The following is a 112,662-nucleotide window of genomic DNA, read 5'->3' as shown; positions in this document are numbered from 1 at the left end:
CAGGTTGAGGTTCGCGTCGCGGTGCAGCCGCACCTGTGCACGCAGCCGCTGCTTCGGGATGCGCTTGAGCGCCTCGTCCAGGCCCCAGTTGCCGCCCATCACCAGGATCGGCAGGTTGTTGACGGTGATCGCCAGGCAGTCGACCGGCGTGCCGTCCTGTGACTGGATCGGCTTGGTGTATTCGATCCGCCGGACGCCGAAGTCGAGCGTGCGCTCGTCGTGGACCCGGCCTGAGGACTCGACGCCTATCGTGAGCCGGTAGCGGTGCGGGTCGCCGTAGCCGTTGGGCCACCACAGCTTCGGGCGGTGCAGCCTCAGGCAGGCGATGTCCTTCGGCGTCACCGTGATCGAGCCGGCGCCCGCGGGCACGGTCACGGTGTGCTCGAACTCGTGGCCGTCGAGGGAGCCCCTGAGCACCACGGATCTCGACTCGCCGAGCGCGCTGTCGAGAGCGAGGTCGATGGTGATGTCGGCCGTGCTCAGATCGTCGGAGAGCGTGGGGTCGACACGCACGTCGGTCAGCCTGATCGGGCCCGTCGTCGACCAGGTGACCGGCTGCCAGATGCCCAGGTCGCGGTCGGGGATGGTGGGCAGCCAGTCCCAGCCGGCCGTGCAGAAGAAGGTCGGGCCGTTCTTCAGCGTGATCCCGGTCTTGCCGCCGTTGCGCCCGCCGCGGGTCACACCGCTGGCGTAGCTCGGCAGTGACGGGGGATCGGTGTAGTCCAGCTTGCCCACCAGCACCGCGAGGTGCGCGGTGCCGTCCGCCTTCGCGACGATGTCCGTGACGTCGAAGTCGCCGCGCTTGAAGGCACCCTCGACGGTGCCCACCCGGGTGCCGTCGAGCCAGATGGTCCCGAGGTAGTTGATGCCCTCGAAGTGCAGCCAGAACCGCTGGCCCGGAATCAGCCTCGGAACGGGGAAGGCGACCCGGTACCAGTAATCGGTGTCCTTGAGGGTGTCGGGGACGGTGTCGGTCACGATGTGGCCGTACAGCGGATCGGGGTACTCGCCATTGGCGATCATGCTCGTGAGCGGCGTCCCCGGCACGACGGCCGGCTTCATGCCGGCGACGGGCCGCGAGCTTGCCAGCCGGGCGCCGGGCACGGTCGTACCGTCGGCCGCGGTGAAGGTCCAGCCGCTGTTTATGCCGTGGCCGTCGATGTGGAGGGGAAGCCGGCGGGTGCTCGCGGCGCCGCCGGGAGAGGCTTCGGCGATGCCGGACTCCCCGAGCGTGCCGAGAAGGCCGCCGCCGGCGATGGCGATCCCGCTGGACAGGAAGAGCCTGCGATTCAACTGGGTCACGTTGCTCCTGACGCCTGATGTGACAACGTTGTCAGTAACAGATGGACGCTAGGGTCTCGTTGACCGATGGTCAAGGGGGCGTGCACCGGGAGAGCGCACCGGGGCGATCCGCGCCCGGCAAGGCGGCGCCGAGTCGCTCGCTCGCCCTCACACCGCCGCGCGGCGTACCGAGCGCCCCGCGAGCACGTCCGTGCGGTGGCCGTCCGAGATGGTGAACCGCCCGTCGATCAGCACGTACGGGATGCCCGCGGGCAGCGTGCGCGGGGCGTCGAACGTGGAGCCCGCGGCGACCGTGGCCGGGTCGAAGAGCACCAGGTCGGCGCGGTACCCCTCGCGTACGAGCCCGCGGTCCGCCAGGCGCAGGCGGGCGGCAGGGCGCGACGTCAGGTGTGCCACGCACTCCTCCAGCGACAGGACGCCCAACTCCCTCACGTACTCGCCGAGGTAGCGCGGGAACGTGCCGTACGCGCGCGGGTGCGGCTTGTCGCCGCGCAGGATGCCGTCGCTGCCGCCGGTGTGCACCCGGTGGCGCATGATGGCGCGGACGTTCTCCTCGTGGCCCACGTGCTGGAGGATCGACGGCGCGAGCCGGTCGGCGGTGAGCAGCCGAAGCGCCGTCGTCCACGGCTCCTCGCCCGCCGCGCGCGCCGACGCCGCCACCGTACTGCCGACGTACCCGGCGAGCGCCGGATCGCCCACCCCGGAGATCTCGATCGAGTCCCAGTCGATGGGCACGCCGTGGCAGCCGTCGGAGCCCGTGACCTCCAGGTCGTGGCGGATGCGCGCCGCTGCCTCCGGGTGCCGCAGGCGGGCGAGTGTGGCATCGGGGCCGCCCTCGTTCGCCCAGCTCGGCAGCATCGCGGCCAGCGTCGTGGCGCCCGGTGTGTACGGGTAGGTGTCGAGGGAGATGTCGGCGCCGTCCGCCAGCGCCCGGTCGAGCAGGGCGAGGAGTTCGGGCGCTCGGCCCTCGTTCTCCGGGAAGTTCATGGTGGCGTGCGCGAGGTGCAGGGCGCAGCCCGCGTCGCGTGACAGTGTCACCATCTCCGCGTACGCGTTCAGCGCGCCGGCGCCGTAACTGCGGTGGTGGGGGCAGTAGTAGCCGCCGTACTCGGCCACCACGCGGCACAGCGCGGTGAGTTCCGCGTCGTCCGCGTACATCCCCGGCGTGTAGGTGAGCCCCGACGACATGCCGACGGCGCCCTGGGCGAGCCCCTCGGCGACGAGCCGCCGCATGTGGTCGAGCTCGGCCGCCGTCGCGGGGCGGTCGTCCCAGCCGGCGGCGAGCATCCGCACCGAGCCCTGCGGCACCAGGTACGCCGCGTTCACCGCCGTGCCCTGCCCGCCGAACGCGGTGTCGATGCGGTCCAGGTAGCCGCCGACCGTCCGCCAGTCGAAGTCGACGGACGTGTCGCCGGGGCCGCCGCCGTTCCATCCCGCGATGGTGCGGCGGATCTCGCCGAGCGTCCGGTCGTCGCACGGCGCGTACGAGATGCCGTCCTGGCCGACGACTTCGAGCGTCACGCCCTGGGCCGCCTTCGCGGTGTGCTCGGGGTCGCGCAGCAGCGCCAGGTCGCTGTGTGCGTGCATGTCGATGAAGCCGGGGGACAGCGCGAGCCCGCCCGCGTCGAGGACGCGGGCGCCGGACGGCCGGCGCCCGGCGCCCTCGCGGGTGATGGCGGCGATCCGGCCGCCGTCGATGCCCACGTCGGCGCGGTACGACGCGCCGCCCGAGCCGTCGACGACGAGGGCGTCACGGATGACGAGGTCCACGCCGCACCCCTCAGAAGAACGTGCGGACGAGGTCCGTGACCGTGCCGTCCGCCGTGACGACCGGGATCAGCTGCCACTTGTCGAACGACGTGCACGGGTGCGACAGCCCCATGCCGACCCAGTCGCCCACCTCCAGGTCGGCGCCGGGCGCCGTCGTCAGCCAGCCGTGCTGGTCGGACAGGCGGCTGACCGCGATGCCGTCGGCCGCACGCACCTCGCCCGTCCGCGCGTCCCGCACGACCTGCGCCTCCGGCAGGTCCAGGTCGTACGCGGCGTCACGCTTGCCCGCGTTGACGAACGCCTGCTCCGCGGTCGGGCGGGAGACGACCTGGGCCCACAGCCGGAACGCGGGCTCCAGGGCGCCCTCCTCGGGCACCCGGTTGAACGGGGTGAGGTGGCGGTAGTGGCCGTCGTCGTGCGACACGTACGCGCCGGAGCGCAGCAGCTTCAGCGGCTTCGCGGACAGCTGGGGGATGTCCGCGAACACGTCGGCGACCGCGTCGAACCAGGCGCTGCCGCCCGCGCTGATCACGATGTCGCCGGCGCCCGAGTCCGCGCCGGAGTCCGCGTCCGTGCCCGTATTCGCGCCCGCGTCCGCGAACCGGCCGTCCGCGTCGAACGCCGCCGCGAGGGCGACGAGGCGGCGCAGGTAGGCGCGCACCCGCTCGCCGTCCGCGTCCGGCACCTCGCCCTCGTACCCGGCGACCCCGGCGAGCCGCAGTGTCGCCGCGGCGGCGACCGCGTCCGCGACCGCCGCGCAGTCCGCCTCGGTGCGCGCGCCGGTGCGCGCGCCCTCGCCCGCGCCGAGCTCCACGACGACGTCGACCCGGCGCCGGGCGCCCGCCGCGCGCAGCGCCTCGTCCATCAGCTCGACGCCGCGCACCGAGTCGACGTAGCAGATGAAGCGGAAGCCGGGGTCCGCGTCCAGCTCGGCGGCCAGCCAGCGCAGCGCGGACGCGTCGACGAGCTCGTTCGCCAGGAAGATCCGCTGGATGCCGAAGGCCCGGTAGACCCGCACCTGGTGCGGCACGGCGGCGGTGATGCCCCACGCGCCGTGGGCCTGCTGGCGCGCGAAGAGCTGCGGCGCCATCGACGTCTTGCCGTGCGGGGCGAAGTCGAGGCCGTGGCGTGTGGTGTACGTCTCCAGGAGCGCGAGGTTGTGCTCAAGGCGCTCGGCCGACAGGGCGAGCACGGGCGTGGTGAAGCCGCCGGTGAACAGCGAGCGCCGCTGGGCCGCGAGATCGCCGACGGTCAGCCCCTGCGCGTCGGGCGGCAGGCCCTTGAACCGGTGGTCGACACGGACGCCGGCGAGGCCGGCGACGGCCTCCTCGGTGGACAGGCCCATGGGTGCGCTCCCGCGTGTTGAGTCAGTCGCGTTGCATGTTCAGTCACGTTGCATGTACTGCAACGGTCGTTGCGTATGACGCTCATCGTTGTCTAACATCCGAGCCGACACCGGGTCAATCGGACCGGGTCGATCGGGAGGAGCCGGCGAGTGACCGAGGTTGTGTGCCTGGGCGAGTCCATGGTCACGTTCGTGCCGTCGCGGCCCGGCCGCCTCGCCGACGTGCCGTCCTTCGCCCGCACGATCGGCGGCGCCGAGTCCAACGTGGCCTGCGCGCTGGCGGCGGCGGGCCACGCCGTGAAGTGGGTCAGCCGCGTCGGCGCCGACGGCTTCGGCGACCACCTGGTCGAGGCGATAGCCGCGTACGGCGTCGACACGTCGGCCGTCCGGCGCGACCCCGCGCGCCCCACCGGCATCTACTTCCGCACCGCGAACGACCGCGCGACCACCGCCCACGAGGTGGCCTACTACCGCGCCGGCTCCGCGGCCTCCGCCATGTCGGCCGCGAATCTGCCCCTCGGCACGCTCGACGACTGCCGCGTCCTGCACCTGTCCGGCATCACCGCCGCGCTCTCGCCCGACTGCCTCGCCCTCCTGGAGACGCTCACCGCGCCGCGCCCCGGCCGCCCGCTCGTCTCGTTCGACGTGAACCACCGGCCGCGGCTGTGGCGCGACGCCGCGGGGCCGCGCGCCCTGCTCGACCTCGCGCGCGGCGCAGACCTCGTCTTCGTCGGCGAGGACGAGGCGGCCGAGGCGTGGGACGTGCACGGCGCGGACGCGATCAGGGCCGCCCTGCCCGAACCGGAGACGCTCGTGGTCAAGCGCGGCCCGGCCGGCGCGACGCTGTTCACCGGCGGCACGTCGGTGACCGTGCCCGCGCTGCGCGTCGACGTGGTCGCGCCCGTCGGGGCGGGCGACGCCTTCGCGGCGGGCGTCCTGTCGGCGACCCTGCGCGGCCTTGAGCCTGCCGAGCGCCTGCGCCACGGGCACCTGGCGGCGGCCGCCGTGCTCACGGTCGAGGCGGACGTGTGCGCGCCGCCCCGCCGCGCCGCCGCGGACCGCATGGCGGCGCTCGACGCGGCGGCCTGGGCGGCGCTCAGGCTCGCCCCCGGCTGGACGGACACGGCGGACCCGCAGGACACCGCGAAGGCGGTCGCGGGATGAGCCAGACCGTCGACCGCGCCCTCAGCATCCTGCCGCTGCTCGCACGCGGCCCCGCCGACCTCGGCACCGTCGCCGCCGAACTGGACGTGCACAAGTCCACGGCGCTGCGCCTGCTGCGCACGCTGCACGAGCACGGCCTCGTGCACCGCCAGCGCGACCAGCGCTACCGCCTCGGGGCCAGGCTGTTCACGCTCGCCCAGGAGGCCGTCGCCAACCTCGACGTGCGCGAGGTGGCGCACGCACACCTGATGGCGCTCAACGAGAGCTGCGGGCACACCGTGCACCTGGCGGTGTACGAGGAGCGCGAGGTGCTCTACATCGACAAGGTCGAGAGCCGCTACCCCGTCCGCATGTACTCGCGGGTCGGGAAGCCGGTCCCCATCACCGTCGCCGCCGTCGCGAAACTTCTCCTCGCCGACCTGCCGGAGGCCGAGCGGCGCGCGCTCGCCGAACGCCTCGACTACCCCCAGTACACGCCCCGTTCGACGCCGGACGCCGCCGCGTTCCTGAGGGAGCTGGCCACCGTGCGCGAGCAGGGCTGGGCCACCGACCTCGGCGGCCACGAGGAGTCCATCAACTGCGTCGGAGCCCCCATCAAGGGCCCCGACGGGCGCGTCGTCGCGGCGATGTCGGTGTCCGCACCGAACGTCGTCGTGACCGCGGAGGAACTCCTGACCCTGCTGCCCCACGTGCGCCGCACGGCGGACGCGATCAGCAGGGAGTACGCAGGCACCACACCACCCAAGGAAGCAGCCACAGGATGAGCGACAAGACCGCGCTGACCCCCGCCACCCACACCGAGCCGCCGGCGAAGTTCTCGCACGGCGTGCGCAAGGGCAACATCCTCCAGGTCGCGGGCCAGGTCGGCTTCCTGCCGGCCGTGCCGGGGCAGCCGCCGACGCCCGCGGGCCCGACCCTGCGCGAGCAGACGCTCCAGACCCTCGCCAACGTCAAGGCCATCCTGGAGGAGGGCGGCGCGAGCTGGGACGACGTGATGATGATGCGCGTCTACCTGACGGACGTGGACCACTTCGCGGAGATGAACGAGATCTACAACGCCTACTTCGGCGAGCAGAACCTCCAGGCCCCGCCCGCCGCCCGCACGACCGTGTACGTGGGGCTGCCGCCCGGTCTGCTGATCGAGGTCGACGCGCTGGCCGTGCTGGGCTGAGGCGACAGCCGCTGAGTCGACAGCCCGCGGGGCGCCGGCTCCCGGGGCCGCACGCGCGGCAGCGCCGCCGTGGTGGGGTACGGCGGCGCTGCCTGCCCCCGTGGGGGGTTCTCGGCGATCCACGCCCTACGGCAGGGCGTGGACGTGCGGTCCCACGGTGTTCGACCAGGCGTTGCCGGCCGTGGCATCCCAGTTGGTCGACCAGGTCATCGCGCCCCGCAGCCCCGGCCACGTCGTCGACGGCTTGAACGAGCCGCAACCCGTGCCCTTCGTCAGGCAGTCCAGGGCGTTGTCGACCACGCCGGGCGACACGTAGCCGCTGCCCGCGGCCCGCGTCGACGCCGGCACCCCGATGCCGACCTGCGACGGCGCCAGGCCGCCCTGAAGCTGGATGCAGGCGAGCGCGGTGATGAAGTCCACGGACCCCTGCGAGTACACCTTGCCGTCGCATCCCAGCATCGAACCGCTGTTGTAGTACTGGGTGTTGACCACCGTGAGGATGTCCTTCACCGCGAGCGCCAGCTTGAAGTACTCGGTGCCCGTCGACTGCATGTCCAGCGTCTGCGGGGCCATCGTCAGCACGAAGCCCGAGCCCGCCTTCGCCGCCAGCTGGTGCAGCGCCTGCGCCATGTACGTCGAGTTGACGCCGTTCTCCAGGTCGATGTCGATCCCGTTGAACCCGTAGGTCTGCATGAGCGAGTACGCCGAGTCCGCGAACTCCGTCGCCGACGCGGAGCTGTTGACGGAGACCGTGCCGTTCTGCCCGCCGACGGAGAGGACCACCGACTTGCCCGCGGCCTGCTTAGCGGCGATGTCCGCCTTGAAGTCGGCCGTGGAGGCGTAGCCGAGGGCCGGGTCGAGGGTGAACGACAGCTGCCCCGGCGTGGTGGTCGCATTGGCGAACGCCACCGCGATGATGTCGTAGTTCGACTGCACGTCACGCAGCTTCTGCACGGTCGCGCCGTTGTCGAAGTCCTGCCAGTAGCCGGTGACGGCGTGCTTGGGCACGGATCCGCCACCCGGCGGATTGCCGCCGCCACCCGACGTCGTCGTGGCGCTCACGGCCGCCGACTTGGGCGACTCGCCCGCCGAGTTGGTCGCGGTGACCTGGAACCGGTAGGACGTGGACGCCGCGAGGCCGGAGACCGTCGCGGACGTGGAGCTCGACGACTGCACCTTCGTGCCGTCGCGGTACACGTTGTAGCCGGTGGCGCCGGACACCGCGCCCCAGCCGAGGTGCACGGACGACGCCGTGGCGCCGCTCGCCGCCAGCCCGGCCGGCGCGGCGGGCACCTGCGTGCCCGGGTCGCCGCCCCCACCGCCGTCGGGGCCGACCATCGTGACGTCGTCGGCGAGGTAGGCGGCCTGCCCGTACCAGCCGTGGGTGTAGACGCTGACGGACGTGGTGGACGGGCCTGTCCTGACCGTGGTCGTGAGCTGCGTCCAGCCGCTGCTGCCCGGAGTCCAGGTCTGCGCGTCGCTCGTCCCGGTGCCGGTGGCGCCCAGGTACACGTAGCTGCCCTGCACCCACGCGCTGAGCGTGTACGTGGAGTTCGGCGCGACGGCGACGGTCTGCGCGCACTGCGCGAAGTCCTGCCCGGCGGGCGCGCCGCGCAGCGCGGCGGTGCCGCCGTGCACGGGCGAGGACACCGTGGCGGTGGTCCCGGCCGCGCAGTTCCAGCCGGCGAGCCCGGACTCGAAGCCGCCGTTCTTCAGGACGTTGATGTCGGCGGCGTGCGCGGTGCCCGCGAGCCCCGCGAGGCTCAGCGCTCCCGCGGTGAGGGCTGCGACGGCGCCTCCGGTGACGGTGCGGAGCCAGGATCTGTGCTTGGTGCGTTCCACTTGCTGCCTCCGGGTCGGGGGTCGGGGTGGAGGTGCGGAAGGGGGAGACGGTGGCCACCGCTTGACCCGTAAAATGGTCCAGACCAATGGGCTTGTCAAGACTTCCGGCACGATCCGTCCGACGCGGCCGCCGGCGCCGAGGCCGAGGCGGACACCGATACCGAGGACAAGAACGCCGCCCGCGTGGCGGGCGGCGTCCAGGTCGTGCGCTTGGTGTGCTCCGGTCCCTCAGAGCGAGTGCACGTGCCCCCCGACCGTGCTCGACCACGTGTTTCCCGCGGTCGCGTCCCAGTTGGTCGACCAGGCCATCGCGCCGCGCAGTCCCGGCCAGGTCGTCGGCGGCTTGAACGAGCCGCAACCGGTGCCCTTGGTCAGGCAGTCGAGGGCGTTGTCGACGACCGAGGGATCGACGTACCCGCTGCCGGCCGCCTTGGGCGACGCCGGCACGCCGATGCCGACCTGCGACGGGGCGAGGCCGCCCTGCAGCTGGATGCAGGCGAGCGCGGTGATGAAGTCGACGGTGCCCTGCGAGTAGACCTTGCCGTCGCAGCCCAGCATCGAACCGCTGTTGTAGTACTGCATGTTGACAACCGTGAGGATGTCCTTGACCGCGAGCGCCGTCTTGAAGTACTCGGCGGACGTCGACTGCATGTCGATGGTCTGCGGCGCCATCGTCAGCACGAAGCCGGAGCCCGCCTTCGCGGCCAGCGCGTGCAGCGCCTGCGCCATGTAGGTGGAGTTGAGCCCGTTCTCCAGGTCGATGTCGATGCCGTCGAAGCCGTACTTCTGCATCAGGGCGTAGGCGGAGTCGGCGAACGCGCTCGCGGACGCCGAGTCGTTGACGGAGACGGTGCCGTTCTGGCCGCCGACGGACAGGACGACCGACTTGCCCTTGGCATGCTCGGCCGCGATGTCCGCCTTGAACTGGTCGTCGGACGCGTACCCGACGGCGGGATCGAGGGAGAAGGAGATCTGCCCCGGCGTGGCCGTCGCGTTCGCGAAGGCGACGGCGATGATGTCGTACTGGTCGGGCACGTCCGCGAGCTTCTGGACGGTGGCGCCGTTGTCGAAGTCCTGCCAGTACCCGGTGACCGCGTGGGCGGGGACGGTGGCGGTCGTGACGGGCGCGGCTGTCGTGGCGGGCGCGGCGTGCGCGCTGCCCGGGAGAACGAACCCGACCGCGGCCACGATCATCCCGACAGCCGCGAGGACGGCTGTGCGCAGTGTGCTGCTCTGACGTGGAAGTGGTGCCTGGTGCACTGCATGGCCTCCGTGGGGGGAGAGGTGTGATGCGTGTGGGGGGAAAGCGGTTCCAAGCTGGTCCAGACCATCGCGCGGTGTCAAGACTCCGTACGCGATCGGAAAGCTCCCGAACTCCTGCCACGCCCCGTAGAGTCCGGGCCATGGGCGATGAAAAGGACCTCGACGTATCGGACCACGACCTCACCCACCTGGCGGGCGGCCTCGGCAAGATGCGTGACCACCTGGGCGACCAGGTGCGACGCATGTCCACGCTCGTCCAGACGATCGAGGGCGGCTGGCAGTCCACGGCCGGATCCGGCTTCCAGGACGTCCAGTTGCGTGTGGCCAAGGACGCGGTGCGCGTCGGCGAGCTGCTGCGGGTGGTGGAGGAGGCCGTGCGTCTGAGCCGCGACGGCTTCACCGACCAGGAGCTGGACACGCTGCGGCGCATGCGTGACGAGGAGTCGCACATCGACACGACGGCCGAGGCCAAGAAGCTGCTCGGAGGCGGCCACAGCCGGATTCTGGACGTCTGAGCCGACGGTGGGACGGGGGTGCGCTCCCCGACGTAACGACAGTGACTGACGCTACGTGCTACGGTCCAATCGTAGCGACAGTCCCTGTCGTTACGCATTGTCGCGCAGCGGCCACTGCGGCCGCCTCGGTCCGATCCGGAGAAGAACATGAACGAGCGCACGTCCAACGCCGCCGACCCCGCCTCCGCCGTCACCATGGACGCGGTCCGCTTCCACGAGTACGGCGAGCCCGCCGCCGTACTGCGTCTCGATCGGGCCCCCGTGCCCGGCCCGGGCCCCGGCCGGATACGCGTGGCCGTGCGCGCCTGCGGGCTGAACCCGGCCGACTGGGCCCTGTGCCGCGGGCTGTTCGCCGCCGAACTGCCCCGCGGCATCGGCCTCGAAGTCTCGGGGACCGTCGACGCCGTCGGTGAGGGCGTCACCGGCGTCGCCGTCGGGGACGCCGTCCTGGGCGCGACCGACTACGCCGTCGAGCGGAGCGCCGGTGCGGCGCACTTCGCGGTGCTCAAGCACTGGGCGCCGCTGCCCGAGGGGCTCGATCCCGTGCGGGCCGCCGCGCTGCCGATGGCCGTCGAGACGTCCCACCGCAGCCTCGACCACCTCGGCGTCGCGGCCGGGCACACCCTGCTCGTCCACGGCGCGGGGACCATGGTCGGCTTCGCCGCCGTGCAGATCGCCCTGGCCAGGGGCGCGCGCGTGATCGCCGCCGCGGGCACCACCTACGCCGGCGACCTGCGTGCGATGGGCGCGGCGGTGACCCCGTACGGCGACGGCATGGCGGGGCGGGTCGAGGAGGCGGCCGGCGGGCCGGTGGACCTGGTGCTCGACACCGCGCCTGCCGGTGGCGCCATGCCCGCCCTCGTGGCCGTCGCCGACGGCGATCCCCGCAGGGTGCTGACGGTCAGCGACCCGGAGGGCGCGGCGGCGGCCGGTGCCCGCACCTCGTTCGACAAGGATGCCCCGCGGGCGCTCCACTACGACGTGCTCGGCGAGTTCGCCCAGCGCGCCGCCGAGGGCCGGTTCACCGTCCCCGTGGCCCGCACCTTCCCCCTCGGCGAGTGGCGCACGGCGCTCGACATCAGCCAGAGCGGGCACGCGCACGGCAAGCTCGTCCTGCTGCCCGCCGCGCTACGCGGTCACCTCCCGGCGTGAGCGCGCGGCGACGACCGCGGCGGCGACGGCTCCCGCCGACAGGACCGACGCGAAGCCGATCATGGATGGCTGCAGCGAGGCGTGCCGGATGACCAGGCTGAAGGCGACAGAGGGCAGGCCCATGCCGAGGTAGGCGACGACGAAGAACATGGCGAGAACGCCGGCCCGGGAGGCGGGTGCGGCAGCCATCGCCGCCTGCGTGAGCGCTGCCTTGATCAGCAGGCCGGAACCGGCGCCCGCGAGGCCTGCCGCCACGAGCACGAGCCACAGCGAGGGCTGGTAGAGGGAGACCGCGGTGAGCGCCAGGCCGACCGGGAACAGGACGGTGCCGGTGGCGAGGAGGCTGGAACGGGGGAGCCTGCCCAGGGCGAGTTGGGCGAGCGCGGAGGCGGCGAAGGCCACGGCCACCACGAGGCCCGCTATGAAGGTCGAGCCGATGTGCAACTGGCCTCGGACGATGATCGCGCCGAGCGAGGAGAACAGGCCCATGACGGCGAAGGCGAAGAAGCCCACCGCGGCGGCTCCGGTGAAGGCGGTCCTGTGGCCCGCACGGAGGGCGAACCGGGCCGAACGCCTCTCTCCTGCCGCAGCCGTGGTGTCGACGGTTTCCGGACTCAGCAGCACCGCGACCACGAGCGCGGCCATGATGACCGCGATCACGATGTACGAGGTGTTCAGCGGCGCGGGTACCCACTGCGCGAGTGCGCCCCCGATCAGTGGGCCGAGGGCCAGTCCCCCGAGGTTCGCCGCGGTCGCGACGATCGTGGGTGTGGACGAGCCCGCGTCGCCGGGCCATGCCCGGTGGTACAGGTCGCTGAGGTAGACCGTGGAAGTGGAGGCCATCAGGCCGATGGCGACCCCGGTGAGCAGCCGTCCGACGATCAGCCCTGGCAGGGCGGGCCACGCCGCCATCAGGACGGAGCCCGCTATGGCGACCACCAGGGCGGGCACGATGACGCGCCTGCGGCCGAATCTGTCGGAGAGGTGGCCGAGTGTGCTGAAGGCGAACGCGGCACCCACGACCAGCACGGCGAAGGCGACGGTCACGGTGGTCGCCCCGAAGTGGTCGTGGGCCTGGTACAGCGGCCACAGCGGGGTGGGCACCGTGCCGAACGCCATCAGGACGGTGTACGCGGAGGCCACGAACCAGAACCCGGTCGCGTGGGAGGACCGTGGGCCGCCACTGGCGGCGTGCCGGCCGTGGAGCGAGCCGGGGGCCTCGGGGGTTGCGGTGGAACTCATGTCTTGTGCCCTTTCACCATCAGAACCGGGCTGGAGTGACCCGGCATGGGCGAAAACCGGCGCGGTCCGAAACCCCATACCAGCTCTGGGAGAGCTGGATCAGATACATGGCATCTCATGGAGAGATGGATGCTCCATAATCGAAGGATGGAGCTTCGCCACCTGCGCCACTTCGTCGCCCTCGCCGAGGAGGGCAGCTTCACTCGTGCTGCCGCCCGCGAGCTGATCGTTCAGTCGGGGTTGTCGTCCTCCGTGCGCGCGCTGGAGAAGGACGTCGGCGCCCCGCTGTTCGTGCGAGGGACCCGCCCCGTACGGTTGACGGCGGAAGGCCAGGCGCTGGTCGGCGCGGCACGCCGTGCGCTGGACGCGGCTGCCGCCTCCTACCAGGCCGTACGGGACGTTCGCACCGTACTCACCGGGCATCTGCGCATCGGTGCCATGCAGACGAGCGCCCACGTACTGCCCTTCAGCAGCTGGCTCGCCGGCTTCTCCCGGCTTCACCCGGGAGTGGACATCACCGTGCGTCATCTGCCCGCACGGCGCATGCTCGCGATGGTCCACGAAGGCGAACTCGACTGCGCCATGGTGGCCGCCACGCCGGACGGCGGCGGCGACCTCACCGTGCTCACACTGGCCTCGGACGTCCTGATCCCGGCCTGTGGGCCTGACCACCGCCTTGCCGGCGCCGACAGCGTCACACTGGGCGAGTTGGCCGGCGAACGCTTCGTGGAGACCCACAGCGAGTGGGGGACCCGCACGATGGTCGACGCCGTATTCGCGCAAGCCGGTCTGGCCCGCAGCATCGTGTGTGAGGTGGGCGACTGGGCGCTGCTGGCCGACCTGGTGGCGCAGGGCGTCGGCGTCGCCTTCCTCCCGCGGCGACTCAACGCCGACCTGCTGCCCGCCAGTGCCCGATCGCTGCGCCTGGTCCCGCTGCGCGACGCGCGTGTGGAACACCGCATCGACCTGGTGGCGCCCGAGGGGTACGCGAGCCACCCCGCCGCACGCCGCTTCATGGCTCACGTGCGGCGGCAACTGCGAACGCAGAGCGGCGATACCCACCTCGACTGAGGACGTCCTCGGCCGAGGACGTCCCGTACCGGGACGGGCGCGTGGATCCGTCCCGGTACGGTGGACCCGGCGTCTCGTCGCCGCGCCGGGAAGTCAGACCACCTGACTCCGGCTGCTGCCCGCGGGAACTCGCGTGTCCGCTTCTCCGCCGGAATGCGAGGCGTGGATGTACTGGTCGACCCAGGCGCTGATGATGTGGGCCGCTCGCCGCGCCTGACCCGGTGCGGTCAGAAGGTGGTCCGCTCCTTCGAGTGAGACGAAGCTCCGCGGGTGCCGTGCCTCCCGGAAGATCTGCCCCGCGTTGGAGATGTCCACGGTGGCGTCGGTGGGGGAATGCAGGACGAGCAGCGGCAGGTCCAACTGCTCTATACGCTCCCGCAGGCGGGCACGGTGTACGTCTTCGACGAAGGCGCGCTTGAGCAGCAGGGTCCTCCCGCCGACGAACCACTCGTGCGCCCCCTCGGCAAGCACACGGTCCATCACCTGGTCGTACTGCTTCTCCACGTGGCTGGGGTCGGCAGGTGCCCCCAGCGTGGCGACCGCCCGGACGCCGGTCTCCTTCACCGCTGCCGCGATGGCGGCCGCACCTCCCCAGGAGTGCCCCACCAGCAGGTCCGCCGGCGTTCCTCGCTCTGCCATCAGATTCACGGCGCGGATGGTGTCCTGGACCTTGACGGTGAAGGAGCCGTCCCCCCAGTCGCCGTCGGATTCCCCGATCCCGAGATTGTCGTACCGGAGCATTCCGATCCCCTCACGTGCCAGTCGCTTGCTGACACGGGAGGCGGCGGGCGAATCCTTACCGAGCGTGAATCCATGGACGAAGACCCCCCAGCCCCTGATCTCACCTTCCGGCAGTTCGATCGTTCCGGCCAGCTCGGGCCCGACGACGCTCTTGAATCTCACTTTTTCACGCATGGGTGATTACCTCGCCATGTAGTTCGTACGGTGGGAGAAGCGCGGCGCTACTCGATCCCCGTTGCCGCGATCGCGGTACGCAGCGCCTGGGATGTGCGGTCGATGTGCTGGGCCAGCAGCGCGACCGCGGCGTCGGCGTCGCGACGCACGACGGCGTCGCACAATTGCCGGTGCTCCCCGGCGACGTCGCGGTCGAAGTCGCGCCCCACCGGCAGCGACCAGCGGCGGTAGAGCGTGGCCGCGTCGCGGAGGGTGAGCGCGGCGGCGAGAAGGTGGGAGTTGCCGCAGCCCTCCAGCAAGGACTGGTGGAAGCGCTCGTGGATGGCGAACCACGCGCTGTTCGTCGTGCCGTCCGGCAACTGAACAGGGGTGCCGGCCAGTTGATGATGAGCGGCGACCACGGAAGCCTGCCACGCGAGGTCGCCGCGGGTCAGGGAGCGGCGCAGCACGAGCGTCTCGATCTCGATGCGCGCCTCGGTGAGTTCGTTGAGGGCTTCGAGTGACACGGTGACCACGCTGAAGCCCTGCTGGGGTGCTGCGCGGACCAGCCCCTGTTCCGACAGGCGGGTCAGGGCCTCGCGGACGACGGACTGACTCACCGAGAACCGCTGCGAGAGCTCCACGAGCCGCAGCCGCTGCCCGGGCTCCAGGTGCCCCTGAAAGATCTCCTCGCGAATCCGGGCATACACGACACCTGCTCGTGTCGGCTTCTCCTCAGTCATGAGGAGGAACTGTAACAGAAAAACGACATGAATGGTCTATATCGTTAATCGAAGATCATAACGATATGTCGCGGTTTCCCTTTGGAGCGATATGCCCATGGATGGGCGTCAGTTCGTGTACGGACGGTACGGATGAGGCTTCGAAAAGTGTTCACGATGTCCCTGGTCGTGGATAAAGTGCTGGGACAGGAGCGAACGAGGAACGAGTACAGAGCCCAGCAGGACGTGAGCCGCGACGGCCGGGACGCCGGCGGTCCGGAGCCGAACGGGGAACGAGCGTGCCGACCGCAATCGCCGTCACCAGCCCTGATCTGGTGCTACCGCCCACCGACCGCCAGACCCCGACCGCCGCCGTCCTCCTGCCGCCGGAGCGGCAGCCGCTCGGCGACGCCCTGTCCGCCGCGCAGATGCTCGTCGAGCAGCACGGCTACGTGGTCGTCCTGTACCCGTCCACGCTCCCGCCCGCCCACCGGCGGCGACTGTACGCCGTGCGCTCGCTGCTGGAGAGCGACCGCATCGCCCTGCTCGCCTCCGACCTGCCGCCGCTCGCGCTCGGCGTGCTCGTACGCCAGTTACGGCAGCTGTCCGTCTGCGACTTCAGCCCGGGCGTGGTCGCCTCCGCCGCGCGGCTGCTGTCCCACTATCTCTACGCGGGCGCTGTGCTCGGCTCCGTCGCCCGGCTCGACCGGGTGCCCGTCACCCTCAAGTCACACGCCAAGTCGTGGGTCCCCGGCGCCCGGTTCGCCGTCCTGACCAATCCGAGGCCCGCGCTCGTCACCCTCGGGGGTGCCAGGAAGCAGGACGCCAAGGAAGGCGCCGAGGACGCCGGGCGGCTCGCCGCCCCCGAGTTCGCGGCCAGGCTCCTCGTCGCCAAGGGGCAGCTCGCCACCGAGTGGCCCACCGGGGTCCTCGCCCCCGCCTGGCAGGTCGCATCGGTGGAGGAGTGTCCGCTGCCCGAATCGTCGGCCGGCTGGTGGGGCACCGCGCGCGCCGTCGAGTTCGCCGCCTTCCTGCCCGACATCACCGTCCTCTACCAGCTCGTCTCGTCCGTCAGGCGGGAGGTGTGCTCGTGGTGCGGCATCGAACTGATCGGTGACCGCTGCGGATTCTGCTCGGCGCCCATCGCGCCGCCCCCGCGCTCCCACCGGCGCGCCGCGGGCGCCCTGGCGCCAGGAACCCGAGGAACACGCCCATGAACTCACGGCAGCGCCGCGGCATCCTGCTGCTGCTCGTCTCCGTCCTGTGCGCCGTCGCCGCGTTCGCCGGCGTGCTGATCGTCATAGGCGACGTGGACTCCAAGGTCGGCCCCGAGGTGACCGCCTACGAGCTGGGGCAGGACGTCGCCCCCTACACGCCGCTGAAACGCGATCAGTTCACCAAGGTGACCATGCCGAAGCGTTGGCTCTCCCCGACTGCCGTCACCGACCTGTCCCAGGTGGACGGGAAGATAGCCGTCACGCGTCTGGAGAAGGGCTCGCTCCTGCAGAGCGACATGATCGTGCCGAAGCCCGCCCTCGGTCCTGACGAGGAGGAGATCGCCATCATGATCGACGCCGAGACCGGGGTCGCGGGCAAGATCACCCCCGGGTCGCGTGTGAACATCTTCGCGACCTTCGCCGGCGACGGGAAGAACGGCAAGGCGGACACCAACCAGTCCCGCATCATCGTCAGCGGCGCCCGCGTCATCGACGTCGGCAGCATCACCGCGCTCCGGCCCAAGGACGACAACCGCGCCACAGGACCCGAGCAGGCCGTGCCCATCACCTTCGCGCTCACCGCGAAGGACGCCCAACGCGTCGCGTACGCCGAGTCGTTCGCCGAGCACGTACGGCTGGCGCTGCTGCCGGGCGGCACGCCGTCCCCGGTGCCGCCGGGGCAGAGCGTGTACACGCTCGAAGGGGACAAGTGAGCACGGCATGAGCACCCGCATCCTCCCGGCCGTCGCGCACCCCGACGCGGCCCGGGCCCTCACCACCCTCCTCGGCCAGCTGCCCGACGTCGAACCCGCCTCTCCCGTCGGCGACTCCACCGCCCTGCTCGACACGCTCGCGCGGCTCGCGGCCGAGTCCGTCGACGCACTGCCCGAGGTCGTACTCGTCCACGAACGCATCGGGCCCGTACCGGCGTTGGAGCTGGTACGGGAGACCACTCTGCGCTTCCCCGCCGTCGCCGTCGTCCTGATCAGCTCGGAGCCGGGACCCGGCCTCTTCGCCGCCGCCATGGACGCGGGCGCGCGCGGTCTCGCCGCGCTGCCGCTCTCGTACGAGGAGCTGGCCCAGCGCGTACAGGCCGCCGCGGCCTGGTCGGTGGGGGTGCGCCGCCACCTCGGCCAGGGCGTCGAGCTGTACGGCGGCCCCGGCGGCAGGGTCGTCACCGTCAGCGGCGCCAAGGGCGGTGTCGGCACGACCGTCGCCGCCGTCCAACTCGCCCTCGCGGCCTGCGCGTCCGGCATGTCCACCGCGCTCGTCGACCTCGACCTGCAGTCGGGCGACGTCGCCTCGTACCTGGACGTGCAGTTCCGCAGGTCCGTCGTGGACCTCGCCGCCATCCAGGACATCTCGCCGAGCGTCCTCCAGGACGCCGTGTTCCTGCACCACACCGGCATCGGCCTGCTGCTCGCGCCCGCCGAGGGCGAGCGCGGCGAGGAGATCAACGACCGGGCCGTGCGGCAGATCGTCAGCGCCCTGCGCAGCCGGTACGAGGTCGTCGTCGTCGACTGCGGCACGCAGATGAACGGCGCCAACGCGGCCGCCATCGAGACGGCGGACACCACGCTCCTGCTGACCACCCCCGATGTCGTCTCGGTGCGGGCGGCCAAACGCCTGGTCAGGCTGTGGGAGCGGCTGCAGATCCGCAAGGCGGCCGAGACGGTCGCGGTCATCAACCGCCATGTGCGCACCAGCGAGATCCAGCCGCCGCTGGTCGAGCGGATCACCGGCACCAAGGTGTCGCGGACGGTGGTGCCCGCGCACTTCAAGGAGCTGCAGGGCGCGGTCGACGCGGGCCGCATGCAGGACCTGGACGCCAAGTCGGCCGTCAGGCAGGCGCTGTGGGGCCTGGCGGGCGAACTCGGCATCGTCAGGGCGCGGGCGGGGGAGGAGAACGGCAGGGGCGGACGGTTCAGGGGCGACCGCGGCTCGGCGGGCACCTCGCGGCGCTCCCGCCAGAAGCCATGACCGGCACGACGAGCGGCGCGCGCGGCAGCGCGCGAGGAGCCGAGTCCGAGGGGGCACGGTGAGCCATGGGTACGCATCGGACAGCGGCGCGCGGCATCCGCGTCTCGGACGTGGGCGTCCGAGACGCGGGCGCATCCGGCGCGGGCACGTCCGTGACGGACGCTCCCGGCGTAGGCGCCTCCGGCATAGGAGCGTTCGGTCGGGGTGCTTCCGGCGCGGGCGCCTCCGGTGTGGGCGCGTTGGGTCGGGGTGCTTCGGGCGCGGGCACGTCCGGTGCGGACGGGTTGGGTCGGGGTGCTTCGGGCGCGGACGCGCCCGGCGTGGGCGCGTTCGGCCGGGGTGCTTCCGGCGCGGGCGCCTCCGGTGTGGGCGCGTTGGGTAGGGGTGCTTCCGGCGCGGCGGGCACGGCCGACCCGTGTGCGCCGCGCGCGGACGGCGGCGGCGCGCGTCGCGAGCGACGCGGTGCCGCACGCACAGCCCGCGTGCGGGTGCGTGATGTCCGCGCGCGCCGTCCACGCGCGGCGACGGGTGCGTGGCGCACGGCCGTGCCGGGTACGGGCGGCGACCCTGCATCCGGTGCTGGGGCGGCGAGTGGCGCGCGCACGCGCGTGGCCGGGACACGGGGCGGCGCCCCGGGGCGAGGCGAGTCGCGTGCCGCGCGCGGGGCGCGGACATTGCGCCGCCGGGTCGCGGCGCGGATCGCCGCGCTGCGCGGGGACCGGGGGCAGGCCGCCATCGAGTTCACCGGCATGATCCCCGTCATCCTCGTCACGCTCGCCCTCATGTGGGAGGCCGCCCTCGTCGGCTACGCGTTCTCCGTGGCCGGTGACGCGGCGGACGAGGCCGCGCACGCCGCGGCCGTCGGCGGCGACTGCCAGGCGGCCGCGCACCGCGCGCTGCCCGGGGCGTTCCACGCGAGCGCGAGCTGCGGGCCCGGCGGGACGATGGCGACGGCCGACGTGAAGATCGGCGTGCCCGTCCTCTTCCCGGGCTTCGCCCTCCCGATCGACGTGACGGGCCACGGCGCCGCCGTCCAGGAGGACCAGCATGCGGGTTCGTGACGGGAGGGGCTCCAGGCGTGACGGCGGGCAGGCGGCGCTGGAGTACGTCGGCGTCGTCACGCTCCTCCTGTTCGTCGCGCTCGCGGCCCTGCAGCTCGGCATCGTCGCGTACACCGTCCAGCAGGCCGGCACGGCAGCGCGGGCCGCCGCGCGCGCCGCCACCTACCGGGAGACCAGGGGCGACAGCTACCAGGCCGCCGGGCAGGCCGCCATGAGCGGCTGGCTCGACGGGCGGTTCAGCGAGACGCCGACCGGCACGGGCATCGAGGTCACCGCCCGCGTCCACATCCCCGCGCTCATCCCCCTGTTCGATTTCGGCGACGCGACGCGGAGCGTGACCATGCCCCTCGACACGCTGCCCGGCACGGCCCAAGGAGTGACGAAGTGAGCCTGCGTTCCCGCATCGCCGCCCCCGAGCCCGCGGGCGGGCACAGCCAGGAGAGCCTGCTCGTCGCGGCCTACAGGACCAAGCTGCTCGAAGAGATCGACCTCGCTGAGATGTCCGCGCTCGCCGCCGCCGACCGCAGGGCGCGGCTCGAACGCGTACTCGGCCACATCATCAGCCGCGAGGGGCCTGTCCTCTCCAGCGCCGAGCGCTCGCAGCTCATCCGGCGGGTCGTCGACGAGGCGCTGGGCCTCGGCATCCTCGAACCGCTGCTCGAGGACGCGTCGATCAGCGAGATCATGGTCAACGGCGCCGACCAGGTCTTCGTCGAGCGCGGCGGCCGGATCGAGAAGCTGCCGCTGCGCTTCAGCTCCGACGAGCAGCTGATGCAGACCATCGAGCGGATCGTGTCGACCGTCAACCGCCGTGTGGACGAGGCCAATCCGATGGTGGACGCCCGCCTGCCGTCGGGCGAGCGCGTCAACGTCATCATCCCGCCGCTCTCCCTGACCGGCCCCATCCTCACCATCCGCCGCTTCCCGCGCTCCTTCACCCTCGCCGAACTGATCGGCCTCGGCTCGCTCGACGAGCAGATGATGCTGCTGGTCGCGGCGCTCGTGCGCGCCAAGTTCAACGTGATCGTCTCCGGCGCGACCGGTACAGGCAAGACGACACTCCTCAACGCGCTGTCCGCGACGATCCCCGACGGCGAGCGCATCGTCACCATCGAGGACTCCGCCGAACTCCAGCTCCAGCAGCACCACGTGATCACGCTGGAGAGCCGGCCCGCCAACGTCGAGGGCAAGGGCGAGATCACCATCCGCGACCTCGTGCGCAACTCCCTGCGCATGCGGCCCGACCGGATCATCGTCGGCGAGGTGCGCGGCGGCGAGACGCTCGACATGCTCCAGGCCATGTCCACAGGACACGACGGCTCGCTCGCCACCGTGCACGCCAACAGCGCCGAGGACGCGCTGATGCGGCTGCAGACGCTGTCGTCGATGTCCGAGGTCGAGATCCCGTTCGGCGCCATCAAGGACCAGATCAACAGCGCCGTCGACGTCATCGTGCAGCTCACGCGGCACGCGGACGGCTCGCGCCGCATCACCGAGATCGCCGTCGTCGACTCGTACGGCCACGAGGAGTACCGCATCGTGTCCGTCTGCCGCTTCCTCGCCGAGCCGATGACGCCGGACGGCATCGTGCACGGCCGCTTCGCGTACTACCCGCTGCCCCGCGCGGTCGCCGAGCGGCTCTACATGAAGGGCGAGAGCGTCCCGGCGGGCTTCGGCGTCGCCCGCACCGACGAGCAGCTCGCGACGCGCGGCTCCGCCGCCCTGCGGCTGCCTGCCGGCCGCCACGGACCGCCCGCCGGGCAGCTCCAGGGCCCCGTACCGCCGCCCGCCACTTACTGACCCGAGGAGGCAACCCGCACCATGGACAAGACCGATCTCTCGCTCATGACGCTCGGCGCGACGCTCCTCGCCCTGCTGTTCGCCGTCCTGGGCGTGCACACCTACGCGGCGGGCCGCTCGCAGCGCCGCGAGCTGATCGCCAGGATGGCGGAGGCGGAACGCCCCCAGCTTCCCGCGGGCGGCCGCAGGCCGCGCTTCGCCGGGGTGGACCGCAGGCTGCGCCGCACCGGCCTCGGACACCGCATCGACCGCAAGATCGCCGTCACGGGACTCGACCTGACGCCCGGCGAGTTCGCCGTCTACACGGTGGCGGGGCTGCTGGTCGTGTACTTCGTCGTCGGCTCGTTCTTCGCGCCCTTCTTCGGCGTACTCGCCGCGCTGGCGGGGCTGTGGGGCGCCAACGCCTTCCTCACCTGGCAGCGGACCAAGCGCACCGAGGCGTTCATCAACCAGCTCCCCGAGCTCACCCGGGTGCTCGCCAACGCCACGCAGGCCGGGCTCGCGATGCGCACCGCCCTGTCGATGGCCGCCGAGGAGCTGGACGACCCGGCGGGCGAGGAGCTGCGCAGGGTCTCCGACCGGCTCGCCGTCGGCCACGCCTTCGAGGACGCGCTCGACGAGCTCGCCGCCCGGCTGCCGTCACGCGAACTGGTCGTCCTCGTCACCACGCTCGTCCTGTCCAACCGCGCGGGCGGCCAGGTCGTCAGCTCGCTGCGCAACCTCACCAAGACCCTGGAGGAGCGCAAGGAGACCCGCAGGGAGGTCACCACGATGCTGTCGCAGATCAAGGTGACGGCCGTCGCCGTGCCCGCGCTCGGCCTCGGCTTCCTCCTGCTGATCAACCAGGCGACGCCGGGGGCGCTCGACCGGATGACCGGCTCGGGCGTCGGCCGCATCGCGACCGTACTCGCGTTCGCGCTCTACGGCGCGGGCCTCTTCCTCATCCGCCGCATGTCCGCCGTACGGGTCTGAGCGGGAAGGACAACGGGACACCCCATGACCGCACTCGCACTCGCCGCCGTCCTCGGCCTCTCCGTCTACGGGGCCTTCCACGGCATCCGCATGTACCGCGCGGACGCCAAGCTCCCCGAGGACCTGAGCGTCGCACTCGAAGTGGGCGCCACCAGGACCTCCGCCGTCGGCTCCGGCATCGACAGGGTCGGCATGCGGTTCGCGCCCGTGGTGCTGCGCCTCATGGGGCCGCGGCGCGTGGGCGCGCTGCGCAAGAGGCTGGACCGCGCGGGCAACCCCGGCGGCCTCACCGTCGACCGTTACGCGGCACGGCGCGCCGTCTTCGGCGGCCTCGGCGTCGTCGCGTCGCTCGCCCTGACGGCCAACGGCCAACTGCCCCTCGGGATCGCGGCGCTCGTGTTCGGACTGGTCTGGACGGACGTCGTGATCCGCGTCGCCACGCGCAGGCGCCGCGCCGACATCGAACGCACCCTGCCCGACTTCCTCGACGTACTCGCCGTCGTCGTGTCGGCCGGGCTCGGCTTCCGCCAGTCGCTGGAACGCGTGGCGGAGAGGTACCAGGGCCCCTGGGCCGACGAACTGCGCGTCACCATCCGCCAGATGGACCTCGGCGTGCCGCGCAGGGAAGCGTTCGACCAGCTGCGGCGGCGCAACGACAGCGAGCAGGTGTCGATGTTCGTCAGCGCGCTCCAGCAGGGCGAGGAACTCGGCGCGCCGATCGTCGACACGCTGATCCAGATCGCCGAGGACATGCGCCGCACCGACGCGCAGAACGCGCGGCGCACGGCGGCGCGCGCCGTGCCGAAGACGACGCTTGTGGTCACGCTGGTGATGCTGCCGGCGACGCTGCTGCTGATCGCGATGAGCTTCTACTACGGGTCGGGGGTGGACTTCGGCCAACTGCTGGGCGGCTGAGACGGCGTACGGACACGGTGACGACGATCGCGGGGAGGAGGGACAGCCGGTGCGACGGACGAGGACGCGTACCCGGGGCGGCGCGCCACGGCACGTGCCGCCGCTGCCCTTGCAGGTCAACGCCCTGCAGGCGCTGTGCAGGCAGGTCCTCGGCTTCCGCATGGCGATGATCGTGCTGGCGACGCCGTTCGCGCTGCGCGGCACCGCGCACGGCCTGCCGATCGTGCTGGTCGGCGCGGCCGTGCTCGTCACGTTCATGGTGTCCTACGCGCTCGTGCGGGACTGGGAGCGCTTCGGGCCCGTCCTGCTGCGCCACCCGGCGCTGCTCGCGGTGGACATGCTGTTCGGCGCGCTGCTGCTGGTCACCGCGTCGCCGGACTCCACGCTCGCGTACGTCACCCTGTGCACGCCGCTGCTCGCGGGGCTCGCGTACGGGTGGCGGGGCGCGGCGGTCTTCGCCGTGCTCCAGGCACTGCTGCTCGCCGGCGCGTACGGCGTGACCGGCGGCGGTGGCGAACGCGGCCTGGGCGTGCTGCTGCTGCCGGGGCTGTGCGTCGCGGCCGGCGCGATCGGCAGCTCGCTGCGCACGTTCCTGCTTGACCTGGGGGAGGCGAGCCAGGCCCTGGCCGACGCCAGGTCGCGGCTGGCGGCCGCGGGCGCCGTGGACGAGGAACGGGCCAGGCTGGCCCGGGAGATGCACGACTCGGTGGCCAAGACGCTGCACGGCCTCGCGCTCGCGGCCGACGGCCTCGCGGGGTCGGCGGGCGCGATGGACCCCGACGCGGTCAGGCTGCGCGCGGAGCTCGTCGCCCGCTCGGCGCGCCGGGCGGCGGCCGAGTCCCGCGAGCTCCTGTCCGACCTGCGCCGGGCGCGGACGGCGGGCGACGGGTTCGGCACCGACCTGCCGACGGAACTGGCCGCGCGCGCCGCCGAGTTCCGGCAGCGGCACGGCATGCGGGCCACGTACGGGACGGCGGGTACTGGGGGCTCCTTGCCCAGGATCCCGGAAGCGATCGCACGCCAGGTGCTCGGCGTTACGGCCGAGGCGATGGAGAACGCGGCGCGGCACGGCGGCGGCACGCTGGTCGCGGTCACGGCCGGGGCCACCGCCGACGGCAGGCTGCGGGTGAGCGTGTACGACGACGGGTGCGGGCTGCCACCCGGCACGACCCTCGAAGAGCTGCGGGCACGAGGCCACTTCGGGATCGTCGGCATGGTGGAGCGGGCCGCGTCGATCGGCGCGCGGATCAGGGTCGGCAGGGGCGAGGCGGCGCGCGGCACGGAGGTCCGCCTGGAACTCCCGCTGCCGCCGCATCCGCACGCGCGCGAGCCGGGTCTGGGGCGCGAGGAGGTGACGGCCGGTGAGGCGGGCTGACGCGCTGCGCGTGGTCGTGGCGGACGACAACCCGGTGGTGCGCGCCGGGCTGACGGCGCTGCTTTCCGACCGCGACGACATCGAGGTCGTCGCGGGCGCGGCCGACGGCCGCGAGGCGTACGAGGCGACGGTGCGCACCCGGCCCGACGTGGTACTGCTCGACGTACGGATGCCGCGGTACGACGGGATGGCGGCCCTGCCGTACCTGGTGCGGCTCGCGCCGGTCCTGATGACGACGTACAGCGGCGAGCCGGGGACGGTCCAGGAGGCGCTGCGGCTGGGGGCGGGCGGCTATCTGGTGCATGGCGAGTTCACGGCGGACCAGCTGGTGGAGGCGGTACGCGGGGTGTGCGAGGGCCGGCCCTACCTGACGCCGTCTGCGTCGAGCGCGGTGCTCCGGGCGCTGCGGGGCGCGGTGGCACCCGTGCCCAACTCCCCGCCCTTCCCACAGTCTTTGCAAGAGCAAGCGAATGTGGGACATTCGTCGGGGCTGAGTGGGCGGGAGGTGGAGATCATGGACCTGATCGGCTCGGGCATGACGAACCAGCAGATCGCCGCCGCGTGCTTCATCAGCCAGAAGACGGTGAAGAACCACATCAACCGCATCTTCGCCAAGCTCGGCGCGGGCAGCCGCGGCGAGGCGATCGCCCGCTGGCACGGCACCGCGGGAGCGGGAGCGGGAGGGGGAGGGGGTTCGCGGGGGCATGACTGATCGCGAGTGGGCCCACGGTTGGGCCCAGGGACCCACGCGCACGGCCGCGCGGGGGACTTACGGTGCCGGGGTCACCAGTGTCACAGGCCGTGAGGAGGCCGTGACTGGGGATGACAGTGGCAGAGGTGACGGAGGTGACCACCGTGACGCACAGGACGCTGGGGGCCGCGGCGAGGGCGCGGGTGTACGTCGGCACGTGGGCGAACACGACGGCCCGCGCACTCCGCCGCGCGGGTCGCGAGCGCGCTCGCGCTCGCGACCGGGGTCAGGGGTCGATCGAGTACCTCGGGATCATCATCCTGGTGGCGCTGATCATCGTGGCGATCGTGGGGACCGGGATCGACAACACGATCGCCAACGCGCTTCGCACCGCGGTCAGCAAGGTCACCGGCGCCGGCGGCTGACGCCGGCGGAGCGTGAATCCGGGCAGGCGGCCGCGCTGTACATCGTCATGGTGGCGGGCGTGCTGTTCGCGGCGCTCGCGTTCTTCGTCTACGGCCGGGCGGGGGCCACGCGCAACGGCGGCCAGTCGGCCGCGGATGCCGCGGCCCTGGCCGCCGCACAGCAGTCACGGGACGACTTCAAAACGGCCTTCCTCGCGGGCGTCCTGGATCCGGACTACTTGAAGAACGTGTTCGACGGGAGCGTCACAGGGCCTCCGGGTGGCGCTTGCGACGCCGCATATGCGTTCGCTAGTGCAAACAATGCGGATGTGCGGTCCTGCTCGCCGCTGGGCGGTGGCCGTTGGGGGTTCACCGTCGGTGTCATCACCCGGAACACGGTCGGGAAGAGCGTCGTGCGCGGCACGGAAGGCGTCAAGGCGCAGGCGAACGCCACGGCGATCGTCGAGCCCCGCTGCAGCTTCGACCCGTCCGACGCATCTGCCGCCCAGCCTGCCGGCGGCGGCCGGGGGCGCGGCAAGCAGACGTCTCCCGGGGGCCTTCTGTGCCCGGGCGGCGAAGTCGTCATCGACCCAGACCACCTGAGTGATCTCCCGGACATGTCCGATCTGTTCACGGTCCGGCTGTCCGACCAGTGACCCGTACGAGCGATGAGGGAACGGCAGTGACGATGATGTGGCGTGACACGCGCTTGCGGAGGGCGGTGTGGGCCGTTTCGGCCGCGGCCACGCTGACGGTGGCCCTGGCTGCCTGCGGCGGCGGTGGGACGGACAACGGCAAAGGCAAGCAGGGCGCCGCCTCGACCTCGGTGACTTCGGCCCCGGCGTCCCAGGCCCCCGCAGGGGACGGCACGCCGTCTCCCACGGCCACGCGGACCCTCGGGACACTGCAGGGCACCAACGGCCTTGAGCTGGTCATCCAGTCCGCCGTCCGCGACCAGGGCGGCTTCCTGACCCTCTCCGGCGTCATCAAGAACACGTCGAGCTCCACACAGTTGGCGCCCATCCAGTGGGCGGGCGACGAGACCCAGGTCAAGGAGAAGGGGCTGTCGCTTGCAGGCATGACACTGGTGGATCCCAAGGGCAAGAAGCGCTACTACGTGCTGCGGGACACCGACGGGTACCCGCTCACCACCATGGGGGACTTCAATTTCTCCGCTGGGCAGACGCAGCCCTTCTTCGCGCAGTTCCCGGCGCCCCCGGCGTCGACGACCCAGGTCGGTGTGGACCTGCCCACGATGAACACCGCGACGATTGCGATCTCGTGATGCCCGCGCCCAAGCGGCGGCCCGCGCCCAAGCGGCTCGCGCCCAAGCGGCCCGCGCGCCCCGGCGCCGTCGTCCTCCTCGCGCTCGCGCTCGCGGTCCCCGCGACCGCCGGCCCAGCCCGCGCCGACGACACGCCCCTGCCGCCCGGCGCCGCGCAGACCTCGCCGCCGCCTCAGGTCGACGCGCACGCCCCGGGCCTCAAGCTCCGCGCGGGTGCGACGCTCGCGCCGGCGCGCGTGCTCGACATCGTGTCCGTCGTGGAGTCGCAGGGCGGCGAGGAGCGCCGCTCCGACACGCCGGACTCCGTGACGTTCGCCCTCCAGGCCGAGGTCCTCTTCTCCAAGGACAGCGCCAAGCTGTCGCACGACGCGACCGACCGGATCGCCGCCATCGCCGACGTGGTCACGAAGCAGCACGCCACCACCGTCCGGGTGTTCGGCTTCACCGACAACCTCGGCTCGTCCGCACACGGACTCGTGCTGTCCAAGCAGCGCGCCGAGGCCGTGCACAGCGTCCTCGAACAGCAGCTCTCCGACGCCGGCATCACCTACGAGATCCGGGGCTACGGCGAGGAGTACCCGATCGCGGACAACAGCACCGAGGCCGGGCGCAAGAAGAACCGCCGGGTGGAGGTCACCTTCCCCCGCACGACCTCCTGACGGGTGCCGCCACCTGTGTGAGCGGCCGCCGCGCACCGTGTGACGCGCGCCGGTACCGGGAACCCTCGTGCGATGAACACCGACATCACCGTGCACGTCGACGGCGTCCCACGCCGGCTGACCGTCGACACGCGCACCACGCTGCTCGACGCCCTGCGGGAACGGCTGGGGGTGACGAGCCCCAAGAAGGGCTGCGACCACGGGCAGTGCGGCGCGTGCACGGTGCTGTCCGGTGGGCGGCGCGTGCTGAGCTGCCTCACCCTCGCCGTCACGCAGGACGGCGCCCAGGTCGTCACCGCCGAGGGGCTCGCCGCCGAGACCGTCACCGCCGAGACCGTCACCGCCGATGACGCGCAGGACCTGTCACAGCACGCCGACGCGCACGAGGACGCCCACGCCGCCGGCCGCCGCCTGCACCCGGTGCAGCGTGCCTTCATCGACTGCGACGCGTTCCAGTGCGGCTACTGCACCCCCGGCCAGGTCGTGTCCGCCGTGGGCATGCTCGACGAGTTCGCCAAGGGCTGGCCGAGCGCCGTCACCGGCGGCACCGGGGTGCCCCGGCTCGACCGCGCCGAGGTGGCCGAGCGGATGAGCGGCAACCTGTGCCGCTGCGGTGCCTACGTCAACATCGTGCCCGCGGTGCAGCAGGCGGCCGCGGCCGGTACGGAGGTGGCCGGGTGAGGCCGTTCGACTACCGGAGCCCGGCCGACGCCGCGGCCGCCGTGCGTACCGTTGCCGCCGACCCGGACGCGGTCTTCCTCGGCGGCGGCACGAACCTCGTGGACCACCTCAAGCTGGGCGTGGCCGAACCCGACCTCGTCGTCGGCGTCACCGACCTGCTGCCCGACGGGGTCGAGGAGCTCGGCGGCGGCGCCCTCAGGATCGGCGCGGGCGTCAGCAACAGCGAGCTCGCCGCGCATCCCCGCGTGCGCGAGTGGTTCCCCATGCTGTCCCAGGCGCTGCTCTCTGGCGCGTCAGGCCAGCTGCGCAACATGGCCACCACCGGCGGCAACCCGCTGCAGCGCACCCGCTGCGTGTACTTCCAGGACGTCACCACACCGTGCAACAAGCGCACGCCCGGCTCGGGTTGCTCCGCGATCGGGGGCTGGACCCGCTACCACGCGATCCTCGGCGCCTCCGAGCACTGCATCGCCGTCCACCCGTCCGACATGGCCGTCGCGATGGCCGCGCTCGACGCTCGGGTGCGGGTGCTCGGCCCGGGCGGCGAGCGCACGATCCCCTTCACCGACCTGCACCGTCTGCCCGGCGACGCGCCGGAACGCGACACCGTGCTCGAACACGGCGAGCTGATCACCGCGATCGACCTGCCGGCCCTGCCGCTCGCACGCCGATCCGCGTACCGCAAGGTGCGCGACCGCGCCTCGTACGCGTTCGCACTGGTCAGCGTGGCCGCCGCACTCGACGTCGAGGACGGTGTGATCGCCGGCGCGCGCATCGCGTTCGGCGGCGTCGCACACAAGCCGTGGCGTGCGTACCGTGCCGAGGAGGCGCTGCGCGGCGCCGACGCTTCGGACAGCAGCTACCGCGCCGCCGCCGACGCCGAACTCGCCGACGCCCGGCCGGCCGAGGGGCTCGAAGGCGGCAACGCGTTCAAGATCCCGCTGCTGCGCCGCACCCTCACCGCCACCCTGCGCGACCTGGCCCGAGAGGACGCCTGATGACCTTCCTGAGTGACACCGAAGCCATCGGCCGGGACCTGCCGCGCCGCGACGGGGCAGCCAAGGTGCTCGGCTCCGCCACCTACGCCTTCGAGACCCCGCTGGACAGCGCGCTCCACCTCCACCCCGTGCAGTCCACGATCGCCCGTGGCCGTGTCACGGAGCTGGACACCACCGCCGCGGAGGCGCTCGACGGTGTGCTCGCCGTGCTGACCCCGGGCACCACCGAGCGCCTCGCCTCCACCGAGGACAGGGAGCTCGCGGCCCTCCAGGACGAGGAGGTGGGCTTCCGCGGGCAGATCGTCGCCGCCGTCGTCGCCGACAGCTCCGAGGTGGCGCGGCACGCCGCCGCGCTCGTCCGCGTCTGCTACGAACAAGCCGCACACGACACCGAGTTGCGGGCCGACCGCGACGACCTGTACACGCCGGACGCGGTGAACCCCCACTTCCCGAGCGACACCGCCGAGGGCGACGTCGACGCCGCGATGGCGGCCGCCGAGGTGACCGTCGACGAGACGTACACCACCGCGATGTACCACAACAACCCGATGGAACCGCACGCCACGACGGCCCTGTGGGACCCGGAGGGCGACGGCTTCCTCACCCTGTGGGACTCCACGCAGGGCGTCCACTCGACGCGCACCACCATCGCGTCGGTGTTCGGCCTCGACGAGGACCGCGTCCGCGTCGTCTGCCCCTACGTCGGCGGCGGATTCGGCTCGAAGGGGCAGCCGCACGTCCATGTGGTGCTCGCCGCGCTGGCCGCGCGCGCCCTGCCCGGCAGGCCCGTGCGCCTCGCCCTGACCCGCCGGCAGATGTTCTCCCTCGCCGGCCACCGCACGCCCACCATCCAACGCTGCAGGCTCGGCGCCGACCGCGCCGGCACGATCGCCGCCCTCGCCATCGACGTCGTCGAACGCACCTCCCGCATCAAGGAGTTCGCCGAGCAGACGGGCATGCCGGCGCGCACCATGTACGCCTCGCCCAACCGGCGGACCACGCACTTGCTCGCCGCCCTCGACGTCCCCGTGCCGTCCTGGATGCGCGCCCCGGGCGAGTGCCCCGGCATGTTCGGGCCCGAGGTCGCGATGGACGAGCTCGCGGAGCGCCTCGGCATGGACCCGGTCGAGCTGCGGATCCGCAACGAGCCCGACGTCGAGCCGGGCTCCGGCAGGCCCTTCTCCAGCCGCAACCTCGTCGGCTGCCTGCGCGAGGGCGCGGCCCGGTTCGGCTGGTCCGAGCGCGACCCGCGGCCCGGCGTGCGCCGCCGCGGCGACTGGCTGGTCGGCACGGGCGTCGCGTCGTCCACGTACCCGACGTACCGGATGGCGCAGTCGACGGCCACGATCCGCCTCGAAGGCGACCGCTACGTCACCGAGATCGGGGCCGCCGACCTCGGCACCGGCACGTGGACGACGCTGCCGCAGATCGCCGCGGACGCGCTCGGCGTCCCGGTCTCACGGGTGGAGGTGCGCATCGGCGACACCGACCTGCCCATGGCGTCGGTGGCCGGCGGCTCCTCCGGCATGACGACGTGGGGCTCGGCCGTCGTCGAGGCGGCGCGCGCCTTCCGCGGCAGGTACGGCACCGAGCCGCCGGACGGCGCGGAGGCGACGGGCAGCGTCGGCGACCCCGACGAGCACTACGCGATGCACGCCTACGGCGCGCAGTTCGCCGAGGCGCACGTCAACGTGGACACGGGAGAGGTGCGCGTGCCGCGCCTGCTCGGCGTGTTCGCCGCGGGCCGCATCATCAACCCGCGCACGGCGCGCTCCCAGTTCATCGGCGGGATGACGATGGGCCTGTCCATGGCGCTGCACGAGGACAGCGTCCTCGACCCGCGCACCGGCCACGTCGTCAACCACGACCTCGCCGAGTACCACATCACGGCCAACGCCGACGTCGACGAGATCGACGCACACTGGCTGACCGAGCACGACCCGCACGTCAACGCCATGGGGTCGAAGGGCATCGGGGAGATCGGCATCGTCGGCACGGCGGCCGCGGTGTCGAACGCGGTGTGGCACGCCTGCGGTGTGCGGGTGCGCGACCTGCCGGTCACACTGGACAAGCTGCTGCCCGCGCTGGAGGAGCTGCCCCGCGCTCAGGCCCGGGCGAGCCAGTCCTCGTAGTGGGTCGGGGCGAGGCGGGCGCCGCGGTTCGTCAGGACGTCGCCGCGGACCGCGGCGAACATGCCGGCCGTGCCGTCGGTGACGACGCTGCGCCCGTCGCCCTTGGCGGCCAGGGTGAGCCGGCCCAGCTCGTCCAGCTGGTACACGTCGGGGCCCGCCACGTCGACGGTGCCGTTCAGCGGAGCGCCCGCGGCGACCTCGCTGACGGCCGCGGCCACGTCGGCCGCGGCGATCGGCTGGATCGGTGTGGCGGGCAGGCGGACGGTGTGATCGTCGGAGGTCCAGGAGAATGCCGCCTCCATGAACTCCATGAACTGGGTGGCGCGCACGATCGAGTAGGGGACAGGACCGGCCTTGAGGATGTCCTCCTGGAGCACCTTCGCCCGGTAGTAGTCCAGATCCGGCACCTTCTCGACGCCGACGATGGACAGGATGACGAAGTGCCGGACGCCGGCCTTCGCGCTCGCGGCGAGCAGGTTGTCCATCGACGTCCGGAAGAACCCGGCCGACGCGTCGTCGAACGTGGGGGAGTTCGTCAGGTTGACGACGACCTCGGCGCCCTCGACCGCCTGGTCGAGGCCCTTCCCGGTGAGGATGTCCACCCCGGTCGACAGGGAGTGCGGCGTCGCATGGTGCCCCGCCGCGTTCAGGTCCTCCACGACGCGGGACCCGATGAGCCCCGTCCCTCCGATGACTGCGCACTCCATGGTCCGGCCCTTCGTCATCCGGCGCGCGGCACGCGCCGTTCGCGGCTTTCCCTCACCGTACCCCTCATCCCGGACATCGGATATCCGGGTTAGCTCAGGGGTCCGGCGTGTCGCCGCCCGGATCACTCGAAGACGGCCCGCAGGATGTTCCTCATGGCGGGCGTCGCGTCGAGCTCGGCGCGGATGTCCGCCAGCGTCTGGGCGGCGAGGGCCTCGCGCCATGCCTGGTCGGCGCGGTGCATCGCGGCCTTCACGGCGCACGCGCCCGTGGGCGGCGGCGAGAGCTCGCCGATCCTGCCTGAGCACCGGATCTCGGTGCAGTGGAACAGCTCGGTCTCACCCTCGATCGCCTCGACGACGTCGAGCAGGGTGATGTCCTCAAGCCGCCGGGCGAGCCGGAACCCACCGCGTGGCCCCGGTACGGAGGCCAGCAGGCCCGCCCTCGTGAGCTGCTGCAGCTGCTTGCTGAGATAGGGGGCCGGGAGCCCGTGGGCGTCGGCGAGCCGGCCGTTGCCCCGTGGGCCGCCGCCCGTCATGTCCAGGTTGAGCAGCGTGTGGAGGGCCCACTCGACGCCCTTGCTCATGCGCATGATGCGCATATTGTATGCCCCCGACCTGCGGCGGGGCAGAGCCCGCCTCCGGCCCCGTCTCGGCGCGGGGGCGGCCTACCGGTCGCCCCCGCGGCCCAGCATGCGGCGCAGCCGCCCGGGCTCACGCGGGGTGCGCGGAGGACGGACGACGACGTTGCCGCCCGCCATCTCCCCGGTGACGTTGACGCGGTGCACGAGCGGCGCGTTCGGATCGCGGTCCTTCACGTCGCGGTGCACGACCGAGCCGCCGCGGAACTCGACTTCCTCCGCGTCCACCACGTAGCCGTCGGGCACGACCAGCCGCAGGTTCCCGCCGCGGATGTCGATCTCCACCTCGGTGACCGGCTCCCGCACGGCCGCCGACGTGAAGTCGAGCAGGACGTTGCCACCGCGGAGCTCGATCTCCAGGCGGCGCGGCACCACCCAGGAGCCCTCGTAGCGTACGTTCCCGCCTTCCCGGTGGATCCGCGTGACCTCCTTGGCCGGGACCTGCTCGGCCAGGGCCGCGGCCTGCCCCCGCAGGTCGGCCACGAGCGGGGCCAGATCGCCGTACGTCCGCGCCGCGAAGCAGCTCTCCAGCCGCTCCTCCAGCTCTTCCAGGCTCAGCCGCCCGTCGCCCGCCGACACCCTCAGCACCTCGGCGACCCGCTCCCGGTCGTCGTGCGAGACCCGCTGATCCGGCTGTGCCCCACCCGTCCACCACACCGGCTCCTGACTCATGCCCGGCACCCTATACGCACCGCACGGCCGGTGGGGGCCCGGGAATCCCGGGTCAGCGCGGAGCCCGGCCGGCCGCCGTCGGACGGAAGGCGGGCGCCTGCCTGGTGGCGGACGCGGAACCGTGCGCAGTGGTGCGCCCGTCCCGCGCCGTCGAACGGGTACTGGGCGTCGAACGCGCGCCGGGCGTGGAACGCGCCTTCGTGGGGCCCGGGTCGACGGACCCCGACGGCGACGGTGACGGCGGTGACGGCGGCGGCGAGGGTACGGGCGCGGTCGAGGGCGAGCGCGTCGCGGAGGGACCCGGCGTGGACGGGCTGCCCGCGGGCGGCGGCGCGAGCGGGACGGCCGGGGACGTGGACGCGCCGGGGCCCGACAGGAGCAGCGGCATCGCGACCAGCGCGGCGACGGCGCACGTCAGCCCCGCCCCGGCGGCGGCTCGCACCGCCCTGCGCCGGGCCGCGCCCCCGCGGATCGCCTCGAACCGGCCAGGGGGCGGGGGCAGTTGGCCGGATGGCGGACGCAGGATGACGGCGAGCGGGTCGTCGGGGCCGAACTCCGGGCCGTCGTCATCGTGCGTGATCAAGACTTCTCCTCAGGTGGGCGCGGAGCAGTTCTCTGGCCGCGTGGAGATCGGCCTTGACGGTTCCTTCCTTGCGTCCTGTCAGCCGGGACACCTCGAGGATCGGCATGTCAGCGTAGTAGTGCAGCAGGATCGGGACGCGCAGCCGCTCGGGCAGCGACTGCACGAGCAGCCGGACCGACGGATCGGCCTGCTCGTTGCTCGGCAGCAGGGTGGCCTCGGTGGTCGCGCGGTGCACGGCCCTGCGCTCGCGCTCCAGCTTGCGCCAGTGGTCCCGTACCAGGTTGGCCGCGGTGACGTAGAGGAAGCCACGGGGCTCCGCCACCGCCGTCCACCTCGCCCAGAGCCGGGTGAACGCCTCCGAGGCGATCTCGTGTGCCGTCTCGTCGTCGTCGACGAGGCGCGCGCACCAGCCGGCGAGGCGTGGGTAGAGGGCGGCGAACAGCTCGGACGCGGCCTTCTCGCGGGACCGTTTCAACGTTCTCCAGAGTCGGTGGGGGCGGCTCGGTCGTGCTCGTGGGGGAAGAGCCCGGGCCGCCGGCGTCCGTTCCCGGTCCCGGAAACCAACGCCGGCGGCCTGCGGTTGATGCCGAGACCTCAGGAGGCGGCGGGCACCAGATCGGCGAAGACGATCACGTTGTCGCGGTAGCCGTCACCGCTGCGCGGGCCGCCGCAGGTGATGAGCCGCAGCTCGGGGCGGTCGACGTCCCCGTACACGGCGTCCGTCGGGAACCGCGACTTGGCGACCGTCCGCACGGAGCGCGCGGCGAACACCGCGTCCTTGCCGTCCTCCAGGTGCACGGCGATCCTGTCGCCCTCGCGCACCTGCGCGAGGTGGCGGAAGACGCCGTCCCCGTACGCGCCGACCGTGACGTGGGCGAGGATCACCGACGGCCCGACCTGGCCGGGCGTCGGCGAGTTCCGGTACCAGCCCGCCCGGTCGTGCGACGTGATCGGCGGCACCTGGACGGTGCCGTCCGCGTCCAGCCCAAGACGCATGACCGGGGTGTCGACGCCGATGGACGGTATCTCCAACCGCACGGGCACGGAACGCGCCAGCGCTTGCACGGCCCCGGTCGCCGCCGTGTGCCGCGAGGGCGACGGCGACGCGTGGGAGCCCCCGGCGGCGACGTGATGCCCCGGCGCCGGGGCCCCGCAGCCGACGGCACCGCCGGCCACGAGCACCGACGCAAGGGCCGCCGCGGCGAACGAGCGCCTGAAGGGCCCGAAGGGCAGCGTCATGCCCCGGTCGCCCTCCGGCGGCGGACGACGAAGACGGCGGCGCCCCCGACGGCGAACGCGGCGGCCGCACCCCCGCCGATCAGCCCGCCCTGGCTGCCGGAGTGGCCGGACGACGCCACCACCCCGGTGTCGGCCGCGCCCTTCGGCACGACGGAGACCTGGCCGTGCCGCGAGTCACGGGTGGGCGCGGTGCTTGGCACCGCGCGCGGCGCCTTGGACGCGGCAGCCCGGCTCGAAGGCGCCTGCCGCGCGGGCGCCGGGGTCGCGGCCTTCGTCGGGCTCGCGTGCGACGCACGGCTGGGCACGGGGCTCGCCCCGTCGGCGAACGCGGGCACGGCACCCGCGACCACGGCGGCGCACGCGAGTGCGGTGGCGCTGAGGACAGTTCGGCGCATGAATCGCTCTCTTTCGTTCGGCCCACCCGCAGCGGCCTCAGCCGGCGGGCTGGGCGGGGGATCGAGAGGAGAGACGAGGCAGCGCCACAGCGCGTTGTAAAGAGATGGCAAAGCGATGGGGCGTCAGGTGAGAGGCGGCCCGGGCTCGATCCGCACCGTCGCGCCCGCCCGCAGGCCCCACCCCGCCATGGCGCCGGCCTCGGCCTCCAGCACGTGCCGGGCCCTGAGCCTCGGCAGCGGCATCCGGCCGGGGCGCAGCGTCTGCGTCCTCAGCACCCGCAGGTGACGGTCGAGATAGGCCACGTCGATGGCGAACCGCATCCCGAACGTGTGCACGCTCCCGCACGGCGTCAGCAGCAGCGCGCCGTCGACACCGTTCCGCCCGAGCAGTCCGCGACGCCGCGTGCGGTAGGACGCGGCGATCTCCACGGGCACGGTCCTGGGCCGCCCGGACCCGGGGCCCGTGCCCGTGCCCGTGCCCGTCTCAATGGTCAACGTCCCCGCACCGTCGTGCCATTCGCCCATGCGGCCACGCTAACGTCAGCGGTGTCGGCCGGGCAGCGCGATCGCGCTCCTTCACAGGACAAGGACGGCGACCAGGGTGTGCACGACGGCCGCGACGGTGCCGCCGGCGGCCTGGCGCACGTCGCGACGGCCGAGTCCGATGGCCGCGTCCAGCGCTTGTGAGAGGGCCGCACCGAGCAGGCACAGGCCTGCTACGGGTCCCGTGGCGAGGAACGGGATGACGGCGGCGAGCACGCAGAGCGGGACGGCTTTGGCCGCGTACATCCGTGCGTAGAAGAGGACGCCGGCGCCTTCGGCGCACTCCGTGATGAGCGCCGAAGGTCGGAGGGCGGCGAGTATCGCGAAGAAGCCGCTACCCGCGGCGACCACCGCGTTCACGATGCAGAGGAAGATCACGACGCAAGTCTGCGGTTCCCGTCAACGAGGGTGGTGCCCGTCAAGGAAATGTTCAGCCATCCGCCGTTACGTGCCCAGGAACGGCCTTGTCGGAACCGGCCCGCACTTCTACGTTCATGACCGTGACCGAGGATCCCGGACTCGTCTCGCTGATCGCCGTCGCGCTGGTGTGGGGCGCCGCCGCCGGGGCACTGCTGCCGCGTGCCGTCCACCGGTTGGCCGTCGAGCCGGGGGAGCCCTGGCGCGCGGCCTGCCCCGGCGGGCATCCGCTGGCCGGGGCAGGCGGCTGGATCGGGTGGACGGTCTGCGGGCGCTGCCCTCGCACCGGAGGGCGGGCTGCCGTTCCAGCCGCCGTCACCGCGTTGGCCTGCGGCGCGCTCGCCGCCGCGACAGGGGCGCGGCCCGAACTCGCCGTCTGGCTGCTCCTCGCGCCGTTCGCCGCGCTCCTCGCCGCCGTCGACCTGGCCGTTCGCCGCCTGCCCGACCAGCTGACCCTGCCCCTCGCCGCCGCGACCCCCCTCCTCCTCGGCGCCGCCGCCCTCGTCCCCGCGCACAGCGGCTCCTGGCCCACCGCGCTGCTCGGCGGACCGGCCCTCGGCGCCTGCTACTTCGTCCTCTTCCTCATCAACCCGAACGGCCTCGGCTTCGGCGACGTCAAACTCGCGCTCCCGCTCGGCTGCGCCCTCGGCTGGTACGGCTGGCCCGTGCTCCTCGCCGGTGCGTTCGCCGGGTTCCTGTTCGGCGCGGTCTACGGCGTCGGCCTGATGGTGCTCACGCGCGCCGGCCGGAAGGCGGCCATCCCGTTCGGGCCGTTCATGATCGCCGGGACGCTGGCCGGGCTGCTCGTGGGGGGACTATCCGCGTCCGGGCAGTGATGCCCTGCACCTTTGCTCAAGGGATGAGCACCGTCTTTCCGACAGTGGCCCGGGCGCTGATCGCCGTGTGTGCGGCCGAGGCCTCGGCCAGCGGGAAACGCTGCCCGACGAGCGGGCGCAGCCGGCCCTCCGCCGCCGCCGTCAGCGCCTCGCGGGTCTGGCGCATCTGCACGTCGGGGCCGCGATCGCCGGTCGGCGGGCCGAAGTACGACGACACGGTGATGCCGCGTTCGGAGACCGAGGCCGGATCGAGCCGGGTGATGCTCCCGCCGGAGAAACCGAAGATGACGAACCGCCCGCCGGGAGCCAGCAGTTCGAAGGCGTCGAGTCCTGTCCGGCCACCGACGGCGTCCAGGACCACGGTCACGCCGTCGGGAGCCGCCTGCCGCACCTGGTCGGGCCAGCCGGGCGCGGTGTAGTCGACGGCCTCGTCCGCGCCGAACTCCCGGACCAGCCTCAGCTTCTCCTCGCCGCGGGCCAGCCCGATCAGCCGCTCGGCACCGGCGTCGCGGGCGAGCTGCAGCACCAGCGTGCCGACCGCCCCGGCAGCGGACTCCACCAGGACGGTGTCGCCCTTGCCGATCCTCGCCGTCTCCAGCAGCGCCACCGCTGTGCGTCCCGTACCGAGGAGCGACACCGCCTCGGCGCTTCCCAGCGCCTGAGGCAGCCGGTGCACGGCGCTGACCGCGAGCACCGCCCGCTCGGCGTATCCGCCACCGGTGGCGGTCTGGCCGGCCACCCGCTGTCCGATCAGTGCCGGATCGGCCCCTTCCCCGACCGAGGCGACCACTCCGGCGACCTCCCTCCCCGGCCTCCACGGCAGCTCTTTGGGCGCCACCGGTGAAACGCCCCGCAGACCGCCGCTGCGCACTTGCGTCTCGACGAACTGGATTCCCGCGGCGGCGACGTCCACCACCACCTCGCCGGGGCCTGCCACCGGGTCAGGCACCTCTTCGAGCCGAAGCTCCTCCGGGCTGCCGTACTGCCGCAACACGATCGCGCGCATGGTGGACGTCCCCTGTTCGTCGGCGATGACTGTGTGCACGACGCTATGAGGCGGCACGGTCCGCTGCCTCTGGCCGCGGTCCCGTCATCGCTCGGCCTTCGGTCCTACGCCGCTGGGGCGAGCCGCGGGCGGCGTGCGGGCCGCCGGCCAATTCGCTCGCGTCGCGACCGGCGCCCTGCCAGCATCGATGCCATGTCCGACACCGACCGCCCCCGCCCCGAGGGCGACCGCAGCCGCTCCTTCGACGACCTCGTCTCCGAGGCCGCCGCCGCCTCCGTCGACGGATGGGACTTCTCCTGGCTCGACGGCCGAGCCACCGAGGAGCGTCCAGGATGGGGCTACGCGCGGACCGTCGCCGAGCGGATGTCCCACGCCCGCGCCGCGCTCGACATCGAGACCGGGGGCGGCGAAGTCCTCGACTCCGTCCCGCGGTTGCCGCCGCTCACCGTCGCCACCGAGTCCTGGCCGCCCAACGTCGCCCGCGCGACCGCCCGCCTCCACCCGCGAGGTGCCGCCGTCGTCGCCACGGTGGACGGCGCGCCGCTGCCGTTCGCCGACGGCGCGTTCGACCTGGTCGTCAGCCGCCACCCCGTACGCGCACGCTGGGACGAGATCGCGCGCGTGCTGGCTGCCGGCGGCACGTACCTGTCCCAGGAGGTCGGGCCCGCCTCCGTCTTCGAGCTGGTCGAGTACTTCCTCGGGCCGCAGCCCCCCGAGGTGCGCGCCGGGCGCGACCCCGAGGCCGCGCGGGCCGAGGCGGGCGCGGCCGGGCTCGACGTGGTGTCCCTGCGGACCGCCGCGCTGCGCACCGAGTTCTTCGACGTCGGTGCCGTCGTCTACTTCCTGCGCAAGGTGGTCTGGATGGTGCCGGACTTCACCGTCGAGCGGTACCGGGACCGCCTCGCCGAGCTGCACGCCGCCATCGAGCGCGACGGCCCGTTCACGGCCACGACCACCCGCTTCCTCATCGAGGCACGCAAGCCGTGACGTGAGGCGACCGGCAAGGCCGCGCGAGCCGTCGGTCAAGGCCGCGCCCGGCGGCCCGTCGCTCCTGAGGGTTACGACACACCCGCGCCGTGCCGGGTCGGCCCGAACCGCGTGAACCCGCCAGAGGCCCGGAATTGCAAGGCCACAGCGGGCATCCGGTTGCCTCCATAGCGTCAACCTTCGGCGACTTGGGTCCACGGACCCCTTACGAAGGGTTATGGTGGAAACCCCCCCTCGGGCCGGTCCGTATTCCCCCCCACGGACCGGCCCGTTTTTTGTACAGCCGGCCGTCAGTTCCGGCCCGCCCAGATGTTCGTGCCCTCGGTGTCCACCGCGAAGCCGTCGATCTCCCGCAGCTCCTCGTCGGTCAGGGGCGCGCCGGAAAGCGCCGCCACGTTCTGCTCGATCTGCTGCACCTTCGACGCCCCGATCAGCGCCGACGTCATGCGCGGGTCGCGCAGCACCCACTGGAGGGCCAGCTGGGCGAGCGACTGGCCGCGGCGGCGCGCGATGTCGTTCAGCCCGTTCAGCCTGCGGGTGACCTCCTCGGAGAGCAGCTTCGGGTCGAGCGACTTGCCCTGCGTGGCGCGCGAGCCCTCCGGGATGCCGTTCAGGTACTTGTCGGTGAGCAGCCCCTGCGCCAGCGGGACGAAGGAGATGCAGCCCATGCCCGCGCTCTCCAGCGTGTCGAGCAGGCCGTCGTCCTCGGTCCAGCGGTTGATCATCGAGTACGAGGGCTGGTGGATCAGCGCGGGCACCCCCATGTCCTTGAGGATGGCCGCCGCCTTCGCCGTCATCTCCGCCGTGTACGAGGAGACGCCGACGTACAGCGCCTTCCCCTGCCGCACGGCGGACGCGAGGGCGCCCATCGTCTCCTCCAGCGGGGTGTCCGGGTCGGGGCGGTGGGAGTAGAAGATGTCGACGTGGTCGAGGCCCATCCGCTTCAGCGAGGCGTCGAGCGAGGACAGCAGGTACTTGCGTGAGCCCCACTCGCCGTAGGGGCCCGGCGTCATGCGGTAGCCCGCCTTGGTCGAGATGATCAGCTCGTCCCGGTAAGGGGCGAAGTCCTGCGCGAACAGCTTGCCGAAGTTCAGCTCCGCGGATCCGGGCGGCGGCCCGTAGTTGTTCGCCAGGTCGAAGTGGGTGATGCCCAGGTCGAAGGCCCTGCGCAGGATCGCGCGCTGGCGCTCCAGTGGGAAGTCGTCGCCGAAGTTGTGCCACAGGCCGAGGGAGACGGCGGGCAGCTTGAGGCCGCTGCGGCCCGAGCGGCGGTACTCCATGGAGTCGTAGCGCTCGTCTGCTGCGATATAGAGGGAAGAATCAGTCACACGTCTTTGCTTATCACGGACTTGTGACACTCCGGGTTGGGCCCTCGCGCCGCCACCGCAGTAGTGTGACGGTTTCGGGGCCCCGCCGCGGCCCGGTCCTCCCGGCCCCTCGGCCACGGAGCCGTCCAGCCTGCCATGGCGCCCCCGCGGCCCGCGGGGTGACCCCACACGCGACGGATGAGGTGGACTCGGTGAAGCTGCGCGATCTGGTGTACCGGCTCTATGCCCACCGGGTGGAGGGCCGCCTCGACCTCTCCCAGGGACCCAAGCACATCGGCGTCATCCTCGACGGGAACCGCCGCTGGGCCAAGGCGTCGGGCGGCACCACGGAGCAGGGCCACAAGGCCGGCGCCAGCAAGATCCAGGAGCTGCTCGGCTGGTGCTCGGAGACCAATGTGGAGGTCGTCACCCTCTGGCTGCTGTCCACCGACAACCTCGACCGCCCAGAGCGCGAGCTCGTCCCACTGCTCGGGATCATCGAGGACGCCGTGCGCGACCTGGCGGCCGACGGCCGCTGGCAGGTCCACCACGTGGGCACCCTCGACCTGCTGCCCGGCGGCACCCAGCTCGTGCTGAAGGAGGCCGAGCAGGCCACCGTCGGCAACAAGGGGATACTGGTCAACGTCGCCGTGGGCTACGGCGGCCGCCAGGAGATCGCGGACGCCGTGCGCTCTCTCCTGCACGACCACGCCGCGCGCGGCACCTCGTACGACGAGCTGGCCGAGATCGTCGACATCGACATGATCTCCTCACACCTCTACACCCGCGGCCAGCCCGACCCCGACCTCGTCATCCGCACCAGCGGCGAGCAGCGGCTCTCCGGCTTCATGCTGTGGCAGAGCGCCCATTCGGAGTACTACTTCTGCGACGTCTTCTGGCCCGCGTTCCGAAAGGTCGATTTTCTGCGCGCCCTGCGCGACTACGCGGCCCGCCACCGGCGCTACGGCGCCTGACCGCACCCCTTGGGGCGTACGGCGTCCGGCCGGTTCCGGCGCCCTGCCCGGGCCCGCCGCCGCGCGCAACCCGGGCGCTGGGCCATCCGGCGTTCACGTACTGTGCAGCCCCCGCCTTGGCATGGCGGCGCCCGGAAGAGGGAATACCCCCTGCAGGTCGACGTCCGGAAAGCACTGACCGGCCCGCGCGGGCAGGTCGTCGGGCGTCGTTCTCAGCGGTCGGCAGGCAGCCGGCCGCCCGGGAGGCCCTGTGCACCAAGGCGACCGTGCGGTGAGACGTACGGGCGACGTGGAGGGCCGGCGCTCGGCCCGTGCAGGGGCCAGGAGCCCGGTCCACCCGCCTGCGACGCCGTCGCATCCCCGACCTCATCCGAGGGGGTACGTCCTTCCGTGGTGACCAGCACGAAGCGCCGCTCCGACCGGCGCACATACGTACTCGACACCAGCGTCCTGCTGGCCGACCCAGGTGCCATGTCCCGCTTCGACGAGCACGAGGTCGTGCTCCCGATCGTGGTGATCACGGAGCTGGAGGCCAAGCGGGACCACCCCGAGCTCGGGTACTTCGCCCGCCAGGCGCTGCGGCTGCTCGACGACTTCCGCATCCGCTTCGGGCGATTGGACGCCCCGCTGCCGATCGGGGACATGGGCGGCACGCTCCGCGTCGAGCTCAACCACTCGGACCCGGGGGTGCTGCCCGCCGGGTTCAGGCTCGGGGACAACGACTCGCGGATCCTCGCGGTCGCGCGCAACCTCCAGGCGGAGGGGTACGACGTCACGGTCGTCTCCAAGGACCTGCCGCTGCGCATCAAGGCCTCGTCGGTGGGCCTGCTCGCCGAGGAGTACCGCGCCGAACTGGCCGTCACGGACTCCGGCTGGACGGGCATGAGCGAGCTGCCGCTCTCCGGCGAGCAGGTCGACCTCCTCTTCTCCGAGGATTCGCTGTACGTGCCCGAGGCGGCCGAGCTGCCCGTACACACGGGCCTCGTGCTGCAGTCCGAGCGCGGCAAGGCGCTCGGCCGCGTCACGCCCGAGGGCAACGTGCGCCTGGTGCGCGGCGACCGCGAGGCGTTCGGCATCCGGGGGCGAAGCGCCGAGCAGCGCATCGCGCTCGACCTGCTGCTCGATCCGGACGTCGGCATCGTCTCGATGGGTGGCAGGGCCGGTACGGGCAAGTCGGCGCTCGCCCTGTGCGCCGGCCTTGAGGCCGTGCTCGAGCGCAGGCAGCACCAGAAGGTGATGGTCTTCCGTCCCCTGTACGCGGTCGGCGGGCAGGAGCTCGGCTACCTGCCGGGCACAGAGGCCGAGAAGATGAGCCCGTGGGCGCAGGCCGTGTTCGACACGCTGTCGTCGTTCGCGGGCCGCGAGGTGATCGAGGAGGTGCTCGGCCGCGGCATGCTGGAGGTGCTGCCGCTCACGCACATCCGCGGCCGCTCGCTGCACGACGCGTTCGTGATCGTCGACGAGGCGCAGTCCCTGGAGCGCAACGTCCTGCTGACGGTCCTGTCGCGGATCGGGGCGGGCTCGCGCGTCGTGCTCACCCATGACGTCGCCCAGCGCGACAATCTGAGGGTGGGTCGCTACGACGGCGTCGTCGCCGTCGTGGAGAAGCTGAAGGGGCACCCGCTCTTCGCGCACATCACGCTGACGCGCTCCGAGCGTTCACAGATCGCCGCGTTGGTGACGGAGATGCTGGAAGACGGACAAATCTGAGCGCTGAAAGCACCGCGCCGCCCGGCGAGCCGAAGAGCTTAGCCGGGCGGCGTCATGCTGTGCTGTATTTCCACCAAATCCGTTGGGGCAAACGGGGTGTGAGCTTTCCCACGCAACTGGGAATTGCCCTGCGGCGTCGCCTTCCGGCAGAGTCTTGCTTCCGTCAGGCCCCGCATGCGGCACTCGGGCACCACGCGTTTTGGTGCCCCTCACAACTCAAGACAAGGCGCCGCATGCCGCCCGCGTACCACGCGGCAGTCCCCCGCGGACTGCCCACCGGGCCCGTGCCTCCCGTGACCCAGCAAAGCGGAGGCCAGTGCGAGGGGCACGATCGCGCCCGCGGGGTCACCGTGCGGGCGATGCTGGAAGGACACCGTGTGAGCCCGATCTCGGTCCGGGGATTCGCAGTGGCATCGGCCACCGCGGTCACCACTGTCGGCGCCGTCGTGGGAGTTGCCTCGGGCGACCCGCAGCACGCGAACGACAACGTCGAGACGACCGCTTCGGACGCAACGCTGCTGTCGGACATCCCCACGGGGGAGCAGGCGCAGGTGCAGACCGCGTCGCTCGCGCAGCAGGCCAGTGCCCAGGCCGCGGCGGCCGACCAGGCCGCGCAGAAGTCCGCCGAGGAGGCGGCACGCGTCCAGGCCGCCCACGACGCCAAGGCGAAGAAGAAGGCGGCCGACGACAAGGCCGAGGCCAAGAAGAAGGCCGCCGAGCAGAAGAAGCTCGAGGAGCAGCAGAAGAAGGAGCAGGGGTCCATCACCTCCGCCACCTTCACCGTGCGCAGCTCCTACTCGGCCGCCCAGGCGCAGGCCATCGCCCGGCAGATCGTGCCGTCGGGCCAGTTCCAGTGCTTCAGCAACATCGTCACGCACGAGTCCGGCTGGAACTACACGGCCACCAACCCGAGCTCGGGTGCGTACGGCCTGGTGCAGGCGCTGCCCGGCTCCAAGATGGCGTCCGCCGGTGCCGACTGGCGCACCAACCCGGCCACCCAGGTCAAGTGGGGCCTCAACTACATGAACAGCCGCTACGGCAGCCCGTGCGACGCCTGGTCCTTCTGGCAGGTCCACCACGCGTACTGAGCCGCACTGAGCAGTACTGAGCAGCCAGGGAGATCCGCCGCACGCGGACCGTTTCCCCGCTCAACTCCGCGAAGCCTCCCGCCGTCCTTCGGCGGGAGGCTTCGTTACGTGTACGGTCGGTCCGAAGCGGCTCCCCGGTGGAGCGGGTGGGGAGACGGCCGGGGGAGAGAAGGAACAACATGTCGAGAGCGCCCTCGTGGCTGGGCAGGATGGGCTCGGAACTGACGCGGCTCGGCCGCCGTCTGGACGAGCGCAGAGCCGAGGCGGAGGCGCAGCGCGAGGCGCGCCACGAGGCCCAGGCGGAGCGCGACGCGCGCCACGCGGCCGTCGTCGCGCCCCCCGAGCCGTCCAGGATCCCGCCCCCGCCCACCTACGCGCCCTCGGTCGCGGCGAAGCCCGATCCGGTGGCCGCGATCCCGTGGGGCATCAGGGTCGCCGTCGAGGCGGCATGGCGGCTGCTGGTGCTCGCGGCGACGGTCTGGGTGCTGATGCGCATCGTCAGCGCCGTGCGCCTGGTCGTGCTGGCGTTCGTCGCGGCGCTGCTGATCTCCGCGCTGCTGCAGCCCACGGTCGCCCGGCTGAAGCGGCACGGCGTGCCCCGCGGGCTCGCCACGGCGATGGCCACCCTGGGGGGCTTCGTCGTGCTCGGGCTGATCGGGTGGTTCGTCGTCTGGCAGGTCTCGGAGAACGTCGACACCCTTTCCGCACGGCTCACCGACGGCGTCAACGAGCTCAAACACTGGCTGCTGAACAGCCCGTTCCATGTGACGGACAAGCAGATCAACGACATCGCCGGGAACCTGTCCAAGGCGATCGGCACCAACACCGACGCGCTCACGTCCGCGGGCCTCCAGGGCGTCACCGTCATCGTCGAGTTCCTGACCGGCGTCTTCCTCGCCTTCTTCTCGACGATCTTCCTGCTCTACGACGGGCCGCGGATCTGGCAGTGGGCGCTCAAGCTCGTGCCGCACCAGGCGAGGGAGGGCGTCGCGGGCGCCGGCCCGCGCGCCTGGCACACGCTGACCGCCTACGTGCGCGGCACGGTGATCGTCGCCATGATCGACGCGATCTTCATCGGCCTCGGCGTCTACTTCCTGCACGTGCCGCTCGCCGTGCCGCTCGCGGTGATCATCTTCCTCGGCGCGTTCGTGCCGCTCGTCGGCGCGGTCGTGTCCGGGGCGCTCGCGGTCGTCGTCGCCATCGTGACGCAGGGCGTGTTCACCGCGCTGATCGTGCTGCTCGTGGTGCTCGCCGTGCAGCAGATCGAGGGCCACATCCTGCAGCCGTTCATCCTGGGGCGTGCGGTCCGCGTCCACCCGCTCGCCGTGGTGCTCTCCGTCGCGGCGGGCAGCCTCGTCGCGGGCATCGGCGGCGCCGTGGTGGCCGTGCCGCTCGTCGCCGTCACCAACACCGTGGTCGGCTACCTGCGCGCCTATGCGCAGGAGCAGGCCCTGCGCGCGTCGCCGCCACCGCACGGGGCGACCGCGGCCGGTATCGCCCCGACATCGGCCCCCACGGCGGCCGGTGGGGGCCGGCCGGGTCCTGAGGGCCCCGCGACCCCGCCGGGCCCCGGAGGCGGCGAGGGCTCCGCGTGATCTCGGAACCCGAGCTCGAGGGCGAGGACGGGCCTTACGACGGCGCGGCCGGCCGGTCCGGCCGCCGCACCGCGCCCCCGCTGCCGGGACAGCGCTCGGGCGACGGCCCGGGCGGCAGCGGGCTGTACGGCGGTGGCCCGGGCGGCGACCCCGCGCGGGAGCCGGTCGTCGTCGCCGACGGCGCGCCGGGGCCCGTCCCGCGCCGTGCGGCCCTCACGTGGGCCGTGTGGGGCGCGCTCGCCGCGTCCGTGCTCTGGGGCGCGGGCCTGTACGCGTACCGCGCATCGGGCCCGGACCTCGGCGGCTACGGCGCCGAGCGCAACCTGTGCCTGGACGCCCCGCTGCCCGCGCTGTCGAAGGAGCTCGGCAGGACCGGGACGCCCGAGGCCACCTCGGACGAGACGGCGGCGGTCGACAGCGCCGCCTGCCGCACCGACCTCGGACCCGCGCCGCGCGACGGCCCGTTCCACGGCCCGACCACCAACGCGGGCCCGCACAGCGCCGCACGCGCGCTCGTCGACCTCACCTACGTCCTGCACCGGAAGACCGACCCGGCACCGGAGTTCGACGCCCTGCCCGCGCCGAAGTCGCCCGGTTCCGAACTGCACGCGCTGCGCGTGCCCGGGCTCGGCGAGCGCGCCTACCTGATCACGGACACCGTCGGAGACCTGCCCCCGACGCTGCGGGTCCTCGACGGGCGGGCCGAGTTCACGCTGTCCGTGACCGTCTACTCGTCGTACGACGGACACCGGGACGCCGCCGTGGACCTGCGGCCGCAGTACGTGTCCGCGCACGTCGTCGCCACCGTGCTGGAGCCCGCGATGGCGGACGACCTGCGCCAGGTGATGAGGACCGTCAAGTCGGGCGGGTAGCGGCTGCGGCCGGCGGCCCGTGGCGCCCGCACGTCACTCCGTGTGCAGGCCGTCCGGCCGCATCAGGCGCCACAGCGGCGGCATGCACGCCAGCGTCACCAGCAGGACGACGGCCGCCCCCATCGACGCGTACGGCCAGAACACCCACCAGCCGCCGACCGGTTCGGCCAGCAGGTCGAGCGTCACCTTGCCGAGCGCCACGCCGCCCGCTACCGCGAGCAGGGTGCCGACCACCACGGGCACCGCGGTCTGCCACAGCACCGACCAGGCCAGCGTGGAGCGGCGCGTGCCGAACGCGACCAGCACCGACAGCAGCCGCCTGCGCTCACGCAACTGCTCGATCTGCGAGACGAGGAGGCTCGCCGCGATCAGCGCCATCGTCGCGGTGCCGCCGATCTTGAGGCCCGTCTGGACGCTCGCGTACTGCCTGTCGCGTGCCTCGTTGACCCACGTGCCGACGCGGGCCGTCGGATCGGCCAGGGCCGCGGCCGTCCGCACGCGCTCCACCGTGTCGGGCGAGCGGCCGCCGTCCGTCCAGACCCGGGCCCATGTGGCGGCGCCGGCGATCCTCGACGCGTCGAGCGCGGCTGGGGTCGCGAGCACGCCCGCGTGGCTCTCGCCCTGCCAGCCGGGCAGCGAGCGGACGGTACGGGCCGAGGAGGGCACGGTGAACCGCGCGGCGTCGGGGCGGGCGCCCGGTCCGTCGCCGCTGTCGAGGGCGACGATCTCGCCCGGCCGGTCGTCGACCGCCCTCGGGGCGCTCGTACGGGAGACGAACGTGTCGCCGTCGTGGCAGGACGTGATGCGCGCGAAGGCGCGCAGACTCGCGCAGTCCCCGACCGTGACGGTCGTAATGGCGCCGCCCGCCTCGCCCCGGCGGGTGCTCGCCCGGGTGAGCGGTGTCGCGTACGCCTCGACCGTCGCCGCGACGCCGCTCACGCCGTGCGTGGAGCCGAGGGACGCCGCGAGGCGGCGGGCGAGGCCCATGTCCCCGGCGCTGACCTGAACGGTCACGTCCGCCTCACGGGGCGCGCCGTGGCCGTGCGCCGATGAGGTCGGCACCGCGCCCGTCGAGTCGTCCGGGTGCGCGAAGTCGTCCTGGATCCCGCCGAACACCATCTGCAGCAGGATCGCGCCCGCCACGGCGACCGTGATGCCGCCGACCGCGCGTGACGCGGAGCCGCCGCTCAACTGCAGGCGCCGGGTCGCCAGTTGCCACGGCACGGGGCCGCCGCGCAGCCGCGCCACGGCCTTCTCCACCAGCCACGGCAGCAGGCCGACAAGGCCGATCAGCGTCAGCGCCGCGCCCACGACGATCGGCACGGTGTGCAGCGCCGCGTTCCTGCCCGCGAACCGGTGCGTGAGGACCAGCGTCGCGATACCCGCCGCGGGAACCGCCAGCCGCCACCACAGGCGCCGCGGCCGCAGCTCCGCCTCCCGCACGACACCCAGCGGCTCGATCGACACGGAGCGCAGCGCGAACAGCGCCGCGCCCACCGAGGTGGCCAGGACGGCGGCCACGACCAGCACCGCGAGCAGCGGGACGGGCGTCACGTCCACGGGGAACGCCGACATGCCCCACAGCCGGATGGATCCCGCGAAGTGCCGCACCGCCGCGAAGATCACGCCGCCGGCGGCAAGGCCCGCGCCCGCGCCGAACAGCGCCTCGCCCGCCGCCATCCGGCGGGTGGCGCGCGCGTCGGCGCCGACGAGCCGCAGCGCGGCGAGCCTGCGGTCCCTGCGCTCGCCGCCGAACCGCACGGCCGTCGCGATGAAGACGATCACCGGCACCAGCAGCACCACGCAGATCAGCGCGATGACGGCGATGAGCATCGGGTCGAGCGGGTCGGGGGCGTCGTCGCTCCCGTACGCGCTCGCACGGTGCGCGCCCCGGTGGGTGGAAAGCTCCGAGTCGCCGGCGTAGTAGACCAGTTCGTCCGGGTCGAGCAGCCCGGCGCCCGCCACGGTGCCGGCGTCGTGGAACGGCAGGCGCTGCCGCAGCAGCGTGCCGCCCGGAGAGTCCATCAGCTCGCGCAGCGCCGGGGAGACCACCATGTCGCCGGGGCGCGGGAGCGCGGCCACCCCGGGCGGCGGGGTGGCGTGCGCGCCGTCCGCGCGCAGCAGCCTGCCGGTGACGGGGCGCCCGTGGAACTCCGTGCTCGCGTCGATGTACAGGAACGACGTGTCCGAGCGCGGCACCTTCCCGGAGTGCGTCGCGGCGATGCCCCGCGCCTCGGTGCGGGCCGTGCGGCCGTCGATGATGGACGGCACGGACGAGGCGGCCAGCAGCAGCGCCACCCCGAGGCCCACGCCGAGCGCGGTGAGACCCGCGCGAATCCACCCCTCGCGGCCCCCGGACACCGCGAACCGCATGCCGAGCGCGAGGTCGTGCAGCGCTCTCACCGGATCGTCGCCATGTCGCGCGCCGCGCCGTCCCGCACGACGACCTCGCGGTCGGAGTAGGCGGCGACGCGCGTCTCGTGGGTGACGAGGACGACCGCGGCGTCCGTGTACCGGGCCGCGTCCGTGAGCAGTTCCATCACACGCTCTCCGTTGAGCGAGTCCAGGGCGCCGGTCGGCTCGTCCGCGAAGACGACGCGCGGCGACGTGACGAGGGAGCGCGCCACCGCGACGCGCTGGCCCTGGCCGCCGGAGATCTCGCCGGGCCGCTTGCGGGCGACGCCGGTGACCTCAAGGCGCTCCAGCCACTCGCGCGCGGCCGCCTCGGCCTCCTTGCGGCGTGCGCCGCCGAGGCGCAGCGGCAGCGCCACGTTCTCCAGGCACGTCAGCTCGGGCACGAGCTGGCCGAACTGGAACACGAACCCGAAGTCGGTGCGGCGCAGTTCGCTGCGGCGCGCGTCGGGCAGGCCGGTCAGCTCCGTGCCCCGGTAGGTGATGGAGCCGGAGTCCGGCACGACGATGCCGGCGAGGCAGTGCAGGAGCGTGGACTTGCCGGATCCGGAAGGCCCCATGACGGCGACGATCTCGCCGGGGCGGATCGAGAAGTCCGCGCCGCTGAGTGCCGCGGTCGGGCCATAGGCCTTGTGCAGGCCGACGGCGCTCAGCAGCGGTTCGTCGCGGGTCACTTCCTCACCTCCTCGGCGAGCCGGCCGAGCCGGGCCGCGGTCAGTTCGAGCCAGCGGACGTCGGCGTCCAGGTGGAACAGCGCGTGGTCGCAGATGAGCTGGTCCGCGAGGTCGCCCCGGCGCTTGCGCTCCGTGAGGTCGCGCATCCAGCGCAGGTGCTCGGCGCGCTGGGTGTCGAGCAGCACGGCGGCGTCGCGGCCGGTCAGCAGCGCGATGACGACCTTGGTGTACAGGGTCGACTGGAGGTAAGGCTCCGGCTTCTCCGGCTTCTCCAGCCACGCGCGCACATCGGTCACCCCGGCGTCCGTGACGGCGTACCGCTTGCGCTCGGGCCCGTCGCCCGACTCGACGCTGTCGACCTCGACGAGCCCGTTCTTCAGCAGCCTGGACATGGTCGAGTAGACCTGCCCGTAGTGCAGCGGCCGGTCGTGACCGAACCGGTCGTCGAAGGCGCGCTTGAGGTCGTAGCCGTGGCGCGGGCCGGTCTCCAGGAGACCGAGGAGGGTGTGACCGATGGACATGCCGACGACTATACACGCGGTGTATAGCCTGTTCGGCCCCGCGCGTGGAGCCCGGCCGGGCCGCGGCGCCCCCGGCGCCCGGCGGGCGGCAGCCTGCCAGGCCCGCAGTGCGCATGCGGCGCCGGAACGGCCGGGCGGCGGCCAGTGTTCGCGGTCCGCGCCGCGACGAACCGCTGTCGCCGCGCGGACCGCGTAGGGGAGGCGGGCAGGGGGCACGGTCCGCACCTGCGGCACCGGGGCGGTCGTCTTCCGAGGCGCGTGCTCCGTTTCCGCCGTGCGACCCGGCCGGGGGTGCCGCCGGGGTTCGGCGGACCGCCGCCTGGCGTGCTCTGTGTCCGGCGAGCCGGGGGTGGTCGGAGGCGCGGTCCGCGCCGCGCGGCACTGGCCCCGGTGCCCGAGGCGCGTGCGCTGCGCCCGCCCCGCAGCCGTGTGCGCCGGGCTGCTCGGTGCTCCCGCCGGGCGGGCGCCTCGGCCGGGACGGCCCGGACCGTGCGCGGCGCGCACGGGGCCGCCGGCCCCGGGCGTCGGCGTTCCGCCGTGACGCGGAGGACGCGGCGCCCATGGCCGGCCGCCGCGGGCGCACGCTCGGCCTCGGGTGTCCGCCGCCCCGCGGCCCGCGCTGGGGGCCAGGGGCCCGTTGTTCAGGGCCGTGGCGCCGGGAGGCCGCGCGCGGCGGCGCGGAGCGACTCCTCAGGGCTCCGGGCCGTCCCGCCGCGGTGGGCGCCCCCTGCGGGGGATGGGGCCCGCGCCGCCCGGCAGGCGGCCCGCCTCGGACAGCGCGCGGCGCAGGACGAACTCGATCTGCGCGTTCGCGCTGCGCAGCTCGTCCGAGGCCCAGCGGGCCAGTGCCTCGTACACGGCGGGGTCGAGACGCAGCAGCACCTGCTTGCGGCTCGCGCCCCCGCCGGCGCCCCCGCCCCCGCGGTCCCGCTCGCGATCACCTGCCGCGTCCGTCACTGGTACAGCGTGCCGGTGTTGACGATCGGCTGCGCCGCCCGGTCCCCGCACAGCACCACCAGCAGGTTCGACACCATCGCCGCCTGCCGCTCCTCGTCGAGCACGACGATGTCCTCCTGCCGCAGCCGCTTCAGCGCGGCCTCGACCATCCCGACCGCGCCGTCCACGATCTGCCGCCGCGCCGCGACCACCGCGCCGGCCTGCTGGCGCTGGAGCATCGCGGAGGCGATCTCCGGGGCGTACGCGAGGTGCGTGAAGCGCGACTCGATGATCTGCACGCCCGCCGCCTCCACCCGCACCGACAGCTCCACGGCGAGCTTCTCCGTGATCTCCTCCGCGTTGCCGCGCAGCGAGAGCCCGCCCTCGTCGTGCGCGTCGTACGGGTACTCGATGGCGATGTGCCGCAGCGCGGCCTCCGTCTGCGTGCCGACGAACTCCAGGAAGTCGTCGACCTCGAACGTCGCCTGCGCGGTGTCGCGGACCTTCCAGACCACGACCGCCGCGAGCTCGATCGGGTTGCCGTACGCGTCGTTGACCTTCAGCACCGGCGTCTCGTGGTTGCGCACACGCGTGGAGATGCGGCGCCGCGTCGTGAACGGGTTGACCCAGCGCAGCCCGTCCGTGCGGATCGTGCCGCGGTAGCGGCCGAACAGCTGCACCACCCGTGCCTCGCCGGGCGCCACCATGTTCAGCCCGCGCATCGCCACGATCGCGGCGATGATGAGCACGATCCCGCACGGGATCAGCGCGGCCTTGGTCGTGGAGTCGTGCGCGGCCGCCGCCACGGCCAGCAGCGCGACGCCGGCGCAGAGGCCGAGCAGCCCGAGCAGCAGCGCGAGCCCGCCGTGGATGCTGCGGGCCGTGAACTCCTGCACGCCGGTTCGCGGCATCTTCGGCACGTCGGGCGCGCCGCCCTCGTGCGTGCCGTCCTTCTGTGGAAAGTCGCTGGTGGAAGCCATGTCCGTATCCCCGTCCGTCTCCTGCGAGCCTCTATCGATTGTCTAGCATTGTGATATCAGATTACACCGCTCGGCAACCCTTCTGGTCTCTCGGGAGTCGGTTCCATGTGAAGCGGGTGGTTCTTCTCACGCCCGCGAAGTCGGACCTGCCCACGTTCGCCACAGGACACGGTGTTAGCTTTCTGAGCTGATTTGCAGTTTGTTCACAGCCGATTCCGGCGACGGCGACGGGGGCCTCGACACGGGTGACCGGTACCGAGACCTGAGAGCGGAGCGACACATCGATGGGCCGAGCTGAAGAACGACGCGCGCGCCAGCAGGCGACGCGCCGGGCCGGTCACCGCCAGCAGGGCCACGGCAGCCGCCGCCGGGGCAGCCAGGCGCAGAAGAAGAGCTTCATACGCAGACTCTTCACCTGGAAGAAGGTCGTCGGCACGCTGCTCGGCCTGATCGTGGTGGCGATCGGCGGCTTCATCGTCATCTACAACATGGTCCAGGTCCCCGCGGCCAACGCCGCGGCGAAGCAGCAGAGCAACGTCTACAAGTACGGCGACGGCAAGGTCCTCGCCAGGACCGGCGAGGTCAACCGCGAGATCGTCGGCATCGACCAGGTGCCCAAGGGCGTCCAGCACACATTCGTCGCGCTGGAGAACAAGACCTTCTACCAGGACTCCGGCGTCGACTTCAAAGGCACCGCGCGCGCCCTGTTCAACACGGTCACCGGCAAGGGCAAGCAGGGTGGTTCGACCATCACCCAGCAGTATGTGAAGAACTACTACCTGAGCCAGGACCAGACGGTTTCCCGCAAGCTCAAGGAACTGGTGATCTCGCTCAAGGTGGACCGCAAGGAGTCGAAGAACGACATCCTCGCCGGATACATCAACACCAGCTACTACGGCCGCAACGCGTACGGCATCCAGGCCGCCGCGCAGGCCTACTACGGCGTCGACGCCTCGCAGCTCACCGTCAACCAGGGCGCCTACCTGGCCGCGCTGCTGCAGGCCCCGAGCCAGTACGACTGGGCTGTCGCGAGCCCCACGGGCAAGAAGCTGGTCACGGCGCGCTGGAACAAGGTGCTGACCAACATGGTCTCCATGCACTGGCTGTCCGCCCAGGACCGCGCGTCCATGAAGTTCCCCGTGCCGCAGAAGCCCAAGCCGCCGAAGGGCGAGGCGGGGCAGACCGGTTACCTCGTCGACGCGGCGAACAAGGAGCTGGAGAGCCACCTGGAGGACCAGGGCGCGTCACCGGCCGACGCGCAGGCGCGCGTCGCGGCCGGCGGCTGGACGATCACGCTCAACATCGACCGTGGCAAGGAGAAGAAGCTGGAGGCCGCGGTCAAGAGCCAGCTGACCTCCAAGTTCGACAAGAAGAAGCGCCCGCGTGACGCCGACGCGCAGGCCGGCGCCGTCTCGGTCGACCCGAAGACGGGCAAGATCGTCGCCATGTACGGCGGCCAGGACTACCTGAAGCACGCGACGAGCAACGCCACGCGCCAGGACTTCCAGCCCGGTTCGACGTTCAAGCCGGTCATCCTCGCCACCGCCCTCAAGAACGGCTCGCAGACGCAGGACGGCAAGCCGATCAACGCGAACACCATGTACGACGGGACCAGCGGACGGCCCGTCGTGGGCAGCAGCATCGCCTTCGCGCCGACGAACGAGGACCACGTCAACTACGGGAAGATCACCGTCCAGAAGGCCATGGACGACTCGGTCAACTCGGTCTTCGCCCAGATGGGCGTCGACGTGGGCATGCCCGACGTGCTCAAGATGGGCAGCACGCTGGGCATGAACATGAAGAACCAGAAGCCGTACCCGTCGCAGACACTCGGCACCATGGGCGCGAGCCCGCTCCAGATGGCCGGCGTGTACGCGACGTTCGACAACCACGGCAAGCTGGTCACGCCGGCGATCCTCAAGTCCGCCGAGCACGGCGGGGAGAAGGTCTCGCTGCCCGACCCGATCGGCGACCAGGTGCTGAAGCGCTCGACCGCCGACGCCGTCACCTCCGTGCTGACCGGTGTGGTCAAGAGCGGTACCGCCACGATGGTGCGCAACGACAACTACCAGGTCGCGGGCAAGACCGGTACGTCGGAGAACGACGTGTCGGCCTGGTTCAGCGGCTTCACGCCCAACCTGGTGACCTCCGTCGGCCTGTTCGGCGAGGCGGCCAAGGCAGAGACGGTCGAGGGGAAGAAGTACCCCCAGTACGGCCACGTGCCGCTGACCGGCACCGGCGGGCTGACCGCGCAGGGCGGCCGTGTCAACGGTGGCGGCTACCCGGCCCAGATCTGGAACGCCTACGTGTCCAAGGCCGAGACGGCGAAGGGCAAGGCCGGCAAGTTCGACCTCGAGACCGACCAGGGCGCCGGCGTTCAGCCGAGCAATTCGCCGTCGAACACCGTCTCGCCCAGCAACTCGCCGAGCGAGACGCAGTCGCCGACCCACTCCGCGAGCCCGCCCGCGCCGCCCACCTCCAGCGCGCCGGCGTCGCCCCCGGCCTCGGCGACCGACGGCGGCAACCCGTCGGACACGGCGGAACCGCCTGGCGGCTCACCGTCCTCGCCGACGTCGTCGACCTCGCCGCCCTACACACCGCCGGGCAGCGGCAACGGCGGTAACGGGAACGGCAACGGGAACGGCAACGGCGGCGGAGGCCTGCTCGGCGGCGGATAGCGGCCGGGCGGGCGGGGGCGCAGGACCCACGCACGAGGGCCCCGGCCCGGCGCGAGTACACGCGCCGGGCCGGGGCCCTCCTCAGTTCCGGGACGCGGGCCCCGTCAGCTCCCCGTCGGGATCTCGAACCAGACGACCTTGCCCGTGGACAGGCGCGTCGCACCCCACCGCCGTGCCAGCCGGTTGACGAGGAAGAGCCCGCGGCCGCCCTCGTCCGTGTCGCGGGCGCGCCGCTGCCTCGGCAGCTGCGGCGAGTCGTCGCCGACCTCGCACCGCAGCACGTCCGTGCGCAGCAGCCGCAGCGTCACGGGCCGCTCCGCGTACCGCACGGCGTTCGTCACGACCTCGCTGATCAGCAGCTCCACCGAGTCGCTCAGGTCGTCGAGGCCCCAGCGTGACAGCGCCTTGCGGGCCAGCCGGCGTGCCCGGCCGGGCGCCGCGTGCTCAGGCTCAAGGAACCAGTACGCGACGTCGCTCGGCGCGATCCCGTCGAAGCGGGCGGCGAGCAGCGCGATGTCGTCGTCCCTGTCGCCCGGGCCCAGCACGTCGAGCACGTCGTCGCAGAGCGCTTCGAGCGGCGGCGCGTGGTCGGGGCCCGTAAGCCGCGACGTCGCCTCCAGACGCTCGCGCAGCTGCTCGATGCCCGTCCACACGTCACGCAGCCGGGACTCGACGAGGCCGTCCGTGTACAGCAGCAGCGTCGCCCCCGAGGGCGCGTCCAGCTCGACCGCCTCGAAGTCGACCCCGCCGACGCCGATCGGCGCGCCCGGCGGTACCTTCAGCACCTCCGCGTGCCCGCCCATGTGCAGCAGTATCGGCGGCGGGTGGCCCGCGTTGGCGATCGTGATCCGGTGCGCCACCGGGTCGTAGACCACGTACATGCAGGTCGCCATGCGGTCCGTGCCGAGCCGCTGCGCCTGCTCGTCCAGGTGGTGCAGGACCTCCTGGGGCGGCAGGTCGAGCCCGGCGAGCGTCTGCGCAGTCGTGCGGAACTGGCCCATGACCGCGGCCGACGTCATCGAGTGGCCCATCACGTCGCCCACGACGAGCGCGACCCGGCTGCCGGGCAGCGGGATCGCGTCGTACCAGTCGCCGCCGACCCGCGCGGTCTCCGCCGCGGGCAGGTAGCGCGAGGCCAGCCGCACGCCCGTGGGCTGCGGCAGGTTCTCCGGCAGCATCGTGCGCTGCAACTCGTCGGCGATGTACGCCTCGCGGCCGTACAGCATCGCCTTGTCGATGCCGAGCGCCGTGTGCGTGGCGAGCTGTCCCGCCACCAGCAGGTCGTTCGGCTCGAACACCGCACGTTCCGGCCTGCGCAGGAACACCGCCGCGCCGATCACGCGCCGCCTGCCGCGCAGCGGCGCGAGGATCACCCGGTGCCCGGACGGCAGCAGCCGGTTCTCGCCGAGCAGCTCGGGCAGCGCCTCACGCGCCGTGGGCGCGTCGCCGAACAGCGGACGCACGCCGCGCAGCACCTCGCCGAGCGAGCCGCCCATCCTGACCTCGCACAGCTCCGCCGCGGGCAGCACGTCGCTGCCGGGGTCGAGCAGCAGCGAGCTCGTGGACGGCACGCCGGACAGCTCGGCGAGATCGGAGAGCTGCGGCGGGATGCCGTTCAGCGTCTCGACGTCCTCGCCCGACAGGCGCAGCCGGTCCGTGCGGCGCAGCCGCAGCACGAACGGCGACACCGGCCGCTCGTCACCGACGGGCAGCGGGTCGCGCAGGTAGACGAGTATCGCGTCGGAGAACGTGGGCACCGTCGCCCGGCACAGGCCGAGCACGATCTCGTCGAGATCCATGCCGCGCGCGATGCGCCGCGTCGCAGCGCCCACGAAACGGAGCATGTCGCCCTCGCGCCTGGCCCCGACCCCCGGGTCGAGCCCGGGGCGCGGCGGCGCCGCGATCGGCGCCTGGCCGGCCTCGCCCGGCCCGTCCAGGCGCGGCCTGGCGCGCTCCTGGGCCCTGGCGGCCAGGGGCTGCCGGCCTTCCTTGGAAGTGGGATGCTCCGTCACGCGTGGAATTCCGTCCGTCCGGGCCGATGCCGATGGTGCGGGGCCGGTGCCTCATGGGCACCCGCTCCGGCAGGGAGCGGCCGGTCGCTGGTCCGCATGGTCCGCCTCCCCCTCGTCGTGGTACTCGGCTTTCTCACGTCCGCTGCGTATGACTTGCGATCAGGTCGCGCGCGAGGAGCGCCTCTTGGGGCCCCGTGGTCGGGACGGCGATCCTACGTTTCGACCCTGTGACTCCACCAAGGGTCTCACGCCGACGGCACGGGCGGAGCCGACGCGATCCGGTCCCAGTCGCCGGGGAGTTCGGGCACGGGCCAGGCCGGATCGGGCCGCCAGTCCTCCCACCCGTCCGAGAACGGCGACGCCCACGCGGCGATCGAGGCAAGGGCTTTGCGCCCGGCCTCCTCGACCGTCCCTGCCTGGTCCGCATCCATCAGTCTGTCCTGCCGTGCCTGCGCGAACTCGTCCTCGTCCCGCCACCGCCAGGTGCGGTCGGGGAAGACGTCGATGTCGAGGAAGTGGTCCTCCGAGTCGACGGTGCCCGGCCCGCGGGAGTAAGGGCTCTCCAGATTGACGTACCAGCTCTTGAAGCGCCAGCCGTCGGCCCACCACAGCCACACCGACCACGGCTCTCCCGGCCGCATCAGCGACAGGATGCCGTTGCCCGACCAGGGGACGCGCTTGACGGTGCGCGGCGCCGTGTAGCGGCTGGCGAGCGGCTCCTCGTACGGCAGCCGGCCGTTGAGCAGGACGGGACGCACGCACGGGGTGCCGGGGGAGAGCCAGAGCGCGAGGACGTCGGCGTCGTCGCGCGCCACGGTCACGGGGCGGCAGATGTGGATGCTCTCGCCCGCGTTCTCCCGGTAGCGCCACAGGATCTGCGTGCCGGGAGCCCAGTACTGCCCTTCGCTCGCTCTGGTGTCCGTCATGCGCAGATCCTACGGGTGCGTCATGCGCAGCACGTCGAGCGCCTCGTCGAGCTGTTCGACGGTCACCTCGCCGCGTTCGACGTATCCGGACTCCAGTACGACCTCCCGGATCGTCTTCTCCTCGGCCAGCGACTTCTTGGCGACCTTCGCCGCCTCCTCGTAGCCGATGTACTTGTTCAGCGGCGTGACGACGGACGCCGACGACTCGGCGTAGGCGCGCGCCCGCTCCTCGTCGGCCTCGATGCCGTCGATCGTGCGGTCGGCGAGCAGGCGCACGACGTTGGCCAGCAGCCGCACCGACTCCAGCAGGTTCTTCGCGATGACCGGCAGCATCACGTTCAGCTCGAAATTGCCCGCGGCGCCGGCCGTGGCGACCGTCGCGTCGTTGCCGATGACCTGCGCCGCCACCTGAAGGACGGCCTCCGGGATCACCGGGTTGACCTTGCCCGGCATGATCGACGAGCCCGGCTGCAGGTCGGGCAGCCGGATCTCGGCTAGGCCCGTGCGCGGCCCCGATGCCATCCAGCGCAGGTCGTTGGCGATCTTCGTGAGAGACACGGCGAGCGTCCGCAGCTGCCCGGACGTCTCCACCAGGCCGTCGCGCGCTCCCTGCGCCTCGAAGTGGTCGCGCGCCTCGGTCAGCGGCAGCCCCGTGACGCGCGCGACCTCGGCGATGACCGCGGCCGCGAACCCGGGCGGCGTGTTGATCCCCGTGCCGACCGCCGTGCCGCCGAGCGGCAGCTCCGCCAGGCGCGGCAGCGAGGCGTCGAGCCGCTCGACCGCGTAGCGCACCTGGGCCGCGTACCCGCCGAACTCCTGGCCGAGGGTGACGGGCGTCGCGTCCATCAGGTGCGTGCGGCCCGCCTTCACGACGCCGGCGAACTCGGCGCTCTTGCGCTCCAGCGAGGCGGCCAGGTGGTCGAGGGCCGGCACGAGGTCGCGCGTGACGGCCGCGGCGGCGGCCACGTGCAGGGACGACGGGAAGACGTCGTTGGAGCTCTGGCTCGCGTTGACGTGGTCGTTGGGGTGGACGGGGCGGCCGAGGCGCTCGCCGGCGAGCGTCGCGATCACCTCGTTGGCGTTCATGTTCGACGAGGTGCCCGACCCCGTCTGGAAGACGTCGATCGGGAAGTGGTCGTCCCACTGCCCGTCGGCGACCTCCTCGGCGGCGGACTCGATCGCTCGCGCGATGTCCGCGTCGACGACCCCGAGCTCGGCGTTCACCTTCGCGGCCGCGGCCTTGATGCGGGCCAGCGCCTGGATGTGGGCGCGCTCGATGCGCTGCCCCGAGACGGGGAAGTTCTCCACGGCGCGCTGCGTCTGGGCCCGCCACTTGGCGCGCGCGGGGACCCGCACCTCGCCCATGGAGTCGTGTTCGGTCCGGTAGGCGGGCGCGGAGCCGAGCGCCGCCGAGCCGTCCGGATGATCGCCCGCGGTGCTCGCCCTGCCGCTCTCCTCGCCGCTCGCCGTGCCGCTTGCCGTGCCGTTCGCCGGGTCGCTCGTCATCTCTCGTCGTACCTCCTGCACCACGTCAGCGCCGCCCCGCCCATACGTGTTCCCCGCGCGACGCGTCTCACATCCGGGCCACGCCCGGCGCCCGGGCCCGGGGACCGCTCGGCGCGGCCCCCGGATGCGGTCAGGCCAGGCCCGGGCCGCGGACCGGGATCGACGTGAACGTCGGCGCGGGTGCCGGCTCCGTGAAGAAATCGTTGCCCTTGTCGTCGACGACGATGAACGCCGGGAAGTCCTCCACCTCGATCCTCCAGACCGCCTCCATGCCGAGCTCCTCGTACTCGACGACCTCGACCTTCTTGATGCAGTCCTGCGCGAGCCGGGCCGCGGGGCCGCCGATCGAGCCCAGGTAGAAGCCGCCGTGCGCACCGCACGCGTCCGTCACCTGCTTCGACCTGTTCCCCTTGGCCAGCATCACCCTGGAGCCGCCCGCCGCCTGGAACTGCTCGACGTAGCTGTCCATGCGCCCGGCCGTCGTCGGGCCGAAGGAGCCGGACGCGTACCCGGTCGGTGTCTTCGCCGGGCCCGCGTAGTAGACCGGGTGGTCCTTGAGGTACTGCGGCATCTCCTCGCCCGCGTCAAGGCGCTCCTTGATCTTGGCGTGCGCGATGTCGCGCGCCACGACGAGCGGGCCCGTCAGCGACAGGCGCGTCTTGACCGGGTACTTGGTCAGCTCGGCGAGGATGTCGTCCATCGGCCGGTTCAGGTCGACCCTGACGACGCCCTCGTCCGACAGGTGCTCGTCCGTGGTCTCCGGCAGGAACCGCGCGGGGTCCGTCTCCAGCTGCTCGAGGAAGACGCCCTCGGCCGTGATCTTCGCGAGCGCCTGGCGGTCGGCGGAGCACGACACGGCGATCGCCACCGGCAGCGACGCGCCGTGGCGCGGCAGCCGCACGACGCGCACGTCGTGGCAGAAGTACTTGCCGCCGAACTGCGCGCCGATGCCGATCTTCTGCGTCAGCTCGAAGACGCGCTGCTCCAGCTCCTTGTCCCGGAAGCCGTGCCCCACCGGCGAACCCTCCGCCGGCAGCTCGTCCAGGTAGTGCGCCGATGCGTACTTGGCGGTCTTCAGCGCGAACTCCGCCGACGTGCCGCCCACGACGATCGCCAGGTGGTACGGCGGGCAGGCGGCCGTGCCGAGGGAGCGGATCTTCTCCTCCAGGAAACGCATCATGGCCGCCTCGTTGAGGATCGCCTTCGTCTCCTGGAAGAGGAACGACTTGTTGGCGCTGCCGCCGCCCTTCGCCATGAACAGGAACTTGTACGCGCCGCCGTCCGTCGCGTACAGCTCGATCTGCGCCGGCAGGTTCGACCCGGTGTTCTTCTCCTCCCACATGGTGAGCGGAGCCATCTGCGAATAGCGCAGGTTGAGCTTCGTGTAGGCGTCGAAGATGCCGCGGGAAAGGGACTCCTCGTCACCGCCGCGCGTGAGCACGTTCTGGCCGCGCTTGCCCATCACGATGGCCGTGCCGGTGTCCTGGCACATCGGCAGCACGCCCGCCGCCGCGATGTTCGCGTTCTTCAGGAGGTCGAGTGCGACGAACTTGTCGTTGGACGACGCCTCGGGATCATCCACGATCCGGCGCAGCTGAGCGAGGTGCGTGGGGCGCAGGTAGTGCGAGATGTCGTGCATGGCCTCGGCCGCGAGCGCGCGCAGCGCCTCCGGCTCGACCTTGAGGAACGTACGTCCGTCGGCCTCGAAGGTGGAGACGCCCTCGGCGGTCACCAGCCGGTACGGCGTGGTGTCCTCGCCCGTGGGCAGCAGATCGGAGTACGCGAACTCAGGCATGTTGGAGCCATTCCTCACTCGACGGGCCGGCGGCTGCCCTCGTCATCGGCAGCGTCCTGGCAGCCCTCCCAGCGTAGGACGAGCCTGTGACAGCGCTTGTGTGAGGTGTCGCTCATCTCGCGCGGTACGCGCTCGTCCGTGCCACGGCACGCCGGAACGCGATAGCCCCTAGTCGCGATCTATCGCGTTTCGCTAGTCTGGCTCCGTGGACCTCGAAAAGCACCCCCAGAAGCCCGTGGCGCCGACGGAGCCCGCGGGCATCCGGGCCTCCGACGCCGACCGCGACAGGATCGCCGACATCCTCAAGGAAGCCCTGGCCGAGGGGCGCCTCGACGCGGAGGAGCACGGCGAGCGCGTCGACGCGGCCTACCGCGCGAAGACCGTCGGCGAGCTCGAGCCCCTCGTGCGCGACCTGCCCGCGGCCGGCGGTGCGCCCCGTCCCGCGCCCGCTCCCGGGGGCGAGGGATACGGATACGGCCCCGAGGACGCGGCGCCGGCGGAGAACCTCGTCGCCGTGTTCAGTTCGACGACGCGCAAGGGCCGCTGGCGCATCGGCCCCCGGACGAACGCGTTCACGCTGTTCGGCAATGTCGAGATCGACCTCACCGAGGCGCTGTTCGGGCAGCGGCGCACGGTCATCAACGCGACCTCCATTTTCGGCAATGTCGAGGTGCGCGTGCCGGAGAACATCTCGCTGCGCGGCAACGGCACGGGTGTTTTCGGCAATTTCGAGGTGAAGACGCTCGAAGCGGCCGACCCGGACGCGCCGGTGGTCGTCGTCAACGGACTGTCGGTTTTCGGGAACGTGGAGGCGAAGCCCAAGAGGGGCAAGCTGATCGCCGACCTCCACGACCGCCTGCGCAAGCATCTGGAGCGCTGACGCCGCGCCCGCGCCGCGTGCGCGGCGTTTTCCGGGTCTCGCAATCGCCGGTCGCAATTGCCGGAGTCCGCACGCCCGGGCCTTTCCGGTCCGGGCGTTTTCCTTTGCCCGTACTTCGGCCGAATCGGGTTCCACGTCCGGTATTTCGTACTGCGTTCCGGGCGCCGGAACCGTGCGCCACGCAGTGCTTAGGCACGCGTACAGCGGGTAGGGACCCCAGCATCGTCTCTCGCTCGCGAAGCCGTCGTCAGGAGTAGACCGTGCTGCATCTGCCGCAGAAGCCACTGCAGGTCGCCGCCGCTTTGTCCCAGCACAACCCCACGCGGGAGGATCAGGCAGGGCCGTGGCACTCGGAGGCCGTGTGCCGCCGGGACGAGGCCGGACTCTTCTTCGCCCCCTCCAAGGAGCCGACCGCCGCGAGGCTCTCGCGCGAGGACGCGGCGAAGCGCGTCTGCGCCCGGTGCCCCGTCATGGTCGACTGCAGGGAGCATGCGCTGGTCCAGCCCGAGCCGTACGGCGTCTGGGGCGGCCTCACGGCCGCCGAGCGCCGTGTCGTGCTCGCGCGCCGCAGGCGCAGGGACACGGAGCTGCGGGCGGCCGCGTCGACGTCGGGGCGCATAGCCGCGGCCGGTTGAGCCGGCCGCCCTTCGCGGGTACGTGAGGTGCCCCCGCCGCACAACGGGGGCACCTCACGCGTGTTTCCGCGGTGGCTGCGTGGCCGTTCGGCTACTTGGCCCGGTCGAAGTCGATGGCGCTGTACGCGCGCAGCTTCGACAGCCGGTGGGTGGAGTCGATCTGCCGGATCGTGCCGGACTTCGACCGCATGACCAGCGACTGCGTCGTTGCCGTCTCCGAGCGGTAGCGCACGCCGCGCAGCAGTTCGCCGTCCGTGATGCCCGTCGCGACGAAGAACACGTTCTCGCCGCTCACGAGGTCGTCCGTGGTCAGGACGCGGTCGAGGTCGTGGCCCGCGTCGATGGCCCGCTGCCGCTCCGCGTCGTCCTTCGGCCACAACTTGCCCTGGATGACGCCGCCGAGGCACTTCATCGCGCAGGCGGTGATGATGCCCTCGGGCGTGCCGCCGATGCCCATGAGCAGGTCGACGCCGGTGCCGTCCCGCACGGCCATGATCGCGCCGGCCACGTCGCCGTCGGAGATGAACTTGATGCGGGCGCCCGCTTCCCTGATCTCCTTGACGATGCCGTCGTGGCGCGGCCGGTCGAGCACGACGACGGTCACGTCCTCGGGCGAGGAGCGCTTGGCCTTCGCCACGCGGCGGATGTTGACGGCGACGGGCGCGTTGATGTCGACGAAGTCGGCGGCCTCGGGGCCCGTCACCAGCTTGTCCATGTAGAAGACGGCCGACGGGTCGAACATCGTGCCCCGGTCGGCCGCCGCCAGTACGGCGATCGCGTTGGGCATGCCCTTGGCGTTGAGGGTCGTTCCGTCGATCGGGTCCACGGCGATGTCGACCTCGGGCCCGCTGCCGTCGCCGATGTGCTCGCCGTTGAACAGCATGGGCGCCTCGTCCTTCTCGCCCTCACCGATCACGACGACGCCGTTCATCGAAACGGTGGACACGAGGGTGCGCATCGCGTTGACGGCGGCGCCGTCCGCGCCGTTCTTGTCGCCGCGGCCCACCCACCGCCCGGCGGCCATCGCGGCGGCCTCCGTGACGCGGACGAGTTCCAGGGCCAGGTTGCGGTCGGGCGCCTCGGGCGCCACCTCCAGCGGCGGCGGCAGGTGATGATCGGTCATCGGTGCGCGCACCTTTCTGCTGCTCGGCAGTGCTCTGTCGGCACTGCGGTGCCGGTCGGTGAGTCGGGGTGACGGCCCTGCCCGCTCCCCGGTAGGGAGAGCGGATGATCCGACTCTATCGGGAAGTCGCCAGATTGAGCAGTGGGCCCCACGGATGAGCGCGCGGTCGAGGTGCGACCATATGGGACGTGGCAGGCGAAGAGCAGCAGGGCACGACGGCGCGGCAGCCGAAGGCGGCGGAGCGGACCGAGGGGGAGCACGCGGGCCAGGAGCGGGCTGCCCAGGGGCGGCCCACCGAGGCACCCACCCCGGGGCAGCGGACCGCGTCCGTGGCCGACCGCCCCGTCGACGACGGCGACGGCGACGTGGCCGACGCGAGGAGCGGCGCCGCCGAAGGCGGAGCCAGTGGCGATGGCGGCAGCGCCGGGACCGCGGGCGGCGCAGGCGCGGGCGGCGCGGGCGCGGGCGGCGCGGGCGCGGGCGGCGCGGGCGCTCGCGGCGCGGGCGCCGCGAGCGCGAAACCGCGCCGAGGCAACAGGTCGATCTCGGGCCTGATCCTCTCCCTGCTGGTCATCGGCGCGGCCGCCGCGGTGATGTACCTCTTCATCCCGCACAACGACAAGGCGACGCCCGTCAAGCGCGTCGACTACCGCGTCGAACTGATCACGGCCCGCCGCGCCGCGCCCTACCCCGTCGCCGCGCCCGTGGGCCTGCCGAAGGCGTGGAAGCCGACGTCGGTCACGTACCAGCAGGACAAGGGCGCCGCCTGGCACATCGGCTTCCTCGACCCCCAGGGCCAGTACGTGGCCATCGAGCAGTCGACGGCGCCCGCCAAGGGGTACGTGACGAGCGTGAGCCAGAACGCCACGAACACCGGCAGGACGCAGCGGGTCGGCGGCGAGGAGTGGCAGCGCTGGAAGGGCGGCCACTACGACGCCCTGGTCCGCAGGACGGGCAAGGCCACCACGGTCGTGACGGGCACGGCGCCGTACGCGGACCTGGCGAAGATGGCGGCGGCGCTGCACTTCGAGCAGACGAAGAGCTGAACGGGGCTTCCGCCGTCGCGGAGCCCGGCTGTCGGTGCCCGCCTCTAAGGTGGGATCCATGGCCAAGACGGATACGGGCGCCGAGCCGGAGCCGACGAGCGCGCTCGGCTACGAGCAGGCGCGCGACGAGCTGATCGAGGTCGTGCGCCGCCTCGAAGCGGGCGGCACGAGCCTGGAGGCGTCGCTGGCGCTCTGGGAGCGCGGCGAGGAGCTGGCAAAGGTCTGCCGCCACTGGCTGGACGGCGCGAGGGAGCGCCTGAACGCATCCCTGGCGACGGAGGAGCCCGCGGAGGACTGACACGCGGCGCCGCCGCGTCGCCCCGAACACGGTCGACACCCGTGCAGGGCCGTCCCGACGGCCTTGGCCGCGCCGGGCCGCTTCCGGCCCCACCGTCCGCAGGGCACTGGACGGTCCGAGTCGTCCATCCGAGCCATCGCATTCCGCGCACGGGGGCCGCACGGCGGCCGTGACCGGCCTGACCGATGGGGTCCGTTGCCCTTCGAAGAGCGTGCCGCCGGGGACCCGCAGGCGCTTCCGGGCCACCTCTGGCGGGCTGCCCCGGCAGAGAGCACGAAGCCCTGATCCGCCCGGCCCGCACCCCCGCGGGTGCGCTGACGGGGCTGTCACGCGCGGGTCGCCACGCGCCAACCGTCACGCGGCCGTCGGTGGTCCACCGGGGCCGCCGGTCCTGACCACTCCCCGCCGCGGCCGGGCCGCGGGCGCCACTCGGCGGCGATGATGCCGCTTCCGGCGGCCCGTGCGTCAGTCCGCGCGGACGGGGAACTCGCCCTCCGCGACCCGCGCGCGCAGTGCGTCGCCCTGCGTGACCTGGCCGGGCGAGCGGACCACCGTGCCGTCCTCGCGCTGCAGCACCGCGTACCCGCGCTCCAGCGTCGCCGCCGGGGACAGCGCCACCACGCGCGCCAGGGTGTGCGACAGCTCCGAGTCGGCCCGGTCGAGCAGGTGGCGCAGCACGCGGCGGCCGCGGTCCGCGAGGGCCGTCACCTCGGCCTCGCGCTCCTCGACCATCCGCTGCGGCCGCTCCATCACCGGCCGCGCCAGCGCGTGCGCGAGGCCGCGCTCCTCCCGTTCCAGCAGCGCCCGCACCGTGCGCAGCGCGCGGTCCCGCAGGCCGTCCACCCGCTCCAGCTCCTCGCCGACGTCCGGCACGACACGCTTCGCCGCGTCCGTGGGCGTCGACGCCCGCACGTCGGCGACCAGGTCGAGCAGCGGCGAGTCCGGCTCGTGGCCGATCGCCGACACCACCGGCGTGCGGCACGCGGCCACCGCCCGCACCAGCTGCTCGTCCGAGAACGGCAGCAGATCCTCCACGCTGCCGCCGCCGCGCGCCACCACGATCACGTCGACCGCCTCGGCCGCGTCCAGCTCCTTCACCGCCTGCACCACCTGCGCGACCGCGTTGACGCCCTGCACGGCCGTATTGCGCACCTCGAAGCGGACCGCGGGCCACCGGCGGCGCGCGTTCTCCAGGACATCGCGCTCCGCCGCCGACGCACGCCCGCAGACCAGGCCGACCAGCTGCGGCAGGAACGGCAGCGGCCGCTTCCTGTCCTGCGCGAAGAGCCCCTCGGCGGCCAGCGACTTCTTGAGCTGTTCGAGCCGCACGAGCAGCTCGCCCATCCCGACCGGCCTTATCTCCACGGCCCGCAGCGACAGCTGGCCGCGCGGCGCATACCACTCCGGCTTCGCGTGCACCACCACGCGCGCGCCCTCCGACACGACGTCCGCGATCGCGTCGAAGACCTGGCGGTAGCACGTCACCCCGACCGAGATGTCGTACGAGGGATCGCGCAGCGTCAGGAAGACCACGCCGGCGCCGGGACGGCGGGAGAGCTGCGTGATCTGACCCTCCACCCACACCGCGCCGAGCCGGTCGATCCAGCCGCCGATCAGCCGCGACACCTCGCCGACGGGGAGCGGGGCCTGAGGTGACGTTGTCAGAGCCATACCACCGAGCGTATCGGCCGCCTACGACACCGCCGCCGAAGTTGTCCACAGCCCCCTGAGGGTGATCCCGCGCGGCCGGACACCACCCGTACGATGGTCCGCATGACTGCAACGCCCGACCCGTCAGCCGCGTCATCCGCGTCGTCGTCCGCCGCCGGAAAGCGCGTCCTGCTCGCCTCGCCGCGTGGCTACTGCGCGGGTGTGGACCGCGCCGTGATCGCCGTGGAGAAGGCTCTGGAGCAGTACGGCGCCCCGGTCTACGTCAGGCACGAGATCGTCCACAACAAGTACGTGGTGAAAACGCTCGAGAAGAAGGGCGCCATCTTCGTCGAGGAGACGGCCGAGGTCCCCGAGGGCTCGATCGTCATGTTCTCCGCGCACGGCGTCGCCCCTGTCGTGCACGAGGAGGCCGCCGCGCGCAACCTCGCCACGATCGACGCCACCTGCCCCCTCGTCACCAAGGTGCACCGCGAGGCCGTGCGGTACGCGAAGGAGGACTTCGACATCCTCCTGATCGGCCACGAGGGCCACGAGGAGGTCGTCGGCACGTCCGGCGAGGCCCCCGAGCACATCACGATCGTGGACGGCCCGGCCGACGTGCCCGACGTCGAGGTGCGCGACGAGTCCAAGGTCGTCTGGCTCTCCCAGACGACGCTGTCCGTGGACGAGACGATGGAAACTGTCGACCGGCTGAAGGAGAAGTTCCCGCAGCTGGTCTCGCCGCCCAGCGACGACATCTGCTACGCCACGCAGAACCGCCAGATCGCCGTGAAGCAGATGGGCTCGGCGGCCGACCTGGTGATCGTCGTCGGCTCGAAGAACTCGTCCAACTCGGTCCGCCTCGTCGAGGTCGCCCTGGGTGCGGGCGCGCGCGACGCGCACCTGGTCGACAGCGCCGAGGAGATCGACGAGGCGTGGCTCGACGGCGTCACCACGGTCGGCCTCACCTCCGGGGCCTCCGTGCCCGACGTGCTGGTCGAGGGCGTCCTCGAGTGGCTCACGCACCACGGCTTCGAGGATGTGGAGATCGTCAAGGCCGCCGAGGAGTCGATCACGTTCTCGCTGCCCAAGGAGCTGCGCAGGGACCTGCGCGCGGAGCTCGGCACGTCCTGAAGGCACCCGCCACCCGCCACCCGCCGCCGGACGCCTGGCCTTAACGTAAGCCCATGAATGTCTTCGGAGTGGACATCGGCGGCTCTGGCATCAAGGGCGCGCCCGTCGACCTGGCGGCCGGCGACCTGGCGCAGGCACGGCACAAAGTACTCACCCCGCACCCGGCGACGCCCGAGGGCGTCCTCGAAGGCGTCGTCGAGGTGGTGCGCCACTTCGACTGGTCGGGCCCGATCGGCATCACGTTCCCCGGCGTGGTGACGGGCTCCGTGGTGCGCACGGCGGCGAACGTCGACAAGTCGTGGGTCGATGTGGACGCCGGGGCCCTGGTCGGGGACCGGCTCTCCATGCCGGTCGTCGTCATGAACGACGCCGACGCGGCCGGCGTCGCCGAGATGGCCTTCGGCGCCGGCCGCGGCCGCAAGGGCGTCGTGATGGTGCTGACGTTCGGCACGGGGATCGGCAGCGCGCTCTTCCACGACGGCGTGCTCGTGCCGAACACGGAGCTCGGCCACCTGGAACTGCGCGGGCACGACGCGGAGAAGCGTGCGTCCGCGAAGGCGAAGGAGGACGAGGACCTCAGCTGGAGCCGCTGGGCGCGCAACAGGGTGCAGAAATACCTGGCCCACCTGGAGATGCTGTTCTCGCCCGAACTGTTCATCATCGGCGGCGGGGTGAGCCGCAAGGCGGACAAGTTCCTGCCGCGCATCGAGGGCATCAGGGCGGAGATCGTCGCCGCGGAGCTGCAGAACAACGCGGGCATCGTCGGCGCGGCGATGACGGCGGCCCGCCACTGACCACCCGCCGCGCCCGAGGCCGCGCCGCCCGACGCGCTCGCTCCCCGCGGGCTCGTCCCTCAGCCGCGGCGCGGCCCGCGCACGACGGCGCGCACGGCCGCGTCCGACCGCGCGGCCTCCGCCGCGCGCGCCGCCGCCTTCCTTGACTGCCGCCGCCCCATCTGCCGGATCTTCCGCACGGAGGCGATGACGCCCGCGATCAGCGTGCCGCCGTACAGCCAGCCGGCGTGCATGGCGAGGGCTGTGACGACGCCCATGACGTTGCCCGCGAAGCCGCCGGCGCCGGCGGACAGCGGCACGGTGCCGGCGGCGAACGCGATCGGCACGGCGATGGGCGCCGTCACCAGGTCGGCCTCGCGCACCCACAGCGCGGTCGCCGCGCTGACGGGCAGGAACAGCACGCCGAAGAAGGCGGGGGAGTCGCCGAAGATCAGATCGTCCACGAAGCCGAGGAAGACCATGGCGGCGGTGGCGAACAACCCGGTGCCAAGACCGGTGAGGCGCGGGTTCGGGAGTCTGCGCACAGCGGCCACCACGGGCGGCACCCGCCGCCCGGAAGCGGACGAGGCGCCGGGCGCCACGGCCGCCCGGTACGTGCCGGCCGGCTGCGCGTAGCCGCCGCGCGCCAGGTGGGAGGCGGGGGTGCGGCCCTGGGGTCGACGTGTCCTGTGCTGCTCCACCGGACCAACGTAAGTGGCGCGGGGTGACGAACCGGGCACGGGACACGCCCTTTGGACGACCTTGGCACTGCGTTCGAGGAACCGACCGGTGACGTCGTGGCCCGGCGCGCCCGTAGACTTGACAGCCGGCATCACCCCGCAGGTACCCCAGCCCACCCCACCCACAACGGAAGTCGCCACCGTGTCGCTCACGATCGGAATCGTCGGTCTGCCGAATGTCGGTAAGTCGACCCTGTTCAACGCCCTGACCAAGAACGACGTGCTGGCGGCCAACTACCCGTTCGCCACGATCGAGCCCAACGTGGGCGTGGTGGGCGTGCCGGACCCGCGCCTCGCGAAGCTCACCGAACTGTTCGACTCCCAGCGGACCGTCCCGGCGACGGTCGACTTCGTCGACATCGCGGGCATCGTGCGCGGGGCATCGGAGGGCGAGGGCCTCGGCAACAAGTTCCTGGCGAACATCCGCGAGTCCGACGCGATCTGCCAGGTGATCCGGGCGTTCAGGGACGAGAACGTCGTCCACGTGGACGGCAAGGTCTCGCCGAAGGACGACATCGAGACCATCAACACCGAGCTGATCCTCGCCGACCTCCAGACCATCGAGAAGGTCCTGCCGCGCCTGACGAAGGAGTCGCGCATCAAGAAGGACATCCAGCCGAAGGTCGCGGCGGTCGAGGAGGCCCAGTCCATCCTCGAATCGGGCCAGACGCTCTTCGCGGCGGGCATCGCCCAGGGCACGGAGCGCGCGGAGCCCCTGCACGACCTGCACCTGCTGACGACGAAGCCCTTCCTCTACGTCTTCAACGTGGACGAGGAGGAGCTGACGGACGACGCCTTCAAGGCGGAGCAGTGCGCACTGGTCGCCCCGGCCGAGGCGATCTTCCTCAACGCGAAGCTGGAGTCGGAGCTCGTGGAGCTCGACGACGAGGAGGCGCTCGAACTTCTCCAGTCGGTCGGCCAGGAGGAGCCGGGCCTCGCCACCCTGGCCCACGTCGGCTTCCGCACCCTCGGCCTCCAGACGTACCTCACGGCGGGCCCCAAGGAGTCCCGCGCCTGGACGATCAAACAGGGCGCCACGGCCCCCGAGGCGGCGGGCGTCATTCACACGGACTTCCAGAAGGGCTTCATCAAGGCCGAGGTCATCTCGTACGACGACCTCCTCGCCACGGGCTCGGTCGCCGACGCCCGCGCGGCGGGCAAGGCCCGCATGGAGGGCAAGGACTACGTGATGAAGGACGGCGACGTGGTGGAGTTCCGGTTCAACGTGTAGCGGGTCCGTTGCTGAAGGCCAGCCATTTCGTCATAATGCTGGTCGCAGGGGTCGGACTTGGGAGTCCGGCCCCTACCGCATTCCGTCCTGACCTGGTGCCGGCTCAGCCGCGGCGGGGCGGAGCGAGCTTCTCCAGGTCAAGGTTGATCTCGAAGGGCACCGGACGGTTGAGCGAGCCCCTGAAGATGCCAACGGGTACATAGGTGGCGGTTGGCTCGTCGAGTTCGTAGACGTGGACGATGGGTGCTCCGTCCTCGTCCTCGATGCGCCAGTAGTGCGGGATGCCGGCCTCCGCGTATTTGTGCAGCTTTACCGTGCGGTCCCGGTGGGCGGACTCGGGCGAGACAACCTCGACGGCGAGTCGTACTTCATCCGGTGCGAACCAGGTGCGGTCACCGTCGAAGAAGGCCGTCGTCACCAGCAGATCCGGCTCAGGCCGATTGCGTTGATCGAGTTTGATGGTCATCTCCCGTCCGACCCTTACGTCGGCCGGAGCCTGCTCCATGAGAGCCACGGTGAGCATCGTGACGAGATGGCCGTGCCACCACCGCTGCGGGGACATCATGAATACGAGGGCTCCGTCGATCAGCTCGGTGTGGCGCGGTGCTTCCGGGAGGCGGTCCAGGTCCTCCGCGAACCAGCCTTCCGCGCGCGGCGGGCGCATCCAGTCGGGCAGTGCGGTCATGGCTCAACCGTAGCGACTCGGAGAGGTCCGGGCCACGAGGTCGACGACGGCCGAACCGGAAACCGCCCTCGTCGCCTGGCACAGCAACCCTGCGAGCGTGGGTGCGAGGCCCGGATGGCCGTACGCCTGGTGGTCAGCCCTCGGACCGGAGCGGCACGAACCGGACCGCTTCGAAGAGGGCATCGCGTGCGACCCGGGCGAGTCGAAGGATGCCACTGGTGATAAAGAAGTCCCGGCAATGAGATTTATGGGCGCAGCGGCGTCCGTCTGGCTTTTACCGTGCGGCGGGTGATGCGCCACCCTGCGTCGGATCGTTCGACGCGATCCTCATAGGTGACACTTCGCGCAGTCCCATCGACACCGATGCCGATCCCTTTTGAAAGGCAGCGTGCGACGTCATCGGTGATCTCATCCAGAACGATGTTGGTGACATGGTGGGCCACCGGGTTCCTGTCATCAAGGGCCAGCACCCATTCCCGCATGGCCGCCAGCCCGTTGACTTCTCCGCCACCGAAGTCGCTCACGTCGTACACGACGCCCGCGGTGAAGATCTCATGCAGGCTGTCGAGCCGGCCCGTGTCGATGAGATAGCCGTGCCGATTGATGAGGCGGGTTATTTCCTCGCGGTCCTCGGTGTTCACCAGATCTCCCTTTGCGGTAACCGAAGGCATTACCCGACTACGCGCTGGACGGAGTCGCTGGAATCTAACACGTCATTCACCTGACCGGAGCTACCGAGTCGGAACCGCCCCGTTGCCCGAGCGGTCCGGAGGTCCGGGGCCGGCCCCGTGGTTCGCCAACGGGCTCCTCTGCCTTCGCCCAGCGGCTCGGTCGGATGTGGCGCGGCCCGTAGCGTCCCTTTCCCGGACGTGAGCCGCACCAACCGTTCATGTCGGGGGCCTGCCGCCCGCTGCCGGGCGCCTCGTGCCCTCCCGGAGGGTATTCAACCGCTTCCTTCGCTTGCTTCTGAGGTGATGACCGTGACCGACGTTGATCAGACGACTTCCGGCCCGGTGGACCCGGGATTCCCGGTGTTCGACCCCGACGCCCTGCTCAGGAACGTGCTGGGCATAGAGCCCGAGCCGCTGCCCGACTTCGACCCGCCCGAGCTGACACCGATGAGCGTCCCGCTGCGTGAGGCGACGGTCGGGCTGCTGGTGTCCTGCGGGGCCTACTTCCCGGACCAGCCGCGGCTCAGGCAGCACAGCGACCTGTCGTACCGGCTGCTGCCCAGGGAGCGCGAACTGGACGACGTGCTGTTCGGGCACATGACCCCGATCCGCGCCTTCGCGCTCGCCGACCCCAACGTGGCCTACCCCAGGGACACCATGCTCGACCTGGAACGGGACGGTGTCATCGGGCGTTACGCGGCCGACGCAGTGTCGATGGTCGGCTCGATCAGCCAGTTCGACGAGCTGGCGACCGAGGTCGCTCCCCGGATCGTCGAGGAGTTCAAGGCAATGGGGGCCGACCTCGTGCTGGTGCTGCCGTTCTGCCCGCAGTGCCACGTGGCCTTCGGGGTCCTCGCCCGGGCGATCGAAAAGCGGGGAATCCCGACCACCAGCATCACCACACTCCACAAGCAGGCCACTCACCTGAAGCCTCCCCGCGCCTCGTTCCTCGACTTCCCGCTGGGTTGCACGGCCGGCCGGCCGCGGGAGAAGGCGCAGCAGCGGGAGATCGTCAAGGCCGCGCTGCACCGTGCCGAGCAGGCCGGAGGGGACTGGGAGCTGAAGCGGCTGCCGTTCCAGTGGGCGCCGGACGGCAACCGGGAGTGGGAGGCCCTCGTCGCGGACATCTACCGCCTCGACAACGCGGTGCGCGGCTCCGTCCTCGAGAACGCGGCGGCCCACACGCAGGTCCTGGGCGGCGGGAACGAACGTGAGTTCGCCATCAGATGTGCCTGCTGACCGGTAAGCCATCCACTCACGCGGAAGCGGAAGAGGAAGTGCGCTCATGCGTATCGCCAATCTCGACGGCAGACTCGTGCTCACGTACCCGGACGGCGCCGCCGACGTGGAGCGGGCGAGCGACGGGCGGTTCGCCGCGGCCCCGCAGGCGGTGTTCGCCCGCTGGGACGAGTTCGCCGACTGGGCCCGCCGCCTGCGGGCACCCCTGCTCGAACCGTTCGACCCGTGCCGGCTCAGGGCCCCGGCCCCGAGCCCCTCGCAGGTCTTCGCGATCGGGTTGAACTACGCCGACCACGCTGCCGAGGGCGGCATGCCGCTGCCGCCCGAACCGGCGGTGTTCACCAAGTTCCCGACCTCCCTCACCGGCCCGAACGGCGAGGTGAAGCTGCCGACGGCTACCGTGGACTGGGAGGCGGAACTGGTCGTGGTCATCGGCCGGCGCGCGGTCGACGTCGACGCCGAACACGCCTGGGACCACGTCGCGGGCGTGACGGCCGGGCAGGACCTGTCCGAGCGGACCCGCCAACTGGTCGGATCCCCGCCGCAGTTCAGCATCGGCAAGTCCTTCCCTGGCTTCTCTCCCATCGGCCCCGAGATCGTCACGCCCGACGAGCTTGCCGATCGCGACGACCTCGAGATCGGCTGCAGCGTCAACGGCGAGGTCGTCCAGCACGCCCGCACCAGCGACCTCATCTTCTCCGTCCCGGCCCTGATCGAGCGGCTCTCCGCGATCCTCCCGCTGACCCCTGGCGACATCGTCTTCACCGGCACTCCGTCCGGGGTCGGACACGCCCGATCGCCGAAACGCCACCTCGCGCCGGGCGACGTTCTGGAGACCTGGATCTCCGGCGTCGGCCGCCTGCGCCACACGTTCGCCGAAGGTCCGAGGCACGTCTCACGTACCGCCTGACGTCATGCCGAAGGGAAGGCCTCATGCCTCTTCATCACCTCAACGCGCTGACCATCGGCGTGCCGGACACGAAGGCCGTGCGCGGCTACTACGAGGACTTCGGGCTGGTCGGCGAGGACGACGGCTGGCTGTCGACGGGCGACGGTGGCAAGCAGCTCCGCCTGGTGCCGGCACCCCGCCGGCAGTTGCTGCACATGGAGATCGGCGTGGACGACCCCGACGACCTCGGCCGTATCGCCGGTCGGCTTCGGCGCATCGGCATCGCCGAGCCGCACGTGTCCGACGACTCGGTGACGGCGGTCGAACCGGTCACCGGCGTGCGGGTCACCGCCAAGGTGACCCGGCGGCTGGTCCAGCATCCGGCTCCGCAAGCCGCGTACAACCAGCCGGGACTCACCGGGCGGACGGAGGCCCGTGCGCCCGGCATCCTGCGCGAGGGCAGGGTGCGGCCGCGCAAGCTCGGTCACGTGGTGATCGGCTCCGTCGACCAGGCCGCCGCTCAGAGGTTCTTCGTCGACGGTTTCGGGCTGAAGGTGTCCGACGAGGTCCGCGGCGCCGCGGCGTTCATGCGGTGCTCGTCCGACCACCACAACGTGCTGGTCCAACAGGCGCCGGTCAACTTCCTGCACCACACCGCGTGGCAAGTCGACGACGTCGACGAGATCGGGCGAGGCGCGATGGCGATGCTGGAGGGCCATCCCGAGCGCCATGCGTGGGGCCTGGGACGCCACTTCATCGGCTCCAACTTCTTCTGGTACCTCAGGGATCCGGCCGGGACGTTCTCCGAGTACTACTCCGACCTCGACTGCATCGCCGAGGACGCGCTGTGGTCCCCCCGCGTCTGGGAGGCGGACAAGGCGCTCTACAGCTGGGGGCCGCCTCCCCCGCCGTCCTTCGTCGACCCGGAGGACCTCGCTGCCCACATGACCGGAGCTCACAGTGCGACCGGCTGAACCGGGACGGCACGCCGCGAGCCGGTACGGCGACGGGCTGACCTTGGGCGAAGGGCCCCGGTGGGACGGTGGGGCGCTGTGGGTCTCGGACCCGCAGAAGGGCGGGATCTGGACGGACAGCGGCGGCACGTGGGCGTTCACGCCGCTGGCGGCGCAGTCGAACGGACTGTGGTTCCTCCCCGACGGCCGCCTCGTCGGCGCGGTCATGCGCGAGAAGCGCGTCGGGCTCTGGGACGGAGCCGGCTTCGGGCCGTACGCCGACCTGTCCGCCGTCGCCGTCGGGCCCCTCGGGGACATGGTCGGCGACCGCCACGGCGGTCTCTACGTCGACGACGTCGGCTACGCCGCACACCTCGGTGAACGGCCGCGGCCAGGCCGTCTGATCCATGTCGCGCCCGATGGGCGGGCGACGGTGGCGGCGGACGAGGTCGACTTCCCGAACGGGCTGGCGATCATCGACGACGGCCGCACCCTCGTCGTCGCCGAGACCTGGGCCCAGCGGTTGACCGCCTTCACCATCGGGACGGACGGGCGGCTCGCCGACCGGAGGCTGTTCGCCGACCTCGCCGCGGTCGTGCACCCCGAAGCGCGCCCCGACGGGATCTGCGCCGCCGCGGACGGCGTCTGGGTCTGCACGCTCACCGCGCACACGGTCGCACTCGTCAGCCACTCCGGCCTGTCCGCCCGGATCGGCACGGGTGACGGCCAACCGGTCGCGTGCTGCCTGGACACGGCCGGGCGGCTCTTCGTGACCGTGGCCGAAACCGGCGGCGGCACCGTCCTGGAAGCAGTCGCAGGCAAGACCCTCACCTCCCATGTCGACGTGTACGAACCGGCCGGAACCCGCTGAGGAGGATCACAGATGACAACCACCCGGGACGGAACCCTGCCCGACCTTGAGGACCACCTGAAAAGGCTGCGCCGGGTGCAGCTGTACATGGTGCGGATGGACATGAGGCATCCCGTGGACTCGCCGATGGAGTACCTGACGCCCCATCTCCAGGAACACATCCTCTGGCTCGAAGCGCAGGAGAAGAACGGTGTCCTGTTCCTGTCCGGTGCCAACGCCGCCGGCGAGGAGTGGGACGGCAGTGGCACCGCCATCATCAGGGCGCCGTCCCTGGAAGCCGCGGTGGCCATCTCCGAGACGGAACCGTTCCACCGGGAGGGCCTCCGCGTGAACACCGTGCACGGCTGGCAGCTGAACGAAGGAACCGTCCGTCTCAGCTTCAGCTTGTTCACCGACGAGTTCAGCCTCGGCTGAAGACGTGAGGACACCATGATGAACAGCACAGTCGAACACGATGTCGATGCCGAGATCACCGTGGATGTCGTCGTCATCGGCTGCGGGACGACAGGTCTCGCGCTCGGGCGCCTGCTGGAGCTGGAGGGCCTGCGGGTCGCCGTCATCGACCGCGGCCGGATGCCGATGGCCCGTCCGCGCGCGACACATGTCGACGACGAGACGATGCGAGCGTTCCAGACACTCGGGGTGAGGCACCTGGAGAAGGACTTCTCGCCGATGGGTATCTACCGTCACTATGACGACAAGTGGCGCATCGTGATGCGGATGGACATGAACCGGGGCCGCACCGAACAGGGATGGCAGTCGGACTACATGTTCCACCAGCCCGACTTCGAGGCCGTGTTGCGCGGCTACGCGTACAACTACGCCAACGGCGGTACGTACTTCGGCTGGGAGGTCACGTCGCTGAAGGACGCGGGCGACAGCGTGCTGGTGGACCTCCGCGAGACCGCCACCGCCCTGGACCGCCGGATCAGGGCGTCCTTCGTGGTGGGGTGCGACGGCGCCAACTCGGGCGTGCGCGAGTTCATGGGCTGCACGCAGATCGACCACCGGGCGACGCACCGCTCACTGATCGTCGACATCATTCCCCTCGTCGCCAAGGACAATCTCCCCCCGGGCCGCGACGCCTTCATCCAGGGGGCGATCCGCAATCCGTTGACGTTCACCCGGATCGCCGGGCCCCGCGTGCGGTTCGAGTTGATGCTCCGCCCCGATGACGATTCGGCGGCCTTCGCCCGCACCGAGAAGGCCTACGACGTCCTGTCGCCGTGGTTCAGTCCGGAGGAGTACCGGATGCTGCGCTGCGACGTCTACGAGTGGCGGTCGCTGACGGCCGGCCCGTGGCGCGCCGGCCGGTTCCTGCTCGCCGGGGACTCCGCGCACACCATGCCGCCACACCTCGGCCAGGGGATGTGTTCCGGCATCCGGGACGCGACGAATCTCGCGTGGAAGCTCGGCAGGGTGGTTCGGGGCGAGTCGCCGATGAACCTGCTGGAGACCTACGAGACCGAGCGCCGGCCGCATGTGGACACGTACACGAGGCTGTCCGCGCGGCTGGCGAACAAGATCGAGGCCCTGGCCGCGTCGGAGGAGGAGCCGCCGCTGCTGCGGGCGGAGGCGTTGCGCCCACGCCTGGGCCCGGGTGTGGGCGACGACGCGAACGAGCTTGCAGGCACGCTGAGTTCCCAGCCGAGAACGGCCGGCGGCCGGCTCCTCGACGACGTCGTGGGCTACCGCTTCGCGCTGGTGGCGGACCCCGCGGTCCTGTCGGGGACGAGCGACCGGACGAAGTCGCTGCTGGAGACGCTCGGCATCCATGTCCTCCAGGAGTTCTCCGGGGAGGTCCGGGACTGGGTGACCGGCCTGGGAGCAGCGGCCGTGATCATCAGGCCCGACCGGTACCTCTTCGGCACCGCGGGCGACTCGGCGGAACTGGACGTTCTGGTCGCCGCGCTCGGGACCTCGTTGCTTCCCTCCGCCATGTCAGCTTCGTAGAAGGATGGGGACCCGCATGATGCTCAAGAAAGACGCACACCTCCTCGTCATCGGCGGAGCCCGCGGCCTGGGGTTCGAACTGGCCAGAACCGCGTCGGAGCAGGGAGCGCGCGTCACCGTCACCGGGCGGGACGCGGACGCCGCGGCGGCACGCGCGGCCGAACTCGGCCCGTCGGCTCGCGGGCTGGCCTGCGACCTGGCGGACGCCGCCTCCCTCGACCGGCTGTTCGCCGGCATCGACACGGTCGACCACCTGGTGCTCACCGCCATCGAACGCGACCGCAACAGCGCGGCCGACTTCCACGCGGACGCCGCCGCGCGGATGATGCTCATCAAGACCGTCGGCTACGCGAACGCCGTTGCGCACGCACTGCCCAGGCTCAGCCCGGACGGCTCGGTCGTCCTGTTCAGCGGCCTGTCCATGTGGCGCCCCGCGCCGGGGTCCACGACACTCTCGATGGCCAACTCCGCGATCCTCGGCCTGGTCAACTCGCTCGCGGTCGAGATCGCTCCGGTGCGGGTGAACGCCATCACACCCGGCACGGTGGCGGGAACGGCGGCGATCGACAACGCCGCGCCGGTCCTCGCCGAGTTCTTCGAGACGCAGCGCCGGCGCACGCCGGGCAAACGGCTGCCCACTCCCGATGACATCGTCGCCGCGGTGCTGTTCCTGCTGACCTGCCCGAGCGTCACCGGCGAGAACCTCGTCGTGGACGCCGGATACCGCCTGGTCTAGGAGGCTCTCCATGCGCTGGGTGACCTATCTCTCGCCGGCCGACGGCACCGAGCACGTGGGGGTGCTGGACGGCGGCCGGCTGCACGGCAGTGCGGGTCCCGCGCGGCTGATCGACCTGCTGGGGCTGCCCGGCGACGGTATGGCCCGGGCCGGGCACCTGCTGCTCGGCGATCCCGGTGAGGTGCTGCCGGCCGGCGAGGTGGTGCCGTGTGCGCCGGTTCCGGTGCCGCCGTCCATCCGCGACTTCATGTCGTTCGAAAACCACGTGGTGACCGCGTACGGCGCTCTCGGGCGCGAGGTCAGCCCCGTCTGGTACGAGCAGCCGGTCTTCTACTTCACCAACCCCGCGGCCGTCCACGGGCCCCGCGATCCGGTGGAGATCTCCCCCGGATCGGAGCGGTTCGACTACGAACTGGAAGTCGCCGCGGTCATCGGCAGACCGGGATCGGACATCCCCCCGGGCGAGGCCGCCGCGCACATCGCCGGGTTCATGGTCCTGTGCGACTGGAGCGCGCGCGATCTCCAGGCGCACGAGATGGACATGGGCCTCGGACCGGTGAAGGGGAAGGACTCGGCGACATCCTTCGGGCCGTTCCTGCTGACCCCCGACGAACTGGCCGAGCGGCGGTCCGGGCGGGGCTACGACCTGGAGATGACCGCACACGTCAACGGCGTTCGGTATTCGTCGGGCTGCCTGGCAGACCTGTCCTGGTCCTTCGAGGAGATGGTCGCCCACGCCTCGCGCGGCACCTGCCTCCTCCCGGGCGACGTGATCGGCTCCGGCACCGTGGGTACCGGCTGCGTACTGGAGCTGTCGGCCGTGCACGGCTCGCGGAGCTTCCCGTGGCTGCGGGCAGGCGACGAGGTTCGCTTGGCGGTCGAGGAGATGGGCGCGGTCGAAGCACGGGTCGAGCCGGCGCGGCCGAGCCGGACCTGATCAACGCCGGGCAGGAGACCGTGACCGTGTGCTCCGGAGCCTCCTACGTGATGTGCCGGTACCCGCCCGGGTACCGGCACATCGTGCTGCGACGGCTGTGCGGCAGAGCGGCTAGGCGAGGGGCCGGGTGCTCACGACGGCCCGGACCTCCCTGAGGGCGTGGGGCGATTCGACGGCGGGACGCAGGCGGGCGCCCTGGGGGTCGCCCCAGAGCACGGTCACTTCGGTGCCGTCGGCGGCCAACTCCTCGTCGATCATGGCCAGCGAGGACCACGCGCCCACGTTGACGGTGTAGCCGGTGCGGTTGGAGATGCCGACCACCCGGCCGGCGTGCAGGATCGCGTCGTACTGGAAGGTGGCGTAGACGCCGTAGGGGATCTGCAGGTACCTGGGGCGGTCCTGCTCGGGCGAGTGGAGGGCGTCACCGAGGAGCCGGGTGACGTCCTCGCGGTTCCACCGCAGCCAGACCTTGCGGCGGTGGGGTTCCGTCTTGATCCGCCGCAGTGCCTCGCCACCGATGAAGTCGTGGTCGAACTTGATGATGTTCGCGTAGCCCAGGTCGTAGGGCGTGGGGACGTAGTCGTCGATGTCGTCGGAGGCGAAGCTGCCCCCGAGGGAGGCGCCGGCCTCAAGGCCCCGGGCGGGCAGCCACTCCCGGTAGGCCTTGGTGGCGCCACCGGCGTAGATGCCGGGCACCACCAGGCCGAACCACCCTGACTCCAGCGCCGTCGTGGAGTACGCGATCGCCCCGCCCTGCCGCAGCCCGTACTGCTCTCCCGCGGTCAGTAGCGCCTCCAGGACCCGCGGCCCGGACCCCGCGGGCCCCCAGATCTCCAGCCCGGTCCTCTCCTGCCCGGGGACGCCGACCATGGTGTGGTTGAGCGCCTGAACCCGGACTCCGGCGATGTCGAAGGCACCGATGTTGAAGAACTTGATCCGCGGCAGCGGGGCACCGTGCGCGGCCGAGACGATGTCGAGGGCCCGGGGTCCCTGCACCTGATAGCGGAAGACGAGGCGTTCTCCCGTGTTGACCAGAGCGTTCTCGTCGCGGCTGATCGCGACGTCGTAGCCGCCCCGCTCGGCCTGGAAGGAGACCCAGTTCGCGGCGACGGGGCCGCCCACGAGGCTGACCTTCTCCACGCCGAGCCCGAACAGGATCGCGTCGCCGATGTACTGGCCCTCCTCGTTGCACACGATGAGCTGCTTGGCCTTCATCGGCCCGAAGGCGGCGAAGCTGTTGACGGCCACGTCGCTCAGCAGGCGCCGCACGTCGGGGCCTTCGAAGTAGACGTCCGTCATGTGGCGCTGCTCGAACAGTACGGCGGTCTCGCGCCAGGACTTCTGCTCGTCCTGCCAGGTGGTGAACTGGGGTGGGATGGGAAAGGGGTGGGCGCCGGCGCGTGCGCCGCGCAGCATGCGCAGCGGCCCGCCGGCCTGGTGGATCTTGTTCTCGAGGCTTTCGATGGCCATGTCTCGTCCCTTCCGCGCCGGCCCGGGAATGCCCGGTGGGGCCCGCGTCTGGGAACGTGACGTTATAAGCCGAGCCGCACGCGACCGAGCCGTCGGGCGAAGGCAGGGGTGCCGGTCAGCGAACCCCGGGGCCGCCTACGGACCGCAGGGTCGTGGCGGGACGGACGCCGAACCGGCCGCTGTAGCCGGCCGCGAACCGGCCGGCATGCCAGAAACCCCACCGGCTCGCGACCTCGGTGACGGTGGTTCCGTCTCCGGGGTTGGCGCGCAGCAACTCGTCGTGGGCCCGCAGCAGTCGCTGCTCCCGGACGAACTCCCGCGGCGTCCTGCCCAGTTCCTTGCGAAAGCCCATCTCCAGCGCCCGTACCGTGACACCTACCGCACGGGCCAGTTCGGGGATCGTCCAATCGGCCTGATCCTCGGCGCGGACCAGGTCGATCGCCTCGCGGACGGTGCGCCGGCCCGGGCGTGGCTCCTCACCCAGCAGCCTGGCCCGGTAGTTGTGGTTGACGGAGAGCAGCACGGTGCACAGGATCTGCTCCTCGATGCGGCGCGCGACCACGGGCGGGAGTGGGGATCCCGGGTCCTTCCGGTCGTAACTGGCCGCCAGCAGCTCCGCCGTGCCCGCCAGTGAGCTGTGAGCGGGGCCCGCGACCGGGCCCGACCGCAGGGTCAGGTCGGTGGGCGGCGGTTCCAGGAGCAGGTTTCCGAGCGCGGCCGCGACCGCGTGCAGGTCGACGCGCAGCGTGAGGACCGACACCTGGGCGCCCAATCGCGCGTGCATGGTGTCACGTGAGCTGGTGACCCCCGCCGTCTCCCCGGCCAGGACGTCGAACTCCCGGCCCTGGGTGCGCAGGCGCAGCCCGCCGTGGACCGGGAACAGGATCGCGAGGTGGTCGCGGCGCGAGGCCTTGATCCGGTCGGCGACGACCCGGTCCACGACGACATCGGTGCCGTAGGTCAGGTAGAGCAGCGAAGCGGAGTGGACCCGGACAGCCCGGCAGGTGGCCTCGAATCGGCGGTCGTGACCGGGCACGACCAGCTGGTTCGCGGACAGGACGCCTGCCGCCAGGGCCGACGCCTGAGCGGGGTCCCTGGTGCGGTAGCGCTCGTAGGCGCGCAACGGCCCGTCGTAGCGGCCTTCCCGCGGGGCGACGGTGCTGTCCTGATCGAGCATCCCGTTCTCGCTCTCGCTCTCGGCCCCGGACGTGGGTCAGGTCCTCGGGCTCCTACGCGTGATCGCGTGTGGTACTCATCGGAACACGACCGTGCGGTGCCCGTCGAGCATCACGCGGTTCTCCACGTGCCACTGCACGGCACGTGCCAGTGCCGGCGACTCGTTGTCGCGGCCCAGCGCGGTCACGCCTGCTGGTAGGGCTTGGCGCCCTTGAAGCCGGGCAGCATCGAGTGGTGGATGTTGATGGCCCGTCCCGCGAGAGGGGAGCACAGATCCGCCGAGAGGATCTGCAGGTAGCGGGCCGGCACGACCACGTCGGCCTCCAGCTCGCCGACGAGCCGCAGGAGCTCCGCCTCGGCTTGGGGCTTGGTGGCCGCGGTGACCGGTATGTGCGGGAACGGCACGCCCGCGGCGGCCGCCGGCGGTTCGAGGTCGGGATGGTTGGAGACCACCGCCGCGATGTCGGCGTTCAGCTGACCGGCCCTGGCACGGTAGAGCAGGTCGTTGAGACAGTGGCCGAATCTGCTGACCAGGATGATCAGGCGGGCGCGACGAGTGGCGTCCACGATCTCCCAGCTCATCAGGAACTCCCGGGCGACCGCGGTGAACTCCTTGCCGAGCAGGTCGACGTCACAAGTGGCGTCCACCACCGCCTTGAACGCCAGGCGCATGTACAGGCGTGAGGTATCGGGGTCGATGAACTGATGGCTCTCGGTGATGCTGCAGCCGTGATCGGCGACGAATCCGGTGACCGCACGTACGATCCCGGGCCGGTCCCGGCACGACAGGGTGATGACGGCATCGCTCATGAGATCCGCCGGGCTCCTACCGCGGGCCGGCTTCGCCGGCCGCCTGCCGAGCGTCCGGCCGGGGCATGTGCGCGTCCCGCCAGGCCATGTACTGGGGAACCTGGTTGAAGCTGAAGACATGCAGGCCCTCGATTCCGGCCGCACCGGCGGTCGCCCTGACGAACGGCGCGGGGTCGTAGGCGCGGCCCAGCAGGACGTTGCCGACCATGCCGCGCTGCTTGCTCAGGTAGCGCAGCGACTGGCCGACACCGACCTTGAGGGACAGCTCCGCGAGCCTGGTGATCTTCAACGGCCCGGCCACGCCCACCCGCAGCGGCAGTCCGATCCCGCGTTCCTGGGCCCGGCACAGCCACTTGCGTACGACCGTGGCGTCGAAACACATCTGGCTGACCATGTACGTGGCCAGCTTCTGCTTGCGCTCCAGGGCGGCCCAGAGCCGCTCGTCGTCGATACGGGGATGGCCTTCGGGGTAGCAGCCGACGCCCAGACGGGTCAGGCCGTGGTCGCGCCCCCGCAGATCCTCCAGCACGTGGCCGGCCTCGTGGTAGGGGCCGACCGGCGTCTCGCCGTCGCCTCCGACGACGAACAGCTCCGTGATGCCGAGGTCTTCGATCCGCCGGACGAAGTCGGTGAGCGCGCGCGGGCCGGGCACCATGCGGGCGGCGAGATGCGGCACCACCCGTCGCCCGGAGCGGACGGCGAGAGCGCACGCCTCCAAGGTGCGGTCGAGCCCGAACCTGGGCGAACACGTGATCGCGACCGTGGCATCGGCGGGCGCGGCCCGGATCTGCTCCCGGGCGCCCTTGAGCGGGATGATCTCAAGGGTCGCGGCCGCCATGAGGTGCTCGGTGGTGAGTGCGTTCGGCAGTGGTTCCGACGTCATCGCCGCACTCCTTCCTGTCTGGCGTCCGATTGCCATGGGCCTGTTCGCGTGGCGTGTCCGGATCCCCGCGTCCGTCGGGCTCGCGGCGGCCGTCGCCGCGCCGGGTGCTCGACCGGGCCTTGGCACCAGGGACGCTACGGCGGCGCGATGCGGCGGCCGAGCCGTACAGCGAACGCCCGGGTGTCATTCTGCGAACCCCCTGCCGCCGGCCTTTCAGCACCCCGGATCGCGGGTGGGCCGCCCGCATCGTCTGCCCGAGATCGTCACGCCCGGTACGGTCATCAACACAGCCGACAGCAGCTGCATCAACCCCGCCCTGGAGCCGGCGGCCCGCCACCGCTGACCCGCACCGGCACCGGACACCTACCGCCGGACATCTCCCCACGGGAGCAAGGAGCACCCATGCGATACCGCACACTCGGCAGCTCGGACCTGGAGGTCTCGGAGATCTCGCTCGGATCCTGGCTCACCTACGCCGGCGGCATCGAGGCCGACCAGACCCGGGCCTGCACCGAGGCGGCGTTCGAGGCGGGCATCAACTTCTTCGACACCGCCAACGTCTACGGCCGAGGAGCCGCCGAGACGGCCTGGGGCGAGATCCTCTCCGCCCACCCCCGCGACTCCTACATCCTGGCCACCAAGGTCTGGGGCCGGATGTCCGAGGACCCTGCCGACCAGGGCCTGTCCCCGGCACAGATCGCCAAGCAGATCGACGCCTCCCTCACCCGCCTGAAGACCGACCACGTCGACCTGTACCAGGCGCACCGCTTCGACCCCGCCGTGCCGATCGAGGACACGATCGAGGCGTTGCAGAAGGTGGTCGAGCAGGGCAAGGCCCGCTACCTCGGCTTCAGCGAGTGGACCCCCGAGCAGATCCGGGCCGCGATCGACATCGCGGGGCCGGACCTGTTCGTCTCCTCCCAGCCGCAGTACTCCATGCTCTGGCAGGCCCCCGAAGCGGAGGTCTTCGGCCTGTCCGCGGCCAACGGCATCTCCCAGATCGTCTGGTCCCCGCTCGCCCAGGGCGTCCTCACTGGCAAGTACAAGCCAGGACAGCCCGTGCCGGAAGGCAGCAGGTTCGCCTCCGCCGACATGGCCGTGTCCAAGGACCTGGTCTACAGCGACGCCACCCTCGCTGCGGTCCAGCGCCTCGTGCCGATCGCCGAACAGGCCGGGATGAGCATGCCCGCCCTCGCCCTCGCCTGGGTCCTGCGCCGTACCGAGGTCGCCTCCGCCATCACCGGGGCCTCCCGTCCCGAACAGGTCCACAGCAACGCCGCCGCCTCCGGCATCGAGCTGCCCGACGACCTGCTGACCGCCGTCGACGAGGCCCTCGGTGACGTCCCCGTCACCGAACCGACCCTCGGCCCCAACGCCAAGACCGGCATCACGCACCGCTGACCGAACGCCTCGCGTTCGACGTCCTGACCGCCGCGCTCCACGGCCGGCGGTGCAGGCTTCGACTCGAAGGGGCGAAACCGCATCTTCATGTCACCGAGCGAGCCGTGACGGCTGAGGTGGCGGAGGAGCCGCAGGGGGCCTACGACGCGGGGGATTCCCCCACTCGGAGTGGGCCGTCCTCGTGCGGTTCGCTGAGGTCGGTTTCGTAAAGGTCGAGCCGGGGATCTCGCGCTGCCGGCCGAGCAGCACCGGACGGTTTCAGGAGGCGGCGGGGCCACTCGCGGGCCGGCTGTGATCATGACCGGTCGGCGCCGTGTGGGGAAGTCGCGCCTGGCCCAGGAGTTCTGCGACCGCGCGGGAGCGCCGTACGCGGTTTTCCAGGCCACCCGCGGACGCAACCCGGTGGCCGAGCGCGCCGACTTCGTCGCCACACTCGCGCAGAGCCGCCGCTACCGGGGGCGGGGCTGGTCGCCGGCCTCCAGGCGCAAGACTGGAACCTGGCTCTGCGCTCGCTGGCGCTCGCGGTGCCGGATGACTCACCCCGTATCGCTGTCCTCCAAGCCCGTATTGCTGCTGCTGGTCGGCAGCGACATGTCGGTGATGGAGGCACTGCAGTCCTGCGGGCGCCCGTTCTTCGGCCGAGCGGCGAAAACGACCGTCCACCCCCTGAATCCGGCTGACGTGCGATCCATGACCGGGCTCGGCCCTGCAGAGGCTGTCGACGCCCAGCTGGTCAACGGCGGGTTCCCCGAGGCTTCGTATTCCCGGGCCGTGCTGGAAGCGGTCGGCAGCGGTGAGCGTACGTTCGGCACGATGGCGGCCCGAGCGGGTGGTGCCAACGCCCTGCCGTCCGGCACGCTCTCCCCGCTGCTGGCCACGCTGCAGGACAAGAGGGTCCTGGCCGCGGACCTCCCCCTGTCCGCCAAGCCGGACAGCAAGAACAAGCGCTACCGGATCGCCGACCCGTATCTGAGGTTCTGGCTCGCTTTCCTGGCACGCTCGATCCCCCTGATCGACCGTGGCCGGGGTGACTTGGCACTGGAACGCATCGAGCGTTCGTGGACCACGTGGCGGGGCCGAGCCGTCGAGCCGTTGATCCGCGAGTCGTTGCTGCGTCTGATGCCTGACGGCGAGTGGCCCGTCGGGTCGGTCAAGTGGCTGGAGAATCAGCCCTTCGACCGCCACGACTACGACGCCTTGGTGCGCGCCATGCTCACCGTGCCGGGCACTGCCCCGGATACGCCCCTGGTAGCGGTTTCCCGCTGCGGCATGGAAGAAGAGCTTCCGCTGACCGCGCACTGGGGGGCCGGAGGATCTCGTGCGGGCGTGGGAGCCCAGGTAGCCGCCGAGCGATGACGTGCCGAACGGTCATCAACGCCCCCGCAGCCGCGCTCCCGGACCGGAGCCGGGCGCCTTCAGCCGTGCGTGGGCTGTTCCTCGAAGCGCACGCCCGTGAGTTCCTCGGAGAACCGCCAGACGCGACGCGCCTCGTCGGCGCCGCGCAGCCTGCCGTACAGCTTCTGCTCGGTCGGCGGGCCGCCCAGGTGGCCCGGCCCGCTGGGGCCGTAGAAGCCGCCCGGCTTGGCGTCGGGCGCGGTGGCGGCGTAGAGGGCGGGTAGCTGCGCGCTCCGTACCGTCCCGAGGAGGATCCCGCGGGACGACAGGGCGCGGATCAGCCGCACGCCCAGGGTGTCCTTGTCGCGTCCGACCTCCGGGCGGGCCGCGAGCAGGTTGGTGGGGGCGACACCCGGGTGCGACAAGTTGCTCGTGATGCCCCAGCCGCCGGCCTCGCTGCGCCGGTTGAGCTCCAGGCCGAAGAGGCCGAACGCGATCTTCGACTGGCTGTAGGCGCGCATGCCGCGATACGACCGCTCCCAGTTCAAGTCGTCCCAGTTGATGGCGCCTTGGTTCGCCGCGACGCTGATCTGCGACGTCACGCGTGCGTGGCCCGCGCGCAGCAGCGGCAGCAGGTGCGCCACCAGGGCGAAGTGGCCGAGATGGTTCGTGCCGAACTGCAGCTCGAAGCCGTCGGCGGTCGTCCGGCGTTCGGGCGGCGTCATGACCCCGGCGTTGTTGACGAGCAGGTGCACGGGGTTGCCCTCCTCGAGGAGGGTCCTGCCGAGCGCCGCGACCGAGTCCAGCGAGGACAGGTCGAGTGCGCGCAGTGACACGTCCGCCTCGGAGACCTGCTGACGGATCCTGGCGCGCGCCGCATCCCCCTTGCGCGCATTGCGGACGGGCAGGACGACCTGCGCTCCGGCGGCGGCCAGGCGCGTCGCGATGCCGAGCCCCATCCCGTCGCTCGCCCCGGTGACGACGGCACGCTTCCCGTGCAGGTCGGGGACGGTGATGTCGAAGTCTCGGCGTGCCATGTGGGTTCCCTCGTCCGGGGCGGCCGGTGGCCGTTAAGTTGATACCGGCTGGTACCAGAAATGTATTTCTGGTACCGAGGTGTGTCAACATGAGGTCATGGTCATACCGCCTCTGGTGCGTCCCTACCGCGGAACCCCGGCAGAGGACCGCGTCGCACAGCGGCGCGAGGCACTGCTCAGCGCGGCGCTGAAGGTGTTCGACGCCGACGGCTGGAGCGGTGTGAGCGCGCGCCGTGTCTGTGACGAGGCCGGCCTGACGCGCCGCTACTTCTACGAAAGCTTCGAGGACGTCGACGCCCTGATGGGTGCGCTCTTCGAGGAGATCACCGGCGAGGTGCGGGCAGCGGTGCGCGCCGTGGTCGCCGCTGCCGACGCGCCGCCGGCGGACATCGCGCGCCGGGCCGTATCGCGCGGGCTCGACGTCCTCCTGGCCGTACCCGCCAAGGGACGCTTCGTGGCCCGTGCCCAGAGCGCCGGAGGCGCTGTCGCATCGCGCCGCGCCCGTGCGCTGGACGACCTCGCCTCCATCGTGGAGCGGGGGTTCATCGCGGAGCGCGCCGCGGCCGCGCCGCCCCTCGGGGCCGGGCGGGCCCGGGTCGCCGCGGTGGCGGTGGTCGGAGCAGTCCTGCGGATCATCGACAGCTGGCTCGGCGGGGAGGTCGACGTGACCCGCGACGAAGCGGTCGCCTGGAGCACCGCCGCGGGGCTCGGGGCCATGGCCTCCGTCACGTCCGCCCGGCCGTAGCGGGCGCGGGCGGCGCGGGCGGTACGCAGGCGGTGCTACGCGAACAGCGGCTCAAGCGCGGTCATCCGGGGGAGCGCAACGCCCAACCTGCGTGCCTCGGCCAGCACGTCCTTGGTGTAAAGGCTCATGGCTTCCGGCCCGAGGTGCCCCGTTTCTTCGGCCTGCGCCATGATGGAGCCGTAAATGGTTTCCGCGCCCAGGAATTTACGCAGGAGAAAGCCGAGCAGCCCGGCAGGAATGTACGAGAAGGCGGCGGCGCCCAGCCTCGGCGTCCCGCCCTTCGCCTTGAGCAGCGGAACCATTTCGCGAATGAGCAGGACGGATTCCTTGGCGGCGGTGCGTGACGCGGCCATCCTGGAAAAGCTGCCGGCTTTGATCGCCTGCGCCAGCAGGCCGGCGTCCATGATGAAGTGGAACCACAGCCAGCTGCGGAAGTCGCGCTGCTCGGACACCCTGAAACCGGAGCGCCTGAACAGGTCGCGGACCTGCCGGTAGCGGTCGGTCCGGTTCGAGTCGCCGCAGAAGCCCATGAAGACGGGCTTCAGCAGCCCGCCGCGGAGCGCGCTGCCCGAGACGCCGCCGCCGGCGCCGGGAAAGCCCCAGACGACCTGGTCGCCGGGCAGACCGGACACCGCGTCGGCGGGCTCGGTCCAGACGTTGTTGAAGACGAGCACGGTCGCCCTGCCGACGCGCGTGCTCAGGAATGTGACCGCCGAGTCGAGCTGGTCGTGATTGACGCTCAGGATGATCAGGTCGTAGTCGTGGCCGGCGTCCAGCTCCTCGCGCATGGTGATCGGCCACGTCTCGCCGACCGTCACCCCCTTGCGGCCGCCCGTCCGTCCTGGATCCGCAGGTCCACTTCGGGCCCGTACTGCGCGGCTCTGCCGGGACGGACATAGAAATCGACCTGGTTTCCGGCCTTTTCCAGCGCCCAGCCGTAGAGCATGGCGATCGTTCCTCGGCCGAACATGAGAATCTTCATGGCGTTCTTCGCTTCCTCGGAATGCGGTGACGGTAAGGGCGGTGCTGCCGCCTGCCGGCCACGCTAACCTGAGAAGTGGACGACTGTTTCCACATGCGAGAAAGTGAGAGAAATGCCTGCCGATCTCTCCCGGAAAACGATCAGGGAATCACCGGACAGCGGGAACGGTGTATCCGGCGGGTTGCGCAGCGATGCCCAGCGCAACCGCGACCGCATCGTCCGGGCGGCTCACGAGACGTTCACGGAGCGTGGAACGGCCGTACCCATCAGCGCGATCGCGCGCCGCGCCGGCGTCGGAGCCGCCACGCTGTACCGCCGCTTTCCCACCCGCGCCTCGCTCGTCGCGGCGGTGTTCGACGACCAGCTCACCGAGTGCGCCACCGCCTTCGACGAAGCGCTGGCCGACCCGGACCCGTGGCACGGCTTCCGTTCCTTCGTCGAGACGGTGTGCGCCGCGCAGGTCGCCGACCGCGGCTTCACCAGCGCCTTCCTCGCGCAGTACGGGGAGACCGACGACGGCCGCCGCCAATGGGACCGCGCCGAACCCGACCTCGCGCGGCTCGTCCAGCGCGCCAAGGAAGCGGGCCGCCTGCGCGGGGACTTCGACCCCAGCGACGTGCTGGTGCTCCTGCTCGCCAACAACGGACTCGCCGCGCAGCCGCCCCACGTCTCGGAGCCCGCGTCGCGACGGCTGGTGGCCTACTTCCTCCAGTCCGCCGAAGCGGACCGGACCAAGCCCCTGCCACCGGCGGCCCCGCTGGGCCTTGACCAGATCCGCCGGCTCCCGACCGGCCTGTAGCGAGGCGCCGTACGTCGAGCACAGGGCACAGGGCGCAGCGCGCGAAGCGGCGTGTGCCGCGGGCCCGGTCGGCGCGGGGGTCGCCGGTCGGGCCCGCGGCGGTCGGGGGCCGGGCGGTCGGGGGCCGGGCGGTCGAGGCCCGGGTCACGCGTCCTTGCCGGCGCGTCCCTTCCCGCGTCCCAGCCGGAGGGCCGAGACCAGGAAGAAGATGCCACCGAGGACGGCGTAGCCGGCCAGGCTGCCCAGGGAGGCGTTGTCCTTGCCCGCCTGCGCGAAGAAGGACGCCCCGGCGACGGCGGAGATCGCGCCGCTGGCGATCATCGGCCACTGGCCTCCGAGCCCGCGCCGTACGGCACCGACCACCAGCTGGACGAGGCCCGCCGTGATGGCCCACAGGCCCCAGACGCGCAGGACCGACGGGATGCCGGACGTGGCGGCGAGGACGAGGCCGACGCCGGCGAGAGAGCTGAGCGCGATGTTCACGTACAGGGCGCGTACCTGGCCCTGGCTCGCCCTGGCCGACCGGATGTCGGCGACGGCACACGCCACGTCGAACAGCGGGTAGATCACCAGCAGGGTCGCGCTCAGCGGGCCCAGCGTGCCGGCGGACGCGAAGAGCAGGATCGCCCACACCGCGGCGAACGCGAAGCGCAGGACGTACAGCTTCCGGAGGGCGGCGGCGGGGACGGCGGCCGGGGCGGGGCTCTGGTCGGCGAGAGCGTTCATGGGATGCCTTTCGGTGGCGATGCGGTACTAGCAGTGAGGGAGAACGTTCGGTATCGGTGCCTCACCGGCATTCAAAGGGCTGGGACGAGCGATTGTCAAGACCGAACGTTCTCCCTCCGGAGTGCGATAGCCTGGGTCCATGAGTCGGGGCACATCAGGCGGCAGCACGTCCGAAGCGCGGGCCAGGCTGCTCGGCACGGCGACGAAGATCTTCTACACGGAGGGGATCCACTCCGTCGGCGTCGACCGGATCACCGCGGAGGCGCAGGTGACGCGGGCGACGCTGTACCGGCACTTCGCCGGCAAGGAGGATCTGATCCTCGCCTACCTCGACCAGGCCGACCAGGGGATCAGGGCACAGGTCGCCGCCGCGGCGGCGAGTGCGGACTCGGCGGCCGGCAGGGTGCGCGCCGTGGGCCGGTCCATCGCCGACGGGATCGAGTCGACCGGTTTCCGCGGATGCGCCTTCCTCAACGCGGCGGCCGAGTACCCCGACCGGGCGCACCCCGTCCACCAGGCCGTACTGGCCCACCGGGAGTGGTTCCTCAACACCGTCACTGAGCTGCTCGAACAGGCCGGTCACGCGCCTGCCGACGCGGCCGGCCGGCACTTCGTCATGCTGCGGGACGGCGCGATGGCGGCCGGCTGCCTCTTCGACCCGGCGCTGGTGTCCGAGACATTCCTGCTGGGCATCGAGGAGCTCCTGCGGGAGCCGGCGGGCGGCGGCGTCCCCGCCGCACATCCGTCAGGACGATGAAGGCGGGGGCGCGTCCCCGTCCGTCCGGTGGCCGCGTACGAGCGGCAGGAAGAGTGCGTCGACGATCGTCCTGATGCGCTCGGGGCCCAGCGGTCCCAGATCCATCAGCATGTCGTGCCGGACCAGGTCGAACGGCATCGCCAGCACGGCGGGGTCGATGCGTTCGAGGTCGATCTCGCCCCGGTCGTGCGCCTGCTGGTAGACGGCCCGCACGTGCGGCAGCCCCTGCGCGGCCATCACCCGCTCGCGGGCCTCGGACGGGGTGAGGCCGGTGTCGGCCAGCAGCCCCGAGAAGGCGGCGGCCGCGGCGATGGCGAAGAACCCGGCGAGCGATTCGCTCATGGCCGTCAGCTGGGCGAGCAGGTCGCCGCGCAGGGTGCCGGTGTCGGGGACGGCGACCGGGTTGGCCTTCCTGTGGTGCTCGATCGCGGCGAGCACGAGCTGGTCCTTGTTGGCCCAGCGCCGGTAGAGCACCGCCTCGCTGGTGCGGGCGCGCGCGGCGATCGAGCCCATCGTCAGGCGCGCGTACCCGGCCTCGACCAGCTCGTCCCACCCCGCCGTGAGCAGCGCGGCCTCCAGCTCCTTGCCGTGACGCCGGCGGCGGGCGGGGCCGGGATCCTCTGTAACCACCACGCCACGATAGAAAGGTTTGCCTTTCTTAGCAACCCTGCCTACCATGCCGAGATAGGGATTACTTTCTTGTGCGAGTTGACGAGGTGATCGAGATGGCCGGGGCAACCGGGACGACCGGGACAACGGGTACGTCGACCGCGGTGCTGATCGTCGGTGCGGGCCCGACCGGCCTGACGCTGGCCTGCGAGCTCGCCCGCCGCGGCGTCCCGTTCCGCCTGATCGAGGCGTCCGGCGGCCCGCAGCCCGGCTCGCGCGGCAAGGGCATCCAGCCGCGCACCCTGGAGCTGCTCGACGATCTCGGCATCGTCGACCGCGTCATCGCGCACGGCCTGATGGCGATGCCGATGCGTTCGACCGCCCCCGACGGCCGGGTCACGCTGGGTGGTGGCGAGCCCGAGTCGCTCCGGGACCGCCCCGACGTCCCGTACACGACGAGCCTGATCACGCCCGAATGGCGTATCGAGGAAGCGCTCAGGGTGCGGTTGGCGGAGCTCGGCGGCGAGGTCGAGTTCGGCACGGCACTCACCGGGTTCGAACAGTCGCAGGACGGTGTTTCCGCCGTCGTCGCCAAGGGCGGCGAGACGGAGACGGTCACCGCGCGCAGGCTGGTCGGCTGCGACGGCGGCCACAGCGTCGTGCGCAAGCAGGCCGGCATCGCGTTCGAGGGCGAGACGCGCGAGGAGGTGCGGATGATCGTCGCGGACGTGGCGCTCGACGGCCTCGACCGCGACGCCTGGCACATGTGGCGCCACGAGGAAGGCCTCGTCGGCCTCTGCCCGCTGCCCTCGACCGATGTCTTCCAGTACCAGGCCCTCATCGCTCCGGGTCAGGACCCCGAACTCAGCCTGGCGAACATGCAGGCCATCCTCGAACGGCGTAGCGGCCGCACCGGCATCCGTCTCCGCGAGCCGGAGTGGTCGTCGCTGTGGCGCGCCAACATCCGCCTCGTCGACCGCTATCGCGAGGGCCGCGTGTTCCTCGCGGGCGACGCGGCACACATCCACTCGCCCGCAGGCGGCCAAGGGATGAACACCGGCATGCAGGACGCGCACAACCTCGGCTGGAAGCTCGCGGCCGTCGAGCAGGGCGCCCCGCGTGCGCTTCTCGACACCTACGAGGCCGAGCGGCGCCCGATCGCGGCCGGGGTGCTCGCGCTCTCGAACGAGCGCCTGCGCCGGACGCTCGAACAGAACGGCATGTCCGTGCAGCGCGACGCGAGCACGACTCAGCTGGGCGTGGGCTACCGCGGTTCCGCACTCGCCCGCGACGACCGGGACAGCCGGGACGCCCGGGACGCCCGCGACGAGGCGGGCTTGCTCAGGGCCGGCGATCGCGCCCCCGACGCGACCGGGCTGACGACGGCGGCAGGCGGACGCCGGCTGTTCGACCTGACGCGCGGCGGGCGCTTCACGCTCCTGGACTTCGGCGCGACGGGTGCCGCGGGCGCGACGGGCACCGCGAGCGCCGCCGACGCCGTCGCGCCCCCTCCGTCCGGCCTCAGGACGCTGCGCGTCGTCGGCGGGCAGCCGGCCGGGCCCGACGACGTCGCCGACACCGGAGGCCACCTCGCCGCCGCCTACGGCGCGGGCGACCGCACCCTCGTGCTGATCCGCCCCGACGGCTACGTCGGGCTGATCTCGGACGCCGGTGACGTCTCCGCCGTGCGGGAGTGGCTCACCGCCGTGGGCTGAGCCCCGCCGCCGAAGCCTCCGGAGTCAGCGGCCCTCGACCTCGTCGACGTCCAGCCCGCGGTCGATGCCGTGCGGGATCACGTTCTGCCCCGGCTCGGGGTGCAGCCGCTCGCCGTCGAGCCGGACCTCGACCTTGTCCGCCTCGAACGACACCAGGTCGCTGACCCTGTCGACCTCGCGGTAGGCGTCGCGGTACGACCAGGCGGCGCGGCGCGCGTCGCCGATGTCGTAGTAGTCGCACAGGCCCTTGTAGGGGCAGAACGTCCGGCCTTCGACCGGGCGCAGCCGTGCCTCGTCGATGTCGGCGCGCGGCACGTACCAGCGCGGCGCGAATCCCGACTCGAAGAGCACGACGGGGTGCCCGGAGCGGGCGACGACGGTGTCACCCAGGCGGACCTCCAGCGTCCTCGACGTGTTGCGGATGTCGATGCGGTGGTACGGGTCGGCGGCGTGTCCCAGGACCCGCTCGTCCTCCTCGTAGAAGGCGTCCATCGCCCGCCACGCGAAGGCGATGCGTCCCTGGAGTACGGCGGCGTGGGCGGGCGGCGCGGCGAACTCCCAGGCGGCGCGCTCGGCCGTGCGCTCGCCCGCGTGTACGGCGTACCAGGAGGTGTCGCCGAGGTCCTTGTGGTGGGTGACCTTGCCGCTGGGGACCAGGGCCTGGCCGACGACGTCCGCGCGCGGGAAGTAGGCGACGGGGTAGCGGCTCGGCTCGTGGAGCAGCAGCACGTCCTCGCTGTCGGCGATCCACACTCCGTGGAACTTCACACGCATCCTGCGGCGCAGCCGCTCCGCGTAGAGAAGCCGTTCGGGGAGCGGGTCGGCGGTGAGGAAGTGCCCGATCGCGCCTGCGGACAGGGGGCCTTGCTGCCAGGACAGTCCCATGGCGGGTTCCTTCTGGGAGGAGAGGCCGTGGTCGCGACCCCTGGGTCGAGCTGTATCGGTTCTTGCGACCAGTAGAACACGCTCATCCTAACTGGTCAACGCATATTAGTCGGTTAGGGTGAACGCGTGGTCCGTATGTCCGGGCACAACTAGGATCAACCGCGGGAGGTCCGCAATGGCGACGCTGCTGTCGGTCAACGTGGGGAAGCCCCGCGATGTCCCCTGGAAGGGGAAGACCGTCCACACCGGAGCGTGGAAGTCCCCCGTGCGCGGCCCCCGCATGGTCAGGCGGCTGAACGTCGACGGCGACGGCCAGGGCGACCTGGCGGGGCACGGCGGGGAGATCCGGGCCGTCCTGGTGTACCAACTCCAGTCGTACCGGTACTGGCGCGAGCAACTCCACCGGGACGACCTGGACTTCGGGATCTTCGGCGAGAACTTCACCGTCGACGGCCTGCCCGACGACGACGTGTGCATCGGGGACCGCTACCGCGTGGGCGAAGCCGAGTTCGAGGTCACCCAGCCGCGCGTCACCTGCTACCGCGTCGGCATGCGCCTGGGCGAGCCCACCATGGCGTCCCTCCTCGTCGCCCACCACCGGCCCGGCTTCTACCTGCGCGTGATCACGGAGGGACGCGTCCAGGCGGGTGACGAGATCACGCTGACCCGCAGGGGCCAGGAGGAACTCACCGTCGCGGACGCGGACGCGCTGCTCTACCTGCCGCGCCGCGACCCCGACAAGCTGCGCAGAGCGCTGAACATCCCCGCGCTCAGCCCCGGGTGGCAGCAGTCCTTCCGCGACCTGGCCGAGGCCCGGCAGCCCGAGGCGGAACCGGGGTGGCCCGAGGCGGGTGCCGGGACCCGGCAGCCAAGGCAGGAGCCGGCGTGGCCGGGCTTCAGGGCAATGCGCGTCACCCGTATCGTCCGGGAGACACCCACCGTCTCGTCGCTCTACCTCGACACCCTGGACGGCGCGCCCGTACCCGATGCCAGTCCGGGCCAGTACCTCTCCGTGCGCGTCACCGCCGGCGGGGGAGCCGACGCGGCCCCCGGGGCCCGGGAGGCCCCCGCGGTGCGCAGCTACTCGCTCTCCTCCGTGCCCACCGACTCCACCTACCGCATCAGCGTCAAGCACGAGCCGCACGGCAGGGTCAGCGGCTTCATCCACGCCGCGCTGCGCCCCGGCGGCCTGCTCGACGTGGCCAGTGCGCGCGGGACGTTCGTACTCCAGGGCGGCGACCGCCCGATCGTCCTCGTCTCCGCCGGGATCGGCGCCACCCCTGTCCTCGCCATGCTGCACCGGCTCGCCGCCGCGAAGGACCCGCGGCCCGTGTGGTGGATCCACACCGCCCACGACCGCGCACAGCACGCCTTCGCCGACGAGGCCCACGCCCTCCTGGGGCGGCTCCCGGCCGCCCAGGAGCACATCTTCTACACCTCCGACGCCCCGCGCCCCGGCGAACTCCACGTCACCCGGGGGCGTCCGACGGCCGGGGCGCTCGCGGAGATGGGCGTCCCCGCCGACGCCGACGCGTACCTCTGCGGGCCGCCGGCCTTCATGGACGCGCTCTCCGGCTTCCTGCGCGAGCGCGGTCTGCCGCCCGAGCGGATCCACACCGAGCAGTTCAGCGCCCTGCCGGCGATCAACCCCGGCATCACAGGCGTCGCGGCGGGGGCCGCGCCCCGCCCGCACCAGCCGTCCGGGCCCCCGGGTACGGGCCCTCTCGTCACCTTCGCGCGCAGCGGCGTCACCACGCCCTGGTCGGCCGGGCACGCGTCCCTCCTCGACCTCGCCGAGGCGTGCGACGTCCCCACCCGCTGGTCCTGCCGTACGGGCGTGTGCCACACGTGCGTCACGCACCTCGTGGACGGAGACGTCACGTACACGACGGAGCCGCTCGAACCCCCGGAGCCCGGCACCGCCCTCGTCTGCTGCAGTGAACCCGCAGGCGAGGTCGTCCTCGACCTCTAGCGGCCCCCGGGCGGCGGCGTTGGTCAGGGCCGCGTGGTCAGGGCCGCGGCCAGGGCCTGCCGCCGAGCCGCTCGATGTCGGTGTTGAAGCGCCGCAGGTACGAGGCGAACGCGCTGATGTCCTCGTCCGACCAGTCCGTCATGACCCGGTCGAGGCCCTCGACGGTGCGTTCGCGCTCCTCGTCCAGCATCCGGGCGCCCGCGTCCGTGATGCGGAACTTGCGTGCCATGCCGCCGCCCGGGTCGGGGATGCGCTCGACGAGCCCGGCGTTCATGGCCGCGGCTGTCTGCCGGTTGAGGGTCGAGGTGTCGAGGCCGAACGCGTCGCTCAGCTCGCCGATCGACATCGGCCCCTGCACGCGGATGCGGCTGAGCAGGATGTAGGCGCTGCGCTCCAGGGAGCTGTCCTTGCGGTTCCTGTGGTGCACGAGGGTGTGCCGTCCGAGCAGCATCTGCTCGTACTCGACCTCGTACGTGGGTTTGACCATGCGCTCGGCGCCTCCCGTCTGTCGCTCGGGCCCCGCCGGCGCGTCCCTCGGCGCGGCCCGCGCCCATCCTACCCAGCGATGTGTGCCATACATTTATCGTGGTTAATGCATATCGCATGTACGATGCATGTCAGTATCTCCGGGCATCGGTGTGCCCGATCACCTGACAATCCGAGGAGTCCGGTATGGACGCTCCCCAGCCATCGGCCCGCGCGGGCGGCGTCATCGCCACGCTGGCCTTCGCGGGTACCGCGGCGGCACTCATGCAGACGCTGGTCACGCCGCTCATCGCGGAACTGCCGCGCCTTCTGCACACGTCCGCGTCGAACGCGGCCTGGGTCATCACCGTCACCCTGCTCGTCGGAGCGGTCTGCGTGCCGGTCTCCGGCCGCCTGGGCGACATGTTCGGCAAGCGCAGGATCATCCTCGCGTGCTGCGTGCCGCTGCTGGTGGGCTCGGTGGTGTGCGCCCTGTCGTCCTCCGTCGTACCGATGATCGTCGGCCGCGGTCTGCAGGGCATGGGCATGGGCATGGTGCCGCTCGGCATCGCCCTCCTGCGCGACACCGTCCCCGCCGAGCGGCTGAGCTCCTCCATCGCCCTCGTCAGCGCCTCCATGGGCATCGGCGGCGGGCTCGGCCTGCCGATCGCCGCGGCCGTCGCCCAGTACGCCAGCTGGCGCGTGCTGTTCTGGGGTTCCGCCGTGCTGGCCGTGGCGATCGCGGCGCTGGTCCACTTCCTCATCCCCGACGTGCCCAACGCGGCCGCCAAGGGCCAGCGCTTCGACGGCCTCGGCTCCGTCGGCCTCGCCATCGGTCTCGTGTCCCTGCTCCTCGCGGTCTCCAAGGGCGGTGACTGGGGCTGGGGCTCGGGGACGACGCTCGGCCTGCTCGCCGCCGCCGTCGTCGTGCTGCTGGCGTGGGGCCTGTGGGAGCTGCGTACCCGCGACCCCCTGATCGACCTGCGCACCACCGCGCGCCCCCGCGTGCTGCTGACGAACATCGCGTCGGTCTTCGTCGGCTTCGGCATGTACGCGAGCATGCTCGTCATGCCGCAACTGCTGCAGCTGCCGTCGGCGACGGGTTACGGCCTCGGCCAGTCGCTGCTCGCCTCCGGCCTGTGGATGGCGCCGGGCGGCCTCATGATGATGTTCGTCTCCCCGCTCGGCGGGAAGCTCACGGACGCCAAGGGCCCCAAGTTCACGCTGATCAGCGGCGTGCTGGTGATCGCCGTCGGCTACGGGCTCTCCCTGCCGCTGATGGGCTCCGCGTGGGGCCTGATGCTCTCCGCCATCGTCGCCAACAGCGGCGTCGGACTCGCGTACGGGGCGATGCCGGCCCTGATCATGAGCGCTGTACCGCTGTCCGAGACAGCGGCGGCCAACGGCTTCAATTCGCTGATGCGCTCGCTCGGTACGTCGTTCGGCTCGGCCGTGATCGGTGTGGTCCTCTCCCAGATGACCGTCACGATGGGCGGCTTCAAGATCGCCTCGGAGTCGGGCTTCCGCACGGCGCTGCTGGTCGGGTGCGGTGTGTCGCTGGTCGCCGCGCTGATCGCGGCCGCCATCCCGGCCGTCAGGGCCGCGGCGGCGGGCGGGAAGCCGGGTCACGGGGGAGGGGACGACGTGGTGTCTGCGCCGGGGGAGGTCGCCGCGTCGGGGGCGGCGCTGGAGGCCTGAGGCCGGCCGAGGCACGCCCCGGGCTTCGCCAGATCCGGTGGCCGGGCCGTTCACCTAGGCTTGCGAGGACGGCCGGGCCGACCGCTGTCCGCCGCGGCCCACTGCCGGAAGGGACGGAGCCGATGAGCATCCGCCAGTTCGAATACGCCCTCGCCGTGGCCGAGGCGGGCTCGGTGACGGCCGCCGCCGAGTCGCTGCACGTCGCCCAGCCGTCGGTGTCGCAGCAGATCCGCGGCCTTGAGCGGGAGCTCGGCGTGACGCTGTTCGCCCGTACGCCGTCCGGTCTCGTGCCCACCGCCGTCGGACGCGCCTTCCTGCGCGACGCGGAGGTCGCGGTTCGGGCGGCGCGGCGGGCGAAGGCGACGGCGCGGGCCGGCGCCGCCGAACTGGAGGGCGAGCTCGTCGTCGCGGCGCAGATGGGCCTCGGCACGCGGCAGCTCCCGGGCGCGCTCACCGCGTTGCGTCGCCGCTACCCGCGGCTCGAAGTCACCGTTTTCGAGGAGGCGAACCCGGCTGAGCTCGATCGGCTGGCGCGGCGGGGCGTGGTCGATGTCGCCCTGATGGCCGGGGATTGCGGGGAGGAAGACCTGTACGTGGGCCACCACCTCGGCGACGAGGAGTTCGTCGCCGTGCTCGGCCCCGAGCGCGCCCAGCTCGCCGGTGGCCGGGTCGAGCTGGGCGAGGTGGCGCGGGAGCCGTGGATCAGGTTCGACCACGACAGCGCGCTCGACGGCGTGCTGCGCGACGTGCTCCGCGACAACGGCCTCGCCCCGGCCACCGTCGCCCGCGTCTCCCAGACGGCGACGGCGGTGCGCTGGGCCGCCCACGGCCTGGGCGTGACGCTCGTCCCGGCCTCGGCCGTGCCTCCCGGGTTCGAGCACCTCACACGCCCGGTGCTCCCCGCGGTCTCCATGCCCGCTATTGCCGCGATCCGGCCCGGTGCGGGCCCTGCGGAAGCGGCCCTGCTCGAATTCCTGCGCCAGGAAACCTGGCACTACACCGCCGAATCCACCGGAAACACGTCAGAATCCGGTCACAGCTGGGTTGAGCCCCCATCCACCACGAATTCGCTGCCCGTGGTGTAAGTGGCGTCGAACGCCAGGAATGCCATCGCTCCGGCGATTTCCTCCGGAGTCCCGAAACGGTGCATGGGATTATCCGCGACGCGCTCCGCCTTGAACCGCTCGGCGGCCTCCTCGGTCATCGTCCTCTCCAGGGTTCCCGTGTCCACGGGGCCGGGGCTGATCGCGTTGACGCGGATCCCGCGCGGCAGCAGTTCGCCCGAGAGGGTGCGAGCCATCGAGCGCAGTGCCGCCTTGCCGGCCGCGTAGACGCTGGTCCCCGCCAGGCCCATGACGTTCGCGGCCGAGGTGGTGAGGACGACGCCGGCGCCCGTGCGCAGCAGCGGTGCGAGCTTCTGCACGGTGAAGAAGGCGCCCTTGACGTTGACGGCGAACGACGTGTCGAACATCTCCTCGGTCGTCGACTCCAGGGGTGCGGCGGTGGTGACGCCCGCGTTGACGAACAGGGCGTCCAGCGTGCCGAGTTCGTCGCGTACGCGGGCGGCCAGGCCGTCCAGGTCGGACAACGAGGAGACGTCGCTCATGACGGCCGTCGCGTTGTCCCCCAGCTCCTTGGCGGCAGCGTCGAGAGTGGCACGGGAACGGCCGGTGATCACCACGCGCGCTCCCGCATCCACCAGCAGCTTCGCCGTGGCGAGGCCTATGCCGCTGCTGCCGCCCGTGATCACCGCGTTCTTGCCGTCGTACTCGTCGTTCATGTTTCGCGCCCCTTTCCGGGGTTCTCCGTCCGGCCCTTCGTACTTCGCCCTCATCAAGCGGGGAACTCGCCGCCGTCGACGGTGAGGTTCCGACCGGTCAACCAGCTCGCCCGGTCCGAGACGAGGAACAGCACCGCGTCCGCGATGTCCTCGGGCCGCCCGTCGCGCCCCAGGGGCGGCGCGGCGTCGTCCTGTCCGGGGCCTTCGCTCAGGCGCGCCCACTGCTCGCGCGTCGCCTCACCGCCGGGCGTCGCGGTCCTGCCGGGGGACACGGCGTTGACCCGCACCCCGAACGGCGCAAGCTCAAGGGCGAGTCCGCGGCTGTAGTTCTCCAGCGCCGCCTTCGCCGCCGTGTAGTGCAGGAACGGCGGCGCCGAGGTGGGGACGGCAGCCGACGAGATGTGCACGACGGCGCCCGAGCGCCGTTCCCGCATCCCCGGGGTCAGCAGCGAGTCCAGCCGCACCGACGCCAGGAAGTTCAGGTCGAGTTGGTCCTGCCACTCCTCGTCGGGGATGGCCGCGGCGTTCGGGAACGGCTGTGCGCCGCCCGCGTTGTCGACGAGGATGTCCACCCCGCCGAGCGTGCTCCGCGCGGCCGCCGCGAGCGCCTCGGCGCCGGCGCGCGTCCGTACGTCCGCCTCCACGAAGGCGGCGCCCTCCGGCACCGTGCTCGCCCTCGACCTGGCGGTCGTGAGCACCTCGGCGCCCGCGTCCAGAAGCCGGCGCACAATGGCCGCGCCTATTCCGCGCGAACCGCCCGTGACCAGAGCCCGCTTTCCAGCGAGTTCCGAATTTTCCGTTTCATTCTTCAATGTGGTCATGGTTTTGACCGTAGGCCGGGCGAAGAATGAGAGGCAAAGACGAAAAGCGAGCAGACGGCATAGGAGTTTCCTATGGCTGCCGCATCTCCTGCTCCCACCAGCCGCGCGTGTCGACGTCCGCCGCATCCGCCAGCGCCTCGAGTTCCGCGATCTCCTCGCAGGCGAGCTCGATCCCGCGGGCCCGGACCAGCCCGTCGACGTGACCCGCCTTCGTGACCCCGATGATCGGGGTGGTCCCCTTGGCGATGGCCCAGGCGGTCGCGACGTCGGCGGCGGACGCGCCCCGGTCCTCGCCGATCGCCCCCATCCGGTCCGTCAGCGCCCGCAGCCGGGGCAGGACGCCGTTGTACATGTCGGCCCTGCCGCTCCCCTCGGGCAGCGGATGTGCCGGGCCGTACCTGCCGGTCAGCGCTCCTTGCTCAAGGACCATGTAGGCGAAGAACCGCACGTCGTGCTCGCGGCAGTGGTCGAGGATGCCCGCCCGCTCCGAGCTCCGGTACAGGAGGCTGTAGTGGTTCTGGACCGCCTCCACGCGGAAGCCGGCCTCGCCGAGGATCCGGTCGGCGAGAGCGATCTGCTCCATGTTGTGGTTCGAGACACCGACGTGCTTGATCCTGCCGCTCTTGAGCAGCGGGATCAGAGGCGGTGTCCAGCGTTCCACGTCGGCCGGGTTGTGGATCCAGAAGAAGTCCACATAGTGCGTACTCATGCGGTCGAGGCTCTGCCGCAGCATGTCCGCGACCGGGTCGTCGCCGTCGCCCGCGATCTGCGGGGTGAACTTCGTCGACAGCTGGTACTCGCCGCGGCGGCAACCCGTCAGCGCCCGGGCGAGGGCGCTCTCCGAGCGGCCCATGCCGTACGCCACGGCGGTGTCCCACAAGGTGAACCCGTTCGACTGCGCCTTCTCGACCACCTCGCGCAGGCCGGACTCGCTCAGCCGGCTGCCGAAGTGGCCGTCGCCCGCCTCGCCGCTGTCTCCCCAGGCCCATGTGCCCATCGCCACCGCCGGCACGGTCGGCGCCTTGCTCGTCATGTCGTGTCTCCGTTGTCGCTCTTGGTGTCGTGTCGGGACGTTCGAATCCCACGAGACCGTGCTCGGCGCCGCCGGAGAAGGTCGCGTTCCTGGGGGTACAAACTCAACCCCCTTTCGCGTCGTGACCAGTGGCTACCATCAAGGACATGGACCAGCAGCCCGGGAACCGCGGCGAAGTCCGGGACTTTCTCGTCAGCCGGCGCGCCAGGATCACCCCGGCGATGGCCGGACTGCCGACCAGCGCCCGTCGACGGGTCGCCGGGCTGCGGCGCGAGGAGGTCGCCGTCCTCGCCGGCGTGAGCACGGAGTGGTACACGCGGCTGGAGAAGGGGTACATCGGCGGCGTGTCCGAAGAGGTACTCGCCGCGGTCGCCCGTGCCCTGCGACTGGACGACGACGAGCGCGCCCATCTGTTCGACCTGGCCCGGTCGTCGCGGCGCACGAGCCGCACGCCGTCGCGTCGCGGGGACGTCGAGGTCCCGCCCCGCGTCCAGTGGCTGCTCGACTCCATGACGATGTCCTCGGCGTTCGTACGCGACGGCCGCACGGACATCGTGGCCCGCAACCCCCTGGCCCGGGCCCTGCTCGCGCCGATGTTCGACAGCGCCACCGCCGACCGGCGCGGCCGCCCCAACATCGCCCGCTACATCTTCCTCGACCCCGGGGCACGTGGTTTCTTCGTCGACTGGGACGCCGCGGGCGCCGCCACCGCCGCCCTGCTGCGCGCCGAGGCCGGGCGCGAGCCCCGCGACCTGGCACTGCGCGAACTCGTCGGCGAGCTGTGCACCCTCAGCCCGGAGTTTCGCGGCCAGTGGGCCGCGCACGACGTCCTGATGCGCCACGACGGCGTCAAACGGCTCCAGCACCCCGACGCCGGCCGGCTGGAACTGGCCTTCCACTCCCTCGACCTGCCGCTGCCCCTGCCGGGCCGCGCCGTGCACGACCTGATCGTCTATACCGCCGAGCCCGGCACCGCGTCCGAGGACCGGCTCAAGCTCCTCGCCGGCGAGGCGGCCGCACGGCAAGCGGGCCTCCAGCGCGCGTAAGAGTACGTTTGCGTTTCGATAAGCGGCGTTCTACGCTCTCAAGAGTACGAAGCAGTTTCGCTGGAGCGCGGGATCAGGCGATCCCGTGACCGGATCCGGACGGGCGGGGTGACGATGCGCATGGCCAAGGCGACCGGTGCGTCGCCCACGGACGCGCCCCGGGACGAGCGGGCCGGTGGCACGCAATGCGCGCCCTGCGTCCGCCCGAGGCGCAGCCGGCTCTCCGCCGAGCGCGAGGCCGAGATCTACGGTGCCGTGCTGGCGCTGCTGTGCGAGGTGGGGTACGAGGCGCTCACGATGGACGCGGTCGCGGCCAGGACGCGCGCCAGCAAGGCCACCCTGTACCGCAAGTGGCAGGGCAAGCCCCGGCTTGTGGCCGCCGCGATCCGGCACAACAGGCCCTTCGACTTCGAAGGGCTCGACACCGGTTCCCTCGCCGGTGACCTGTACGAACTGACCACCCGCATCGGGCAGGCCAAGAAGGACACGGACCTCGTCCGTGCCGTCGTGCCCGCGGTGAGCAAGGACACGGGCCTCGCGGAGGCCTTCCGTGACCTCATGCAGCAGGACCGCTCGGCGATCGACGCGCTCTTCGAGCGTGCCGTACGGCGCGGCGAGGCCGCCGCCGACTGCCCCGCGCGCCCCTACCTGCCGCACCTCCTGCTGGGTTCCGTGATCGCCCGATCCCTGATCGACCTGAAGGAACCGGACGCCGGCTTCCTCAAGCAGTACGTGGACGCCGTGATCCTTCCCGCGCTGAGACAGCGCTGATCAGTGCCGATACGGCGCTGATCGGCCGGCCGGCCACCCACACACATCACCAGGACACAACACAACGAACACGCCGCCGGCTCGGTGCTGAGCCGGCGGGCACACGGAGCCGTCACACCGTCCGTCCCACGTGCCAACGGCGCGCGTGAGTACGCCCACGGGTGCCCGGACGACGCGCTTCCGTCCGCACATCCGAAACACCTGGAGGACCCGGTGTCTACCTCATCCGTCGGCGTACGTGCCGACACCGCCGCCCCAGCGGGGCCCGGCGGCGCCACCGCCGGCGAGGCGCCCCAGCACTCGGCCCGCCGCTGGTGGGCGCTGGCCGTCATCGGGCTCGCGCAGCTCATGGTGGTGCTCGACGCGACCATCGTGAACATCGCCCTGCCGTCCGCCCAGCACGACCTGGGCTTCGACAACAACGGACGCCAGTGGGTCATCACGGCGTACTCGCTGGCCTTCGGCAGCCTGCTGCTGCTCGGCGGGCGGCTGGCCGACCTCGTCGGCCGCAAACGCATGTTCATCATCGGCCTGGTCGGCTTCGCCGGCGCGTCCGCCCTGGGCGGCGCGGCCGACGGGTTCACCATGCTGGTCGTCGCGCGTGCCCTCCAGGGCATGTTCGGTGCCGTACTCGCGCCGTCCGCGCTGTCCCTGCTGACCACGACGTTCACCGACCCGAAGGAGCGGTCGAGGGCGTTCGGCGTGTTCGGCGCGATCGCCGGTTCCGGCGGCGCCATAGGCCTGCTGCTCGGCGGCGTGCTCACCGAGCACCTCGACTGGCGCTGGACCCTCTACGTCAACGACGCCATCGCCGTCTTCGCCGTACTCGGCGCCGTCCTCTTCATCCACGGCGCCCGCCCCGCCGACAGGCCCAAGCTCGACCTGTTCGGCACGCTGCTCGTGGCCGCCGGCCTCTTCGGCGTCGTGTTCGGCTTCGCCAACGCGGAGACGCACGCCTGGAGCGAGTGGATGGTCTGGGCGTTCCTCGCCGCGGGTGGCGTGCTGCTCGTGCTGTTCACCCTGTGGGAGACCCGCGCCAAGCATCCGCTGCTGCCGCTGCGCGTGCTCGCCGACCGCAACCGCGCCAGTTCGTACGCGAGTGTGTTCATCTCCGGCGCGGGCATGTTCGGTGTGTTCCTGTTCCTGACGTACTACCTGGAACAGACGCTGAGGTACTCGCCCATCCAGACCGGCGTGGCGTTCCTGCCCATGATCGGCATGCTGATGATCATGGCGCAGATCTCGACCAACCTGCTGATCCCCAGGATCGGCCCCAAGCCGGTCGTCCCGGTCGGCATGGGCGTGGCGGCCGCGGGCCTGGTCTGGCTGACCCGCCTCGACCTCAACAGCACCTACGTGCCGCACGTGCTGCCCGGACTGCTGCTGGTCGGCTTCGGCATCGGCCTGGTCATGCCGCCCGCGATGAGCCTCGCGACCCTCGGCGTCGCACCGCGCGACCAGGGCGTGGCGTCGGCGACCGTGAACACCATGCAGCAGATCGGCGGTTCCATCGGCACCGCCCTGTTCAACACGATCGCCGCCACCGCGGCCGCCAACTACGCCAAGGACCACATCGGCGAGCAGGACGCGCGCGTCCAGGCGGCGCTGCACAGCTACTCCACCGCCTACTGGTGGGCGGGCGCGTTCTTCGCGGCAGGCCTGATCGTCTCGGTGATCTTCTACCGCAGGGGACGTCCGGCCGCGTTCGCCCAGGCCGCGAAGGCCACGTCCGAGGCGCCGGCCGCCGAGTCGGCCGCACAGGGGACCGGCGAACCGGCGGGGGAGCGGACCCTCGAGTCCGTCGCGGCCGCCGGGGCCGGCGCGACCGGCGCCACCGCCGAGCAGCCGGCGTACCACCCGGCCCACCACGCCAAGGGGACGCCGACGGCCGCCGAGTCACCCGGTGTGCTCGGCCACGTCCTCGACGCGACGGGCCGCCCGGTGTCGTACGCGTCCGTCACGCTGATCGACTCGGCGGGCCGCCAGCTCGCCCGTACCAGCGCGGGCACGGACGGCGGCTACGTCCTGGCCGATCCGGGTCCCGGCCAGTACGTCGTCATCGCCTCGGCGTCCGGCAGGCAGCCGCACGCGGTCACCATCAGCCACCACGGCACGCCGGTCACCACCGACCTGCTGCTGCGCGGCGCGGGCGGCCTGACGGGGACGGTGCGCTCCGCGGGCGGTACGGCGGTCCCGGGCGCGCTCGTGGTGGCGGCCGACGAGCGGGGCGACGTCGTCGCCACGGCCACGGCGGACGACTCGGGCGCCTACGCGCTGCCCGAGCTGACGCCGGGCGCCTACACCCTCGCGGTCAGCGCCGCGGGCCACCAGCCGGGTGCGCTGCCCGTCGAACTCGGCGACGGCAGCCACGCCTTGCAGGACGTCGAGCTGCGGCCCGCCGCGCACATCCGCGGCACGGTGCACAACGCGGACGGGACGCCGCTGCCGGACACGCGTCTGACGCTGATCGACCCCGCGGGAAACGTCCTGGCGCACCGCGTCACGGACGAGGACGGCGCGTACGCGTTCGCGGATCTGCCGACCGGCGGCTACACGGTGGTGGCCAACAGCGCGTGCCCCCGAGCCCGCGCGTGCCCCCGAGCCCGCGCGTGCCCCCGAGCCCGCGCGTGCCCCCGAGCCCGCGCGTGCCCCCGCGCCCGCGGGCGGCAACGGCGTCGGATCCGCGGCGGCGAACGGCCACAGGCCCGCACCGTCGTGGGCGAACGGCGACGGCTACGGGCCACAAGACGGGCCCGCGCCCGCCGGAGGAAACGCGCCCGCCGGCGGCAACGGACGCGGCCCGGCCCCGACCGGCCGGCCCGAGGGCCCGCGCCCGTCCGCCACCGACGAGTCCCAGGACCACCCGGCACGCTGACGCGGCCTGGGGCGCACGTCCAGCTCTGCGTCCACCCCCGCACACGGCCCTGCGCCCGGACACCGCTCGGTGCCCGGGCCAGGAGTGTCCGCTCCCTCCCGGTGCCGGATTCGCCCGGGGACAGGGGCGCCCCGCCGTCCGGCGGGGCGGTGAAAGGTGATCTACGATGCCGTTTTGGCCGCAAGCGCCGAAATGCGAGATCGCAGGAGGTCGGTGTGGTGCGCAGCACGGGTCCGGGCGAGCGCGCCCAGCCCGGCCCAGGGCGGCTGGAGGCGCTGCGGCTCGCAGGCCTGTCGGCCACCGCCGACGAGGGCATGGACCGCTTCGCCCGCCTGGTGGTGCGGCTCCTGGGCGTCCCGATCGGTCTGGTCTCGCTGCCGGAGGAGGACCGGCAGGTCTTCCCGGGCATGGCCGGCCTCGCCGAGCCGTGGGCGAGCAGCCGCGAGGCGCCCCTCTCGCACGCCCTGTGCCAGGACGTCCTCGCCTCCGGCCGCCCCCTCCTCCTGACGGACGTACGGGCGGACGAGAAGTTCCGCGCGAGCCCGGCCGTCACCGATCTGGGCGTCATCGCCTACGCGGGCGCAGCGCTCACCGACGACGCCGGACTCGTCCTCGGCTCGCTGTGCGCGATCGACGACCGGCCCCGGGAGTGGAGCGCCGCCGATCTGGCCGACCTGGAGGACCTGGCCGCCGCGTGCTCGGCGGAGCTATGGCTCCGGGTCGTGACGGAGCGTACTCTGCACGCCCAGGAGTCGGCGGAGAGCACGGGCGCGAGGGCGATCGCGGCGCACGACCGGGCGGTATCCGCGCGCCGGGCAGCCGAGTCCGCCCACGACACCGCCGAAGAGGACCGCCGCGCCGCGCGGGAACTGGAGCGGCAGGCCCGGCACGGCATGGAGCAGGCCGAGCTGCTCCTGCGCGCCTCGGAAGACCTGGCGCAGAGCGTCGACATCGATGACGTACGACGACGGCTGCATGGCCTGTTCGGGGAGCTGGGCCCCTCCGTGGGACTGCTGGTCGCCGCCGACGACGACGGCCTTGGCCGCGTACACGACTCCGCTGAGGACCGGGCGAGCCCGGACGATCCGCACCATCTCAGGGCGGAGGCCGGCTCCCCCAGCGCGCGCGCCTTCCGCGAGCGGCGCCCCGTCCTCGTGCCGGACCGGGAGACCTTCGCACGCGACTACTCCGCGGAGGCACTGGCTCGCCTTGATGCCCTGGGCGCGGTCACCACACTGTGCCTGCCGTTGCGGGGCAACAAGGGAACGGCCGGGGTGCTCGTGCTGTCCTGGCGCGAGCGCCACGACGTCACTCTCATCGAACGGGCCTCCTTCACCGCGGTGGCCGGCTACGTGAGTCAGGCCATGGAACGTGCGCTCTTCGTCGAGCAGCGCGTATCGGTGGCACGCCAGTTGCAGGCGGCGATGCTCACCGACCTGCCGTCAGTGGACGGCCTGGAGATCGCCGCCGTCTACTCGGCGGCGGCAGCGGAGGACATGGTCGGCGGCGACTGGTACGACGCCTACCCGCTGCCCCCCGTCACGCCCGGCGGCGCGGCGGCGCTCGCGGTGACCGCGGGCGACATCACCGGCCACGACACCCACGCGGCCACCGTCATGGGCCAGGTGCGCAGCATGCTGCGCCAGGCCACCTTTGACCATCCGCCGTACGGCCCCGCCGCCGCCCTGTCGGCACTCGACCAGGCCATCACCGTCCTGGGTCTGGAGCCGGGCGGCACGCTGGTCCACACCCGGCTCGCACCCGTGCGGGCCGGGGCCTGGGCACTGAGCTGGTCCAACGCGGGCCACCCCCCGCCGCTGCTGCTGCCCAGAGGCCGACCTGCGGAGCGCCTGGTGGAGCACGGTGCCATGCTCCACCCGGTCGTCGGGAGGCCCACCCGCTTCGAGCACCAGCGTCTCCTCGAACCGGGCGCGCTCCTGTTCCTCTATACGGACGGCGTCGTGGAACGCCGCGGAGAGGACATCGACGAAGCCATCGACGCACTCGCCGCCCTGGTGACCGAGCACCGGCACCGGCCGCTGCCCGAACTGCTCGACACGGTCGTCGCACATGTCGCGGCACCGGTGGAGGACGACATCACGCTGATCGCGGTCCGCGTCAGGCCGGACGGGCCCTGACGGCACGGCGCGCGGCGGGCTACTCGCCGACCGCCTCGGGTACGTAACCGGGGTGGTACGCGGCTTCCCCACGGCACGCAGTACCCCGGCGGGGCGAAGACCGTGGCCGTGCCGTCGACGGGCGCGCCGGTGCTGTCTGCCCGGCCCATTGACACTCCGGACGCCGAAGGCACGCGTTCGTGCGCGTATGGAGGCGCACCGGTCTCAGCCGAGACCACGGTGAGCGGCCCACAAAGACCCGGCACGGCCGGCGGCGTCGGCGATCAGGGAGGCCAGTTCGGGTCTGTCCGGGACGGGGAACGAGACGTAGGCACCCCGGCCACCAGCGACCGGCCGGCCGTAGGCCTTCGCGGCGAGGCGGCCGTCCGGAAGCAGCCGGATGTTGAGTGTCGTCAGCGTGAACGCCTCACCGCGTCGAGTGTCCGTCCAGCGGAGCGCCTCCGGGATCGAGACGTTGATCGCCAGAGCACTCACTTCCGGGTCGCTGCTCATGGACGGATGATCTCACCCGCGCCCCCGGTGGGCGGACGGCCGTCTCCACCGCTGTCGCTCAACACTGATGCCGCTCGCTTCGGCCGGCGGCAGCGGACTGGGGCCGTCGTCGTCCGTGCGGCGCCTGACTTCGATCGTCAGCCTCTCCAACAGCTCGGTGAGCGGGGCGCGTTCGGCTTCCGGCAGGCCACTGACGAGAGCCGCCTCGCGGCCGTCCCCCGAGAGTTCCGGGGTGGAACGCGGCGGCCACCGCACTCCGGCGGACCGCATCCGGCTATCCGGCTCCACCAGGTTCCAGCAAGGCGGTGATCATGGCTGCGGCATGCCACTGCTCGAACGCGCGGTGGCTCCAGCCGCGCTCCTCGACGAGGCGCCGGTAGTTGGCCGGCTGGATCTGCAGCCACAGAATGTCGGCTGCGACCTCGTGTGGGACTTCACGCCGAAGCGAACCTGTCGCAGCCGCCGCCGCGAGGACGCCGCGGGCACACTCCAGCAGCTCCTCCTGGGCTGTCTCGAGCAGTTGCGCCAGCTCGGGGTCGCTCCCCGCCGCTTGCTCGAGCACACGTTGCAGCGGCCCGAGCCGCTGCGAGATGGCAGCGGTGAAGGCGGCGAACTCCTCAAGCAGCCGGCGCGCGTCACGGATCGCCAGGATCCGGCGGAAGCCTTCGTCGTTGGCGCTGACGCTGCCGCCCTCGGCCGCCCGCCGGCGGGCGAACGCGAACAGCTGCGCCTTGCCGCCGACTCCGAAGACCGTCTGGCGGGAGACGCCGGCGCGGGCCGCGATCTGCTCGATCGTGGCGCCCGAGTAGCCCTCATGCACGAACACTTCCCCGGCGGCCTCCACCACGACCTCGCGAGTACGGCGTGCGGCTTCCTCACGCACGGGCGAACGGTACGTGCGCTGAGTCTTCTTGACGCTTGTCATGCGATTTAACTAGACTCCCAGTCAGGTCATTTGACTTACGATCCATTCAATTCTAGGAGCAGGAGACAATTTTGTCGACATCGGACGTTCTCAAGCCGTGGCGGGTCCTGGGCTTCGGCAAGCACCCGGAGATCGGTGAGAAGGTTCAGGCCCGCCTGCGGGAGGCCGGCCTGGCAGCCACGGTCATAGTTCTCACCGACGACGAGGTCGGTGACACCCGGCTGATCAAGGAACTGGGCGACGCCGAGTACGACGGCGTGGTGATCGGCAGCTTCGTCAGCGGGCAGGATCCTGAGCTCCCGCCGACCGAGCTGACGACTCTCTGGTTCAACCGGGTCCTCAACGTCATCCACGCCCATGCGCCGAGCGCCAAGATAATTCTGGTCCGCAACCCCGGCGACGCACTGCCCGCGATTCGCCGCGTGCTCGGGTAAGCCTGGCGGTCGACGCCGTCGCCGGGTTGTGCCGCTGGGTTTGCCATTCGTCCGGCAGGCGCGCGATGGCGCCGCAAGCCCGCCACCATGGCCGGTTTCCGCGGCGCCCGGTACGTCTCCGCCGAGGCGAGCACCCGGGGCGAGTGGAAGCCCGGCGGCTCGAAAATGCCGGGCGCGGACGCCTACGCCACATCCAAGCAGTGCAACCTGGCAACGGTGCTCGCCTTCGCCCGCGAGACGCCCCGGCTGCGGTTCAACGCCATCGAGCCGGGCTTCGCCCCCGGCACGAACCTCGGCCGCGACGCCGGCCCGTTCGTGCGTCTGCTGTCGAAGTACGTGCTGTCGCCAGTGGCCCCGCTCATCAAGTACTGGACGAACCCGCGCACCGCCGCCCGCATGATCACCCGGGTGCTCACCGACGAGTCGGAAGCCACCGGCGTCTACTACGACGAGAAGGGGCACCCGATGCGAGGGTCCGCGCAGGTGCATGACCCGGCGTTCAACGCCCGGGTGGTCGCCGAGACGCGTGCACTGCTGCGGGCGGTTCCCACCGCCTGAGGGGCGGGTGGAACGCCGACGTGTCCGCCTGACGTCAGCTCACCCGCCACCTCGCACACCGGAGCCTCATAGGAGGTGGTCGGCCTTGCCGGCCTTGATCTCGCTGATGAGGGTGCGGAGGGCCTCGGTGGTGTCGGTGAGGTAGTGGTCCTCCTGGCCGTTGACGGCTATGTAGGCGTTGCCGTCGGCGTCCGTGCCGAGGCGGAAGCAGTTGTTGCCTTCGCCGCAGAACGGGTCTTCCCAGGTGA

Annotated in this window: 108 protein-coding genes and 3 pseudogenes (2 of these 111 running past the window's edge); 61 read left to right on the top strand and 50 right to left on the bottom strand. The window is 72.1% G+C overall.

The annotated features are described in order from the left end of the window. The 3 genes from IH48_RS0113595 to IH48_RS0113585 form a co-directional block, all read right to left on the bottom strand. Positions 1-1,302: the 5' portion of a glycoside hydrolase family 2 protein gene (locus IH48_RS0113595; protein WP_030903362.1), read on the bottom strand. The gene continues 1,512 nt to the left of window position 1, outside the view; only the first 1,302 of its 2,814 coding nucleotides appear in the window; it begins with the start codon at positions 1,300-1,302; the stop codon falls past the left edge of the window. 147 nt (positions 1,303-1,449) lie between these two features. Further along, positions 1,450-3,072, bottom strand: a complete 1,623-nt coding sequence (locus tag IH48_RS0113590) for an N-acyl-D-amino-acid deacylase family protein (RefSeq protein ID WP_030903361.1) — start codon at positions 3,070-3,072, stop codon at positions 1,450-1,452. A gap of 10 nt (positions 3,073-3,082) precedes the next feature. Further along, a complete protein-coding gene (locus IH48_RS0113585) occupies positions 3,083-4,417 on the bottom strand; it encodes an alanine racemase (protein WP_030903360.1) in 1,335 nt (444 codons plus the stop codon). A 150-nt stretch (positions 4,418-4,567) separates the two neighbouring features. Between IH48_RS0113585 and IH48_RS0113580 the strand changes: the two genes are divergently transcribed. Genes IH48_RS0113580 through IH48_RS0113570 form a run of 3 tightly spaced genes read left to right on the top strand, consistent with a single transcriptional unit; the run spans position 4,568 to position 6,752 of the window. Further along, entirely contained in the window at positions 4,568-5,581 is a 1,014-nt protein-coding gene (locus IH48_RS0113580; RefSeq protein WP_267885311.1) for a sugar kinase, read from the top strand. Further along, on the top strand, positions 5,578-6,345 hold the full coding sequence (locus IH48_RS0113575; RefSeq protein WP_030903358.1) for an IclR family transcriptional regulator: 768 nt from the start codon (positions 5,578-5,580) through the stop codon (positions 6,343-6,345). Before IH48_RS0113580 ends, IH48_RS0113575 begins: the two co-directional genes overlap by 4 nt. Continuing rightward, the gene (locus tag IH48_RS0113570; RefSeq protein ID WP_030903357.1) at positions 6,342-6,752 is read left to right on the top strand and encodes a RidA family protein; all 411 of its coding nucleotides are present in this window, start codon (positions 6,342-6,344) and stop codon (positions 6,750-6,752) included. Before IH48_RS0113575 ends, IH48_RS0113570 begins: the two co-directional genes overlap by 4 nt. Before the next feature lie 126 nt (positions 6,753-6,878). Here the strand turns inward: IH48_RS0113570 and IH48_RS0113565 are convergent, their stop codons facing one another. Both IH48_RS0113565 and IH48_RS0113560 read right to left on the bottom strand, forming a co-directional pair. Beyond that, a complete protein-coding gene (locus IH48_RS0113565; protein WP_030903356.1) occupies positions 6,879-8,594 on the bottom strand; it encodes a chitinase in 1,716 nt (571 codons plus the stop codon). A gap of 228 nt (positions 8,595-8,822) precedes the next feature. Beyond that, on the bottom strand, positions 8,823-9,788 hold the full coding sequence (locus IH48_RS0113560; RefSeq protein WP_078849764.1) for a chitinase: 966 nt from the start codon (positions 9,786-9,788) through the stop codon (positions 8,823-8,825). A 209-nt stretch (positions 9,789-9,997) separates the two neighbouring features. On the opposite strand from IH48_RS0113560, the gene IH48_RS0113555 reads away from it, so the two are divergent. Next, a complete protein-coding gene (locus tag IH48_RS0113555) occupies positions 9,998-10,372 on the top strand; it encodes a WXG100 family type VII secretion target (protein ID WP_030903354.1) in 375 nt (124 codons plus the stop codon). A 195-nt stretch (positions 10,373-10,567) separates the two neighbouring features. Then, positions 10,568-11,524 (top strand): NADP-dependent oxidoreductase, encoded by a 957-nt coding sequence (locus IH48_RS0113550; RefSeq protein ID WP_030903353.1) that lies wholly within the window; start codon positions 10,568-10,570, stop codon positions 11,522-11,524. Here IH48_RS0113550 and IH48_RS0113545 read toward each other — a convergent pair. Further along, positions 11,501-12,766, bottom strand: coding sequence for an MFS transporter (locus IH48_RS0113545; protein WP_030903352.1), 1,266 nt, complete (start codon positions 12,764-12,766; stop codon positions 11,501-11,503). The two genes, IH48_RS0113550 and IH48_RS0113545, sit on opposite strands and share 24 nt — an antisense overlap. A 147-nt stretch (positions 12,767-12,913) precedes the next feature. Between IH48_RS0113545 and IH48_RS0113540 the strand changes: the two genes are divergently transcribed. Beyond that, entirely contained in the window at positions 12,914-13,837 is a 924-nt protein-coding gene (locus IH48_RS0113540) for a LysR family transcriptional regulator (RefSeq protein WP_051839731.1), read from the top strand. 93 nt (positions 13,838-13,930) lie between these two features. On the opposite strand, the gene IH48_RS0113535 is transcribed toward IH48_RS0113540, so the two are convergent. Then, positions 13,931-14,752 (bottom strand): alpha/beta hydrolase family protein, encoded by an 822-nt coding sequence (locus tag IH48_RS0113535; protein WP_030903350.1) that lies wholly within the window; start codon positions 14,750-14,752, stop codon positions 13,931-13,933. Between the two features lie 47 nt (positions 14,753-14,799). Then, positions 14,800-15,474, bottom strand: a complete 675-nt coding sequence (locus IH48_RS0113530) for a GntR family transcriptional regulator (protein WP_030903349.1) — start codon at positions 15,472-15,474, stop codon at positions 14,800-14,802. Positions 15,475-15,752: 278 nt separating this feature from the next. Here IH48_RS0113530 and IH48_RS0113525 point away from each other — a divergent pair, with 278 nt between their 5' ends. The 17 genes from IH48_RS0113525 (at position 15,753) to IH48_RS0113445 (ending at position 31,623) form a co-directional block, all read left to right on the top strand. Beyond that, positions 15,753-16,670, top strand: coding sequence for a hypothetical protein (locus IH48_RS0113525; protein ID WP_030903348.1), 918 nt, complete (start codon positions 15,753-15,755; stop codon positions 16,668-16,670). Continuing rightward, the gene (gene cpaB, locus IH48_RS0113520) at positions 16,667-17,383 is read left to right on the top strand and encodes a Flp pilus assembly protein CpaB (protein ID WP_030903347.1); all 717 of its coding nucleotides are present in this window, start codon (positions 16,667-16,669) and stop codon (positions 17,381-17,383) included. Before IH48_RS0113525 ends, cpaB begins: the two co-directional genes overlap by 4 nt. A 7-nt stretch (positions 17,384-17,390) precedes the next feature. Next, positions 17,391-18,650, top strand: coding sequence for an AAA family ATPase (locus IH48_RS0113515; RefSeq protein ID WP_030903346.1), 1,260 nt, complete (start codon positions 17,391-17,393; stop codon positions 18,648-18,650). Positions 18,651-19,324: 674 nt separating this feature from the next. Beyond that, positions 19,325-19,711, top strand: a complete 387-nt coding sequence (locus tag IH48_RS33270; RefSeq protein WP_051839729.1) for a TadE/TadG family type IV pilus assembly protein — start codon at positions 19,325-19,327, stop codon at positions 19,709-19,711. After that, the gene (locus IH48_RS0113505; RefSeq protein WP_051839728.1) at positions 19,698-20,099 is read left to right on the top strand and encodes a TadE/TadG family type IV pilus assembly protein; all 402 of its coding nucleotides are present in this window, start codon (positions 19,698-19,700) and stop codon (positions 20,097-20,099) included. Before IH48_RS33270 ends, IH48_RS0113505 begins: the two co-directional genes overlap by 14 nt. Next, positions 20,096-21,511 (top strand): CpaF family protein, encoded by a 1,416-nt coding sequence (locus tag IH48_RS0113500; RefSeq protein WP_078849697.1) that lies wholly within the window; start codon positions 20,096-20,098, stop codon positions 21,509-21,511. The genes IH48_RS0113505 and IH48_RS0113500 overlap by 4 nt, the downstream gene beginning before the upstream one ends. Before the next feature lie 21 nt (positions 21,512-21,532). Further along, entirely contained in the window at positions 21,533-22,483 is a 951-nt protein-coding gene (locus IH48_RS0113495) for a type II secretion system F family protein (RefSeq protein ID WP_030903341.1), read from the top strand. A 24-nt stretch (positions 22,484-22,507) separates the two neighbouring features. Beyond that, a complete protein-coding gene (locus tag IH48_RS0113490; protein WP_030903340.1) occupies positions 22,508-23,398 on the top strand; it encodes a DUF5936 domain-containing protein in 891 nt (296 codons plus the stop codon). 49 nt (positions 23,399-23,447) lie between these two features. Then, on the top strand, positions 23,448-24,773 hold the full coding sequence (locus IH48_RS0113485; protein WP_234434240.1) for a sensor histidine kinase: 1,326 nt from the start codon (positions 23,448-23,450) through the stop codon (positions 24,771-24,773). Further along, positions 24,760-25,485: a response regulator transcription factor gene (locus IH48_RS0113480; RefSeq protein WP_030903338.1), complete on the top strand. Its 726-nt coding sequence runs from the start codon at positions 24,760-24,762 to the stop codon at positions 25,483-25,485. The genes IH48_RS0113485 and IH48_RS0113480 overlap by 14 nt, the downstream gene beginning before the upstream one ends. A 110-nt stretch (positions 25,486-25,595) precedes the next feature. Then, a complete protein-coding gene (locus IH48_RS0113475) occupies positions 25,596-25,889 on the top strand; it encodes a hypothetical protein (protein ID WP_324604305.1) in 294 nt (97 codons plus the stop codon). 59 nt (positions 25,890-25,948) lie between these two features. Beyond that, positions 25,949-26,524: a hypothetical protein gene (locus IH48_RS0113470; protein WP_158710291.1), complete on the top strand. Its 576-nt coding sequence runs from the start codon at positions 25,949-25,951 to the stop codon at positions 26,522-26,524. A gap of 32 nt (positions 26,525-26,556) precedes the next feature. Next, the gene (locus IH48_RS0113465) at positions 26,557-27,153 is read left to right on the top strand and encodes a hypothetical protein (RefSeq protein WP_030903335.1); all 597 of its coding nucleotides are present in this window, start codon (positions 26,557-26,559) and stop codon (positions 27,151-27,153) included. After that, positions 27,153-27,812, top strand: a complete 660-nt coding sequence (locus tag IH48_RS0113460) for an OmpA family protein (RefSeq protein ID WP_037841884.1) — start codon at positions 27,153-27,155, stop codon at positions 27,810-27,812. Before IH48_RS0113465 ends, IH48_RS0113460 begins: the two co-directional genes overlap by 1 nt. 72 nt (positions 27,813-27,884) lie before the next feature. Continuing rightward, positions 27,885-28,493, top strand: a complete 609-nt coding sequence (locus IH48_RS0113455) for a (2Fe-2S)-binding protein (RefSeq protein ID WP_030903333.1) — start codon at positions 27,885-27,887, stop codon at positions 28,491-28,493. Then, positions 28,490-29,491, top strand: a complete 1,002-nt coding sequence (locus tag IH48_RS0113450) for an FAD binding domain-containing protein (RefSeq protein WP_030903332.1) — start codon at positions 28,490-28,492, stop codon at positions 29,489-29,491. Before IH48_RS0113455 ends, IH48_RS0113450 begins: the two co-directional genes overlap by 4 nt. Then, entirely contained in the window at positions 29,491-31,623 is a 2,133-nt protein-coding gene (locus IH48_RS0113445) for a xanthine dehydrogenase family protein molybdopterin-binding subunit (protein ID WP_030903331.1), read from the top strand. Before IH48_RS0113450 ends, IH48_RS0113445 begins: the two co-directional genes overlap by 1 nt. Here IH48_RS0113445 and IH48_RS0113440 read toward each other — a convergent pair. The 9 genes from IH48_RS0113440 to IH48_RS33260 form a co-directional block, all read right to left on the bottom strand. Continuing rightward, positions 31,596-32,330 (bottom strand): SDR family oxidoreductase, encoded by a 735-nt coding sequence (locus tag IH48_RS0113440; protein ID WP_030903330.1) that lies wholly within the window; start codon positions 32,328-32,330, stop codon positions 31,596-31,598. The genes IH48_RS0113445 and IH48_RS0113440 overlap by 28 nt on opposite strands. A 122-nt stretch (positions 32,331-32,452) precedes the next feature. Beyond that, positions 32,453-32,920 (bottom strand): RrF2 family transcriptional regulator, encoded by a 468-nt coding sequence (locus IH48_RS0113435; RefSeq protein WP_030903328.1) that lies wholly within the window; start codon positions 32,918-32,920, stop codon positions 32,453-32,455. Between the two features lie 75 nt (positions 32,921-32,995). Continuing rightward, positions 32,996-33,640 carry a DUF1707 SHOCT-like domain-containing protein gene (locus IH48_RS0113430; protein WP_051839724.1) on the bottom strand — a complete coding sequence of 215 codons (645 nt, stop codon included), beginning with the start codon at positions 33,638-33,640 and terminating at the stop codon, positions 32,996-32,998. Positions 33,641-33,692: 52 nt separating this feature from the next. Then, entirely contained in the window at positions 33,693-34,223 is a 531-nt protein-coding gene (locus IH48_RS0113425; protein WP_030903323.1) for a hypothetical protein, read from the bottom strand. Further along, positions 34,207-34,698, bottom strand: a complete 492-nt coding sequence (locus IH48_RS0113420) for an RNA polymerase sigma factor (protein WP_030903321.1) — start codon at positions 34,696-34,698, stop codon at positions 34,207-34,209. The genes IH48_RS0113425 and IH48_RS0113420 overlap by 17 nt, the downstream gene beginning before the upstream one ends. A gap of 119 nt (positions 34,699-34,817) precedes the next feature. After that, positions 34,818-35,462, bottom strand: coding sequence for a class F sortase (locus IH48_RS0113415; RefSeq protein WP_030903319.1), 645 nt, complete (start codon positions 35,460-35,462; stop codon positions 34,818-34,820). Then, positions 35,459-35,857, bottom strand: coding sequence for a hypothetical protein (locus tag IH48_RS0113410; RefSeq protein WP_030903317.1), 399 nt, complete (start codon positions 35,855-35,857; stop codon positions 35,459-35,461). Before IH48_RS0113410 ends, IH48_RS0113415 begins: the two co-directional genes overlap by 4 nt. A gap of 123 nt (positions 35,858-35,980) precedes the next feature. Continuing rightward, positions 35,981-36,382: a DUF192 domain-containing protein gene (locus IH48_RS33265; protein ID WP_037841881.1), complete on the bottom strand. Its 402-nt coding sequence runs from the start codon at positions 36,380-36,382 to the stop codon at positions 35,981-35,983. Positions 36,383-36,433: 51 nt separating this feature from the next. Further along, complete coding sequence (locus IH48_RS33260) at positions 36,434-36,778, bottom strand: hypothetical protein (RefSeq protein WP_051839722.1); 345 nt, start codon at positions 36,776-36,778, stop codon at positions 36,434-36,436. A 122-nt stretch (positions 36,779-36,900) separates the two neighbouring features. On the opposite strand from IH48_RS33260, the gene IH48_RS0113395 reads away from it, so the two are divergent. Beyond that, positions 36,901-37,653 carry a prepilin peptidase gene (locus IH48_RS0113395; RefSeq protein WP_234434239.1) on the top strand — a complete coding sequence of 251 codons (753 nt, stop codon included), beginning with the start codon at positions 36,901-36,903 and terminating at the stop codon, positions 37,651-37,653. Positions 37,654-37,669: 16 nt separating this feature from the next. Here the strand turns inward: IH48_RS0113395 and IH48_RS0113390 are convergent, their stop codons facing one another. Next, entirely contained in the window at positions 37,670-38,698 is a 1,029-nt protein-coding gene (locus tag IH48_RS0113390) for a zinc-binding dehydrogenase (RefSeq protein ID WP_234434238.1), read from the bottom strand. Positions 38,699-38,851: 153 nt separating this feature from the next. Between IH48_RS0113390 and IH48_RS0113385 the strand changes: the two genes are divergently transcribed. Then, positions 38,852-39,646 carry a class I SAM-dependent methyltransferase gene (locus IH48_RS0113385; protein ID WP_030903307.1) on the top strand — a complete coding sequence of 265 codons (795 nt, stop codon included), beginning with the start codon at positions 38,852-38,854 and terminating at the stop codon, positions 39,644-39,646. Positions 39,647-39,936: 290 nt separating this feature from the next. Here the strand turns inward: IH48_RS0113385 and mgrA are convergent, their stop codons facing one another. After that, positions 39,937-40,974 carry an L-glyceraldehyde 3-phosphate reductase gene (mgrA, locus tag IH48_RS0113380; protein ID WP_030903305.1) on the bottom strand — a complete coding sequence of 346 codons (1,038 nt, stop codon included), beginning with the start codon at positions 40,972-40,974 and terminating at the stop codon, positions 39,937-39,939. Positions 40,975-41,165: 191 nt separating this feature from the next. On the opposite strand from mgrA, the gene IH48_RS0113375 reads away from it, so the two are divergent. The 5 genes from IH48_RS0113375 to IH48_RS33255 all read left to right on the top strand — a co-directional run bounded on the left by IH48_RS0113375 (position 41,166) and on the right by IH48_RS33255 (position 47,192). Beyond that, a complete protein-coding gene (locus tag IH48_RS0113375) occupies positions 41,166-41,927 on the top strand; it encodes an isoprenyl transferase (RefSeq protein ID WP_030903304.1) in 762 nt (253 codons plus the stop codon). A gap of 390 nt (positions 41,928-42,317) precedes the next feature. Further along, on the top strand, positions 42,318-43,637 hold the full coding sequence (locus IH48_RS0113370) for a PhoH family protein (RefSeq protein ID WP_030903303.1): 1,320 nt from the start codon (positions 42,318-42,320) through the stop codon (positions 43,635-43,637). A gap of 377 nt (positions 43,638-44,014) precedes the next feature. Beyond that, a complete protein-coding gene (locus IH48_RS0113365; protein ID WP_030903302.1) occupies positions 44,015-44,725 on the top strand; it encodes a transglycosylase SLT domain-containing protein in 711 nt (236 codons plus the stop codon). Between the two features lie 179 nt (positions 44,726-44,904). Beyond that, a complete protein-coding gene (locus IH48_RS0113360) occupies positions 44,905-46,320 on the top strand; it encodes an AI-2E family transporter (RefSeq protein ID WP_051839720.1) in 1,416 nt (471 codons plus the stop codon). After that, entirely contained in the window at positions 46,317-47,192 is an 876-nt protein-coding gene (locus tag IH48_RS33255) for a hypothetical protein (protein ID WP_051839719.1), read from the top strand. Before IH48_RS0113360 ends, IH48_RS33255 begins: the two co-directional genes overlap by 4 nt. Before the next feature lie 33 nt (positions 47,193-47,225). Here IH48_RS33255 and IH48_RS0113350 read toward each other — a convergent pair whose 3' ends face one another. The 5 genes from IH48_RS0113350 to IH48_RS0113330 all read right to left on the bottom strand — a co-directional run bounded on the left by IH48_RS0113350 (position 47,226) and on the right by IH48_RS0113330 (position 52,715). After that, on the bottom strand, positions 47,226-49,595 hold the full coding sequence (locus tag IH48_RS0113350) for an FtsX-like permease family protein (protein ID WP_107059296.1): 2,370 nt from the start codon (positions 49,593-49,595) through the stop codon (positions 47,226-47,228). Beyond that, positions 49,592-50,278, bottom strand: coding sequence for an ABC transporter ATP-binding protein (locus tag IH48_RS0113345; RefSeq protein WP_030903299.1), 687 nt, complete (start codon positions 50,276-50,278; stop codon positions 49,592-49,594). The genes IH48_RS0113350 and IH48_RS0113345 overlap by 4 nt, the downstream gene beginning before the upstream one ends. After that, positions 50,275-50,799, bottom strand: a complete 525-nt coding sequence (locus IH48_RS0113340) for a PadR family transcriptional regulator (RefSeq protein ID WP_030903298.1) — start codon at positions 50,797-50,799, stop codon at positions 50,275-50,277. The genes IH48_RS0113345 and IH48_RS0113340 overlap by 4 nt, the downstream gene beginning before the upstream one ends. Before the next feature lie 690 nt (positions 50,800-51,489). After that, positions 51,490-51,807, bottom strand: coding sequence for a hypothetical protein (locus tag IH48_RS0113335; protein ID WP_030903297.1), 318 nt, complete (start codon positions 51,805-51,807; stop codon positions 51,490-51,492). After that, complete coding sequence (locus IH48_RS0113330; protein ID WP_107059295.1) at positions 51,753-52,715, bottom strand: SPFH domain-containing protein; 963 nt, start codon at positions 52,713-52,715, stop codon at positions 51,753-51,755. Before IH48_RS0113330 ends, IH48_RS0113335 begins: the two co-directional genes overlap by 55 nt. A gap of 284 nt (positions 52,716-52,999) precedes the next feature. Between IH48_RS0113330 and IH48_RS0113325 the strand changes: the two genes are divergently transcribed. Next, positions 53,000-55,393, top strand: coding sequence for a transglycosylase domain-containing protein (locus IH48_RS0113325; protein ID WP_030903294.1), 2,394 nt, complete (start codon positions 53,000-53,002; stop codon positions 55,391-55,393). A 104-nt stretch (positions 55,394-55,497) separates the two neighbouring features. Here IH48_RS0113325 and IH48_RS0113320 read toward each other — a convergent pair whose 3' ends face one another. The 4 genes from IH48_RS0113320 to IH48_RS0113305 all read right to left on the bottom strand — a co-directional run bounded on the left by IH48_RS0113320 (position 55,498) and on the right by IH48_RS0113305 (position 61,632). After that, positions 55,498-57,405 carry an ATP-binding SpoIIE family protein phosphatase gene (locus IH48_RS0113320; protein WP_030903292.1) on the bottom strand — a complete coding sequence of 636 codons (1,908 nt, stop codon included), beginning with the start codon at positions 57,403-57,405 and terminating at the stop codon, positions 55,498-55,500. A gap of 245 nt (positions 57,406-57,650) precedes the next feature. Next, positions 57,651-58,331, bottom strand: coding sequence for a DUF402 domain-containing protein (locus IH48_RS0113315; protein WP_030903291.1), 681 nt, complete (start codon positions 58,329-58,331; stop codon positions 57,651-57,653). A 9-nt stretch (positions 58,332-58,340) separates the two neighbouring features. Further along, complete coding sequence (locus IH48_RS0113310; RefSeq protein ID WP_030903289.1) at positions 58,341-59,696, bottom strand: class II fumarate hydratase; 1,356 nt, start codon at positions 59,694-59,696, stop codon at positions 58,341-58,343. A 271-nt stretch (positions 59,697-59,967) separates the two neighbouring features. Next, positions 59,968-61,632, bottom strand: a complete 1,665-nt coding sequence (locus IH48_RS0113305) for a fumarate hydratase (protein ID WP_030903288.1) — start codon at positions 61,630-61,632, stop codon at positions 59,968-59,970. Between the two features lie 205 nt (positions 61,633-61,837). Here IH48_RS0113305 and IH48_RS0113300 point away from each other — a divergent pair, with 205 nt between their 5' ends. Then, positions 61,838-62,512, top strand: coding sequence for a DUF1707 SHOCT-like domain-containing protein (locus IH48_RS0113300; protein WP_030903287.1), 675 nt, complete (start codon positions 61,838-61,840; stop codon positions 62,510-62,512). Positions 62,513-62,772: 260 nt separating this feature from the next. Next, entirely contained in the window at positions 62,773-63,147 is a 375-nt protein-coding gene (locus IH48_RS0113295; RefSeq protein ID WP_030903285.1) for a WhiB family transcriptional regulator, read from the top strand. A gap of 91 nt (positions 63,148-63,238) precedes the next feature. Here IH48_RS0113295 and glpX read toward each other — a convergent pair whose 3' ends face one another. Continuing rightward, complete coding sequence (gene glpX, locus IH48_RS0113290; protein WP_030903284.1) at positions 63,239-64,270, bottom strand: class II fructose-bisphosphatase; 1,032 nt, start codon at positions 64,268-64,270, stop codon at positions 63,239-63,241. Between the two features lie 527 nt (positions 64,271-64,797). On the opposite strand from glpX, the pseudogene IH48_RS37630 reads away from it, so the two are divergent. Beyond that, positions 64,798-65,316 (top strand): annotated as a pseudogene (locus IH48_RS37630) (DUF4245 domain-containing protein); the annotation flags it as partial. Positions 65,317-65,374: 58 nt separating this feature from the next. Beyond that, positions 65,375-65,614, top strand: a complete 240-nt coding sequence (locus tag IH48_RS0113275) for an exodeoxyribonuclease VII small subunit (protein ID WP_030903283.1) — start codon at positions 65,375-65,377, stop codon at positions 65,612-65,614. Positions 65,615-66,079: 465 nt separating this feature from the next. Here IH48_RS0113275 and xseA read toward each other — a convergent pair whose 3' ends face one another. Then, positions 66,080-67,285 (bottom strand): exodeoxyribonuclease VII large subunit, encoded by a 1,206-nt coding sequence (gene xseA, locus IH48_RS0113270; protein WP_030903282.1) that lies wholly within the window; start codon positions 67,283-67,285, stop codon positions 66,080-66,082. 102 nt (positions 67,286-67,387) lie between these two features. Between xseA and IH48_RS0113265 the strand changes: the two genes are divergently transcribed. Then, positions 67,388-68,398 carry a 4-hydroxy-3-methylbut-2-enyl diphosphate reductase gene (locus tag IH48_RS0113265; protein WP_030903281.1) on the top strand — a complete coding sequence of 337 codons (1,011 nt, stop codon included), beginning with the start codon at positions 67,388-67,390 and terminating at the stop codon, positions 68,396-68,398. A gap of 53 nt (positions 68,399-68,451) precedes the next feature. Beyond that, positions 68,452-69,192 carry a polyphosphate--glucose phosphotransferase gene (gene ppgK, locus IH48_RS0113260; protein WP_030903279.1) on the top strand — a complete coding sequence of 247 codons (741 nt, stop codon included), beginning with the start codon at positions 68,452-68,454 and terminating at the stop codon, positions 69,190-69,192. 59 nt (positions 69,193-69,251) lie between these two features. On the opposite strand, the gene IH48_RS0113255 is transcribed toward ppgK, so the two are convergent. After that, the gene (locus tag IH48_RS0113255; protein WP_051839715.1) at positions 69,252-69,872 is read right to left on the bottom strand and encodes a DUF6542 domain-containing protein; all 621 of its coding nucleotides are present in this window, start codon (positions 69,870-69,872) and stop codon (positions 69,252-69,254) included. Positions 69,873-70,053: 181 nt separating this feature from the next. Here IH48_RS0113255 and ychF point away from each other — a divergent pair, with 181 nt between their 5' ends. After that, a complete protein-coding gene (gene ychF / locus IH48_RS0113250) occupies positions 70,054-71,142 on the top strand; it encodes a redox-regulated ATPase YchF (protein ID WP_030903276.1) in 1,089 nt (362 codons plus the stop codon). Between the two features lie 103 nt (positions 71,143-71,245). Here ychF and IH48_RS0113245 read toward each other — a convergent pair whose 3' ends face one another. After that, positions 71,246-71,827, bottom strand: coding sequence for a Uma2 family endonuclease (locus tag IH48_RS0113245; protein WP_030903275.1), 582 nt, complete (start codon positions 71,825-71,827; stop codon positions 71,246-71,248). A gap of 245 nt (positions 71,828-72,072) precedes the next feature. Further along, complete coding sequence (locus tag IH48_RS0113240; protein ID WP_030903274.1) at positions 72,073-72,468, bottom strand: nuclear transport factor 2 family protein; 396 nt, start codon at positions 72,466-72,468, stop codon at positions 72,073-72,075. Between the two features lie 339 nt (positions 72,469-72,807). Here IH48_RS0113240 and IH48_RS0113235 point away from each other — a divergent pair, with 339 nt between their 5' ends. The 8 genes from IH48_RS0113235 to IH48_RS33245 are packed head-to-tail and all read left to right on the top strand — an operon-like array spanning position 72,808 to position 80,076. Next, positions 72,808-73,737: a hypothetical protein gene (locus IH48_RS0113235; protein ID WP_158710290.1), complete on the top strand. Its 930-nt coding sequence runs from the start codon at positions 72,808-72,810 to the stop codon at positions 73,735-73,737. Between the two features lie 46 nt (positions 73,738-73,783). Beyond that, positions 73,784-74,647 (top strand): fumarylacetoacetate hydrolase family protein, encoded by an 864-nt coding sequence (locus tag IH48_RS0113230; protein WP_030903272.1) that lies wholly within the window; start codon positions 73,784-73,786, stop codon positions 74,645-74,647. 23 nt (positions 74,648-74,670) lie between these two features. Then, positions 74,671-75,600 carry a VOC family protein gene (locus IH48_RS0113225; RefSeq protein ID WP_030903271.1) on the top strand — a complete coding sequence of 310 codons (930 nt, stop codon included), beginning with the start codon at positions 74,671-74,673 and terminating at the stop codon, positions 75,598-75,600. Next, a complete protein-coding gene (locus IH48_RS33250; protein WP_051839712.1) occupies positions 75,587-76,450 on the top strand; it encodes an SMP-30/gluconolactonase/LRE family protein in 864 nt (287 codons plus the stop codon). The genes IH48_RS0113225 and IH48_RS33250 overlap by 14 nt, the downstream gene beginning before the upstream one ends. Before the next feature lie 12 nt (positions 76,451-76,462). Beyond that, on the top strand, positions 76,463-76,864 hold the full coding sequence (locus tag IH48_RS0113215; RefSeq protein ID WP_051839710.1) for a YciI family protein: 402 nt from the start codon (positions 76,463-76,465) through the stop codon (positions 76,862-76,864). Between the two features lie 15 nt (positions 76,865-76,879). Beyond that, a complete protein-coding gene (locus IH48_RS0113210; RefSeq protein WP_078849693.1) occupies positions 76,880-78,403 on the top strand; it encodes a bifunctional 3-(3-hydroxy-phenyl)propionate/3-hydroxycinnamic acid hydroxylase in 1,524 nt (507 codons plus the stop codon). A gap of 16 nt (positions 78,404-78,419) precedes the next feature. Then, positions 78,420-79,139, top strand: coding sequence for an SDR family oxidoreductase (locus tag IH48_RS0113205; protein WP_051839707.1), 720 nt, complete (start codon positions 78,420-78,422; stop codon positions 79,137-79,139). Positions 79,140-79,149: 10 nt separating this feature from the next. Further along, positions 79,150-80,076 carry a fumarylacetoacetate hydrolase family protein gene (locus IH48_RS33245; RefSeq protein ID WP_037841876.1) on the top strand — a complete coding sequence of 309 codons (927 nt, stop codon included), beginning with the start codon at positions 79,150-79,152 and terminating at the stop codon, positions 80,074-80,076. Between the two features lie 111 nt (positions 80,077-80,187). Here IH48_RS33245 and IH48_RS0113195 read toward each other — a convergent pair whose 3' ends face one another. The 4 genes and pseudogenes from IH48_RS0113195 to IH48_RS0113180 all read right to left on the bottom strand — a co-directional run bounded on the left by IH48_RS0113195 (position 80,188) and on the right by IH48_RS0113180 (position 84,415). Then, positions 80,188-81,546 carry an aminomethyltransferase family protein gene (locus tag IH48_RS0113195; RefSeq protein WP_030903261.1) on the bottom strand — a complete coding sequence of 453 codons (1,359 nt, stop codon included), beginning with the start codon at positions 81,544-81,546 and terminating at the stop codon, positions 80,188-80,190. A gap of 115 nt (positions 81,547-81,661) precedes the next feature. Then, on the bottom strand, positions 81,662-82,723 hold the full coding sequence (locus IH48_RS34360) for an AraC family transcriptional regulator (protein WP_051839705.1): 1,062 nt from the start codon (positions 82,721-82,723) through the stop codon (positions 81,662-81,664). Positions 82,724-82,798: 75 nt separating this feature from the next. Beyond that, a pseudogene (locus tag IH48_RS33240) lies at positions 82,799-83,532 on the bottom strand (formyltetrahydrofolate deformylase). Between the two features lie 16 nt (positions 83,533-83,548). Then, on the bottom strand, positions 83,549-84,415 hold the full coding sequence (locus tag IH48_RS0113180) for a methylenetetrahydrofolate reductase (protein ID WP_051839704.1): 867 nt from the start codon (positions 84,413-84,415) through the stop codon (positions 83,549-83,551). A gap of 402 nt (positions 84,416-84,817) precedes the next feature. Here IH48_RS0113180 and IH48_RS0113170 point away from each other — a divergent pair, with 402 nt between their 5' ends. Both IH48_RS0113170 and IH48_RS33235 read left to right on the top strand, forming a co-directional pair. Then, complete coding sequence (locus IH48_RS0113170) at positions 84,818-85,816, top strand: aldo/keto reductase family protein (protein WP_030903257.1); 999 nt, start codon at positions 84,818-84,820, stop codon at positions 85,814-85,816. 297 nt (positions 85,817-86,113) lie between these two features. Next, positions 86,114-87,172, top strand: a complete 1,059-nt coding sequence (locus tag IH48_RS33235) for an ATP-binding protein (RefSeq protein ID WP_234434237.1) — start codon at positions 86,114-86,116, stop codon at positions 87,170-87,172. A 59-nt stretch (positions 87,173-87,231) separates the two neighbouring features. Here IH48_RS33235 and IH48_RS0113160 read toward each other — a convergent pair whose 3' ends face one another. Continuing rightward, positions 87,232-88,188, bottom strand: a complete 957-nt coding sequence (locus IH48_RS0113160) for an SDR family oxidoreductase (RefSeq protein ID WP_030903256.1) — start codon at positions 88,186-88,188, stop codon at positions 87,232-87,234. Positions 88,189-88,285: 97 nt separating this feature from the next. Between IH48_RS0113160 and IH48_RS34355 the strand changes: the two genes are divergently transcribed. Beyond that, a complete protein-coding gene (locus IH48_RS34355; RefSeq protein WP_051839702.1) occupies positions 88,286-88,933 on the top strand; it encodes a TetR/AcrR family transcriptional regulator in 648 nt (215 codons plus the stop codon). A gap of 35 nt (positions 88,934-88,968) precedes the next feature. Here IH48_RS34355 and IH48_RS33230 read toward each other — a convergent pair whose 3' ends face one another. After that, entirely contained in the window at positions 88,969-89,751 is a 783-nt protein-coding gene (locus tag IH48_RS33230; RefSeq protein WP_199809947.1) for a ketopantoate reductase, read from the bottom strand. Continuing rightward, entirely contained in the window at positions 89,748-89,915 is a 168-nt protein-coding gene (locus tag IH48_RS36615; RefSeq protein WP_199809946.1) for a hypothetical protein, read from the bottom strand. Before IH48_RS36615 ends, IH48_RS33230 begins: the two co-directional genes overlap by 4 nt. 112 nt (positions 89,916-90,027) lie before the next feature. On the opposite strand from IH48_RS36615, the gene IH48_RS0113145 reads away from it, so the two are divergent. Continuing rightward, positions 90,028-90,714, top strand: coding sequence for a TetR/AcrR family transcriptional regulator (locus IH48_RS0113145; protein WP_030903253.1), 687 nt, complete (start codon positions 90,028-90,030; stop codon positions 90,712-90,714). Between the two features lie 144 nt (positions 90,715-90,858). On the opposite strand, the gene IH48_RS0113140 is transcribed toward IH48_RS0113145, so the two are convergent. Next, positions 90,859-91,440, bottom strand: a complete 582-nt coding sequence (locus IH48_RS0113140; protein WP_030903252.1) for a hypothetical protein — start codon at positions 91,438-91,440, stop codon at positions 90,859-90,861. 139 nt (positions 91,441-91,579) lie between these two features. Between IH48_RS0113140 and IH48_RS0113135 the strand changes: the two genes are divergently transcribed. Further along, positions 91,580-92,197, top strand: coding sequence for a TetR/AcrR family transcriptional regulator (locus IH48_RS0113135; RefSeq protein WP_051839700.1), 618 nt, complete (start codon positions 91,580-91,582; stop codon positions 92,195-92,197). Here IH48_RS0113135 and IH48_RS0113130 read toward each other — a convergent pair. Continuing rightward, positions 92,186-92,827 (bottom strand): TetR/AcrR family transcriptional regulator, encoded by a 642-nt coding sequence (locus IH48_RS0113130; RefSeq protein ID WP_037842008.1) that lies wholly within the window; start codon positions 92,825-92,827, stop codon positions 92,186-92,188. The genes IH48_RS0113135 and IH48_RS0113130 overlap by 12 nt on opposite strands. Before the next feature lie 95 nt (positions 92,828-92,922). Here IH48_RS0113130 and IH48_RS0113125 point away from each other — a divergent pair, with 95 nt between their 5' ends. Further along, positions 92,923-94,521: an FAD-dependent oxidoreductase gene (locus IH48_RS0113125; RefSeq protein ID WP_051839845.1), complete on the top strand. Its 1,599-nt coding sequence runs from the start codon at positions 92,923-92,925 to the stop codon at positions 94,519-94,521. 24 nt (positions 94,522-94,545) lie between these two features. Here the strand turns inward: IH48_RS0113125 and IH48_RS0113120 are convergent, their stop codons facing one another. Further along, positions 94,546-95,406 carry a DUF427 domain-containing protein gene (locus IH48_RS0113120; protein ID WP_030903244.1) on the bottom strand — a complete coding sequence of 287 codons (861 nt, stop codon included), beginning with the start codon at positions 95,404-95,406 and terminating at the stop codon, positions 94,546-94,548. A gap of 175 nt (positions 95,407-95,581) precedes the next feature. Here IH48_RS0113120 and IH48_RS0113115 point away from each other — a divergent pair, with 175 nt between their 5' ends. Next, entirely contained in the window at positions 95,582-97,378 is a 1,797-nt protein-coding gene (locus IH48_RS0113115; RefSeq protein WP_030903242.1) for an MOSC and FAD-binding oxidoreductase domain-containing protein, read from the top strand. A 37-nt stretch (positions 97,379-97,415) separates the two neighbouring features. On the opposite strand, the gene IH48_RS0113110 is transcribed toward IH48_RS0113115, so the two are convergent. Further along, complete coding sequence (locus IH48_RS0113110; protein WP_030903240.1) at positions 97,416-97,865, bottom strand: MarR family winged helix-turn-helix transcriptional regulator; 450 nt, start codon at positions 97,863-97,865, stop codon at positions 97,416-97,418. Between the two features lie 185 nt (positions 97,866-98,050). Between IH48_RS0113110 and IH48_RS0113105 the strand changes: the two genes are divergently transcribed. Both IH48_RS0113105 and IH48_RS0113100 read left to right on the top strand, forming a co-directional pair. Next, a complete protein-coding gene (locus IH48_RS0113105; RefSeq protein ID WP_051839697.1) occupies positions 98,051-99,541 on the top strand; it encodes an MFS transporter in 1,491 nt (496 codons plus the stop codon). A 122-nt stretch (positions 99,542-99,663) separates the two neighbouring features. Continuing rightward, entirely contained in the window at positions 99,664-100,626 is a 963-nt protein-coding gene (locus IH48_RS0113100; RefSeq protein ID WP_030903235.1) for a LysR family transcriptional regulator, read from the top strand. On the opposite strand, the gene IH48_RS0113095 is transcribed toward IH48_RS0113100, so the two are convergent. The 3 genes from IH48_RS0113095 to IH48_RS0113085 form a co-directional block, all read right to left on the bottom strand. Next, complete coding sequence (locus IH48_RS0113095) at positions 100,575-101,321, bottom strand: SDR family oxidoreductase (RefSeq protein WP_030903233.1); 747 nt, start codon at positions 101,319-101,321, stop codon at positions 100,575-100,577. The two genes, IH48_RS0113100 and IH48_RS0113095, sit on opposite strands and share 52 nt — an antisense overlap. 53 nt (positions 101,322-101,374) lie before the next feature. Then, positions 101,375-102,142 (bottom strand): oxidoreductase, encoded by a 768-nt coding sequence (locus IH48_RS0113090; RefSeq protein WP_030903231.1) that lies wholly within the window; start codon positions 102,140-102,142, stop codon positions 101,375-101,377. A gap of 70 nt (positions 102,143-102,212) precedes the next feature. Then, a complete protein-coding gene (locus IH48_RS0113085) occupies positions 102,213-103,175 on the bottom strand; it encodes an aldo/keto reductase (RefSeq protein ID WP_030903230.1) in 963 nt (320 codons plus the stop codon). A 146-nt stretch (positions 103,176-103,321) separates the two neighbouring features. Here IH48_RS0113085 and IH48_RS0113080 point away from each other — a divergent pair, with 146 nt between their 5' ends. The 4 genes and pseudogenes from IH48_RS0113080 (at position 103,322) to IH48_RS36610 (ending at position 110,005) form a co-directional block, all read left to right on the top strand. Beyond that, positions 103,322-104,221, top strand: coding sequence for a helix-turn-helix transcriptional regulator (locus IH48_RS0113080; RefSeq protein WP_030903228.1), 900 nt, complete (start codon positions 103,322-103,324; stop codon positions 104,219-104,221). 120 nt (positions 104,222-104,341) lie between these two features. Then, the gene (locus tag IH48_RS0113075; protein ID WP_078849761.1) at positions 104,342-104,992 is read left to right on the top strand and encodes a TetR/AcrR family transcriptional regulator; all 651 of its coding nucleotides are present in this window, start codon (positions 104,342-104,344) and stop codon (positions 104,990-104,992) included. 213 nt (positions 104,993-105,205) lie between these two features. Then, positions 105,206-106,690, top strand: a pseudogene (locus IH48_RS37625) (DHA2 family efflux MFS transporter permease subunit); the annotation flags it as partial. Next, a complete protein-coding gene (locus IH48_RS36610; RefSeq protein WP_420705492.1) occupies positions 106,664-110,005 on the top strand; it encodes a carboxypeptidase regulatory-like domain-containing protein in 3,342 nt (1,113 codons plus the stop codon). The pseudogene IH48_RS37625 and the gene IH48_RS36610, both read left to right, overlap by 27 nt. A 204-nt stretch (positions 110,006-110,209) precedes the next feature. Here the strand turns inward: IH48_RS36610 and IH48_RS0113060 are convergent, their stop codons facing one another. Both IH48_RS0113060 and IH48_RS34345 read right to left on the bottom strand, forming a co-directional pair. Beyond that, complete coding sequence (locus IH48_RS0113060; protein WP_030903224.1) at positions 110,210-110,497, bottom strand: hypothetical protein; 288 nt, start codon at positions 110,495-110,497, stop codon at positions 110,210-110,212. Positions 110,498-110,771: 274 nt separating this feature from the next. Continuing rightward, a complete protein-coding gene (locus tag IH48_RS34345; RefSeq protein ID WP_158710289.1) occupies positions 110,772-111,380 on the bottom strand; it encodes a TetR/AcrR family transcriptional regulator in 609 nt (202 codons plus the stop codon). A 113-nt stretch (positions 111,381-111,493) separates the two neighbouring features. Between IH48_RS34345 and IH48_RS0113045 the strand changes: the two genes are divergently transcribed. Both IH48_RS0113045 and IH48_RS0113040 read left to right on the top strand, forming a co-directional pair. Next, complete coding sequence (locus IH48_RS0113045; RefSeq protein WP_030903217.1) at positions 111,494-111,856, top strand: hypothetical protein; 363 nt, start codon at positions 111,494-111,496, stop codon at positions 111,854-111,856. 87 nt (positions 111,857-111,943) lie between these two features. Further along, positions 111,944-112,414, top strand: coding sequence for a hypothetical protein (locus IH48_RS0113040; protein WP_051839695.1), 471 nt, complete (start codon positions 111,944-111,946; stop codon positions 112,412-112,414). A 66-nt stretch (positions 112,415-112,480) separates the two neighbouring features. Here IH48_RS0113040 and IH48_RS0113035 read toward each other — a convergent pair whose 3' ends face one another. After that, positions 112,481-112,662: the 3' portion of a hypothetical protein gene (locus IH48_RS0113035; protein WP_030903214.1), read on the bottom strand. Its footprint extends 10 nt past the window's final position; 182 of the gene's 192 nt are visible here — the last part of the coding sequence; the start codon falls outside the window, past its right edge — the gene reads right to left on this strand; its stop codon occupies positions 112,481-112,483.

It is taken from the genome of Streptomyces sp. NRRL F-5126 (assembly GCF_000721265.1).
Taxonomy (GTDB): Bacteria; Actinomycetota; Actinomycetes; order Streptomycetales; family Streptomycetaceae; genus Streptomyces.
The sequence above is the reverse complement of the archived record's forward strand: the minus strand, read 5'-3'. Positions and strand labels throughout refer to the sequence as shown.

Bases quoted from the DNA above. Each gene is read 5' to 3' on its own strand.
- IH48_RS0113585 (WP_030903360.1), bottom strand. From the start codon at position 4,417: ATGGGCCTGTCCACCGAGGAGGCCGTCGCCGGCCTCGCCGGCGTCCGT.
- IH48_RS0113575 (WP_030903358.1), top strand. From the start codon at position 5,578: ATGAGCCAGACCGTCGACCGCGCCCTCAGCATCCTGCCGCTGCTCGCA.
- IH48_RS0113570 (WP_030903357.1), top strand. From the start codon at position 6,342: ATGAGCGACAAGACCGCGCTGACCCCCGCCACCCACACCGAGCCGCCG.
- IH48_RS0113560 (WP_078849764.1), bottom strand. From the start codon at position 9,788: ATGATCGTGGCCGCGGTCGGGTTCGTTCTCCCGGGCAGCGCGCACGCC.
- IH48_RS0113555 (WP_030903354.1), top strand. From the start codon at position 9,998: ATGGGCGATGAAAAGGACCTCGACGTATCGGACCACGACCTCACCCAC.
- IH48_RS0113550 (WP_030903353.1), top strand. From the start codon at position 10,568: ATGGACGCGGTCCGCTTCCACGAGTACGGCGAGCCCGCCGCCGTACTG.
- IH48_RS0113545 (WP_030903352.1), bottom strand. From the start codon at position 12,766: ATGAGTTCCACCGCAACCCCCGAGGCCCCCGGCTCGCTCCACGGCCGG.
- IH48_RS0113540 (WP_051839731.1), top strand. From the start codon at position 12,914: ATGGAGCTTCGCCACCTGCGCCACTTCGTCGCCCTCGCCGAGGAGGGC.
- IH48_RS0113535 (WP_030903350.1), bottom strand. From the start codon at position 14,752: ATGCGTGAAAAAGTGAGATTCAAGAGCGTCGTCGGGCCCGAGCTGGCC.
- IH48_RS0113530 (WP_030903349.1), bottom strand. From the start codon at position 15,474: ATGACTGAGGAGAAGCCGACACGAGCAGGTGTCGTGTATGCCCGGATT.
- cpaB (WP_030903347.1), top strand. From the start codon at position 16,667: ATGAACTCACGGCAGCGCCGCGGCATCCTGCTGCTGCTCGTCTCCGTC.
- IH48_RS0113515 (WP_030903346.1), top strand. From the start codon at position 17,391: ATGAGCACCCGCATCCTCCCGGCCGTCGCGCACCCCGACGCGGCCCGG.
- IH48_RS0113505 (WP_051839728.1), top strand. From the start codon at position 19,698: ATGCGGGTTCGTGACGGGAGGGGCTCCAGGCGTGACGGCGGGCAGGCG.
- IH48_RS0113495 (WP_030903341.1), top strand. From the start codon at position 21,533: ATGGACAAGACCGATCTCTCGCTCATGACGCTCGGCGCGACGCTCCTC.
- IH48_RS0113490 (WP_030903340.1), top strand. From the start codon at position 22,508: ATGACCGCACTCGCACTCGCCGCCGTCCTCGGCCTCTCCGTCTACGGG.
- IH48_RS0113475 (WP_324604305.1), top strand. From the start codon at position 25,596: ATGACAGTGGCAGAGGTGACGGAGGTGACCACCGTGACGCACAGGACG.
- IH48_RS0113465 (WP_030903335.1), top strand. From the start codon at position 26,557: ATGATGTGGCGTGACACGCGCTTGCGGAGGGCGGTGTGGGCCGTTTCG.
- IH48_RS0113460 (WP_037841884.1), top strand. From the start codon at position 27,153: ATGCCCGCGCCCAAGCGGCGGCCCGCGCCCAAGCGGCTCGCGCCCAAG.
- IH48_RS0113455 (WP_030903333.1), top strand. From the start codon at position 27,885: ATGAACACCGACATCACCGTGCACGTCGACGGCGTCCCACGCCGGCTG.
- IH48_RS0113445 (WP_030903331.1), top strand. From the start codon at position 29,491: ATGACCTTCCTGAGTGACACCGAAGCCATCGGCCGGGACCTGCCGCGC.
- IH48_RS0113440 (WP_030903330.1), bottom strand. From the start codon at position 32,330: ATGGAGTGCGCAGTCATCGGAGGGACGGGGCTCATCGGGTCCCGCGTC.
- IH48_RS0113435 (WP_030903328.1), bottom strand. From the start codon at position 32,920: ATGCGCATGAGCAAGGGCGTCGAGTGGGCCCTCCACACGCTGCTCAAC.
- IH48_RS0113430 (WP_051839724.1), bottom strand. From the start codon at position 33,640: ATGAGTCAGGAGCCGGTGTGGTGGACGGGTGGGGCACAGCCGGATCAG.
- IH48_RS0113415 (WP_030903319.1), bottom strand. From the start codon at position 35,462: ATGACGCTGCCCTTCGGGCCCTTCAGGCGCTCGTTCGCCGCGGCGGCC.
- IH48_RS0113410 (WP_030903317.1), bottom strand. From the start codon at position 35,857: ATGCGCCGAACTGTCCTCAGCGCCACCGCACTCGCGTGCGCCGCCGTG.
- IH48_RS33265 (WP_037841881.1), bottom strand. From the start codon at position 36,382: ATGGGCGAATGGCACGACGGTGCGGGGACGTTGACCATTGAGACGGGC.
- IH48_RS0113385 (WP_030903307.1), top strand. From the start codon at position 38,852: ATGTCCGACACCGACCGCCCCCGCCCCGAGGGCGACCGCAGCCGCTCC.
- IH48_RS0113360 (WP_051839720.1), top strand. From the start codon at position 44,905: ATGTCGAGAGCGCCCTCGTGGCTGGGCAGGATGGGCTCGGAACTGACG.
- IH48_RS0113340 (WP_030903298.1), bottom strand. From the start codon at position 50,799: ATGTCCATCGGTCACACCCTCCTCGGTCTCCTGGAGACCGGCCCGCGC.
- IH48_RS0113330 (WP_107059295.1), bottom strand. From the start codon at position 52,715: ATGGCTTCCACCAGCGACTTTCCACAGAAGGACGGCACGCACGAGGGC.
- IH48_RS0113325 (WP_030903294.1), top strand. From the start codon at position 53,000: ATGGGCCGAGCTGAAGAACGACGCGCGCGCCAGCAGGCGACGCGCCGG.
- IH48_RS0113315 (WP_030903291.1), bottom strand. From the start codon at position 58,331: ATGACGGACACCAGAGCGAGCGAAGGGCAGTACTGGGCTCCCGGCACG.
- IH48_RS0113310 (WP_030903289.1), bottom strand. From the start codon at position 59,696: ATGGGCGAGGTGCGGGTCCCCGCGCGCGCCAAGTGGCGGGCCCAGACG.
- IH48_RS0113305 (WP_030903288.1), bottom strand. From the start codon at position 61,632: ATGCCTGAGTTCGCGTACTCCGATCTGCTGCCCACGGGCGAGGACACC.
- glpX (WP_030903284.1), bottom strand. From the start codon at position 64,270: ATGACCGATCATCACCTGCCGCCGCCGCTGGAGGTGGCGCCCGAGGCG.
- IH48_RS0113275 (WP_030903283.1), top strand. From the start codon at position 65,375: ATGGCCAAGACGGATACGGGCGCCGAGCCGGAGCCGACGAGCGCGCTC.
- xseA (WP_030903282.1), bottom strand. From the start codon at position 67,285: ATGGCTCTGACAACGTCACCTCAGGCCCCGCTCCCCGTCGGCGAGGTG.
- IH48_RS0113265 (WP_030903281.1), top strand. From the start codon at position 67,388: ATGACTGCAACGCCCGACCCGTCAGCCGCGTCATCCGCGTCGTCGTCC.
- ppgK (WP_030903279.1), top strand. From the start codon at position 68,452: ATGAATGTCTTCGGAGTGGACATCGGCGGCTCTGGCATCAAGGGCGCG.
- IH48_RS0113245 (WP_030903275.1), bottom strand. From the start codon at position 71,827: ATGACCGCACTGCCCGACTGGATGCGCCCGCCGCGCGCGGAAGGCTGG.
- IH48_RS0113230 (WP_030903272.1), top strand. From the start codon at position 73,784: ATGCGTATCGCCAATCTCGACGGCAGACTCGTGCTCACGTACCCGGAC.
- IH48_RS0113225 (WP_030903271.1), top strand. From the start codon at position 74,671: ATGCCTCTTCATCACCTCAACGCGCTGACCATCGGCGTGCCGGACACG.
- IH48_RS0113215 (WP_051839710.1), top strand. From the start codon at position 76,463: ATGACAACCACCCGGGACGGAACCCTGCCCGACCTTGAGGACCACCTG.
- IH48_RS0113210 (WP_078849693.1), top strand. From the start codon at position 76,880: ATGATGAACAGCACAGTCGAACACGATGTCGATGCCGAGATCACCGTG.
- IH48_RS0113205 (WP_051839707.1), top strand. From the start codon at position 78,420: ATGATGCTCAAGAAAGACGCACACCTCCTCGTCATCGGCGGAGCCCGC.
- IH48_RS33245 (WP_037841876.1), top strand. From the start codon at position 79,150: ATGCGCTGGGTGACCTATCTCTCGCCGGCCGACGGCACCGAGCACGTG.
- IH48_RS0113195 (WP_030903261.1), bottom strand. From the start codon at position 81,546: ATGGCCATCGAAAGCCTCGAGAACAAGATCCACCAGGCCGGCGGGCCG.
- IH48_RS34360 (WP_051839705.1), bottom strand. From the start codon at position 82,723: ATGCTCGATCAGGACAGCACCGTCGCCCCGCGGGAAGGCCGCTACGAC.
- IH48_RS0113180 (WP_051839704.1), bottom strand. From the start codon at position 84,415: ATGACGTCGGAACCACTGCCGAACGCACTCACCACCGAGCACCTCATG.
- IH48_RS0113170 (WP_030903257.1), top strand. From the start codon at position 84,818: ATGCGATACCGCACACTCGGCAGCTCGGACCTGGAGGTCTCGGAGATC.
- IH48_RS33235 (WP_234434237.1), top strand. From the start codon at position 86,114: ATGACCGGTCGGCGCCGTGTGGGGAAGTCGCGCCTGGCCCAGGAGTTC.
- IH48_RS0113160 (WP_030903256.1), bottom strand. From the start codon at position 88,188: ATGGCACGCCGAGACTTCGACATCACCGTCCCCGACCTGCACGGGAAG.
- IH48_RS34355 (WP_051839702.1), top strand. From the start codon at position 88,286: ATGGTCATACCGCCTCTGGTGCGTCCCTACCGCGGAACCCCGGCAGAG.
- IH48_RS36615 (WP_199809946.1), bottom strand. From the start codon at position 89,915: ATGAAGATTCTCATGTTCGGCCGAGGAACGATCGCCATGCTCTACGGC.
- IH48_RS0113145 (WP_030903253.1), top strand. From the start codon at position 90,028: ATGCCTGCCGATCTCTCCCGGAAAACGATCAGGGAATCACCGGACAGC.
- IH48_RS0113140 (WP_030903252.1), bottom strand. From the start codon at position 91,440: ATGAACGCTCTCGCCGACCAGAGCCCCGCCCCGGCCGCCGTCCCCGCC.
- IH48_RS0113135 (WP_051839700.1), top strand. From the start codon at position 91,580: ATGAGTCGGGGCACATCAGGCGGCAGCACGTCCGAAGCGCGGGCCAGG.
- IH48_RS0113125 (WP_051839845.1), top strand. From the start codon at position 92,923: ATGGCCGGGGCAACCGGGACGACCGGGACAACGGGTACGTCGACCGCG.
- IH48_RS0113120 (WP_030903244.1), bottom strand. From the start codon at position 95,406: ATGGGACTGTCCTGGCAGCAAGGCCCCCTGTCCGCAGGCGCGATCGGG.
- IH48_RS0113115 (WP_030903242.1), top strand. From the start codon at position 95,582: ATGGCGACGCTGCTGTCGGTCAACGTGGGGAAGCCCCGCGATGTCCCC.
- IH48_RS0113110 (WP_030903240.1), bottom strand. From the start codon at position 97,865: ATGGTCAAACCCACGTACGAGGTCGAGTACGAGCAGATGCTGCTCGGA.
- IH48_RS0113105 (WP_051839697.1), top strand. From the start codon at position 98,051: ATGGACGCTCCCCAGCCATCGGCCCGCGCGGGCGGCGTCATCGCCACG.
- IH48_RS0113100 (WP_030903235.1), top strand. From the start codon at position 99,664: ATGAGCATCCGCCAGTTCGAATACGCCCTCGCCGTGGCCGAGGCGGGC.
- IH48_RS0113095 (WP_030903233.1), bottom strand. From the start codon at position 101,321: ATGAACGACGAGTACGACGGCAAGAACGCGGTGATCACGGGCGGCAGC.
- IH48_RS0113090 (WP_030903231.1), bottom strand. From the start codon at position 102,142: ATGACCACATTGAAGAATGAAACGGAAAATTCGGAACTCGCTGGAAAG.
- IH48_RS0113085 (WP_030903230.1), bottom strand. From the start codon at position 103,175: ATGACGAGCAAGGCGCCGACCGTGCCGGCGGTGGCGATGGGCACATGG.
- IH48_RS0113080 (WP_030903228.1), top strand. From the start codon at position 103,322: ATGGACCAGCAGCCCGGGAACCGCGGCGAAGTCCGGGACTTTCTCGTC.
- IH48_RS0113075 (WP_078849761.1), top strand. From the start codon at position 104,342: ATGGCCAAGGCGACCGGTGCGTCGCCCACGGACGCGCCCCGGGACGAG.
- IH48_RS0113060 (WP_030903224.1), bottom strand. From the start codon at position 110,497: ATGAGCAGCGACCCGGAAGTGAGTGCTCTGGCGATCAACGTCTCGATC.
- IH48_RS0113040 (WP_051839695.1), top strand. From the start codon at position 111,944: ATGGCCGGTTTCCGCGGCGCCCGGTACGTCTCCGCCGAGGCGAGCACC.